The 108,491-nt window shown below is 60.1% G+C and carries 124 protein-coding genes, 2 tRNA genes, 1 other RNA gene and 1 pseudogene (2 of these 128 cut by a window edge); 65 read left to right on the top strand and 63 right to left on the bottom strand.

Annotated elements, in window-relative coordinates:
* The 19 genes and pseudogenes from IB285_RS10570 to IB285_RS10485 all read right to left on the bottom strand — a co-directional run.
* A protein-coding gene (locus IB285_RS10570) for an HK97 family phage prohead protease (RefSeq protein WP_190788142.1) crosses the window boundary here: on the bottom strand, nucleotides 1-196 show its beginning. It extends 500 nt beyond the left edge of the window; 196 of the gene's 696 nt are visible here — the first part of the coding sequence; its start codon is at nucleotides 194-196; the stop codon falls past the left edge of the window.
* Complete coding sequence (locus IB285_RS10565; protein ID WP_190788141.1) at nucleotides 193-1,470, bottom strand: phage portal protein; 1,278 nt, start codon at nucleotides 1,468-1,470, stop codon at nucleotides 193-195. The genes IB285_RS10570 and IB285_RS10565 overlap by 4 nt, the downstream gene beginning before the upstream one ends.
* Entirely contained in the window at nucleotides 1,467-3,182 is a 1,716-nt protein-coding gene (locus tag IB285_RS10560; protein ID WP_190788140.1) for a terminase large subunit, read from the bottom strand. Before IB285_RS10560 ends, IB285_RS10565 begins: the two co-directional genes overlap by 4 nt.
* Nucleotides 3,175-3,663: a hypothetical protein gene (locus IB285_RS10555; protein WP_190788139.1), complete on the bottom strand. Its 489-nt coding sequence runs from the start codon at nucleotides 3,661-3,663 to the stop codon at nucleotides 3,175-3,177. Before IB285_RS10555 ends, IB285_RS10560 begins: the two co-directional genes overlap by 8 nt.
* A 58-nt stretch (nucleotides 3,664-3,721) precedes the next feature.
* Nucleotides 3,722-4,099, bottom strand: a complete 378-nt coding sequence (locus IB285_RS10550; RefSeq protein ID WP_199803359.1) for a hypothetical protein — start codon at nucleotides 4,097-4,099, stop codon at nucleotides 3,722-3,724.
* 197 nt (nucleotides 4,100-4,296) lie between these two features.
* On the bottom strand, nucleotides 4,297-4,860 hold the full coding sequence (locus IB285_RS10545; RefSeq protein WP_190788138.1) for a hypothetical protein: 564 nt from the start codon (nucleotides 4,858-4,860) through the stop codon (nucleotides 4,297-4,299).
* A gap of 580 nt (nucleotides 4,861-5,440) precedes the next feature.
* Nucleotides 5,441-7,291 carry a DNA primase family protein gene (locus IB285_RS10540; protein WP_190788137.1) on the bottom strand — a complete coding sequence of 617 codons (1,851 nt, stop codon included), beginning with the start codon at nucleotides 7,289-7,291 and terminating at the stop codon, nucleotides 5,441-5,443.
* Between the two features lie 115 nt (nucleotides 7,292-7,406).
* Nucleotides 7,407-8,168, bottom strand: a complete 762-nt coding sequence (locus IB285_RS15030) for a hypothetical protein (protein WP_234033124.1) — start codon at nucleotides 8,166-8,168, stop codon at nucleotides 7,407-7,409.
* A gap of 52 nt (nucleotides 8,169-8,220) precedes the next feature.
* Nucleotides 8,221-8,661: pseudogene (locus IB285_RS15215) on the bottom strand (DNA cytosine methyltransferase); the annotation flags it as partial.
* 2 nt (nucleotides 8,662-8,663) lie between these two features.
* Nucleotides 8,664-9,056, bottom strand: a complete 393-nt coding sequence (locus IB285_RS10530; protein WP_190788135.1) for a hypothetical protein — start codon at nucleotides 9,054-9,056, stop codon at nucleotides 8,664-8,666.
* Nucleotides 9,056-9,643, bottom strand: coding sequence for a hypothetical protein (locus IB285_RS10525; protein WP_190788134.1), 588 nt, complete (start codon nucleotides 9,641-9,643; stop codon nucleotides 9,056-9,058). Before IB285_RS10525 ends, IB285_RS10530 begins: the two co-directional genes overlap by 1 nt.
* Entirely contained in the window at nucleotides 9,640-10,266 is a 627-nt protein-coding gene (locus tag IB285_RS10520) for a hypothetical protein (protein WP_190788133.1), read from the bottom strand. The genes IB285_RS10525 and IB285_RS10520 overlap by 4 nt, the downstream gene beginning before the upstream one ends.
* Nucleotides 10,263-10,628, bottom strand: a complete 366-nt coding sequence (locus tag IB285_RS10515) for a hypothetical protein (RefSeq protein ID WP_190788132.1) — start codon at nucleotides 10,626-10,628, stop codon at nucleotides 10,263-10,265. Before IB285_RS10515 ends, IB285_RS10520 begins: the two co-directional genes overlap by 4 nt.
* The gene (locus IB285_RS10510) at nucleotides 10,628-10,873 is read right to left on the bottom strand and encodes a hypothetical protein (protein WP_190788131.1); all 246 of its coding nucleotides are present in this window, start codon (nucleotides 10,871-10,873) and stop codon (nucleotides 10,628-10,630) included. The genes IB285_RS10515 and IB285_RS10510 overlap by 1 nt, the downstream gene beginning before the upstream one ends.
* A gap of 4 nt (nucleotides 10,874-10,877) precedes the next feature.
* Entirely contained in the window at nucleotides 10,878-11,987 is a 1,110-nt protein-coding gene (gene dnaN / locus IB285_RS10505) for a DNA polymerase III subunit beta (protein ID WP_190788130.1), read from the bottom strand.
* On the bottom strand, nucleotides 11,984-12,523 hold the full coding sequence (locus tag IB285_RS10500) for a hypothetical protein (protein WP_190788129.1): 540 nt from the start codon (nucleotides 12,521-12,523) through the stop codon (nucleotides 11,984-11,986). The genes dnaN and IB285_RS10500 overlap by 4 nt, the downstream gene beginning before the upstream one ends.
* Nucleotides 12,523-13,125, bottom strand: coding sequence for a hypothetical protein (locus IB285_RS10495; RefSeq protein WP_190788128.1), 603 nt, complete (start codon nucleotides 13,123-13,125; stop codon nucleotides 12,523-12,525). Before IB285_RS10495 ends, IB285_RS10500 begins: the two co-directional genes overlap by 1 nt.
* A 1-nt stretch (nucleotide 13,126) precedes the next feature.
* Nucleotides 13,127-13,555, bottom strand: a complete 429-nt coding sequence (locus IB285_RS10490) for a hypothetical protein (protein WP_190788127.1) — start codon at nucleotides 13,553-13,555, stop codon at nucleotides 13,127-13,129.
* The gene (locus tag IB285_RS10485; RefSeq protein ID WP_190788126.1) at nucleotides 13,545-13,850 is read right to left on the bottom strand and encodes a hypothetical protein; all 306 of its coding nucleotides are present in this window, start codon (nucleotides 13,848-13,850) and stop codon (nucleotides 13,545-13,547) included. The genes IB285_RS10490 and IB285_RS10485 overlap by 11 nt, the downstream gene beginning before the upstream one ends.
* Nucleotides 13,851-13,937: 87 nt before the next feature.
* Between IB285_RS10485 and IB285_RS10480 the strand changes: the two genes are divergently transcribed.
* Nucleotides 13,938-14,687, top strand: coding sequence for a S24 family peptidase (locus IB285_RS10480; RefSeq protein WP_190788125.1), 750 nt, complete (start codon nucleotides 13,938-13,940; stop codon nucleotides 14,685-14,687).
* Here IB285_RS10480 and IB285_RS10475 read toward each other — a convergent pair.
* The gene (locus IB285_RS10475) at nucleotides 14,684-15,220 is read right to left on the bottom strand and encodes a hypothetical protein (protein WP_190788124.1); all 537 of its coding nucleotides are present in this window, start codon (nucleotides 15,218-15,220) and stop codon (nucleotides 14,684-14,686) included. The two genes, IB285_RS10480 and IB285_RS10475, sit on opposite strands and share 4 nt — an antisense overlap.
* A gap of 131 nt (nucleotides 15,221-15,351) precedes the next feature.
* Between IB285_RS10475 and IB285_RS10470 the strand changes: the two genes are divergently transcribed.
* From IB285_RS10470 to IB285_RS10440, 8 genes are all read left to right on the top strand, one after another.
* Complete coding sequence (locus IB285_RS10470; RefSeq protein WP_190788123.1) at nucleotides 15,352-15,630, top strand: hypothetical protein; 279 nt, start codon at nucleotides 15,352-15,354, stop codon at nucleotides 15,628-15,630.
* Entirely contained in the window at nucleotides 15,630-15,950 is a 321-nt protein-coding gene (locus IB285_RS10465; RefSeq protein WP_190788122.1) for a hypothetical protein, read from the top strand. Before IB285_RS10470 ends, IB285_RS10465 begins: the two co-directional genes overlap by 1 nt.
* Entirely contained in the window at nucleotides 15,950-16,135 is a 186-nt protein-coding gene (locus tag IB285_RS10460; RefSeq protein ID WP_190788121.1) for a hypothetical protein, read from the top strand. The genes IB285_RS10465 and IB285_RS10460 overlap by 1 nt, the downstream gene beginning before the upstream one ends.
* Nucleotides 16,132-16,557 carry a hypothetical protein gene (locus tag IB285_RS10455; RefSeq protein ID WP_190788120.1) on the top strand — a complete coding sequence of 142 codons (426 nt, stop codon included), beginning with the start codon at nucleotides 16,132-16,134 and terminating at the stop codon, nucleotides 16,555-16,557. The genes IB285_RS10460 and IB285_RS10455 overlap by 4 nt, the downstream gene beginning before the upstream one ends.
* The gene (locus tag IB285_RS15100; protein ID WP_268888708.1) at nucleotides 16,554-16,676 is read left to right on the top strand and encodes a hypothetical protein; all 123 of its coding nucleotides are present in this window, start codon (nucleotides 16,554-16,556) and stop codon (nucleotides 16,674-16,676) included. The genes IB285_RS10455 and IB285_RS15100 overlap by 4 nt, the downstream gene beginning before the upstream one ends.
* A complete protein-coding gene (locus IB285_RS10450) occupies nucleotides 16,673-16,813 on the top strand; it encodes a hypothetical protein (RefSeq protein ID WP_190788119.1) in 141 nt (46 codons plus the stop codon). The genes IB285_RS15100 and IB285_RS10450 overlap by 4 nt, the downstream gene beginning before the upstream one ends.
* Nucleotides 16,810-17,163, top strand: coding sequence for a hypothetical protein (locus tag IB285_RS10445; protein ID WP_190788118.1), 354 nt, complete (start codon nucleotides 16,810-16,812; stop codon nucleotides 17,161-17,163). The genes IB285_RS10450 and IB285_RS10445 overlap by 4 nt, the downstream gene beginning before the upstream one ends.
* Nucleotides 17,164-17,356: 193 nt before the next feature.
* Nucleotides 17,357-18,448: a site-specific integrase gene (locus IB285_RS10440; RefSeq protein WP_190788117.1), complete on the top strand. Its 1,092-nt coding sequence runs from the start codon at nucleotides 17,357-17,359 to the stop codon at nucleotides 18,446-18,448.
* Nucleotides 18,449-18,571: 123 nt separating this feature from the next.
* Here IB285_RS10440 and IB285_RS10435 read toward each other — a convergent pair.
* Nucleotides 18,572-18,646: transfer RNA gene (locus IB285_RS10435), tRNA-Val, on the bottom strand.
* An 83-nt stretch (nucleotides 18,647-18,729) separates the two neighbouring features.
* Nucleotides 18,730-20,616, bottom strand: a complete 1,887-nt coding sequence (gene sppA / locus IB285_RS10430) for a signal peptide peptidase SppA (protein WP_190788116.1) — start codon at nucleotides 20,614-20,616, stop codon at nucleotides 18,730-18,732.
* Nucleotides 20,617-20,759: 143 nt separating this feature from the next.
* Between sppA and IB285_RS10425 the strand changes: the two genes are divergently transcribed.
* Together IB285_RS10425 and IB285_RS10420 are read left to right on the top strand one after the other, a co-directional pair.
* Nucleotides 20,760-21,776, top strand: a complete 1,017-nt coding sequence (locus IB285_RS10425; RefSeq protein ID WP_190788115.1) for an aspartate carbamoyltransferase catalytic subunit — start codon at nucleotides 20,760-20,762, stop codon at nucleotides 21,774-21,776.
* Nucleotides 21,773-23,002, top strand: coding sequence for a dihydroorotase (locus tag IB285_RS10420; RefSeq protein ID WP_190788114.1), 1,230 nt, complete (start codon nucleotides 21,773-21,775; stop codon nucleotides 23,000-23,002). Before IB285_RS10425 ends, IB285_RS10420 begins: the two co-directional genes overlap by 4 nt.
* Before the next feature lie 68 nt (nucleotides 23,003-23,070).
* Here IB285_RS10420 and IB285_RS10415 read toward each other — a convergent pair whose 3' ends face one another.
* Genes IB285_RS10415 through IB285_RS10405 form a run of 3 tightly spaced genes read right to left on the bottom strand, consistent with a single transcriptional unit; the run spans nucleotide 23,071 to nucleotide 25,799 of the window.
* Complete coding sequence (locus IB285_RS10415; RefSeq protein ID WP_190788113.1) at nucleotides 23,071-24,447, bottom strand: SPOR domain-containing protein; 1,377 nt, start codon at nucleotides 24,445-24,447, stop codon at nucleotides 23,071-23,073.
* Between the two features lie 17 nt (nucleotides 24,448-24,464).
* A complete protein-coding gene (locus tag IB285_RS10410; protein WP_190788112.1) occupies nucleotides 24,465-25,061 on the bottom strand; it encodes a type II toxin-antitoxin system HicB family antitoxin in 597 nt (198 codons plus the stop codon).
* A 15-nt stretch (nucleotides 25,062-25,076) separates the two neighbouring features.
* Nucleotides 25,077-25,799, bottom strand: a complete 723-nt coding sequence (locus tag IB285_RS10405) for a ParA family protein (protein ID WP_190788111.1) — start codon at nucleotides 25,797-25,799, stop codon at nucleotides 25,077-25,079.
* Between the two features lie 210 nt (nucleotides 25,800-26,009).
* Between IB285_RS10405 and IB285_RS10400 the strand changes: the two genes are divergently transcribed.
* The 3 genes from IB285_RS10400 (at nucleotide 26,010) to IB285_RS10390 (ending at nucleotide 28,976) form a co-directional block, all read left to right on the top strand.
* A complete protein-coding gene (locus tag IB285_RS10400) occupies nucleotides 26,010-27,320 on the top strand; it encodes a DUF418 domain-containing protein (protein ID WP_234033123.1) in 1,311 nt (436 codons plus the stop codon).
* Nucleotides 27,321-27,766: 446 nt separating this feature from the next.
* Complete coding sequence (bfr, locus tag IB285_RS10395) at nucleotides 27,767-28,270, top strand: bacterioferritin (protein WP_190788110.1); 504 nt, start codon at nucleotides 27,767-27,769, stop codon at nucleotides 28,268-28,270.
* 241 nt (nucleotides 28,271-28,511) lie between these two features.
* Nucleotides 28,512-28,976, top strand: coding sequence for a hypothetical protein (locus tag IB285_RS10390; protein WP_190788109.1), 465 nt, complete (start codon nucleotides 28,512-28,514; stop codon nucleotides 28,974-28,976).
* 60 nt (nucleotides 28,977-29,036) lie between these two features.
* Here IB285_RS10390 and IB285_RS10385 read toward each other — a convergent pair whose 3' ends face one another.
* From IB285_RS10385 to IB285_RS10375, 3 genes are all read right to left on the bottom strand, one after another.
* On the bottom strand, nucleotides 29,037-29,516 hold the full coding sequence (locus tag IB285_RS10385) for a DUF2721 domain-containing protein (RefSeq protein ID WP_234033121.1): 480 nt from the start codon (nucleotides 29,514-29,516) through the stop codon (nucleotides 29,037-29,039).
* The gene (gene der, locus IB285_RS10380; RefSeq protein ID WP_190788107.1) at nucleotides 29,516-30,934 is read right to left on the bottom strand and encodes a ribosome biogenesis GTPase Der; all 1,419 of its coding nucleotides are present in this window, start codon (nucleotides 30,932-30,934) and stop codon (nucleotides 29,516-29,518) included. The genes IB285_RS10385 and der overlap by 1 nt, the downstream gene beginning before the upstream one ends.
* Before the next feature lie 82 nt (nucleotides 30,935-31,016).
* On the bottom strand, nucleotides 31,017-31,301 hold the full coding sequence (locus tag IB285_RS10375; RefSeq protein ID WP_190788106.1) for a DUF3297 family protein: 285 nt from the start codon (nucleotides 31,299-31,301) through the stop codon (nucleotides 31,017-31,019).
* 144 nt (nucleotides 31,302-31,445) lie between these two features.
* Between IB285_RS10375 and IB285_RS10370 the strand changes: the two genes are divergently transcribed.
* Together IB285_RS10370 and tig are read left to right on the top strand one after the other, a co-directional pair.
* Nucleotides 31,446-31,530, top strand: a tRNA-Leu gene (locus IB285_RS10370).
* Nucleotides 31,531-31,610: 80 nt separating this feature from the next.
* Nucleotides 31,611-33,194 carry a trigger factor gene (tig, locus tag IB285_RS10365; protein WP_190788105.1) on the top strand — a complete coding sequence of 528 codons (1,584 nt, stop codon included), beginning with the start codon at nucleotides 31,611-31,613 and terminating at the stop codon, nucleotides 33,192-33,194.
* Nucleotides 33,195-33,284: 90 nt separating this feature from the next.
* On the opposite strand, the gene IB285_RS10360 is transcribed toward tig, so the two are convergent.
* Both IB285_RS10360 and IB285_RS10355 read right to left on the bottom strand, forming a co-directional pair.
* The gene (locus IB285_RS10360) at nucleotides 33,285-34,649 is read right to left on the bottom strand and encodes a cation:proton antiporter (protein WP_190788104.1); all 1,365 of its coding nucleotides are present in this window, start codon (nucleotides 34,647-34,649) and stop codon (nucleotides 33,285-33,287) included.
* A gap of 6 nt (nucleotides 34,650-34,655) precedes the next feature.
* Nucleotides 34,656-36,209, bottom strand: coding sequence for an amidase (locus tag IB285_RS10355; protein WP_190788103.1), 1,554 nt, complete (start codon nucleotides 36,207-36,209; stop codon nucleotides 34,656-34,658).
* Nucleotides 36,210-36,595: 386 nt separating this feature from the next.
* On the opposite strand from IB285_RS10355, the gene IB285_RS10350 reads away from it, so the two are divergent.
* The 3 genes from IB285_RS10350 to IB285_RS10340 all read left to right on the top strand — a co-directional run bounded on the left by IB285_RS10350 (nucleotide 36,596) and on the right by IB285_RS10340 (nucleotide 39,557).
* The gene (locus tag IB285_RS10350) at nucleotides 36,596-37,300 is read left to right on the top strand and encodes an ATP-dependent Clp protease proteolytic subunit (protein ID WP_190788102.1); all 705 of its coding nucleotides are present in this window, start codon (nucleotides 36,596-36,598) and stop codon (nucleotides 37,298-37,300) included.
* 209 nt (nucleotides 37,301-37,509) lie between these two features.
* Nucleotides 37,510-38,784 (top strand): ATP-dependent Clp protease ATP-binding subunit ClpX, encoded by a 1,275-nt coding sequence (gene clpX / locus IB285_RS10345; protein WP_190788101.1) that lies wholly within the window; start codon nucleotides 37,510-37,512, stop codon nucleotides 38,782-38,784.
* An 80-nt stretch (nucleotides 38,785-38,864) separates the two neighbouring features.
* Nucleotides 38,865-39,557 (top strand): aspartate/glutamate racemase family protein, encoded by a 693-nt coding sequence (locus IB285_RS10340; protein WP_190788100.1) that lies wholly within the window; start codon nucleotides 38,865-38,867, stop codon nucleotides 39,555-39,557.
* A gap of 154 nt (nucleotides 39,558-39,711) precedes the next feature.
* Here IB285_RS10340 and IB285_RS10335 read toward each other — a convergent pair whose 3' ends face one another.
* The 5 genes from IB285_RS10335 to mtgA all read right to left on the bottom strand — a co-directional run bounded on the left by IB285_RS10335 (nucleotide 39,712) and on the right by mtgA (nucleotide 43,430).
* Nucleotides 39,712-40,275: a fasciclin domain-containing protein gene (locus IB285_RS10335; protein WP_190788099.1), complete on the bottom strand. Its 564-nt coding sequence runs from the start codon at nucleotides 40,273-40,275 to the stop codon at nucleotides 39,712-39,714.
* A gap of 152 nt (nucleotides 40,276-40,427) precedes the next feature.
* A complete protein-coding gene (locus IB285_RS10330; protein ID WP_190788098.1) occupies nucleotides 40,428-41,213 on the bottom strand; it encodes an anti-sigma factor in 786 nt (261 codons plus the stop codon).
* Nucleotides 41,210-41,791, bottom strand: a complete 582-nt coding sequence (locus tag IB285_RS10325; RefSeq protein ID WP_190788097.1) for a sigma-70 family RNA polymerase sigma factor — start codon at nucleotides 41,789-41,791, stop codon at nucleotides 41,210-41,212. Before IB285_RS10325 ends, IB285_RS10330 begins: the two co-directional genes overlap by 4 nt.
* The gene (locus IB285_RS10320) at nucleotides 41,791-42,753 is read right to left on the bottom strand and encodes a cation diffusion facilitator family transporter (RefSeq protein ID WP_190788096.1); all 963 of its coding nucleotides are present in this window, start codon (nucleotides 42,751-42,753) and stop codon (nucleotides 41,791-41,793) included. The genes IB285_RS10325 and IB285_RS10320 overlap by 1 nt, the downstream gene beginning before the upstream one ends.
* A 5-nt stretch (nucleotides 42,754-42,758) precedes the next feature.
* Entirely contained in the window at nucleotides 42,759-43,430 is a 672-nt protein-coding gene (gene mtgA, locus IB285_RS10315) for a monofunctional biosynthetic peptidoglycan transglycosylase (RefSeq protein ID WP_190788095.1), read from the bottom strand.
* A gap of 110 nt (nucleotides 43,431-43,540) precedes the next feature.
* On the opposite strand from mtgA, the gene IB285_RS10310 reads away from it, so the two are divergent.
* A complete protein-coding gene (locus IB285_RS10310) occupies nucleotides 43,541-44,887 on the top strand; it encodes an amidohydrolase (protein ID WP_190788094.1) in 1,347 nt (448 codons plus the stop codon).
* A gap of 62 nt (nucleotides 44,888-44,949) precedes the next feature.
* On the opposite strand, the gene rpoH is transcribed toward IB285_RS10310, so the two are convergent.
* Nucleotides 44,950-45,852 carry an RNA polymerase sigma factor RpoH gene (gene rpoH, locus IB285_RS10305; RefSeq protein WP_190788093.1) on the bottom strand — a complete coding sequence of 301 codons (903 nt, stop codon included), beginning with the start codon at nucleotides 45,850-45,852 and terminating at the stop codon, nucleotides 44,950-44,952.
* A 113-nt stretch (nucleotides 45,853-45,965) separates the two neighbouring features.
* Nucleotides 45,966-46,919, bottom strand: coding sequence for an RluA family pseudouridine synthase (locus tag IB285_RS10300; protein ID WP_190788092.1), 954 nt, complete (start codon nucleotides 46,917-46,919; stop codon nucleotides 45,966-45,968).
* Between the two features lie 16 nt (nucleotides 46,920-46,935).
* Between IB285_RS10300 and IB285_RS10295 the strand changes: the two genes are divergently transcribed.
* The 5 genes from IB285_RS10295 to IB285_RS10275 all read left to right on the top strand — a co-directional run bounded on the left by IB285_RS10295 (nucleotide 46,936) and on the right by IB285_RS10275 (nucleotide 50,071).
* Entirely contained in the window at nucleotides 46,936-47,331 is a 396-nt protein-coding gene (locus IB285_RS10295) for a Mov34/MPN/PAD-1 family protein (protein ID WP_190788091.1), read from the top strand.
* Between the two features lie 9 nt (nucleotides 47,332-47,340).
* Nucleotides 47,341-47,994, top strand: a complete 654-nt coding sequence (locus IB285_RS10290; protein ID WP_190788090.1) for a histidine phosphotransferase family protein — start codon at nucleotides 47,341-47,343, stop codon at nucleotides 47,992-47,994.
* 4 nt (nucleotides 47,995-47,998) lie between these two features.
* Entirely contained in the window at nucleotides 47,999-48,709 is a 711-nt protein-coding gene (locus tag IB285_RS10285) for an N-acetylmuramoyl-L-alanine amidase (RefSeq protein ID WP_190788089.1), read from the top strand.
* A 50-nt stretch (nucleotides 48,710-48,759) separates the two neighbouring features.
* Nucleotides 48,760-49,203, top strand: an RNA gene (gene rnpB / locus IB285_RS10280) — RNase P RNA component class A.
* Nucleotides 49,204-49,321: 118 nt separating this feature from the next.
* Nucleotides 49,322-50,071 carry a hypothetical protein gene (locus IB285_RS10275; protein ID WP_328705880.1) on the top strand — a complete coding sequence of 250 codons (750 nt, stop codon included), beginning with the start codon at nucleotides 49,322-49,324 and terminating at the stop codon, nucleotides 50,069-50,071.
* 4 nt (nucleotides 50,072-50,075) lie between these two features.
* Here IB285_RS10275 and IB285_RS10270 read toward each other — a convergent pair whose 3' ends face one another.
* Nucleotides 50,076-51,551, bottom strand: a complete 1,476-nt coding sequence (locus IB285_RS10270) for an FMN-binding glutamate synthase family protein (protein WP_328705909.1) — start codon at nucleotides 51,549-51,551, stop codon at nucleotides 50,076-50,078.
* Between the two features lie 121 nt (nucleotides 51,552-51,672).
* Nucleotides 51,673-52,476, bottom strand: coding sequence for a metallophosphoesterase family protein (locus IB285_RS10265; protein WP_190788086.1), 804 nt, complete (start codon nucleotides 52,474-52,476; stop codon nucleotides 51,673-51,675).
* 317 nt (nucleotides 52,477-52,793) lie between these two features.
* On the opposite strand from IB285_RS10265, the gene IB285_RS10260 reads away from it, so the two are divergent.
* The gene (locus IB285_RS10260) at nucleotides 52,794-53,747 is read left to right on the top strand and encodes a TorF family putative porin (RefSeq protein ID WP_190788085.1); all 954 of its coding nucleotides are present in this window, start codon (nucleotides 52,794-52,796) and stop codon (nucleotides 53,745-53,747) included.
* Between the two features lie 87 nt (nucleotides 53,748-53,834).
* Here the strand turns inward: IB285_RS10260 and IB285_RS10255 are convergent, their stop codons facing one another.
* The gene (locus IB285_RS10255; protein WP_190789073.1) at nucleotides 53,835-54,572 is read right to left on the bottom strand and encodes an SIMPL domain-containing protein; all 738 of its coding nucleotides are present in this window, start codon (nucleotides 54,570-54,572) and stop codon (nucleotides 53,835-53,837) included.
* A 107-nt stretch (nucleotides 54,573-54,679) separates the two neighbouring features.
* Here IB285_RS10255 and IB285_RS10250 point away from each other — a divergent pair, with 107 nt between their 5' ends.
* On the top strand, nucleotides 54,680-55,117 hold the full coding sequence (locus IB285_RS10250) for a VOC family protein (RefSeq protein WP_190788084.1): 438 nt from the start codon (nucleotides 54,680-54,682) through the stop codon (nucleotides 55,115-55,117).
* A gap of 22 nt (nucleotides 55,118-55,139) precedes the next feature.
* Here the strand turns inward: IB285_RS10250 and nhaA are convergent, their stop codons facing one another.
* Nucleotides 55,140-56,321 (bottom strand): Na+/H+ antiporter NhaA, encoded by a 1,182-nt coding sequence (gene nhaA, locus IB285_RS10245; protein ID WP_407925609.1) that lies wholly within the window; start codon nucleotides 56,319-56,321, stop codon nucleotides 55,140-55,142.
* Between nhaA and IB285_RS15210 the strand changes: the two genes are divergently transcribed.
* The 6 genes from IB285_RS15210 (at nucleotide 56,272) to IB285_RS10220 (ending at nucleotide 62,608) form a co-directional block, all read left to right on the top strand.
* Nucleotides 56,272-56,394 (top strand): hypothetical protein, encoded by a 123-nt coding sequence (locus tag IB285_RS15210; RefSeq protein WP_407925608.1) that lies wholly within the window; start codon nucleotides 56,272-56,274, stop codon nucleotides 56,392-56,394. The genes nhaA and IB285_RS15210 overlap by 50 nt on opposite strands.
* Nucleotides 56,395-56,466: 72 nt before the next feature.
* Nucleotides 56,467-57,873: a glycosyl transferase family protein gene (locus tag IB285_RS10240; protein WP_190788082.1), complete on the top strand. Its 1,407-nt coding sequence runs from the start codon at nucleotides 56,467-56,469 to the stop codon at nucleotides 57,871-57,873.
* Entirely contained in the window at nucleotides 57,873-59,015 is a 1,143-nt protein-coding gene (locus tag IB285_RS10235) for a hypothetical protein (protein ID WP_190788081.1), read from the top strand. Before IB285_RS10240 ends, IB285_RS10235 begins: the two co-directional genes overlap by 1 nt.
* A 100-nt stretch (nucleotides 59,016-59,115) precedes the next feature.
* Entirely contained in the window at nucleotides 59,116-60,030 is a 915-nt protein-coding gene (locus tag IB285_RS10230) for a sulfite exporter TauE/SafE family protein (protein WP_190788080.1), read from the top strand.
* Nucleotides 60,027-60,806: a TIGR02186 family protein gene (locus tag IB285_RS10225; protein ID WP_190788079.1), complete on the top strand. Its 780-nt coding sequence runs from the start codon at nucleotides 60,027-60,029 to the stop codon at nucleotides 60,804-60,806. Before IB285_RS10230 ends, IB285_RS10225 begins: the two co-directional genes overlap by 4 nt.
* A 131-nt stretch (nucleotides 60,807-60,937) precedes the next feature.
* Complete coding sequence (locus IB285_RS10220) at nucleotides 60,938-62,608, top strand: ATP-binding protein (protein WP_190788078.1); 1,671 nt, start codon at nucleotides 60,938-60,940, stop codon at nucleotides 62,606-62,608.
* Here IB285_RS10220 and IB285_RS10215 read toward each other — a convergent pair.
* Entirely contained in the window at nucleotides 62,605-63,342 is a 738-nt protein-coding gene (locus IB285_RS10215; protein ID WP_190788077.1) for a 7-carboxy-7-deazaguanine synthase QueE, read from the bottom strand. The genes IB285_RS10220 and IB285_RS10215 overlap by 4 nt on opposite strands.
* A 302-nt stretch (nucleotides 63,343-63,644) precedes the next feature.
* Nucleotides 63,645-64,085 (bottom strand): MarR family transcriptional regulator, encoded by a 441-nt coding sequence (locus tag IB285_RS10210; protein ID WP_234033119.1) that lies wholly within the window; start codon nucleotides 64,083-64,085, stop codon nucleotides 63,645-63,647.
* A gap of 103 nt (nucleotides 64,086-64,188) precedes the next feature.
* Here IB285_RS10210 and IB285_RS10205 point away from each other — a divergent pair, with 103 nt between their 5' ends.
* From IB285_RS10205 to IB285_RS10195, 3 genes are all read left to right on the top strand, one after another.
* Entirely contained in the window at nucleotides 64,189-64,623 is a 435-nt protein-coding gene (locus tag IB285_RS10205) for an ester cyclase (RefSeq protein WP_190788075.1), read from the top strand.
* Nucleotides 64,620-65,315 (top strand): type 1 glutamine amidotransferase domain-containing protein, encoded by a 696-nt coding sequence (locus tag IB285_RS10200; protein WP_234033118.1) that lies wholly within the window; start codon nucleotides 64,620-64,622, stop codon nucleotides 65,313-65,315. Before IB285_RS10205 ends, IB285_RS10200 begins: the two co-directional genes overlap by 4 nt.
* 123 nt (nucleotides 65,316-65,438) lie before the next feature.
* On the top strand, nucleotides 65,439-65,786 hold the full coding sequence (locus tag IB285_RS10195) for a hypothetical protein (RefSeq protein WP_190788074.1): 348 nt from the start codon (nucleotides 65,439-65,441) through the stop codon (nucleotides 65,784-65,786).
* Between the two features lie 83 nt (nucleotides 65,787-65,869).
* Here IB285_RS10195 and IB285_RS10190 read toward each other — a convergent pair whose 3' ends face one another.
* The gene (locus tag IB285_RS10190; protein WP_190788073.1) at nucleotides 65,870-68,101 is read right to left on the bottom strand and encodes a phosphatase PAP2 family protein; all 2,232 of its coding nucleotides are present in this window, start codon (nucleotides 68,099-68,101) and stop codon (nucleotides 65,870-65,872) included.
* Between the two features lie 413 nt (nucleotides 68,102-68,514).
* Complete coding sequence (locus tag IB285_RS10185) at nucleotides 68,515-69,279, bottom strand: GntR family transcriptional regulator (RefSeq protein WP_234033117.1); 765 nt, start codon at nucleotides 69,277-69,279, stop codon at nucleotides 68,515-68,517.
* Here IB285_RS10185 and IB285_RS10180 point away from each other — a divergent pair.
* The 3 genes from IB285_RS10180 to IB285_RS10170 are packed head-to-tail and all read left to right on the top strand — an operon-like array spanning nucleotide 69,278 to nucleotide 72,176.
* Complete coding sequence (locus tag IB285_RS10180; protein ID WP_190788071.1) at nucleotides 69,278-70,867, top strand: FAD-binding oxidoreductase; 1,590 nt, start codon at nucleotides 69,278-69,280, stop codon at nucleotides 70,865-70,867. The genes IB285_RS10185 and IB285_RS10180 overlap by 2 nt on opposite strands.
* 39 nt (nucleotides 70,868-70,906) lie before the next feature.
* Nucleotides 70,907-71,362: a cupin domain-containing protein gene (locus IB285_RS10175; protein WP_190788070.1), complete on the top strand. Its 456-nt coding sequence runs from the start codon at nucleotides 70,907-70,909 to the stop codon at nucleotides 71,360-71,362.
* Between the two features lie 25 nt (nucleotides 71,363-71,387).
* Complete coding sequence (locus tag IB285_RS10170) at nucleotides 71,388-72,176, top strand: alpha/beta fold hydrolase (protein ID WP_190788069.1); 789 nt, start codon at nucleotides 71,388-71,390, stop codon at nucleotides 72,174-72,176.
* 25 nt (nucleotides 72,177-72,201) lie between these two features.
* Here IB285_RS10170 and IB285_RS10165 read toward each other — a convergent pair whose 3' ends face one another.
* Complete coding sequence (locus tag IB285_RS10165; protein ID WP_190788068.1) at nucleotides 72,202-72,825, bottom strand: winged helix DNA-binding protein; 624 nt, start codon at nucleotides 72,823-72,825, stop codon at nucleotides 72,202-72,204.
* 81 nt (nucleotides 72,826-72,906) lie between these two features.
* Between IB285_RS10165 and IB285_RS10160 the strand changes: the two genes are divergently transcribed.
* The 10 genes from IB285_RS10160 to fghA all read left to right on the top strand — a co-directional run bounded on the left by IB285_RS10160 (nucleotide 72,907) and on the right by fghA (nucleotide 81,609).
* The gene (locus tag IB285_RS10160; RefSeq protein ID WP_190788067.1) at nucleotides 72,907-75,390 is read left to right on the top strand and encodes a TonB-dependent receptor; all 2,484 of its coding nucleotides are present in this window, start codon (nucleotides 72,907-72,909) and stop codon (nucleotides 75,388-75,390) included.
* Between the two features lie 24 nt (nucleotides 75,391-75,414).
* The gene (locus IB285_RS10155; RefSeq protein WP_234033116.1) at nucleotides 75,415-75,858 is read left to right on the top strand and encodes a cupin domain-containing protein; all 444 of its coding nucleotides are present in this window, start codon (nucleotides 75,415-75,417) and stop codon (nucleotides 75,856-75,858) included.
* Complete coding sequence (locus IB285_RS15205) at nucleotides 75,855-76,175, top strand: helix-turn-helix domain-containing protein (protein WP_190788065.1); 321 nt, start codon at nucleotides 75,855-75,857, stop codon at nucleotides 76,173-76,175. The genes IB285_RS10155 and IB285_RS15205 overlap by 4 nt, the downstream gene beginning before the upstream one ends.
* The gene (locus IB285_RS10145) at nucleotides 76,172-77,344 is read left to right on the top strand and encodes a class I SAM-dependent methyltransferase (protein WP_190788064.1); all 1,173 of its coding nucleotides are present in this window, start codon (nucleotides 76,172-76,174) and stop codon (nucleotides 77,342-77,344) included. Before IB285_RS15205 ends, IB285_RS10145 begins: the two co-directional genes overlap by 4 nt.
* A gap of 91 nt (nucleotides 77,345-77,435) precedes the next feature.
* Entirely contained in the window at nucleotides 77,436-77,795 is a 360-nt protein-coding gene (locus tag IB285_RS10140; RefSeq protein ID WP_190788063.1) for a hypothetical protein, read from the top strand.
* Nucleotides 77,796-77,855: 60 nt separating this feature from the next.
* Complete coding sequence (locus IB285_RS10135; protein ID WP_190788062.1) at nucleotides 77,856-78,647, top strand: alpha/beta fold hydrolase; 792 nt, start codon at nucleotides 77,856-77,858, stop codon at nucleotides 78,645-78,647.
* 75 nt (nucleotides 78,648-78,722) lie between these two features.
* Entirely contained in the window at nucleotides 78,723-79,124 is a 402-nt protein-coding gene (locus IB285_RS10130; protein WP_190788061.1) for a YybH family protein, read from the top strand.
* Between the two features lie 12 nt (nucleotides 79,125-79,136).
* On the top strand, nucleotides 79,137-79,631 hold the full coding sequence (locus IB285_RS10125; protein ID WP_190788060.1) for a hypothetical protein: 495 nt from the start codon (nucleotides 79,137-79,139) through the stop codon (nucleotides 79,629-79,631).
* 47 nt (nucleotides 79,632-79,678) lie between these two features.
* On the top strand, nucleotides 79,679-80,785 hold the full coding sequence (locus tag IB285_RS10120; protein ID WP_190788059.1) for an S-(hydroxymethyl)glutathione dehydrogenase/class III alcohol dehydrogenase: 1,107 nt from the start codon (nucleotides 79,679-79,681) through the stop codon (nucleotides 80,783-80,785).
* Nucleotides 80,785-81,609, top strand: coding sequence for an S-formylglutathione hydrolase (gene fghA / locus IB285_RS10115; RefSeq protein ID WP_190788058.1), 825 nt, complete (start codon nucleotides 80,785-80,787; stop codon nucleotides 81,607-81,609). The genes IB285_RS10120 and fghA overlap by 1 nt, the downstream gene beginning before the upstream one ends.
* Before the next feature lie 155 nt (nucleotides 81,610-81,764).
* On the opposite strand, the gene IB285_RS10110 is transcribed toward fghA, so the two are convergent.
* Together IB285_RS10110 and IB285_RS10105 are read right to left on the bottom strand one after the other, a co-directional pair.
* Nucleotides 81,765-82,106 carry a UrcA family protein gene (locus IB285_RS10110; protein WP_190788057.1) on the bottom strand — a complete coding sequence of 114 codons (342 nt, stop codon included), beginning with the start codon at nucleotides 82,104-82,106 and terminating at the stop codon, nucleotides 81,765-81,767.
* A 668-nt stretch (nucleotides 82,107-82,774) separates the two neighbouring features.
* A complete protein-coding gene (locus tag IB285_RS10105) occupies nucleotides 82,775-83,287 on the bottom strand; it encodes a hypothetical protein (protein WP_190788056.1) in 513 nt (170 codons plus the stop codon).
* 140 nt (nucleotides 83,288-83,427) lie between these two features.
* Here IB285_RS10105 and IB285_RS10100 point away from each other — a divergent pair, with 140 nt between their 5' ends.
* Nucleotides 83,428-84,099, top strand: coding sequence for a GIY-YIG nuclease family protein (locus tag IB285_RS10100; protein WP_190788055.1), 672 nt, complete (start codon nucleotides 83,428-83,430; stop codon nucleotides 84,097-84,099).
* Between the two features lie 116 nt (nucleotides 84,100-84,215).
* Here IB285_RS10100 and IB285_RS10095 read toward each other — a convergent pair whose 3' ends face one another.
* Nucleotides 84,216-84,593, bottom strand: a complete 378-nt coding sequence (locus tag IB285_RS10095) for a hypothetical protein (RefSeq protein ID WP_190788054.1) — start codon at nucleotides 84,591-84,593, stop codon at nucleotides 84,216-84,218.
* Nucleotides 84,594-84,663: 70 nt separating this feature from the next.
* Between IB285_RS10095 and IB285_RS10090 the strand changes: the two genes are divergently transcribed.
* The gene (locus tag IB285_RS10090) at nucleotides 84,664-85,251 is read left to right on the top strand and encodes a TetR/AcrR family transcriptional regulator (RefSeq protein WP_190788053.1); all 588 of its coding nucleotides are present in this window, start codon (nucleotides 84,664-84,666) and stop codon (nucleotides 85,249-85,251) included.
* 140 nt (nucleotides 85,252-85,391) lie between these two features.
* On the opposite strand, the gene IB285_RS10085 is transcribed toward IB285_RS10090, so the two are convergent.
* The gene (locus IB285_RS10085; protein ID WP_190788052.1) at nucleotides 85,392-86,024 is read right to left on the bottom strand and encodes a tyrosine-type recombinase/integrase; all 633 of its coding nucleotides are present in this window, start codon (nucleotides 86,022-86,024) and stop codon (nucleotides 85,392-85,394) included.
* A 307-nt stretch (nucleotides 86,025-86,331) separates the two neighbouring features.
* Complete coding sequence (locus tag IB285_RS10080) at nucleotides 86,332-87,033, bottom strand: LytTR family DNA-binding domain-containing protein (RefSeq protein ID WP_190788051.1); 702 nt, start codon at nucleotides 87,031-87,033, stop codon at nucleotides 86,332-86,334.
* 183 nt (nucleotides 87,034-87,216) lie between these two features.
* Between IB285_RS10080 and IB285_RS10075 the strand changes: the two genes are divergently transcribed.
* The 4 genes from IB285_RS10075 (at nucleotide 87,217) to IB285_RS10060 (ending at nucleotide 92,102) form a co-directional block, all read left to right on the top strand.
* The gene (locus IB285_RS10075) at nucleotides 87,217-88,008 is read left to right on the top strand and encodes a cupin domain-containing protein (RefSeq protein ID WP_190788050.1); all 792 of its coding nucleotides are present in this window, start codon (nucleotides 87,217-87,219) and stop codon (nucleotides 88,006-88,008) included.
* A 122-nt stretch (nucleotides 88,009-88,130) separates the two neighbouring features.
* Nucleotides 88,131-90,470: a M20/M25/M40 family metallo-hydrolase gene (locus IB285_RS10070; RefSeq protein WP_190788049.1), complete on the top strand. Its 2,340-nt coding sequence runs from the start codon at nucleotides 88,131-88,133 to the stop codon at nucleotides 90,468-90,470.
* Between the two features lie 170 nt (nucleotides 90,471-90,640).
* Nucleotides 90,641-90,877 carry a hypothetical protein gene (locus tag IB285_RS10065; RefSeq protein ID WP_190788048.1) on the top strand — a complete coding sequence of 79 codons (237 nt, stop codon included), beginning with the start codon at nucleotides 90,641-90,643 and terminating at the stop codon, nucleotides 90,875-90,877.
* Between the two features lie 13 nt (nucleotides 90,878-90,890).
* Nucleotides 90,891-92,102 carry a S41 family peptidase gene (locus IB285_RS10060; protein ID WP_328705879.1) on the top strand — a complete coding sequence of 404 codons (1,212 nt, stop codon included), beginning with the start codon at nucleotides 90,891-90,893 and terminating at the stop codon, nucleotides 92,100-92,102.
* Between the two features lie 218 nt (nucleotides 92,103-92,320).
* On the opposite strand, the gene IB285_RS10055 is transcribed toward IB285_RS10060, so the two are convergent.
* The 6 genes from IB285_RS10055 to IB285_RS10030 form a co-directional block, all read right to left on the bottom strand.
* Nucleotides 92,321-92,833, bottom strand: coding sequence for a DUF5655 domain-containing protein (locus IB285_RS10055; RefSeq protein ID WP_234033115.1), 513 nt, complete (start codon nucleotides 92,831-92,833; stop codon nucleotides 92,321-92,323).
* Between the two features lie 83 nt (nucleotides 92,834-92,916).
* Nucleotides 92,917-93,423 carry a hypothetical protein gene (locus tag IB285_RS10050; RefSeq protein ID WP_190788045.1) on the bottom strand — a complete coding sequence of 169 codons (507 nt, stop codon included), beginning with the start codon at nucleotides 93,421-93,423 and terminating at the stop codon, nucleotides 92,917-92,919.
* Nucleotides 93,420-93,938 carry a DUF1579 family protein gene (locus IB285_RS10045; protein WP_190788044.1) on the bottom strand — a complete coding sequence of 173 codons (519 nt, stop codon included), beginning with the start codon at nucleotides 93,936-93,938 and terminating at the stop codon, nucleotides 93,420-93,422. The genes IB285_RS10050 and IB285_RS10045 overlap by 4 nt, the downstream gene beginning before the upstream one ends.
* A gap of 5 nt (nucleotides 93,939-93,943) precedes the next feature.
* Nucleotides 93,944-94,339 carry a DUF1761 domain-containing protein gene (locus tag IB285_RS10040; RefSeq protein ID WP_190788043.1) on the bottom strand — a complete coding sequence of 132 codons (396 nt, stop codon included), beginning with the start codon at nucleotides 94,337-94,339 and terminating at the stop codon, nucleotides 93,944-93,946.
* A 28-nt stretch (nucleotides 94,340-94,367) separates the two neighbouring features.
* Nucleotides 94,368-94,970 carry a TetR/AcrR family transcriptional regulator gene (locus IB285_RS10035; protein ID WP_190788042.1) on the bottom strand — a complete coding sequence of 201 codons (603 nt, stop codon included), beginning with the start codon at nucleotides 94,968-94,970 and terminating at the stop codon, nucleotides 94,368-94,370.
* A gap of 290 nt (nucleotides 94,971-95,260) precedes the next feature.
* Nucleotides 95,261-95,776, bottom strand: coding sequence for a MarR family winged helix-turn-helix transcriptional regulator (locus tag IB285_RS10030; RefSeq protein WP_190788041.1), 516 nt, complete (start codon nucleotides 95,774-95,776; stop codon nucleotides 95,261-95,263).
* Nucleotides 95,777-95,875: 99 nt separating this feature from the next.
* Between IB285_RS10030 and IB285_RS10025 the strand changes: the two genes are divergently transcribed.
* Both IB285_RS10025 and IB285_RS10020 read left to right on the top strand, forming a co-directional pair.
* A complete protein-coding gene (locus tag IB285_RS10025; protein ID WP_190788040.1) occupies nucleotides 95,876-96,277 on the top strand; it encodes a nuclear transport factor 2 family protein in 402 nt (133 codons plus the stop codon).
* The gene (locus IB285_RS10020; RefSeq protein WP_190788039.1) at nucleotides 96,274-96,834 is read left to right on the top strand and encodes a GNAT family N-acetyltransferase; all 561 of its coding nucleotides are present in this window, start codon (nucleotides 96,274-96,276) and stop codon (nucleotides 96,832-96,834) included. The genes IB285_RS10025 and IB285_RS10020 overlap by 4 nt, the downstream gene beginning before the upstream one ends.
* Nucleotides 96,835-96,966: 132 nt before the next feature.
* Here IB285_RS10020 and IB285_RS10015 read toward each other — a convergent pair whose 3' ends face one another.
* Complete coding sequence (locus tag IB285_RS10015; RefSeq protein WP_190788038.1) at nucleotides 96,967-99,849, bottom strand: valine--tRNA ligase; 2,883 nt, start codon at nucleotides 99,847-99,849, stop codon at nucleotides 96,967-96,969.
* A gap of 229 nt (nucleotides 99,850-100,078) precedes the next feature.
* Between IB285_RS10015 and IB285_RS10010 the strand changes: the two genes are divergently transcribed.
* Genes IB285_RS10010 through IB285_RS09995 form a run of 4 tightly spaced genes read left to right on the top strand, consistent with a single transcriptional unit; the run spans nucleotide 100,079 to nucleotide 103,643 of the window.
* Complete coding sequence (locus IB285_RS10010; RefSeq protein ID WP_190788037.1) at nucleotides 100,079-101,191, top strand: MlaE family ABC transporter permease; 1,113 nt, start codon at nucleotides 100,079-100,081, stop codon at nucleotides 101,189-101,191.
* Between the two features lie 3 nt (nucleotides 101,192-101,194).
* Nucleotides 101,195-102,013, top strand: a complete 819-nt coding sequence (locus IB285_RS10005) for an ABC transporter ATP-binding protein (protein ID WP_190788036.1) — start codon at nucleotides 101,195-101,197, stop codon at nucleotides 102,011-102,013.
* Between the two features lie 41 nt (nucleotides 102,014-102,054).
* Complete coding sequence (locus IB285_RS10000) at nucleotides 102,055-103,002, top strand: MlaD family protein (protein WP_190788035.1); 948 nt, start codon at nucleotides 102,055-102,057, stop codon at nucleotides 103,000-103,002.
* 14 nt (nucleotides 103,003-103,016) lie between these two features.
* Nucleotides 103,017-103,643, top strand: a complete 627-nt coding sequence (locus tag IB285_RS09995) for an ABC-type transport auxiliary lipoprotein family protein (RefSeq protein ID WP_190788034.1) — start codon at nucleotides 103,017-103,019, stop codon at nucleotides 103,641-103,643.
* A 10-nt stretch (nucleotides 103,644-103,653) separates the two neighbouring features.
* Here the strand turns inward: IB285_RS09995 and IB285_RS09990 are convergent, their stop codons facing one another.
* Genes IB285_RS09990 through crcB form a run of 5 tightly spaced genes read right to left on the bottom strand, consistent with a single transcriptional unit; the run spans nucleotide 103,654 to nucleotide 106,862 of the window.
* Nucleotides 103,654-104,364 carry an ATP12 family chaperone protein gene (locus IB285_RS09990; protein WP_190788033.1) on the bottom strand — a complete coding sequence of 237 codons (711 nt, stop codon included), beginning with the start codon at nucleotides 104,362-104,364 and terminating at the stop codon, nucleotides 103,654-103,656.
* Entirely contained in the window at nucleotides 104,361-104,597 is a 237-nt protein-coding gene (locus tag IB285_RS09985; RefSeq protein WP_190788032.1) for a hypothetical protein, read from the bottom strand. The genes IB285_RS09990 and IB285_RS09985 overlap by 4 nt, the downstream gene beginning before the upstream one ends.
* Nucleotides 104,594-105,256: an HAD-IA family hydrolase gene (locus tag IB285_RS09980; RefSeq protein ID WP_190788031.1), complete on the bottom strand. Its 663-nt coding sequence runs from the start codon at nucleotides 105,254-105,256 to the stop codon at nucleotides 104,594-104,596. Before IB285_RS09980 ends, IB285_RS09985 begins: the two co-directional genes overlap by 4 nt.
* Nucleotides 105,253-106,458, bottom strand: coding sequence for an RluA family pseudouridine synthase (locus IB285_RS09975; RefSeq protein ID WP_190788030.1), 1,206 nt, complete (start codon nucleotides 106,456-106,458; stop codon nucleotides 105,253-105,255). The genes IB285_RS09980 and IB285_RS09975 overlap by 4 nt, the downstream gene beginning before the upstream one ends.
* Entirely contained in the window at nucleotides 106,455-106,862 is a 408-nt protein-coding gene (gene crcB / locus IB285_RS09970; RefSeq protein WP_190789071.1) for a fluoride efflux transporter CrcB, read from the bottom strand. The genes IB285_RS09975 and crcB overlap by 4 nt, the downstream gene beginning before the upstream one ends.
* Nucleotides 106,863-107,107: 245 nt before the next feature.
* Between crcB and rpsU the strand changes: the two genes are divergently transcribed.
* The 4 genes from rpsU to gatA form a co-directional block, all read left to right on the top strand.
* Nucleotides 107,108-107,314: a 30S ribosomal protein S21 gene (gene rpsU / locus IB285_RS09965; protein ID WP_006834591.1), complete on the top strand. Its 207-nt coding sequence runs from the start codon at nucleotides 107,108-107,110 to the stop codon at nucleotides 107,312-107,314.
* 197 nt (nucleotides 107,315-107,511) lie between these two features.
* Nucleotides 107,512-108,126 carry an FKBP-type peptidyl-prolyl cis-trans isomerase gene (locus tag IB285_RS09960; RefSeq protein WP_190788029.1) on the top strand — a complete coding sequence of 205 codons (615 nt, stop codon included), beginning with the start codon at nucleotides 107,512-107,514 and terminating at the stop codon, nucleotides 108,124-108,126.
* A gap of 16 nt (nucleotides 108,127-108,142) precedes the next feature.
* Nucleotides 108,143-108,445, top strand: a complete 303-nt coding sequence (gatC, locus tag IB285_RS09955; protein ID WP_190788028.1) for an Asp-tRNA(Asn)/Glu-tRNA(Gln) amidotransferase subunit GatC — start codon at nucleotides 108,143-108,145, stop codon at nucleotides 108,443-108,445.
* 1 nt (nucleotide 108,446) lies between these two features.
* On the top strand, nucleotides 108,447-108,491 hold the 5' portion of the coding sequence (gene gatA, locus IB285_RS09950) for an Asp-tRNA(Asn)/Glu-tRNA(Gln) amidotransferase subunit GatA (protein WP_190788027.1). Its footprint extends 1,437 nt past the window's final position; only the first 45 of its 1,482 coding nucleotides appear in the window; its start codon is at nucleotides 108,447-108,449; its stop codon lies off the right edge, out of view.

The following is a 108,491-nucleotide window of genomic DNA, read 5'->3' as shown; positions in this document are numbered from 1 at the left end:
AAGGATCGTGCTGCCAAAACAGCTTTGGCATTCCGCCACGCTCTTCGTGCTCGGAAAGCGAGGTGACGAACGCGCCGCGCTCGACGATGTCACCGTAGCTGTCGACGTTACCGAAGATCGAGCCATACCCCGAGAACGTGCCGTTATCACCGAAGTCCTTCACACGAAGGACCGGCATGCCCTGCTTCGTCTTCATTCCTTGTCTCCGTCGATTGCATCGGCAAGCGGCACGTCTTGCATTTGCACCATCGCAACATCGCCGCCCTCGATTGGCGGCAGGTTCTCTTTCGCGCGGGCTTCGTTGCGCGTCATAAGCCCAAGGCGAACCATGATCTGATAAAACTCGGCGCGACCACGACTGTCACCGCGCAGCAATCCTTCCAGGTTGAACTCGATTGTGACACCTGCCTGTCGCTCTGTGCGCGTCAGCAGCTGCTTCATCAACGCCTGCTCGATCCGCCGCAACCGCTTGCGCAGCGCGAATTTAATGAAGCCGAGCACGTCGACCTCTTTGCCTGTACCCCAGTTGGAGGCCTTGTCGCCGTATCCAACCATCGCTGGCGGCACGCCGAAAATCCGGCAGATTTCCTCACCGTCGAACTTCCGACTTTCGAGCAGCTGCGCGTCTTCCGGATTGAGCGTAAGCGCGCTCCACTTAAGTCCGTTGTCGAGCAGCATCGGCTTGCCGGAATTGACCGCGCCGACAAACTTCTCTTGCAACAACGCTTCGAGCTCGGCGCGCTGGTCGCCAGACAGCGCAGTCTCAGTTTCAAGTATGCCGCTAGGACGCACGCCGTTGGCGAAAATAGCCCGCGCGCTTGCGCTCGAATCCATCGCACTTCCAAACGCGCCTGCGCACATCGACAGTGTCGAAGCGCCGCCCAGAGCATTGCCCCCGAATCCGCGGATATGGAGCACTTCGGCCTGTCTCACGACTATCCGCTGAGCGTCTGCAGTCCACTCATACTCCAGCGCCCCATCGTCGCGGCGACGAACGCGAACGATATCCGGACGGACGGGCTCAAGCGCGACAACGCGGCTGCCTGATCGATAAATTCGCGCATACGCATTGCCATGAAGCTCTAGGCTCGCTCCTATGAACTCGATGAATTCGTAAGCGGTTTGGTCGAAATTCGGATCCATCGAGAGCAGCCAGTGAAGCGGATGCGCTCGGTCTTCGCGCTTCACTCCGTTTTCGTCCGGCACATAAACTCCGACCTTAAGGCTGGCCTGCGTCCCCGCGATCAGGTTCACACAAGCAAACGTCGCCGACAGCCCGAGCGGATTGATCCGCCCAATCCGGTCCATGTAGTCCGCGACCGTAACCCGGTTAGTGCGGAAATTGTTACCGTCCGAATAGGCCGCCTCGCGACGTTGTCCGAACGTCACCGCTTTACGCGGCTTGGTCAGCTGGCGCTGCTGCTTCTCCTCAAGCGCAGCCGCCTGGGCGGAAAGGCGATAACCCGTCATGCCGCTCGCATCCCCGCTATCCATTCGTCCGTCGAAAGGCCGCCATCGCCCGCCACGGGGTTGCGCTCCATCAGCTTAACCGCATTGAACAGGGCGACGAGCGGATCGATCTTCGCTTTGCCCGCCGCCTGTTTGGTGATGTAAACCGCATTGCCACGCTGCTCCGCTTTCGCGTTGCCGACGCACCAATTCATCATGTCGGATCCGTCGTGCCGCAGCGTGCCATCGCGCAGCTTGCGCTCGGCAGTCCACACCGCGCTCGACAATTTGAACCCCTGCCCGATCGCCACCAACTGCTCATCTTCCAGACCAGCGCCGACCAGCGCATCAACCAGACCGCCGACGGCCAGCGGATCAAGACCGACCGCGCCACGGTCGGGCAGCAAGCCGCTCTCAAGAACTTGCTTTGCAACCGCCGCGACGCCCTCGACGTCTTCAGTCGCACCGTCGCACAAGGTCAGATGCCCTGCCGCCTCGAAGTCGCGAAGCCGCGGCGCGATGTCCTTGCGAAGATCCAGAACCTCTCGCATCACCCATGCCCGCGAGCAGGATAGCCAGTGCCCCGTCTCGCGTTCACGGCCGAGCACATCGACGCCGGTCAGATCGTCCAGGCCACCACCATCGATCCCGATCACCGCCACTTCACAACGAACAAGCAAATCGTCGAGCGTGAGACCTTCCTCCGCACCGCCAAGCCAGTAATCCGCACCGCGCCAGCGCTGCGAATGCAAGCCCATACCTATCTCGATGTTCAAATGCTGACTTGCCCAGCGGGCAAGCTCGGCATCACCTTTTTCGATCGCTTCGGCAAATTGCTGCTCGAGCAGGTCGAGGCGAACCGATCGGCCAAGGTTGGGCAGCACAAGCGGCCATATTTCTGTGTTGCGCCACGGCTGATCAGGGTCTGTTTGCACGTCCTCGGGCAATTCATAGAGCACGGGCAAGGTCACCGCCGCCTTGCCAGTGATCCGTCCATCACGAATGCCGCGCGCCAGATCGAGCTCAGCCTTGAATACACCTGCCGGCGGCTCATCGCTCTGTGTCGTAATAAGCAGCATGAAGGCGTCGGGTTTCGACACCATACCGCCCCATAACTGCCCCAGCACCCGCTCGGCATAATGAACCTTGCCGAGGATGTGCAGCTCGTCGACGATGATACCCTTAGGGATCGCCCCCGTCGCCACCTTCTCGTCGAAGGTTTGCACTCGCAAGGTCGAGCCAGTAACCAAATCCTCGATCAACTTGATGTGAGCGCGAATTGCGAAGCGCGCTTTCAGCACCGGATCGGCCAAGATCATTCCGCTCGCCTGGTCGAAACCGCGCTGCGCGATCGCCTGCGTCGGCCCGAAAAGGTAGTATGTCTGGTTTGGCGCGACGTCCATCAGCAAGGCTGTCACAGCAATCGCGCCGGCATTCGTAGTTTTCGAATTCTTCTTCGGAACCATGCAGAGCAACTTGCGCACATGGCGATAACCGTCGGCCGTGACCGATCCGAGCAGCGCGGCGACGATGTCCCGAGCCCAGTCCCCCGCCGCTTCACGCATCGGAGGATTTCCAGAAACATCTGGCAGCTTGAGCTTATTGAAGATCGCGACAGCGCGGTTTTTTAACTTCTCATCAAGCGGCAGATCAGGAATCAGGTTTTTGCCCGCCTGCATCCGCTCCCACCAATCAGGGCACGAAAAGTCCCAATCCAGTGCACTGTCACCCATGTCCGGCCGGCGGTATCAAGCCCAAATCACGCCACTCCGGGTCGCCCGCCGCAGCATAGCGAGCATCGTGCACCCGCTGTTCTTTCTTACCGCGCTTCGGCTGCTTAGCCTTTGCGGGTTTCACGTCTGAACGAAGCATATGATCGCGCACGCGAAGGACTTCGATCCGCTTTGCCAATTCCTTTTCGGCCGTGACATTACCAGCATCGGCCTGGGCGTTGAGCCGCTCGAGCTGTCGCATTTCAAGCCGAAGAGATGCTGTCTGCCTGAGACCGACCTCTCGGGAAAAATGTTTCTTCAGCGTCTTGACGTCGCAGTCGATCAGTTTTGCAGTCTGACCAAGCGACAGACCGCGAGCGAAGGCGAGCAATACACGATTGGACCGCTCAAGGGTCCACTGAAATTCAGGACGCCCACGCGCCTCTCTCGGCGGAAAAACAGGGTCGCCGAACAGGTCGGTCTCCAAATTTTCTTCCGCCATTGAAAAAATCTCCGAATGAGATGGACGGCGGTTTTTCGGCAGCCGACCCTCCAAACTTTCACCCACCCCCCGCCTTCACACGAGCACGCGCCCTTCGAGCCCGAGCCTCCGCCGTCTTCGCATTGTGACAGCCGGTGCAGTACCAGTCCGCTTCATCGAACGGAGGGAAGTCCGCCCCGCCATCCCGGCGCTCGACCCGGTGGTCGAGGATCAACCGCCCACTCGCTCCGCAAACGCAGCACCAGCATCCACCCTTCTGTGCGACCGTCCAGGCTCGGTGACGCTTGCGGTAATCTTTCCATTCGGGCGAGGTGTAGAAACGCTCGGCCACCTTCGGCAGCGCGCGCACCCTCGGCGGCAATCCCGCCAACCGCGCCGACATCTGCTTCAACCGTCCCAAGCCATCCTCCGTTGAGGTCGGCGCGTTCATCGGCATGGCCCGCACCGACCTCGTCACAAGGGAGGAACCCTCAAATTCCCGATCAGCGAGGCCCAAGCACCAAGCGATCAGGATAATCTCGGGATACCCCGCCACAGCTACGGAGCCGAAACGCATTATTTGCTACGGAGCCCGCATTCCGCACTTGACAGCGACGCAACCCTAGCTTTCTCGCCGCGCCGCGCTAAGGAACATCACACCGCCAAGACTGCTTCGCGCGCCATAAGCCCGCGCCAATGCCGCTCCGGCACCCCGTTCGCCCGGCAAACCAGCTTGCACAGCGCCTCGCGATACCGCCCGGCAAGCCGCCGCGCCGATCGATCGTAGCCAAGCCGCGCCTTCACCTTCCCCCACGGCACCTGATCCTGCCCGCGATACTTCCACTTCGATGCCTGGACGAGCACCGCGCGGTCGATCGGCTCGGGCAGGGCCTCCAGCCACGCGTCCACCGCATCGCGAACCGCCACCTCGCGCGTCCGCAGCGATGGGCGAGGGCGAGGCGAGTCAATCTTGCGCACCTCGAGCAGCTTGCCCGCATCGGTCTCGATCAGCGTCACCGAATACGATCCCGCAATATCGCCGACCTCACGCTGAGCGAGATGCCAAGGTCCGTCCTTGGCAAACGGAGAGGCACCGTCCCCCGGCGTGCGCCACCACAGCTCGTGCCACGCAATCAGCATCCCTTCCATCGCATCGGCGCTCGGAGGGGCCGCGACACCGCCCACGGAAGGGAAACGGAAGGCACCAAATTCGCTCATTTTCTCAATCCTAACAATGCTTTAATCTCTATATTCCCTCTCTTTGAAGAGAGAGACGGAAGGGTCGGAATAGAATTAGAGGTCAGGGCAGTGTGAAACCGCGCCGCAGTTCTCGCGCGATAGTCACCCCCGAAAACCCTTCCGACCCTTCCATATCAAAAGAAGCGCCTGAAAAGACGCGCTTTTTTCCCTTCCGTGATGGCCAATTCATCCCTTCCGCCGTGTTCATGGCGGAAGGCTTTGCCTTCCCCGTGCATCGGCATCCGCCGACGCGAGTTCCTCGCTCTCACGCCCTCCAGGCGCGTCGCTGCGGGCGGGCGGTCGCCCTTTGGGCACCTCTGGTGCCACTCGGTTTTGGATCTCGAATTGGTCAAACAAACTGTAGCCGCGAAATCGGACATGAGGCACCCAGTCAATCAACCGCTCGTCCGCCGCTCTGATAAAGCAGTCGGCGCAGATGTAGCCCGGCCCTTGAAGCGGACCGATGACCTCGCGCCAGAGCTCGTCCGTCGCATGAATATCGACGGTGATGAAACGAGAGCACCGCGCACAACGAGGGCGAGTGGGTATCCGGGGTTGATCACCAATCGTCATAGATGCCCTCCTCGCCGGCACCGGCATCGCCAGTCGCCTCTTCAGCGCCATCCGCCGCGCTCCAGTTTCCGTCTCGGATTGTTTCCGGGGTCACGCCGTCGCGCAGCGCGATGCCGATCCACTTGATGCCGTCGCTCGTCTTCTGCTCGAACCCCTTGTCGAGCATCGCCTTCTTGAAGCCCTTGTTCGTCCAGCTCGCGCCGCCCGCCATGTCGCACCAGGCGAGATAGGTGTCGTGGAGCATCTTCGCGCCGACGCGCAGGGGGCGCTCAGGCACATCCTCGCCAACCAGGCACGTCTCCGACAGGAACCGCCCCAGCTCGTCGGACTGGTCTCGATAGGCCGCCGTCGCCATCCGCACCGCATCCGGTTCGATCAAGCCGCTCTCGCGCCAGTCGGTCAGCCCCTCGAGAAGCCGGTTCAGTATCCCGCTGGCCTCGCTGCGCAGCTTTTCGGGAAGGTCACGATCGACATCCTCGACCGCCACGGTCACCGCCCACGGCACCAGCTGCATCCGCCGCCAGATCCCGTCGCTCGTGTCCTTGATTTCCGGCTTGTGATTGCCTGAAATCGTCATCTTGAAATCGGGCTGAAACGTGAAGAACCCCTTGTTGAGGTGCCGCGCATCGACCGGATCGCCGCCGGTCACCATCTTGATAAGGCCTTCGTTCAGCCGCGCTCCGCGCTCCGGTTCGGAAACGCGAAGAAACCGCACGCCGGGCAGCCGCGCGAGGTCGGGTGTCGCCTGGTCGCCGCGGCGCTTGATGCCATTGTCCAGGAAACTCTCGATCGGAATCGACCCGGCATAATCGCCTGCCAGATGCGCCACCGCCTCGACCGCCGTGCCCTTGCCGTTGCGCCCGGAGCCGTAAAAGAACGCGAGCTTCTGCTCGCCGATATCGCCTGTCAGCGACAGGCCGAACCATTGCAGGATGAACCGCCGCATCACCGGATCGGGCTGCACCCGCTCCAGAAACCCATCCCAGACCGGCGCTTTGGCGCTGGGCGCGTACTTCACCGGGGCGAGCTTCGTGATCAGGTCGCCGCGATCGTGAGCAGTTTTCACGACCTTCCAGCCATCGACCTTCCACGCCGATTTCCCGGCCGCCACCTCTTCGGGAGATCGCTTCACGCTGCGCCGTTTCAATCGCAGCGTGCCGTTCAGCACATTGACCGCCATTCTGTCAGCATCGAAGGCATCCGGCTCGACGGCGATCCCTTCAAAGGCGCGCGCCAGCTTCGCCACCGCGCCCAGTTTGCCCAAAGCTTCAGAGGCCTTGGCATGCGCATCGATCGCATCCGACCAAAGCTTGCGCTTCGATGGCATCGTCTCGAGTGCGAAATCACGCGTCTCGCATTCGGCAACGAAATCGCGCGCTTCGCCGATGGCCTTGTCGTATTTCGGCCCGCGATTGCCGTCCGCATCGGGCGGATGCGAGCGGGCAATCCCCTTGGCCAGATCCTCCCAACCCTCGTCCTTGCGAACACCTGCCCAAGCGATGAATGTGCCGAACGATTGCTCGCCGCCCGACGAATCCGGAAACCGATCGCGCACATCGGCGATATCGCAGCCCAGCGCCCGCACCAGCGCGGCTTCATTCCGGACGGCGCGCACCGTGGCAAACACCGATTGCATCACCTCGGCCGGCAGCGCGTCCTTTTCCTCGGAAAGCAGCCGCCAGCGCCGCCCGTCCCAGTTGAACCACCCGATCTTGTCGCAAAAGCGAAAGTCATCGCCATGCCGCATCCGCCACCTCTCGGCGTTGCCGAGGTCGGTCAGCGGCAGAAAGGCGCAAGCAAGATCGCGCGGCAGATCGGGAGCGATTGTTATCCTCATGCTCGCGCCTCCGCGCGAGCGTCCTCGGCGCTAACTCGCGCTGTGCGCGAGCACCTGCGGGCGCGCGGTCGCGCTTTGGGCGGCTCCGCCGCCGGATGAATGGCATTCATGGGAGTCACTGGTCAAACAAACTCCCCTGCACGCTCCCGATCTCGGGCTTCGGCGTGGAGAGCGTCGAGAGATTGCCACGCATGCGCTGCAGCCAAGGGGACAACGCCGTTCCCGCAGGCGCGAAGTCGGTCCACCCGATAGGCCAGCCCATCAGCCACTCGACGAAATAGGGATTGAGCTTCCGGCGACTCACCCTCCGGACCCAGGAGCGCTTCCGCTTGAAGGTCGGCATATCGGGCCGCGTCAACATCAGGTAAAGCCGGAGTAACCAGCGGGACGGCTTCGACGATGGCGGGCCAGAGCGGATCGCCTGGACTAGGGGCGAAAGGGGGAAAGAATGCTCCACGAAGTTCGGCAGCTGATCCATGTGCATCCGCCCAGTCCCGTTCGTGGTCACATGATCGGTGCTGTTCGCACCCTTGTGATCCCGGCTCGCTGGCGTCGGCCAGTGCTCCGCTTGCCCCGGGAGCAACATTTCGCTTGAACGTGCACCGCTGCGTGTTTTGCTGCCGCCCTCGGTCAACCCGACGGTAGGCGACTGCCATTGCATCTCCCCCGCCAATTCCATCGCCTTCCGACTGAAATCCGAATTGCCCGCTGCATTGTTTTCGCCCCGCGCTGGACTGCCTGCCATTGGCGTTGGCCAGGTCTGCGCTTTCTCGCTCAACGATACCCCGAAACCGTTCCCGTTGATGCCGCGCGCCTTGTGCCGCTCTCTTCGAGCCTGCACTTTCGCCAGATCTGTTTTTTCTGCCGTATCGATCACCGATGCGGTCAGCCATGATGAACAATCGCTCGCGCTTGTGACTGGCGCCGACTTCGGCCGCGCTGAATATTCCCGCCGCAACGCGGTAGCCCAATGCTTCCAGTGGTCCGACGATGGCGGCAAGCTGTCCGTCCGCGTTCCCCGGCACGTTTTCGCGGAAGACACGATGCGGCCGGCACTCCTCGACGATGCGCAGCACTTGGTCGATAAGGAATCGGTCGTCTGCCTCTCCGCCGCGCTTTCCGGCGACGGAATTCGGTTGGCAGGGATCTCCCGAAGTGACGCAATCCACGATGCCACACCATTCTCGAGCGTCGAAAGTGGCAAGGTCAGACCAGACAGGAGCCGGGTGTAAGGCCCCGTCCTCCATCCGCGCGGCAAGGATCGCTGCGGCATGGGCTTCCCTCTCCACGTAAGCGATGCCGCGCGCGTCGGGTCGGGCAATTCTGATCCCGAGGTCGAGCCCTCCAACCCCGGCACATAGAGCCAGCACATTCACGCCGTCTCCATTTCATGGCGCTTCACAAGATCGCGCAATTGCTCGCATTCGGAAAGGTCGGCAGCATTTTCCTCGGGCCTCACTTTGCAAAAATGGCTGCACCACCAACCGCTGATCAACGGAAAGCCGTCAAGCACCAGCGCGGTGTACAGAACCCCGTCATCGCCTTGCGGGCTACCCTCGATAATGCTGCGAACCCGGTAGATTTGGCCACGTCGCGGCACGCGCCCATCCGGGACCGGCGTTAGGTCATGACAAAGACAAAGCGCCAGGTCGCCAGCCTGCCAATCCTCGTTGAGTCCGCGCCGGTCGATCACCTTCGGCACGTCCGGCTGCCGTGAAGGCACCGCCTGGTTGCCGAGCAACCAATGCAAAATCCCGCGAAACATCACGCCGCCTCCTCCTCGCGCGCACGCGCCACCGGCGCGCGCTCTTTCACTCTTGGCAGGCCGCCATGCTTCAGCCGCGCTTTCAGCTGCTCGCCCGCGCCAGCATCGCATTCGATCGTCACGCTCTCGCCCAGCGACCGGAGCCGCCCGATCGCGCGCGCCCAATCAAGCACGCACAACGATTTCCCTCCTGAACGCAGCCATTCCAGCGGATCGGCAACCAGTCGCAGCACCGGATACCGGCCCGCCAGCGCGCTTCGCTCACAATCGCGGATCGCGTCTTCGCCGAGGCACCAGCCATCGCCGGTCGCCAGCGCGACTTCGGCGGGAAAGCTGGTTGCAAAGGCAGCAATATCGATCAGATGCTCACCCTCGAAACAGGCGAGCATCACGCGCGCATCCGGCCCGCGCGGCTCCCAGAACCGCCCGCCGCCCATGAGGCAGACGCGCGCCTGCCCGATTGCAAGCCGCGCGCCGAGCTCGGCAACAAAGCGCCCCGGCACTCCCAGCGCCATCAATCGCTGGCACGAGGCCCACGAAACGCCATGCGCCAGCATGAAGCCGTTAAGATCGGGCATCCCGCTCATGCTGGCTGCCCCGAAAGCGGTCGCGCGCGCGTCTGGCGCGTCATGCCGTATCGCGCCTGCTCGGCCGCAATCATCGCCCGTTCGTGCGCAAAGCGTCTCTCGCTCACCTCCGCGATCCGTCGCTCCAGTTCTTCGCGCGGCATGATCGGTCCGCTCTCACCAAATACAGCGTCGAATTTGCCGGAGGTAAAAACGTCAGTCGTCGGCAGACGCATCGCAGCGCGGTTAATCTTGTCGCAGCCCGTCTCGGCAGGCGGATCGCGCTCGATCCAACCAGGCAGCGAACGCGCGTCGTCGCCATCGCCCTCGCGCAGAAAGGCGAGCAAGTCCTGGAAGTCAGGATCGCCATGCCGCACCAGTTCATCGGCGCGCTTGATGGCGTAGAGGACGGAGGAATGATCAGCGATCCTCACCGGACGGCCAAGCGCGCGCAAATGCCTATCGGGATATTGCTGCCTCAGGATATGAACCACCGCCCAGCGCAGCCGGGAGACCGGACCGCGCGGCCTGCCCTTGCGCTTGGTCGATTGCACTGCCGAGCGTGGGACATTGCCGTATCGGCAGGCCCGCTCCACCAGGACCGAGGATGGAATGAGGCCGGGAAGGGGAGACGCATCGCTCACGTCGCCTGCTCCCCGATCCGCCCGCAATGCGCGCGCCAGATAGCCAGTGCGTGCGTTTCCGGGATTCCCGTCAGCTTCGCCGCCGGTACGACGCCGCGCCCGTTGGCAATGTGCTCGGCGAGCTCGTCGAGCAATTCGCTGTTTGAGCGCACCACCCTTTTGCAGTCGACGCCGTAACGATCCGCGCCGCGCCGGGTCAGCGCGATCATATTCCACCCGACGCCGCTCTCGGGCTTTGCGCGCCCAAGTTCATCGTCCGCCACCATCGCATCGACGATTGGCTTCACCGCCTGGAACGACCGCATCCAGACAGGCCCGTCTGCGAGCCGCAAGGCAATGGAGTGGCGCACCGAGTCCGGCATCAGGCAGCTCGCTTGTTCCGTCGCTTCGTTTTGGGGCCAAGCATATCGCCCGGTTTCGCGCCCGGCCGTGGGAATTGCTCGCGCACCGGCGCTTCCAGCGTCGACGCTGACACCAATCCCGCCTTGCGCTTCGCACGGCGCGTTAGATCGGTGTTCATCCCGTCTAGGATTAGCCGCGCTTTCGCCAGATCATCGGAATAGACCGCCTCGGCCAGGTCGGCGAAACCACCGTGAATGTTGTGCATGATCCTATCTCCTCATCACCATGATCGTGCCGACGCAGCCATCGGGCTCGGCCGGTTCGAACCGCGCCGGCGCGGCGCCGTCATCGTGGTGCATCACCACGTCTGCCCCACCGATTGCGGCCAGCATCGTGTCGAGATATTGCGCGTTGAACGCGCTTGCCCCGACCGCGCCGTTCTGGATCGCGATCTCCGCTCGGGCCGAAGCTTCGCCGTCACCGCTCCGCATCGACAGCGCGAGCGTGCCCTCCTCCAGATCGAGGTCGACCGCGTTGGTTTTCTTGTCCGAAGCGATGCGCAGCCGCGCGAGCGATTTGCGCACGGTCTCGACGTTCAGCGTCACCGGCGTGTCGCTCTTGCGCGCAATCACTCGGCGATAATCGGGAAAGGTGCCGTCGATATTCTTGGCGATCAGCCGCGCATCGCCGAGATCAAACTCGATCCGCGCTTCGCTCCACCGGAATTGCGCTTGGCCACCGGCCGCGCAAAGCAATTCAGCGATCCGCGCTCCCTTCGGCCCCAGGATGATTTCAGGTGCGCCCTCCGGCCAATCGATTTCATCGACGATCTGCTGAAACAGAATGTTTCCATCCAGCGCAGCAAGCGCCAGCTGGCCGTTCTCGCCGTGCCAAAGCGGACCGTGCAGATAAAACTTTACCTCGTTGGTCGAACGGAACGGCATCACGCGCGCCAGCACCGCGGCAAGCCGCGCGGCATCGATCGCAATCGCAGCCGCCGTCTCCTTGATCGGCATGCGCGGGAAGTCTTCCGCCGGCAGCACCGCCAGCGTCCAGCGGCTTCGCCCCGATCGCAGCACCACCCGGCCATTTCCGTCGGCAGCGAAACAAATGAACGACTTCGCATCCACCGCATTGGCGATCGCCGCAAGCCGCTCGACCGGGATCGCCAGCGCCAGATCGGCCTTCACTTTTGCCGGGATCGACTGCGTGAACTCGACATCGAGATCGGTGGCGGTCACCCGCAACTCTTCATCCGACGCGTCGATCAGGACATGGCCCAGGATAGGCAGCGTGTTGCGCCTCTCGACAACCTGCGCCGCCACCTTCATGACACGTGCCAGATCCCCCGCGCCAACTTCGAATGCAAACTCGCTCACACTGTCACCTCGCGCTTGGGAGCCTCGCCGCGCGGTGTGACCGCGGTGGGATCGCTTGGCTCGCCGCAACCGCGCCCGACTTGGCCGGGATGTTCCGAATTGGTGAAGTCCATCCAGCTGACCCAACCCTGCGCGCAATCGAAGCCCCACTCACGCACCTTCGATCCGGTGACGAACAGGCTGACTGCAGGGCTCTCGCCGCTGCCAGACTTGAACAGCTCCACGCGGTGCATCGCCTCGGCTTCGCGGCCGACCACGTCGCCGGCCTTGCGCTTGAAAACGCCTTCGGGCGTGTGCTCGAGATAGCCGCCCTCAATGATGAAACTTGTCGATGGCCACGGGTGATCGTGCAGCGCGCGGTCGTCATCGCTGCGTCGAAATTCGTGGAGATAGATGTTGAGGTAATTGTTCCGCGGCAGGATCCACCAGCGCCGCAAGTAATTGTCACCGATCACGAAATCAGGCGCGCGCACCATCTGCCCCGCGGCCCACGCCTGCAGATCGGGCAATTCTGCTTTGAAAATGTGACCGGACATCACCGCTCCCCTTTCGTCGATTTGCCGCGCGCGCGGCCTGCTTTCAGGATTGTCACAACCGGCGGACGCGTCGCATCGCCTGCGATCAGTTCGATCGCTCCCTCGCGCTCGAGGCGTTTCAGGAGATATCCGATCCGATCACGCCCGCGCCGCGCTTTGCCGAGGGCAAGGTACTGCGCCAGCGCCGTGCGCGACGGGCAAGGCTCACCGTCATGCGCCGCCTTTCGCAGCCGGTTCAAAAGCGAGCGCATCTGCTCGCGAGTAAGGTCGGGGCGGGGACCGGGATTTTGGGGGGGCGTAGGCCCCCGCCCCTTGCGCGCGTCGCCCTGGGATCGTGGGCGTCCGCGCTTTTCGATAAGCCAGGTCGTGCGCCGCGGATCGTCCGCATGGCGCTGGGTCAGAAGGTGCGCGGCCTGCGCTTGGGCGAGCTCGCGCGCGCGCTTCACGCTCGGCGCATCGCGCGGCAGTTCGAAGCCCTCGGCATAACGCTCGCGCTCGCCCGGCTTGGCCTCGGCAAACCACGCATCGAGCGCATCCACCTCGACCGCGACCGCAAGACGGATCGAATAGGTTTCCTTGGTGGCGATCCCTCCCGAGCCCATCTTACTCCGCACCTCCCGATGCGAGGTTCTCGAAGTCGGGCAGGATGCGCTGGAGAAGATCACGAACAGCGGCTGCATCGCGATGGCAGAACCTCCCGTCCGCATGACGCTCGGCAATGTCCGCTGCAAGCGCGCTCGCCTGGGCGGCAACCGAAAGCGCATTCGCACTGTCGGCACAGTCTCTATCGATGAGCTTCAATCCGGTCGGACGAACCATCTCGTCAGCGAGATGACGTGGTAACTCTCCGAGAAGCGCGCTAAAAACATGAGCGGGCATCTTGGTTCCGTCCGCCCATCGACGAAGATCGCGCGACGTTTCACCGACCGACCCCGCCAAAGCGTCAATGCAGCCACCCTCGTGCTCGAACCGTCGAAGCACGTTGGCAAACCTGTTCGCGAGATTTTGTTGCGATGCGAGGTTAGACGACATGATCTTGCTCCTTGGTCACGCTAACTCCCACGCGATGAGCAAATTCGAGCGCCTTCTCCCCGACTTCGCTTTCCGGCCAGTTTCCGGGCTGCATCAACCAGCGGGCGAATTGCTCGAGCTTGAGATCGGTAATCGCCGATGCCGGATCATCGAGCCGCGCCAGCGCGCCTCCGTGATTCGCGACGAGGCTGGACAATGCGCCGTGCGTCCGCCCGGTCGCTGCGCACCACTCGTCAGCCGCCGCCCGCAATCCGTCGCGCAGCCGCCGGTTCTCGATTTCTGAATGCTTGCTCATGCCGAGCCTTATGCGGGACATATCCCGCATTTGTCAACGGGTCATGTCCCGCTGGCGGTAAATTCGCTTTTGCGGGATGATTCCCCCATGGCCGAAACGACCGAAATTCCGGGCGAACATCGCATGATCGACCGCGTCGAGCGGAAGCGGAAAGAGCTTGGGATAAGCGCCCGCGAACTGTCCATGCGCGTCACGGGCAAGCCTGATCTGATTCGTGATATGAAACGCCGTGGTCACGATCCTTCGGTCGAAAACACGCGCGGGCTCGCCGAGGAACTTGGTGTAAGCATCGATTGGCTGACCGGCAGCGCGCGATCGCCGGAGCAGGTCGTCAGCGAAGTCGGAATTCGCGAAGTGCCTCAGGCGTGGCGCGGGCCGGAGCGCCCCGAAGAGCCTGGCATCCCGCTTGTCGGCACCGGAGATTGCGCCGAGATCCAGCTATGCGACGAGCAGGGCAACCTTGTCGACATCGAGCGATCGAGCTTCGATCCTGATCACACGGTGCGCCTGATCCGGCGCCCGCCCGCGCTCACCGGCAATGCCCAACTTTACGCAATCTATTTCCAAGGCGAGAGCATGATGCCGCGCTTCGAACCGGGCGAGGTTGGCATTGTCGACCCGACCAGGCCACCGCGCCCCGGCGATTACGTGCTGGTCCAATTGAACAATGGCGAGGACAACGATGTCGCGACGGTGCTTGTGAAGCGGCTCGTCAGCCAGAACGCGCGCGAGACAGTGTTGCACCAGTTCAATCCTGATCGCACCTTCATCGTCCCGCGAGAGCGCATCTCCCGCATCCACCGCGTGCTGCAGCAGACCGAGCTGCTATTCGGTTAATTAAGCTCGCTCGCCATCATCGACAGGCATTCGGATTGCAGGTTTTGCGCGGCATCAGTGAGGGTCGGCATACGGCCTAGCGTCGATTCCGCATTTTCAATGGTGATATCGCCGACGCGCTCTCCGATCCGCTGCATCATAAAAAACGCCTGACGGCAACGGAACGCAGTTTCGCCCGCCCGCCTGCTGTCGAACTCTTCCTCGACAGACTTGAAAGCATCGACAGCCGCCGAGCACGCCGTTGCGGTAGCGTTACCGAACTGACGGAGGCGCTCGAAATCGGCAGCCGAGGTGACGCTGGAGAATGCGTCACCCATTGATACCATCGCATCGCTGCAAGGAGCCGCCATCGCTCTTGCTTCCCGCAGTCTCGCGGAAGGACCGCCCGCTCCGCCGCTTTCGGCTATTGGCTGGGACTGGACCTCCGCATTTGCAGTCATCTCTGACTCCGATTCCGGATCAGGGCCAATACCGACGAGCGCGACAACGGCGAGCAGGAACACAAGCGCGCCGGCCAAGAACTTTTTCCCCATGACGAAATACACTCCTTTCAAACGAGCCTAGCGGACAGCTGCCCAAGTGCCAGCGGGACAAATCCCGTATTTATCGTTGACACGGGATATATCCCGCATTATTCATCCCGCAATTCAACAGGAGTATTTCCATGATCAAATCAACTATTGAGCTGCTGGGATTGAGGGCGACAGACCGGGTTTCCGGACTTGAGGGCGTCATCGATAGCGTTTGCTTCGACTTGTACGGCTGCGTTCAGGTCAGCCTCGCCCCCAAGGCGAAGGATGGTGAAGTCCCGAATGGTCGTTGGCTCGATGTGAACCGTGTCGAAGTTTCCGAAGATCGGGTGATGCCTGCGCCCGATTTCGATGGAAAGGGCAAAACGCCGGACACTTACGATCAAGGGCCAGCGATGAAGGCTCCCCGCTGATGATCGCTCTCGACGTTCCCTTCCCGCAAGTCGGCTCGCTTTGTTTCGAAAAGGCAACCGGGCGCAAGCTGAAGATCTTGCAGCACCGCGCCGACGACCGGGTGTTCTGCCGCCGCGAGGATTTGCGCAAACCCAGCTGGGTCCGCACCGGCACCGCGAGCGGTAACATCACGCTTGATCGCGACCAGCTTGCCGAGACCGAGGCCGATGTCGAACTCGAAAGCGGTGAGCCCTTCGCCGCCCCCGAAAGCTGGCGCACGATCGCAGGCAAGCCTCGCGAGTCCCGCAAGGCAAAACGCCCGGCGAAGGGGAGGGCGTGATGAAGGTTGCCGGAAAGCACGACTGGTCTGGACACAACGACCAAGAGCTTGCCGACAAACTTCGGGAGGCCCGCGAAATCGTCGTTTCTGCTCGCGATGAGCTCAAGAAGCGCGGTTTTGACGTTCGCCTGACAAGCAAGTCTGCACAGATCGAGAAGGTTGAGACGAAGACGGTGACGCTGTGAGCGCTCCGACCCGCACCCGCATTGCTACCGAGGAATTCCACCGCCGCCTTACCATCTGCAAGCGCAAGGCGCTCGCGAAGGAATGGAAGCGCGACGTCGCCAACCACCGCGCGCGGCTTTGGCTCGCCATTGCAGCGGCCTTCGATTGCGACCTGCCGCAGCGCGAGGTCGAGTGCATCTGGCCTGCCGGCGCAAAGTCGCAGCTCCGCGCGTGGGAAATCGCCGATCCGGACGAATACCGCGCCGAGCTGGCGCGCGCTCGCGATGTCGCTGTGCGCGCTTGGCTGACCGATCGAAACGATCTCGCCAAGCTTCAGCGCTGCTGGGATTTGCAAGGTCTCGCCGTCGCGCTGGGCTGCGAAGCGACAACGGTGATCGAACCGATCGCCCCCGACCCAAGGCTGATGAAGGAAGCGGCATGACAAACCTTCGCGCCATCGTCGACAGCTTTGCGCTCTGCACCGGACTGGCAATCGTTTTTGCCGCGATCGGGCACGGCGCCCCGCTAATCGTATTTGCAATTCAAAGGATGCTCGCATGACGACCTATCCCTCACCCGATCCCTATCACGATCGGCAACTAATCCGCCGCGCGCGCCACAAAACGGCGATGGTGTGCTTCGTGAGCCTCGCCGCCGGCTGTTGCCTGGCGGGGATCTTCGCGGCGCTGCTCGCATGACCACCTCAACCAAACGGACAATCACCGAGGCGGATCGGGAGGCGTGCAACACTTTCATTCGCGACGGCGCTTCTATCGGCGTTCAAATGCAGATGGCAGGCTCGAACGGCCAGCGCCTCCTGGAAGCGTTCGCTCGTCACCGTGAGCAATCCATCGCCACTCTAGGAGCAGAGAACAAAGCGCTTCGGGAGGCGATTGGGAAGGCGGACGAGTGGTTTAATGAATACGCTGTAAGCCATGCCGACAAAATGCTCGCGACGGATGACCCCGAAGAGCGGCGAGCGCGGCAAGACAAGGCTAATCGTAACGCAAAGCGGTCCCACTACATGAGGAAGGCTCTCGCTAAATGACAACCGGCGTCGCCGCTCTCGACGCAGGCAAGCCGCCGGCCGAATGGGTGAAACTCCTCGAGAAACAGGGGCTTCCCATCTCCGAGCGCACACTGCGCGAGCGCGCCAATCGCCTCGGGGCTTGCATGAAGCTCGGCCGGGCGATGATAATCACGCCCGATCACATGGACGCGATTCTCAAGGACGCAGAAAAATGCCCCTCCAACCCTACCTCCGCGGCGCAACGTGGTGGGCGAAAGGCCGGATCGAATATCTCGGCCGCCCCATCAGCGAATACTACCGCCAAAGCACTGGAGCAGCTTCACGCCAAGGCGCGCTCGAATGGATCGCCGCCAAAGAAGAGCGCGCGATCCGTCGTCACCTCGTTGGCGACGAAGCGGCGCTGACCTTTGCCGAGGCGGTTCTGCTCTATCCCGCCGACGCGACAACCGCCGCCTACCTGATCCCGATCGTCGAACGCTGGGGCGACACCCCGCTCGCGCAGATCACGCCGTTGATGGTGCGTCAGCTCGCGCCTGAGCTTTATCCCGAAACCGGCACCGCCACCTGGACGCGCCAGGTCGTGACGCCGGTGCGCGCCGTGATCAATCACGCTCACGATCTGGGTAAGGCAGCACCAATCAGGATCCGGGGCTTCTCGAAAGAGGAGAGGGCGGGGCAGGATTCGCTGCGCGGGTCGACTGGGCGCAGGCGCTATCCGCCCGGCAGCTGGGAATGGCTGCTGTGTTTTCGCAGCGTCGCAAACGAACGGCTTGGAGCGCTGGCGCTTACGATGTTCGTCACCGGCGCGCGCATCAGCCAGGCGTGCGCAATGCATCCGGGGAAGCACCTGCGATTGCAAGAGGGGAAATTGTGCGTGCCGGGCGCAAAAGGCCACGGCGATCGCTGGCTCGATATCCCGCCCGAGATGGTGGCCGATCTGGCCAACCTGCCGCCGCTCTATCCGAGGGGCTTTGAGCGCAAACCGGCAAACCTCCGCGTCTTCGGATGGAGCTCGAGGAGTGGACCGAGGAAGGCTTGGGCGAACGCTTGCAGGAAAGCGAAGATCGAGTTCCTGCCGTTCCACTCCGCCGGCCGGCACGGCTTCGGACAGGAGATGAACGTCAGGCAGCCGATCGACGAAAAGGCAGCGGGCGCTTTCGGAGGCTGGAGCGATACCGCGCTGATGCGACGGACATACACACACGGCGAGGATGTCGCCGCCAAGGTCCACGAATCATTCTATCGAGGTTTGCGCGCAGCCGAGCAGGAAACGGGCCTGAAACTGGGCAGGGCGGTCGGCTAGCTTGTACGGGAATTGTACCGATACGAGCCGTTTGTTCGCGAATTTTCCTGCAATGTTCCGCATCGAGCAACTACCGAAGATTGTGCGGCAGTTGGAAAAACGCTATATTTCAGAGGCTTTTAATGGTGGGCGCGGCAAGGATTGAACTTGCGACCCCACCCGTGTGAAGGGTGTGCTCTACCACTGAGCTACGCGCCCGCTCGCTTGCCGTAGGGCAAGGGCAGAGGCGCGCATCTACTGCCGCGGCGGTCTCGTTGCAAGGGGTGCCGCGCGCGGCCGCGCTATTTCGCCAGCAGCGCTTGGAAGACCTCGATCAGGCCCGCAGCGGTTTTGCCGCGAGCAGGCGGAGCATCGACAGGGCACTCAAGGCAATAGGCCTGGATGCCGCGCGTTCCGGTGAGGCGATCCGCATCAGCCAGCAGGCGCGAAAGAGTCGCCTCCTGTTGAAAGGCTGCGCGAGCGAACAGGTCCGCGCCTTGAGCGCTCTGAGCGGGTGCCGATGAACTCCCCAGCATCTGCCGAATGAGCGAATCGTAATTGGTCGCCTGCGTGCCGAGGAAGCGCGGGTGCCAGCCGTCTTCTTCAAGGCCGGCTTCCTTGGCTGCCCATTTGAGCGCGTCATCCAGACCGCCGAACTGGTCGACCAGACCAAGCTGGCGGGCCGATCCGCCGTCCCAGACGCGGCCCTGTGCCAGCGTATCGATCTGTGCAGGCGTCATCCCGCGCGCATCGCTGACCCGTTCGAGAAAGTCCGCATAGGTATCGGTGATCGTCGCCTGCAGGATCGTATCGACCTCAGGAGTCAGACCGGCGATGAGGTCGGGCTGCCCCGACAGCGGCGTGGTGCGGAACCCATCCGCATTGACCCCGATTTCCTGCGCTGCGTCTTCGAAAGTGGGTAGCACGGCAAAGACCCCGATCGATCCGGTGATCGTTTCGGGCTGTGCAAAGATGCGGTCGCTCGATGTCGCAACCCAGTAACCGCCGCTCGCCGCGACATTGGCGAATGAAACGGCGACAGGGATATCCTTCGCCCGGTATCGCGCAATCGCGCGGCGTATCTCTTCTGATGCCGTGACCGAGCCTCCTGGCGAATTCACGCGCACCACGAGTGCGGCGAGGTCGTCATCGAGAGCATCGTCCAGCAGGTCCGCAATGCGCGTTCCGCCGGCGGTACCTGGCCCGGCGTCACCATCGACAATGGTGCCCGCGACCGTGACGACGCCTATGGCTTTTCCGCTGCTCGATCGCGAAACATCGGCGAGGTAGGGAAGAAAATCGCTCTTGGCGTAGGTGCCTGGGCTTTTGTCCCAATTGTCGGCTCCGGCGACCTCGGCCACCCGATTGCCGAATTCGACGTTATCACCCAACTTGTCGACGAGGCCCGCTGCCAAAGCTGCTTTGGCCAGATCGCCCTGGCTGGCTTCAACCCATGCGACGGGGTCGGCGGTGACTTGATCGAGATCGATCGCGGGCCGGGCCTTTTTGACATTCGCCTGCCATTCTTCCCATAGCGCGCCGTAAAGCGCGGAGATATTCTCGCGCGCCTCTTCAGACATCGAATTGCGCGAATAGGGCTCCACCGCAGCCTTGAACGTGCCGACGCGGTAGATGCGGGCATTCACGTTCAAGCGATCGAGCAGATCGGCATAGTAAAGGTTGCTGCCGCCCGGGCCTGCGATCAGCGCACCACCAAGCGGGTCTGCCCAAACTTCCGACGCGTGCGCCGCGAGGTGCATATGGTCGTCGCCGTAAGCGAGCGCGTAAGTGAAGACCGGCTTTTCGGCCTTGCGAACGCGGTCCATCGCTTCGCCGATTTCCTGCATGTGGACCTGGCCGCCGCCGATGAAGGTCGTGAGATCCATCACGACTGCCTTGACCCGGTCATCGCTCGCCGCGGCATCAAGTGCGCGGACGAGGTCGCGGGCCTGAAATTCCATGGGCGGCGCTTCCCCGGCGAGCAGTGCAGCGAAAGGATCGACCGGAGAACGTTCCTCCACAATGTAGCCGGAAACTTCCATGTAAAGCGCACCGTCGCGAACCTGGCCGGGGTTAGGCGCAGCGGAGAGGAGGCTGAAAAGCGCGACGAAAAAGAGCAGCATGAAGACGAGGACGAGTGCGTCCTTCACGCCGACCATGAACTTCCAGACTTTACCGACGAAACTCATAAATTATGCGCCCTTTGTATCGCGGACCCTCGCCGCCTCTGATTACAGCTCCCATCTAGGGAGGAAACCCGGCCATTTCCATCGCGAAGTGTGCAAGCAATGGGTTGAGCGCAGCATAGCGCTCGACTAAGGGCATGGCTTTAATGACAGGCACGGAAACTTCCACGACGTCTGGCCGCTTTCCCGCGGGACGTCTCGCATTCCCGCACCGCGACCTGACCGGTATCGGACAGCTGGAGCGGCACGAAATCCTTTATCTGCTCGATCAGGCCGAGCAATGGGTGGAATTGAACCGCCAGAGCGCGAAACATGTCGGCCTTTTGACCGGCCTTACCATAATCAACGCCTTCTTCGAAAACTCCACCCGGACGCTGCTTTCCTTCGAGATTGCGGGTAAACGGCTTGGCGCGGACGTGGTGAACATGCACGCGGCGCAAAGTTCGGTGAAAAAGGGTGAAACGCTGATCGACACGGCGATCACGCTTAACGCGATGCGCGCCGATGCGATCGTGATCCGGCATGGATCGAGCGGTGCGACCCAGCTGATCGCGGACAAGGTCGATTGCCCTGTGCTTAACGCAGGCGATGGCAGCCATGAACACCCGACGCAGGCGCTGCTCGATGCTCTTGCGCTGCGCCACAAGCTGCGTGAGCGCGGGGACGATGCGGAAGACTTTACCGGATTGAAGGTCACGATTTGCGGAGACATCCTGCACAGCCGTGTCGCGCGCTCAAACATCCTGTGCCTGCAGGCCATGGGCGCGAGCGTCAGGGTTTGCGCGCCGCCTGCGCTGATGCCCGCAGGCATTGATGCGCTTGGAGTGGAGCCTTTCTTCGATTTCGATGCGGCTCTGTCCGGAACCGATGTCGTGATGATGCTGCGGCTCCAGTCGGAACGGATGGCTGGGCAATTCATTCCTTCGGAGCGCGAATATCACCACCTCTACGGCCTTACGAAAGCGCGGCTCGAACATGCGGCAGACGATGCGATCGTTATGCATCCGGGCCCGATGAACCGCGGGGTCGAGATCGACAGTGAAGTCGCCGACATGCTCGACCGGTCGATCATCACTCAACAGGTCGAGATGGGCGTCGCGATCCGCATGGCCAGCCTCGACATCCTCACTCGCTCGGCACGCGGTGTGGAGGGCTGGACATGAAGCAGTCGCGCGCCCTGACGATCATTGGCGGCAAGCTCGTCACGCCCGGAGGTGTGACCGATGGCTCGATCCGCCTTGAGCATGGTCTGATCGCGGCACTAGGAGCCGATGTTCGGGCGCAGGATGATGACGAGGTGATCGATGCGGAGGGCAAGCTTGTCTCGCCCGGGCTGATCGATCTCGGCGTCTTTGCAATCGACAAACCCGCGTTTCACTTTGGCGGGATCACGCGTGCTGCGCTGATGCCGGATCAGTCGCCACCGCTCGATTATCCGAGCCGTATCAACTATATAGCGAAGAGCGGCAAACCCGACCTCTGGGTGCATCCTCTTGCTGCGGCGACACGCGGGCTTGCGGGCATGGAACTTGCCGAGATCGCGCTCATGCGGGACGCAGGTGCGCGGGGCGTCGCGACGGGCCGAGGATGGATCGCCGACAGCGGCGTGATGCTGCGGCTGCTGCAATATGCCGCAATGCTGGACCTCGTCGTCGTCGCACATCCCGAGGATGCGGCGCTGACGGGCGGAGCAGCCGCGACCGCTGGCGAGATTGCGACGCGGCTCGGTCTGCCAAGCGCGCCAGCCGAAGCGGAGGCGCTGGCGCTGGCGCGCGATATCGCTCTTGCAGAGATGTCCGGTGCGCGCATCCATTTCCGGCAAGTGACGACCGCGCGCGGGTTCGACCTGGTCCGAGAGGCGAAGGCACGGGGCGTCAATGTGACTTGCGGGATTACGCCTGCGCATTTCCTGCTCTCCGACTTGGCATCGGTCGATTTCCGCACCTTCACCCGTCTCTCACCGCCGCTCCGCTCCGAAGCCGATCGTCAGGCTGCGCTCGCAGCGATTGGCGAAGGCGTGGTCGATGTCATTTCAAGCGGCCACGATCCGCGCGGGCCGGAAGGCAAACGGCTGCCATTCGCCGATGCGGAGCCGGGCATGGCAGGCGCAGAGACGCTGCTTGCAATGACCTTGGGATTGGTCCGTGACGAGGTGATCGATACGGCCCGTGCGTTCCAGTTGCTGGCAGCAGAGCCTGCGCGGCTGCTTGGCGTCGAAGCGGGAGCTCTGAGGGCAGGCCTCGAAGCGGATATCGCGATCATCGATCCCGATGCGCCGTGGTTTGTGGACCGGACCAAAATGAACGCGACCGCAGACAACACGCCGTTCGACCGCCAAGGCACGCAAGGCCGCGTCGTCCAGCTGATCAAGGGCGGTGTGCCGATCTAGTTTCCGGCAAAGAAGAACCCCCGAAGCTGTCGCTCCGAGGGTCCTCGTATTCGGTAGATGGATAAACTTCAGCGAGTGCGGGCAGCAATCCGTACGCCGCGATCGACCGCGCCTGCTGGCGGGTTGGACGCAGCATAGGCGAAGCACCCGCGGCCCGTCGATTTGACTGCCGAGCACATCTGGCTCGCGGTTGCCTGGCCGAAACCGGCTGCGGCCACGCGGAAATATGTGGTGCCGTTCACGACAGCTTCGGTGATCACGACATCGTGCTGCTTCAGCTGCGGGAATTTGGACTTGAACTCGTTCCATTTGCTTTCGGCAATAGCGCGGCTTTCAAAGCTGCCGAGCTGTACGAGATGGGTAGCGGCCTTACCCGACGCGACGGCCATGCGGCGCTGCGACGGCGATTTTGCAATCCGAGCCGGTGCTTTTTTAGGAGCGGGCTTGGCCGCAACCTTCTTCACAGCCTTCTCAGGGAGTTTCTGAACCACTGCCTCGGAAATATAGCGGCGCGCTGGCTTGGCTGCAGGTTGTGCTGCCGGGACCGGAGCGACAGTAGCTTCGGCAACTGCTGGAGCGGCTTCGACCGCGGGTTCATTCTCAGTGAGGTCGGCTGCAACTTCTTCCGGTGCCTGCGCAGCGGATTCGGCCACCAGCATGTCCTGGCTCGGGAAGTTGGCGAGTGCGAGGTGCGTCGGCTGGCCGCCGTCGCTGGTCGGGTTGACGCCAAGCAGGCTTGCGACGCGGACCTGATGGTCTTCGGGCCGTGCATTTGCCGCCCAGCTGGACAGGCGCGTATCGAGCTCGTTGGCTGGCACGTCTTCCGCTGCCATGACGCGCGCTGCACGCCAATTGCCTGCAAGCGCGTAGGTGTAAGCGAGGTTCTGACGGACCTTGGCCGTATTCTGGCCGCCGCGCAGGGCGTTGGTGAGAACGTGAACACCGCGTTCCGGCTGGCCTGCGAGCGCGAGTGCTAGACCGAGATCGGCAGGGTTGATGGCAGCTTCCCAATTACGGAGCATCGCGACAGCTTCGCCGTGGCTGCCCACAGCTGTCTTGGCGAGTGCATAGCTCAGCACGGTGCGGGGATCTTCGTCACCCAGTTCAAGGGCATCCTTGAAACTGGTCGCAGCCGAATCGAACCGGCCGGCTTCGAGATAAGCTGCGCCGAGCATCGCGCGGAAACCGGGATTGCGTGGTTCGGACAGGACGGCGGCTTCTGCGTGGGTGACAGCCTTGTCGACTTGACCCTTCTCAAGCGCGATCTGCGCCTTTGCAAAAGAGCTATGCGCGGGAGCGGCGACCGATGTGGTGCAGCCTGTCAGCGCCACACTGGCCAAGGCGGTTGTCATGATGAGGCCCATTTTCGGCGAGATCATGGTGCCCTTTTCGTTGTGACTATCGGTCCCGACCATTGTCTTAATCCCCTGTCCTGTATCGCTCATATGGCTTGCCGCCAGCTTCAATTGGGTTTCATGCGCTCGGCGAGCGCGTCGAGTTCTGAAAATTGCTCGAGCAGTGCATCGAGCGCTTCTGTGACGAGCGCCTGCGCGCTGATGCCCTGCATCGTCGATGCAAGGCGAAGTTTAAGATGGCGTTCGGTGTCGAGGCGCAGCGTGAAGGCCGCGCGCTTGCCGGTTTTTCCAGCCTTCTTGGTCTTCTTGGCAGCCGACTTCTTCTTCGAAGCGGGTTTCACGTTCTGAGCGGTGTCTTCGCTGCTCGCGACGTCCATGACAGCGTTTGCGAGAATGCGATCCGAGAGATCTTTTTGCTGGCGGAGGACGACCGGGCTTTCGCCGATCGATCCATCTTCGTTGGCCGCCTTCGATGAGATCGACACAATATCCGCGGTTTCGGCCGGGCCGGTGTGAACCGAATTGTCGCCCTCGTCCTGGCCCATATCGTTCCAGCCGAGATCTTCGAGCTGCTCATCTGCGAGCGCCGCCATGGCAGCAGGATCCTGCGGCATGGGCGTAAGCTGCGGACGCATGGCCGGTTTCGCGCCGCCTTTGCGAGCGAGCAGGGCCGGGTTGAGCGAGGCGAAGCTGGCTTCGGACATCACGCGGGTGACTCCTTATTGAGCGACCCGGCGGCCAAAGCCACCGGCTGCGCGCCCTGAACCCATAGCCTGGGGCTGTCCACCACCCGGAGCGGCTGCAAAGACAGTCCGGCGGAAGTTCTTTTCAAGGCGATCCGAGATATATTTCCATAGCGCGGTTATTTCCGCTGCACTGCGACCCTCGGGCTCAACTTCCATCACCGTGCGGCCATCGATCATCGAGGCTGCGAAATCAGTGCGGTGGTGAAGTGTGATCGGAGCCACGGTACCGTGCTGCGACAGAGCGACGGCGGCTTCCGATGTGATCTTGGCTTTCGGCGTCGCCGCGTTCACGACGAACACCAGCGGCTTGCCAGCGCGTTCGCACAGATCGACGGTAGCGCCCACGGCGCGCAGATCGTGCGGGCTGGGCCGCGTTGGAACGACGATCAATTCCGCAACGCCAATCACCGACTGGATAGCCATGGTGATTGCAGGCGGAGTGTCGATCACCGCGAGCTTGAATCCCTGCTGACGCAGGACCGCAAGATCGTTTGCAAGCCGCGAAACTGTGGTCTGCGCGAAAGCGGGGTATTCCGCCTCACGCTCGTTCCACCAATCGGCCAGTGAACCTTGCGGATCGATATCGATAAGTACGACTGGACCAGCGCCAGCGCGCTGAGCCTGTACGGCCAGATGCCCGGACAGGGTCGTTTTCCCCGATCCGCCTTTCTGCGATGCCAAAGCGAGTACACGCAACGCCAGGTCCCCCTATTTAAGACCGTTGATGCCGCACGAATGCGACTGAGTGACATTGGGATCGCAGACTACCCCTAATTTTGGGTTAACATGTGCAGCTGCGGCCGGACCCGCGCGGGTAGAGTGGTTTCCAGGGATCGCACAAAAGCCTCTTACTCTCGGTCAAACTGCTGCTACGCTTGATTGACGGGACAAGGTGGGGATCTTTTTATGAGCGGCGCGACAACGCCAGACATGGCTGGTAGGCAGTTGGCGGCATCGACCGAGCGGACCGGCGAGGGCGCGATCGCTCCGGTGAGGCGCGGGGAGCGGATCGAAAGCCTGGATTTTATCCGCGGTATAGCGGTGATGGGAATACTGGCCGCCAACATCGTTGCGTTCGGACAGCCTTTTCAAGCCTATATGTACCCGGACGCTTTCCTGACCGAGCATGGACCGGTTTCCGACTGGTTGCTGGTGGCACAATTCGTCATCATCGATTCAAAGATGCGCGGGCTGTTTACGCTGCTCTTTGGGGCGGGCCTGTATCTTTTCATGGAGCGGACCTGGGCGCGCGGCGGCACAAGGTGGCGGCAGATCTGGCGCCTCTTCATCCTGCTCCTGTTCGGCCTGATCCATTACTACCTGATATGGGCCGGCGATATCCTTCTCTATTACGCCGTTATCGGTTTTCTGATCGTCCCTTGTCTTAAATGGGGCGCAGAAGCGCAGTTGCTTACAGGCCTAATCGGCTTTGTATTTGGGGCTCTCCTCTATTCGGCGATGCTGACATTCCCGTACCTTGTCGCCGAAACTTCACTGGGGGAGCAGGCCCAGTTTAGCGAAGTGCGCGAGGGAACTCTCGAGGCGCAGGCATCTGCGCTCGCTGACTCCAACGTCGAAACGGAGCTTATCCGGTCGGGCGATTATGCGGGCGTGCTCTCCCACAGGCTGAGCGAGCATGGTGCGGACCCGATCGGTAACGTGCTGATCTTCGCACTCGAGACTATTCCGCTGATGCTGCTTGGCGTGGCGCTCTATCGACTTGGGTTTTTCGGCGGAGGTTTCCCGTCTCGAAAAATGCGCCTTTGGGGCTGGACTGGGCTGATCATTGGTGCCTTGCTGAATTTCGGGATCGGCCTGTTCCTGATGAGCACAGGCTTCGGCTACTATGCCATGCTGGCCGCATTCGTCGGCTGGAGTTCGATTCCGCAGCTGCTGATGGTGCTTGGCTTGGCGGCCCTGATGGTCGAGTACTCGGATCGCTGGAGAGGCGAGTTGGCGGAGCGTGTGCGGGCAGCGGGAAGAGCTGCTTTCACAAATTATCTGGGCACGTCGATCCTGATGCTGTTCGTGTTCCAGGGCTGGGCGCTCGGATTGTTTGGAGAGCTCAGCCGTCCCGAGCTTTATCTGGTCACTCTGCTGACATGCGGTTTGATGCTGCTGTGGTCGAAACCATGGCTTGAGCGGTTTCGTTATGGACCGCTCGAATGGCTGTGGCGCTGCCTGACCTATGGCAAGGTGTTTCCTATCCGCCGCTGACCTGGGGACGGCATTCACTTTTCTGCTTGCTATTGAGAATAATTCGCATATCTTGGCTTTGCAAACGCTTCGCAGGAGTGATTCTTTAGCCTTATGTATATCTGCATTTGCAACGCGATACGTGAAACTGACCTTCGCACGGCAGCTTTGGGCCATGGCGGCGATGCCGAGGCCACTTACGCAACACTCGGCAAACGACCCAATTGCGGCCAATGCCTTGGTAAGGCTGGTGAAATCATCGATCAGGAACGCGCGCTTGCTTCTTGCGAAAACGTCGCAGTCTAGGTTGCCTCCGCGCTATTGCGAGCGGATTGCAAACACCTGAATCCTAACGATATTTTTGGCCCAGCCTCTTGCTCAAGCTGACTTAAGCGCGCATATATGGTGGCACGTAATCACCATTTGGCCGCACATCCATGCGGCTGTCTGCGAAGGGGAACACCGCCATGAAGGGCGATGCAAAGGTCATCGAATATCTCAACAAGGCTCTGACGAATGAGCTGACTGCTATCAATCAGTACTGGCTGCACTACCGCGTCCTCGCCGACTGGGGCGTGACCAAGCTCGCTGAATACGAGCGGCACGAAAGCATCGAGGAAATGCAGCACGCCGACCGTCTGGCCGAGCGCATTCTCTTCCTCGAAGCGCTTCCCAATTTTCAGGCGATCCACCAGCTGAAGGTTGGTGAGACGGTCGAGGAAATCCTGAAGGCCGACCTCGCTCTGGAAGAGGAAGCGATCCCATTGCTTCGCGATGCGGCCGAACACGCCAAGAGCGTGAAGGATTACACGTCCGAGCAGATTTTCGAAGATATCCTCGCCAATGAGGAGGAGCATGTTGACTTCCTCGAAACCCAGTTCGACATGATCGAGCGGATGGGGCTGCAGAATTACGTGCAGCTGCAGAGCCATCCCGCAGGAGAAGGCGAAACCAATGCCGGCGCGAAATAGTCGCCACTGAGGGGCGCCGAGGCTGTGAAAGGCGAGGCCGGTCGGCTTCGCCTTTTTGCATTGTGTCGTATCTGTACAAGACCGTTAACTCTAAGTTTGACAGCATCCGGTCCCGGAGGCAGCAATGCGTCCAGGGAGCGTGAAGCGGGGGTAATTCACACAACCGTCCTGCCGGTTTTTTTGAGGCGGGTACGTCTTCCAATTCGATTGGGTCGCACCTTTCGAACTTTGGAGCTTTTCCATGAAAACACTTGTAAAGACCATCGCGGGCGGGTTCGCCGCGGCGACACTCGCCATGTCCACTCCGGCGCTGGCCGATATCGAAATCTACGAAGACTATGAGCCGGCCGAGGAGGTCGTCGAGATGACCCTCGTCAAAGTCGACGAAGGACAGTTCGAGACCTATCTTGAAGGGCTCAGAAGCACGTGGGTGGCCGCAAACCAGGTCCAGAAGGACCTCGGATATATCAAGGATTTCGCCATCTACGGAGTTCCCTATGGCGAGAATCACTTCAACATGGTGTTGATCGTGGTCTTCCCCGACACAGCATCCGTCGGACCGAGCAAGGAACGCTACATGGCTTTCCTCGACGCGTATGGAAAAGCCAACATCGATCAGGGCAACACGACCGTGCTCGAACTCTACAACAAGATCCGCAAGATTCAGGGCACCTACGCGCTCAGAAAAGTGGAAATGCTGAAATAAGCGCTCGCTTGGCGGGAGACTATTGGAAGGGCGGGGCCGCAAGGCTCCGCCCTTTTCGCATCAGGCGCTTTTATCTTTTCGGTTGGGACCGCCTGCTGCCAGCTGAGTTTCGCGCAGGAACACGAACAGCGCAGAGATCAGGAATGCGATCGTGAGCACCCACATGACCGCGATCACCGTCCCGATCCGCGCGCTGATATAGGTCGATACGAACAGCAAGGCGATCACGATGCTGATGATTACTGCACCGGCGGATGACAGCATTATCGCCTTGCGAGCGAGGGCGCGCCTTTTACACAGCCAATCGACCTCGGCTGCATGCCGAGGCCCCTTGTCCTTCTCGTCCTGAGCTTCCAGCCGCTCGATCCGGCCTGCCACCCAAGTGAGGCGCGCCATCATCACATTCATGACGCTGCCGATGCCGACCAGCAGGAATGCCGGTGCCAGGCTCGATTGCAGCGCCTGCTGGACCGCCGGTGTGCTGGCTGTGCGTTGGATCAGCTCGGTGGCGATGTCTGCGGCAGCGAAAATTTCCAGCATCATCGCTCTCCGCTGTAATTGCCCCCGCCGCCTTTGTTGGCGTTGTATGGGTTCTTGGGGCTCTTGAGCGTCACGCGCACCGGCACTGCCTCGAAGCCGAGCTTCGAACGGATGCCGTTGATGAGATAGCGTTCGTAGCTCTTGGGGAGATCATCGAGCCGCGTGCCGAACACTACAAAGCGCGGCGGGCGGGTGCTCGCCTGGGTGATGTAGCGCAGCTTGATCCGGCGTCCCCCGGGCGCTGGCGGTGGATTGGCGTCGAGCGCGTCATCGAACCAGCGATTGAGCGCGGCGGTGGGCACACGCTTCGACCAGCTTTCGCGTAGCTCAAACGCGGCACCGAGCATGGCATCGATCCCCTTGCCGGTCTTGGCGCTGACGGCGAACAGCGGCAATCCGCGAACCTGGGCCAGCCCATCGTCGAGAGCTGCGCGGACACCGTTGAACAAGCCGCTCGCATCTTCGGCAATGTCCCATTTGTTGATCGCAATCATCAGCGCGCGGCCCTCTTCGAGGACCATGCTGGCAATCTTGAGATCCTGATGCTCGAGGCCTTGTGTCGCGTCGAGCAGCAACACCACCACTTCGGCGAAATCGACCGCGCGGCGCGCATCGGCGACGGAGAGCTTTTCCAGTTTTTCGGTGACGTTGCGCTTCTTGCGCATGCCAGCGGTGTCGATGATCCGGATATCGCGCGTCTCACCGGATTTCGGATCATCCCATCGCCAGTCGATCGAGATCGAGTCGCGCGTAATCCCGGCTTCCGGACCGGTCAGCAGACGGTCTTCGCCCAGCATCCGGTTGATCAGCGTGGACTTGCCAGCGTTAGGCCGACCGACAATTGCGAGCTTCAGCGGACCGAGCGGTGCGTCTTCATCGTCATCGGTGGGAGCAGTCTCCGCCGCTTCTGCCGCTTCGGCCTTCTCGCCGATGATCGGCCATAGCGAACCGAACAGGTCGGCAATGCCTTCGCCATGCTCAGCCGACAGCGGGACGGGCTCGCCGAGACCGAGGGAATAGCTTTCGAGAACTCCCGCTTCGCCAGCCGAGCCCTCCGCCTTGTTTGCGACCAGCACGATCGGCACGTCGTTTTCGCGCAGATACCGAGCGATCTCGCTATCGAGCGGCGTCAGTCCTGCCCGCGCATCGATCACGAACATTGCTGCGTCGGCACCCTCAAGGCTCGCCTCGGTTTGCTTGCGCATCCGGCCGGGGAGGGTGAGATCGTCCTCATCCTCCCACCCGGCGGTGTCGACCACGGTAAACTGCAGCCCGGCGATCTCGGCATCGCCCATCCGCCGGTCGCGTGTTACACCCGGCTGATCATCGACCAGAGCAAGCTTCTTGCCCACGAGCCGATTGAACAGCGTCGATTTGCCCACATTGGGACGGCCGATGATGATGACCTGAGGTTTCATAGCTCACTGCAAGTGGCGGTTGACCTGCCACTTGGCAAGTTTGCTGCGGTACCGGATGCGGCAGGTCCGCTTCGAATGAAATCTAGTCCTTCTTGGCAACCGGCGGATTGTCGCCCAGATCCTCGTACCAGGCCTCCACCGGGCCGGTGAGCTTGATCGTGAGCGGCTGACCCTTGCGATCGACAGTCTTGCCCGCCTGCACACGGACCCATCCTTCGGAGATCGAATACTCCTCGATATCGGTGCGGACGCGGTCCTTGAACCGGATGCCGACGCCGCGCTGCAGGACTTCGGCGTCGAAGGCAGGGCTGTTCGGATTGACCGAAAGGTGGTCGGGCGGAGTGTCGTTTGTGTTGTTGTCGCTCATGCGCGGGCCTTTAGTGGCGCGCGGCGCGCGAAACAAGCACGCAATGTCGCCGCTACGCTTGCCCTTTTCGTCAAGCGAGGATACAGGCCCAGCGCAGATGCGCGCGGGGGCTTTCGAGTTTCCCGCGCGGCTTCGTCTGGGCAAGCGGGCGTGGCGAAATTGGTAGACGCGCCAGATTTAGGTTCTGGTATCGCAAGATGTGGGGGTTCGAGTCCCTTCGCCCGCACCAATACCTCGCCGCAGCCTCAGCGCGAACGAAGATCTTTCGAATCAAAAGAATGCAAGCTCAAGAAGGCTCCAGTACACCCCATGCAGACCAAGCAGACCACCAATGAAGGCCTCAAGCGCGCCTACCAGATCACCCTGACCGCCGACGAAATCGGCGCGAAGATCGATAGCGAGATCAAGAAGATCGCGCCGCAGGTCAAAATGCCCGGTTTCCGTCCGGGCAAGGTGCCGGCGAACCTCGTGAAGAAAATGCACGGTGAGCAGCTGCACGCGCAGACCCTCAACGACATGATTCGCGAATCGGTCGACAAGGTGATCAAGGATGAAAGCTTGCGCCCGGCAATGCAGCCGAAGATCGATCTTGGCGAGGGATATGAAGAAGGCAAGGATGCCGAAATTTCGGTCGAGCTCGAAGTGCTCCCGGAAATCGAGGCACCGAGCACCGATGGGCTGAAACTCGAAAAGCTGGTGGTTCCGGTTTCGGATGAAGCCATCAACGAGGCGATCGAAAATATCGCAGGCCAGAACAAGAGCTACAAGGACGCCGCCAAAACAAAGAAGGCGGCAGACGGCAACCAGCTGATCATCGACTTCGTCGGCAAGCTCGATGGAGAAGAGTTCGAAGGCGGCAAGGCCGAAGACGCTGCGCTGGTCATCGGGTCGGGAACCTTCATCCCCGGTTTCGAGGAGCAGCTGGTCGGCGTGAAGACCGGTGACGAGAAGACTATCACCGTGACTTTCCCGGAAGAATACCAAGCGGAGCACCTTGCCGGAAAGGAAGCGACCTTCGACGTGACCGTGAAGGCGGTGAAGGTCGAAACAGAAACCAAGATCGATGACGAGTTTGCCAAGCAGCTCGGTCTCGACAGCATCGACAAGCTGAAAGAGATCATGAAGGGTCAGCTCGAGCAGCAGACTGCCGGTCTCACCCGCACGCAAATGAAGCGCGCGCTGCTGGATCAGCTCGCCGCCGGACATGATTTTGCCGTGCCGGACACCATGGTCGAAGCGGAATTCGAGCAGATCTGGGCGCAGCTTCAGCAGGAAGCGGCGAACGACGACAATCCCGAAGCAGCGCTGAAGGAAATCGAAGACGAGAAGGACGATTACAAGGCGATCGCAGAACGCCGCGTCCGTCTCGGCCTGCTGCTGTCCGAAATCGGCCAGGCAAATGGCGTCGAAGTCAGCTCGCAGGAAATGTCCATGCTGATCCAGCAGGCTGCGCAGCAATACCGCGAGGAAGATCGCGAACGCTTCATGCAATATGTCCAGCAAGAGCCGATGGCTGCAGCCCAGCTTCGCGCACCGCTGTATGAAGACAAGGTGGTCGACTTCCTGTTCGACAAGGCCGAAGTCACCGAACGCGAAGTGACGCAGGACGAACTGCAGGCGGCCATCGAAGCCGACGACGAAGCCGAAGCTGAAAAGGCGAAAGCCGCACCGAAGAAGAAGGCACCGGCAAAGAAAGCTCCGGCAAAAAAGCCAGCTGCGAAAAAGGCGCCTGCCAAGAAGGCTGACGCCGATGCGAAGCCTGCTGCGAAGAAAGCGCCTGCCAAGAAGCCAGCGGCCAAGAAACCAGCCGCGAAGAAGGCTCCTGCTAAATCGGCTGCGGCAAAACCGGCTGCGAAGAAGCCCGCTGCCAAGAAGGCTCCGGCAAAGAAGTAATCGCTGATTTCGTAAATATTGGGGCGGAGCGTCTGGATCGGACGCTTCGCCCTTTTTCGTTTAGTAATACTCAAGCCAATCTTGGCCCGGCTATTTCTCTGAGTCTGGAGACCGATCGTCGGGGCTCAGCGACGCCATCAGGCTGTCCTTGCCGATATGCACGTGGTGTCCGCGGCCCTCGACAAACGCGATATAGGGCCCGGCCACGACACCATGGATCACGATCGATGCCAGGATCGTGAAACTCGCAGTCGCCCACAACAGATCGAGGTTCGCGAATTCGCCTTTGTTCTGGGCGTAGGCGAGATAGTAGATCGTGCCCATGCCCCGCACGCCCAAGAACGCGACGGCGAATTTGCCGGGCCAGGGCAGGTCGCAATTCACCTCAGCTAGCAGCCCTGAAATCGGCCTGATGATGAAAATCAGGGCGAGACCGACCAGAGCTGCGGGCCATGTCAGCGCATCGAGCACCCCGCTGGCCAGCATGGCGCCAAACCCAAACAGGACCGCAACGAGGACGATCTGCTCGATCTGATCGATGAAGTGGTGGCTGATTTTGTGATAACGGCTAGCATTCTCGCTTTGCCGCGCGGTAACGGCGGCTACGAAAACAGCCAGAAATCCATAACCCTGAAAGACTTCGGCGACGCCGTAGGACGTTAGCAGCGTGCCCAGAACAATAAGCCCCTCTCGGGTCGAATATTCTGCGGATCCCTCACTATCGCTCTCTGACGGATCGTCCATCTCGATATGCTCCATCGGAGCATCCGCCTCGCGCTCGAACACGTACCATGCGCCCACGCGCCCGACTGCCCAGCCGATCAGGCAGCCAGCAAAGATACGCCAGCCGACGTCGAATGCGGCCCATTCGATCGTCCACATCCCAAGCGAGGTCATGCCGATGGCGGCAATGGCAAGATAGGTAAAAGGAAAGGCGAGACCGTCATTGAGGCCTGCCTCGACCGTCAGACTGAACCGTACGTCATGTCTCTCAGCGTCGCCGGGGGGACCGACCTGTACGCTTCGCGCAAGCACCGGATCGGTGGGCGCAAGGGCAGCGCCGAGCAGGATCGCGCTGGCCGGTGCCAGTCCCAGCGCCCACCAGCCCAGCCACGCAACCGATGCCACCGTCAGCGGCATGGCGATCACCAGGAGCGGCCATATCTGCCCCCAGTTTTTCCAGCTTACAGGGCGGTCGATCGCAATTCCGGCGGCCGCGAGCGACGCTATCACGATGAACTCGGTGACATATTCGAGAGCCAGCGCATCGAACCCATCGAAGGTCGGATTGATGTTGGGGAGCCCCAGTCCCGCGGAATACAGCAGGTAGCCAGCGCCGACGTATACGATCGGGAGGGACAGCCAGATTCTCGCGAGGCGCCGTTCGAGTGAAACCGCCAGCACCAACCCGATGCCGAATATTACGAACATCAGGAGGCGCGGTTCAAAATCCATGCACTATCAGTGCGCGGGCTTACCCTTCGGTTCCCAGCGGCGAAAACTTGGCTCGGGTAGCTGGGTGCTGCGAGCCCGCTCGTACGCAGCCCCTGCCTTTAGCACCGCGTGGTCTTCCCACTTCGCGCCGAAGAAGCTGATCCCGACCGGCAAACCCTCCACCGCGCCCATCGGAACCGTGAGGTGCGGATATCCGGCGATGGCGGCAGGCGAACCGAAACCGATCGACCCGTCGAAATTATCGCCGCCGATCAGGTCGCTAACCCATGCCGGTCCCCGTGTTGGCGCGATGAGGAACTCGACATCGTTATCTGCGAGAATCGCATCGAGCGTTTCTTCGCCCGCAATGCGCAGCGCGTTTGCCTTAGCCGTTTCATATTTCTCGCGATCGGTTGTCCGTTCTGCTGCCTGGAAAATGCCCTGACCGAACCACCGCATCTCCTTGTCGGCATTTGCCTCGTTAAACGCGATCAGGTCCGCCAGGGTCCTCGGGGTTTCCTGCCCATCGATTGCTGGGATGGAGGCGAGATATTTGGCCATCTCTTCGCGCAGTTCGAACAGCAGGATCGTAAAGCTGTCCTCCCATATCGCGCTATCGATTTCGAATTCGATGTCGACGAGCACCGCGCCTGCGCGCTCAAGGTCACTGAGGGCGGTTCCGAAGACGGCCTGGACATCGTCGCGCTCGCCGATTTGCGACCGCATAACGCCGATCCGGATGCCTTCAAGCGACGCGTCAGCCAGCCCCGCCGTGTAGTCGTTAACGCGCGGGACATTCACGGTGGCGCTATCCGCCGGGTCTTCACCGGCAATCGCACTCAGCAGTAGCGCTGCATCGTAGACGGTCTGCGTCATCGGACCGGCAGTGTCCTGCGTGCTGGAAATCGGCACAACATGGGTGCGGCTGACGATGCCGACGCTCGGTTTGAAGCCCACGACGCCGTTGATCGAAGCTGGGCAAGTGATCGATCCGTTCGTCTCCGTGCCGATTGCGCCCCAGGCAAACCCGGCGGCCACAGCTGCGCCGCTGCCCGAGGATGACCCGCACGAATTGCGGTCGGTTGCATGCGGATTGCGTGTCAGCCCGCCCACAGCGCTCCATCCGCTGGTCGAGGAGTTCGATCGGATATTGGCCCATTCGGACAGGTTGGTTTTGCCGAGCACCACGCCGCCTGCAGCGCGCAGATTGGCGACGAGCGGCGCGTCTCTGCCAGGGCGGTTGTTTTCCAGCGCCAGACTTCCCGCGGTCGTCGCAAACCCCTTTGCGTCGATATTGTCCTTTACCAGTACAGTGCGCCCTCGCAGGATATCTGTTTCCGCAAGCTCCTGCGCTAGCTCAGGGGCATCGGGATCGTATGCGATTACCGCATTGAGCTGCGGCCCGGCATCGTCCAGTTCCTGGATACGCTCGATATGCCTCTTTGCAGCGATTGCTATGGGCGAGGCGTTCTCGGCGGCGGTGATGCTGGCGTCACTGTCGTTGCTTTGCGCGATAGCGGCGGCGCTCAAGAAAACTGCGGAAATTGCAAGAGCGGACGAAGCGAGAGATTTTGTTGTCATGCGTGACTGATTGCGCGAATTCGCGAGCGCTTCAAGAGGGCACGTCGAAGGTGCGCGGCCACGGTCCGCAAGGTTCTGCCGAGGCATTGTCTCATTCCCGGACGCTGCGATTCTTGGCTTTGATCCAAAAACCGGTGCAGGCGATTACGCGCTTGCGGTCACGCACCACTTGCGCTCGGGGGGACGCAAGTTGCGGCGGGCGCGCCAGCGATCAAACGCGGCGCGCCCGCTTTCTTCTTTCCGTGATGCTCATGGTTATCGGCAAGCAGTGCACCGGTCGAATGCGCTGGCGATGCGCGTTTTGCCCGCCAATTGGTTAAAGCCCTTGAATCCCGCGTCGCGGCCCCCGACATTGCTTGTCCGATATTCAAGAGGAACAATCCCACATGATCGATCTGCTCGGCGAAACCGGCGAAACTCACGGCTCCCAGGGCCAATTCACGACTGACCCACTGACCGGCGCACTGGTGCCCGTCGTTGTGGAGCAAACCAGCCGCGGTGAGCGCAGCTTCGATATCTTCAGCCGTCTGCTGCGCGAGCGTATTGTCTTTGTAACGGGACAGGTCGAGGACGGAATGGCATCGCTCATTACAGCGCAGCTCCTGTTCCTCGAAAGCGAAAACCCTTCGAAGCCGATCAGCATGTACATCAATTCGCCCGGCGGCGTGGTGACTGCTGGCATGGCGATCCATGACACCATGCAGTATATCAAGCCGCGCGTTTCGACCGTGTGCATGGGCCAGGCCGCATCGATGGGCAGCTTCCTTCTCGCCGCCGGTGAGCCGGGCATGCGTGTCGCTCTGCCAAACGCCCGCATCATGGTTCACCAGCCTTCGGGCGGTGCACGCGGTATGGCATCCGATATCGAGATCCAGGCGCGCGAAATCCTGCGGATTAAATCCCGGATGAACGACCTGTACGTGAAATATACCGGCCAGAGCCTCAAAGAGATCGAAAAGGCGATGGACCGCGACACCTTCCTCGAAGCTGAGGAAGCTATGAAATTCGGCCTTGTCGACAAAGTGTTCGAGACGCGGCCTGAAAACGAGGAAAGCGACGAGAAGGAAGGTTCCGGCGGCGCGCCCGAATAATTTGGCTTCATGACGTCGCCTGATCTCGCCCCAGAGCGGGACAGGAGCCAATCCAATTCGAGTTTTTAAGCGCGAGGCAAGGCTTTTGCCCGCTTGCGCAACGCTAAAATGCGCCTCCATGTGTTGATTCATCTGTGGGCGGAGATACAGTTGGCGAATCCCTTCCGGGCGTACTGCCCCCTGCGTGCAAGGGATTCGAGGATAACAGGATGACCAAATTGAGCGGATCTGACAGCAAAAGTACCCTCTATTGCAGCTTCTGCGGAAAGTCGCAGCACGAGGTGCGCAAGCTTATCGCCGGACCAACCGTTTTCATCTGCGATGAATGCGTTGAGCTGTGCAACGACATTATCCGTGAAGAAACAAAGGCTGGAATCGCTGGCAAGAAAGAGGGCGAAGTCCCGAGCCCGCGCGAAATCTTCGAAACGCTGAACGATTACGTAATCGGGCAGAACAGCGCGAAGCGGAACCTGTCGGTTGCGGTGCACAACCACTACAAGCGTCTGAAGCACTCCGGGAAGGCAGGCGGCGACGTCGAGCTTGCCAAATCGAACATTCTGCTGGTCGGCCCGACTGGTACGGGCAAGACGCTCCTCGCGCAGACGCTTGCGCGGACATTCGACGTGCCCTTCACGATGGCCGATGCAACTACGCTGACCGAAGCGGGTTACGTGGGCGAGGACGTCGAGAACATCATCCTCAAACTGCTTCAGTCTTCGGATTACAACGTCGAGAAAGCGCAGCACGGCATCGTCTACATCGACGAGATCGATAAGATCACGCGCAAGGCGGAAAATCCCTCGATCACGCGCGACGTATCTGGTGAGGGCGTGCAGCAGGCTCTTTTGAAGCTGATGGAAGGCACCACCGCCTCCGTTCCGCCGCAGGGTGGACGCAAGCATCCGCAGCAGGAGTTCCTGCAGGTGGACACGACCAACATCCTGTTCATCTGCGGCGGCGCGTTTGCGGGTCTCGACAAGATCATCGCCGACCGCCTGCAAAAACGCTCGATCGGCTTCGGCGCGCATGTCGCCGACCCGGACAAGCGTAAGGTCGGCGAATTGCTCGAAAAGAGCGAGCCGGAAGACCTTCTCAAGTTCGGCCTGATCCCGGAATTCGTCGGCCGACTGCCGGTTATCGCCACTCTGCATGACCTCGATGTCGATGCGCTCGTCACGATCCTGCAAGAGCCGAAGAACGCGCTGGTGAAACAGTATCGCAAGCTCTTTGAACTCGAAGATGTCGAACTCACCTTCACCGACGACGCCTTGAAAGCGATCGCCGAACGCGCGATCCTTCGCAAGACTGGCGCTCGAGGACTGCGTTCGATCGTCGAAGGCATCCTGCTTGATACGATGTTCGACCTTCCCGACATGGATGACGTGTCCGAAATCGTGATTGATGACGAAGTCGTGGCGGGGACGAAAGACCCGATCCGCGTCGTCGCCAACGATGACGATGGCAAGAAGGAAGAGGCGGCCTAGGTTTCGGCGCGCTTGATTGCCAAGGGCGTGCCAGAGCGGACCGACTGGTGGTTTCCTTGTCGCGCAGATAAGGCTTCTCCATGAAAACAATCGGCATTCTTGGCGGGATGAGCTGGGAAAGCTCGGCGCAATACTACGCGATCATCAACCGCGAAGTGCGAAAGCGGCGCGGCGGGATCGTTTCGGCGCCTTTGCTGATGCACAGCTTCGATTTCGACGCGATCGCCGCGCTCCAGCGAGCAGGCGATTGGGACCGTCTGGGCGAGATGCTCGCCGATGCTGCAGCCGGGCTCGAGCATGCAGGCGCGGAAGTCATTCTGATCGCCACCAACACCATGCACAAGGTCGCGCCAGCGGTTGAAGAGCGGATCGACTGCCCGCTGCTCCATATCGCAGACCCTCTGGCCCAAGCGTTCACAGCGGCGAGGCACGATACGGTCGGCCTGCTCGCGACGCGGTTCACAATGGAAGAGCCGTTTTACGCCGACCGACTGGCGGAGCATGGACTTAATGTCGTGATTCCCGATGCCGCGGACCGAGCAGAGATCCACCGCATCATTTTCGACGAACTGTGCGCGGGAGAAATCCGCGAGGAATCGCGCCAATTCTGCTGCAAGGTCATTGAAGACTTGAGCGCGCTAGGTGCCCACGGCATCGCCCTTGCCTGCACCGAAATCATGCTTTTGATCGACCAAGAAGATAGTGCGCTGCCGCTGTTCGACACGACCCGCCTGCACGCAGGGGCTGCGGTGGATTTCGCGCTTTCGAACTGATCTCACCTTAACCTGCATCCGCGTCGATGGCTTCCCCAAACCAAAACCCCGCCCGGCCTGGAGGAAGGTGGCCGAACGGGGCTGGGTAATGCGCCGCTCCGGATGGGAGGGGTTGGGATGATGGAGCGACGCCAAACGGGGAATTCGAAAGTGATCAGGCCGGGAGGAACACTCCGTCGGTCACGTGGATCACACCATTGGACGTCTGCACGTCGGCTTGCGTGACGGCTGTGGCACGGCCGGCGGCATCGGTGATGACGATTGTATCGCCGGCGAGGCGCGCGGTCAGCTTCTCCCCGGCCAAAGTGTCGATGCTGGCTTCGCCGCCATGCTTTTCGATCAGCTTGACAAGATCGCTCGACGTGACCGAACCCGATACCGCGTGGTAGACGAGAACACTGGTAAGCTGCCCCTTGTTTTCAGGGCGAAGCAGCGTCGAGACAGTACCGTCGGGAAGCTTTGCAAACGCGGTATCGGTCGGCGCGAACACGGTGAAGGGCCCTGGGTTCTGAAGCGTGCCGCCGAGGTCGGCAGCGGTCACGGCAGCGACGAGCGTGGTGTGCACGCCAGTGCTCTGCGCGGTCTCGACAATGTTGGGCGCGCTCTTCTTGGAATGGTCGTGTGCGGCAATCGGTGCTGCCGAAATTGCGGCGAAACCAGTCGTCGCGGCGAGGGCAGCGAAAGCCGCCGATTTGAGTGTCTTGGGGGTTACAGGCATTGGTATCTCCTTTGTCTGCAAGCCCCTCCCGGATCTTGCATGTGGAGCTACGCAGACCTGTCCCAAGCGGATGCGAAAAAATCGCAATTATTTGAATTTTCTGATGAATCGAGGGTTTCTGTCGGCGAATTGACGAACTGAAACGCGCCCGCTCAGACTTGGGAGAAGGCGCCTTCTGCCACAACCGGCCCGGCATCGACTCCTTCGGGCTTGCCGCCGATAGGTTCGCGCGTAAGCACCAATTGAGCACCGTCGCTGAGATTGCGAGCGATCTCTTCCGGCAGTTCCATGCTGCGCACTTCGCCGGGCGCGACCACGCCTAAAGACTGCAGGGCGCTGCCATCGGCAGGGACCAACCACAGCTCGTGGTCGTGCACTCCGTCGGCGGTCAGGCCAATTGCGCCGACCAGCATTCGCTCGCTTTCGGGAATATAGGTCACGTCGAGCCGCAGTCCGGTATCGCCGATGGGGACCTGCGCGACGAGCGGATCGGCAGCGGCCATTTGCTGCGGCGGTGCGTCGACCGGGACGATGACGGGCGTCTGGTTACCAGTGATTGCAATAAAGCCGAACAACGCGGCGGCTGCCGTGGAAGTGAGCGCTGCGGTCCACTGCCAGCGGCGGACTCGGTGTTCCAGCATGACGACATTCGCAGCCGAGCCGCCTCCGCCCGAAAGCTCAGCTTCGGCCTGAGCGGCGCGCTGCGCATCCACTCGCTGTTCGATCCTCGCCCAAAGCTCATCGCTCGGCACCATCGGTTCGACTTCGTCGAGCAGCGGCGAAAGGCGCTCTTCCCACTGCGACACTTCAGCTGCGAAGCTCGCATCGGTCGCCGCACGCCCGCGCGCCATCAGCAGCTCTTCGCCTTCCAGCAGGCCAAGTGCGTACTCTGCAGCCATCACGGCGTCGCCGCGTTCGATATCGTTCTCGTCGCTCATTCGCCTGCCTCCAGGCAGGTGCGCAGCTTCATCATGCCGCGGCGTATCCAGCTCTTCATCGTCCCAAGCGGCACATCGGCGCTCTCCGCCAATTGTGCGTAAGTCTTTCCGTCAAAAAATGCCGCGCGGATATTGGTTCGCGCAGGGTTTTCAAGCGTATCGAGACATGCGTGCACGCGCGCCGCACGCTCGCCATCGATCATCATCTGATCGGCGAGTGGCCCTGCGTCGGGCAGCGGGGCGGCCTCTTCGACCGGCACAGCGCCGCCGCGCACCTTCCCCGTCCGCAGCCGGTCGATCGCGCGATTGCGCGCAAACGTCGCCAGCCACGAAATAGGGCTTGCGCGGTCGGGATCGTACCGTCCAGCCCGCTGCCAAAGATTTACGTAGACGTCCTGCAAGGCGTCTTCTGCCTCCTTCTGATCGCCCAAGATACGAAAGCAGATCCCGAACAGTTTCACGCGGGTCGCGGTATAAATCTGCTCGAGTGCAGCGCTGTCTCCCTCGCTAAGGCGAACCATCGCTGCGCGCAGCGCTTCGCGGGCTTCAGGAGAGGCAGGAGTGGGTGTTGCGGCCATCAGCAGCCGGTCTCGCAGTGGGTATCATCATCGCGCTCGATCTGGATCGTGGCGTGGTTGATACCGAAGCGATCTTCGAGCGAATGGGCTATCTCGTGCAGGAACCCGTCGGTGCATGGCGCGCCGGGCATGACAAGGTGCGCCGTCAGCGCGGTTTCAGTCGTCGACATCGGCCAAATATGCAGATCGTGCACGGTCTTTACGCCCTCCAGACCTGCCAGATGGCCGCGCACTTCGTTCACGTCAATCCTTGCAGGAACTGCAAGTAATCCGAGCCTTAGGCTGTCTTTCGCAAGACCCCAGGTGCCCCACGCGATCATGCCGACAATGGCGAAACTCACCAGCGGATCGATCCACCACAGGCCGGTGAAGACGATGACGAGACCGGCCACAACCACGCCCGCCGAAACGAGTGCATCCGCCGCCATATGCAGGTAGGCCCCGCGAATGTTGAGGTCCTCCTGTCCGCGAATGAAGAGCGCGGCTGTGCCGGCATTGATCGCTATCCCGATCCCGGCGACGATCACCATCACCATCCCCTGCGGCTCTTGCGGCTCCATCAGGCGGTGGATCGTCTCGAACAGGATTGCGCCGATCGCGATGGCGAGCAGCAGCGCGTTCGCAAGCGCGGCAAGAATGGTCGAGCTCTTGAAACCGTAGGTGTATCGCTCCGAGGGTGGTCGTTTCGCGGCAACGCTCGCGCCCCAGGCGAGCAGCAGCGCGAGAACGTCAGATAGATTGTGACCCGCATCGGCGACCAGGGCCATCGATCCGTAGAGGAATCCGAAAGTCGCCTCGACCACGACGAAGATGGAATTCAGCGCAATCCCGATGATGAAGGCGTTGCCGACATCCTTCGGCGCATGGTGATGGCCGTGATGATCGTGGAGGCCATGGCAATCGGTATCGCCCTTGCCGCCCCCATGACTGTGCGCGTGGCTATGACTGTGACCCAATCCCATCGGGATCAATCATAAACGCAGGAATCGAGCCCGTCACCCTTCACGACCCGCATGCGCGCTTCGATCGTGTTGCCGTAACGCGCGAGCCAGCCTCTCGGATTCTTGACCGACCTGGTCTTGGGGCTGGGCAGGGCGACTGCCATGCGGCTTGCTTCATCGGCGGAAAGGCTGGCTGCCGATTTGCCGAAGTAACGCCGCGCGCCCGCCTCCGCGCCATAAGTGCCGACCCCGGTTTCGGCCACGTTGAGGTAAACCTCCATGATCCGACGCTTGCCCCACACGGCCTCGATCCAGAATGTGAAGTAAGCCTCCAGACCCTTGCGGAAATACCCGCCGCCTTGCCACAGGAACACGTTCTTTGCGGTTTGCTGGCTGATCGTGGACGCGCCGCGCTGACGTCCGCCTTCGGCGTTTTCTCGGATCGCTTCCTCGATCGCTTCGGTGTCGAAGCCTGCATGTTCGCAGAACTTGCTGTCCTCCGATGCGATCACCGCCGCGACCAGATTGGGATCGATATTGTCGAGGCTCTCCCAGTCCTTTGTTATTCCGTTGTCATCCATCAGCATGGTCGCTGTCACCGGGACCGGCAACCACTTGAACGCAATGACCAGCAGCAGGCTCAGCCCGAATAGAAACAACAGGACTTTTGCCAGAAAGCGGGCGGTTTTCATCACCATGGCGCCGCATTTATCGGCGAGACCTGCCCTGCGCAATCGCGCGTTTGCTTGTGATCCACCGCGCGGCGTGCTCTGAAGAGCGGGACCGGAATCACTGGGGAGACTTACCGATGCGCTCAATCCGTAATGCAACCGCTGCAATCGCTCTTGCTGCCGCGAGCCTCTCGGCGCCGGCGATTGCTGACGATCATAAAGGCGCTCAGGCTGTCGCGCAGGCGGTTGACGCCGATTACGACGAATATCTCGCGCCGCTTTTCGTGCATTTTCACGAGAATCCTGAGCTCTCCTTCCTTGAAACGAAGACGGCCGCCCGGATGGCTGAGGAGCTGCGCGCTCTCGGCATCGAGGTGACCGAAAATGTGGGCGGAACGGGCGTTGTTGGCATGATGCGCAACGGCGAAGGCCCGCTGATCTTGCTAAGAGCCGATATGGACGGCCTGCCGGTGGTCGAGAAGTCGGGGCTCGAATATGCGTCGACCGCTACTCAAATCGGGCAGGACGGTGAGGAATACCCTGTCATGCACGCCTGCGGCCACGATGTGCATATCACCTCCATGGTCGGTACTGCGCGGCAATTGGTCGAGATGAAGGACCAGTGGAGCGGCACGGTGATGTTCGTGGTCCAGCCCGCCGAAGAACGGGTCGGCGGAGCGAAGGCAATGCTTGAAGACGGACTTTATGACCGCTTCGGCAAGCCTGATTACGCGCTTGCCTTTCATGTCTCCTCCGTGATGCCGACGGGCAAGGTCTCCGCCTCCGAGACGATCCAGTATTCGAGTGCGGACAGCGTCGACATCATGGTACCCGGCGTCGGGGCGCACGGCGCCAGCCCGCACCGGGGCCGCGATCCGGTCTACATCGCATCGCAAATTGTGACCGCGCTTCAATCGATCGACAGCCGGGAAATTTCTCCCTTGAAGCCGGTGGTCGTGACCGTTGGCGCGTTTCAGGCGGGGACCAAGCATAATATCATTTCCGACCGCGCAGACCTGCAACTGACCGTGCGCGCCAATGATGAGGAAACGCGCGCGCAGACCCACGCCGCGATCAAGCGGATCGCGCAGGGCATCGGCAAGGCTCACGGTCTTCCCGACGAACTGCCGGTGCAGGTGACCGTCAGCGAAGGCACTCCGGTGACCAACAACGATCCCGAGCTTGCCCGGCGTTTGAACGGCGTGATGGAGCGCGAATTGGGGGCAGAGGCAATCATGCCTTGGGAACAGCGCGGAATGGGGGCGGAGGACTTCGCCTATTTCGTCGCGGATGAATACGGCGTGCCGGGTTATTACTTCGCGGTGGGCGGAACCCCGCAGGCGGCTTTCGATGCCGAGGCAAATGGCGGGCCTGCGGTACCGAGCCACCACTCGCCGCTCTTCAAAATCGCACCGAAAGAAAGCGTTACATTCGGCACCCGCGCCATGATCGCAGCAGTGCTGGACCTGGCTCCGGTCAACTAAACACAAAAAAGCCCTCTCCGGCCTGGACCGGAGAGGGCTTTGATCTGTCTTGTGTTACGAGCTTACGCTACGCCCGGAAGCAGGCGTTCACCCGCGATACGCTGCATTGCCTTTTGCAGCTTTTCGAATGCGCGGACTTCGATTTGGCGGATACGCTCTCGTGACACGTCGTAGACCTTGGAAAGCTCTTCGAGTGTCTGCGGTTTTTCCGTCAGGCGGCGTTCGGCCAGAATGTGCTTCTCGCGGTCGTTGAGCGAATCCATCGCCTCGACCAGCATTTCGTGGCGCACTTCGGATTCCTGGGCGTCTGCAACCAGTTCGTCCTGCAGCGGACCGTCATCGGTCAGCCAGTCCTGCCATTCGCCCGAGCCTTCTTCGCCATTGCGCATCGGCGTGTTGAGCGAGCCGTCGCCGCCCATCATCATCCGCCGGTTCATATTGACGACTTCCTGCTCGGGCACGCCGAGATCGGTGGCGATCTTCGTCACGTCATCGGGCGACAGGTCGGTGTCTTCATACGCTTCGAGCTGCTTCTTCATCCGGCGAAGGTTGAAGAACAGCTTCTTCTGCGCGGCGGTGGTGCCCATTTTCACGAGGCTCCAAGAGCGCAGGATATATTCCTGAATGCTCGCTTTGATCCACCACATCGCATAGGTCGCGAGGCGGAAACCGCGATCGGGTTCGAATTTCTTGACGCCCTGCATGAGACCGACATTCCCTTCGGAAATGAGATCCGACACGGGCAGGCCGTATCCGCGATACCCCATCGCGATCTTGGCCACGAGCCGGAGGTGGCTCGACACCAGCTGCGCGGCGGCATCGGGGTCTTCATGTTCGGCATAGCGCTTGGCGAGCATGTATTCATTCTCAGCCGTCAGCACCGGGTATTTCTTGATCTCCGACAGATAGCGATTGAGGCCTTGCTCACCGCTCAGGGACGGGACCGTCGTTTTGGCTTTACTCACTTATTCCCTAACCTTTCTTGCGTCGACCTCGTGCGCCGGACCCCTGATGGGCATCCGGCATTTCGGGCCACAAAGTTACATATAGCGAATTTGCGCGGAAATGCGCGTGCTTTTCATCGATTAGAACGTGCAAGTTCGTCGATTAGTTCCTGCATATCCGGCGGTGTGGCCGCGTGAAAAGATACGGTTTCGCGGGATATTGGATGCAGAAAACCCAATTCGGCGGCATGCAGCGCCTGTCGCTCGAATTTTAGCCTGGAAAGCAACGGCTTGAGCGATTTCGGGGTCTTTCCATAGATTGGGTCTCCTAATAGCGCATGGCCGATTGACGCACAGTGAACGCGGACCTGGTGTGTGCGGCCTGTTTCCAGCCTGCATTCGATCAGCGCACTGTCATTCATGCGTTTGAGTACCGTATAATGGGTAACTGCAGTTTTACCGCGTGAGGAATTCTTTTCGAGCACAGCCATTTTCTTGCGATTGGCATCGCTGCGGCCGATGCGCGCGTCGATTGTGCCTTCGTTTTGAGCTGGGTTGCCTGCGCATATGGCGAGATAGCGCCTGTGAATGGAATGATCGGCGAACTGAGCGGCAAGCCCTTCATGCGCGGCGTCCGATTTGGCGACCACCAGCAGGCCCGATGTATCCTTGTCGATCCGGTGAACGATACCGGGGCGCGCGACACCGCCGATCCCCGACAATTCGCCGCGGCAATGATGCAGCAGAGCGTTGACCAAGGTACCGTCAGGATTTCCCGCTGCAGGGTGGACGACCATGCCCGCCGGCTTGTTGACGACGATGAGATGATCGTCCTCGAACACGATATCGAGCGGGATGTCCTGCGGCTGAGCCTCGGCCTCGGCAGCGGGAGGGACGGTAATTTGGAAATTCGTTCCTTCTGAGACTTTCAGCGATGGTGAGGCAGCCGGTGTTCCGTCGATTTCGACCCATTTGTCCGCGATCAGCGCCTGCACCCTCGCGCGTGACAAGTCGGTCTCATCGGCTAGCGCCTTGTCCAGCCGGCCCGCTTTGCGGACGATACCGGAGATGATTTCTGGCGCGGACATGGTAGAGCCATGCGCGATGCAAATCGAGGTGACAAGGGATGTGATAGAGGCAATGCGCCTCGCAGCCAGAGACGCGTTGCCACGGGAAGCCTGCGGGATATTGCTAGGGGATGGCCTCCGCATCGTGGTGTTTGAAGAGGCCCGAAACGTACACTCTTCGCCGAAAACACACTTCGAGATTGACCCGCAGGCTTTGATCGATGCTCATCGGGCGGCACGCGGTGGCGGGGCGAAAGTCGTGGGCTATTTTCACTCACATCCAAATGGCGCCCCCAAGCCTTCCGCCACCGATGAGGCCATGGCGGCAGGAGATGGCCTGATCTGGGCGATCGCAGCGGCGGACGACCTGAAGTTCTACAGGTCGGGCAAAGCGGGGTTTGAAGCGCTTTCAATGCAGATAATCGATGGCTAAGACACGCGCATGACTTCTCAAACCGATCTCGCCGCGCTCTTGTGCTCGCGGCTGTGCCACGACATGCTTTCGCCGGTTGGCGCGCTTTCAAACGGGCTTGAACTGCTCGCGGATGAGCAGGACCCGGAAATGCGCAAGCGCTGCGTCGAATTGCTGGAACAGAGCGCCAAGATCAGCACGGACAAGCTCAAATTCTTCCGCCTCGCTTTCGGTGCGGCCGGGGGCTTTGGCGACAATGTTCCTGTCGAAGAAGCGCAGGAAGTCATTGCGGCGCTGGCCGCAGGTAACAAACGGGTCGAGCTGAACTGGGCGGTCAGCGAATCCAGCCTGCCAAAGCCTGCGGTGAAGGTGCTGCTCAACCTGTCGCAGATCGCGCTCGAAGCCTTGGTTCGCGGCGGCACCCTCGATATCGGGGCCGAGAAACGCGATGGCAACGTCGAAATTGTCGCGCGCGCCACCGGCAAGAAGATCGCCTTCGATGAAGTCATCGGCCACGCGCTTCAGGGCGAAATCTCAGCAGTCGAAGTGACGAGCCGCACGGCCGCTGCGCACATGATCGCTACACTGGCGGAAGAGATGGGCGGGGGACTGCAATATGCGCTCAGCGACGACGCTCTGGTTCTTGGCGGCGTCATTCCGCAGCCAGAAGGGATGATCGGCTAAGCGCATGGAGAAAACGGAACTCGTCCACGCTGTGATGCACTCGCCGAATTTCGACGAGCGCGATCAGCCAATCACTATGCTGGTGCTGCACTACACCGAGATGCAGCCGGTCGAACAGGCTCTAGGGAAGCTCACAAATCCCGACGCCAAGGTTTCGGCGCACTACCTGATCAGCGAGGCAGGTGTCGTGACGCAGCTGGTGCCTGAAGAAAAGCGCGCATGGCACGCGGGACTGTCCTTCTGGCGCGGCAACAAGGATGTGAACTCGGCCAGCATCGGGATCGAGCTCGACCACCCTGGCCATGGCGGCGGCTACCGCGAATTTTCGGAAGCCCAGTTCCAGGCTCTTGTGCCGCTCGTCGCGCGGATCGTGGAGGAGCACGATATCCCGCGCGCCAACGTCGTGGGCCATTCGGACGTAGCGCCCATGCGCAAGATCGATCCGGGTGAGCTGTTCCCGTGGGACCGGCTGGCCGAATACGGCCTTTGCCTCCCGCGCCCGAAAAAGCTGGAAAAGGGCGATCCGTTCCCGAACAAGGGAGCGTTCATCCTCGGCCTTGAGCGGTTCGGATATGACATTACCGAGGGTCGCAAGGCGATCGAGGCATTCGAGCGGCGTTGGCGCCCGGAGAAAATCTCCGGCGAATTCGACGCCCAACTTGGCGCCATTCTGTGGCAGCTCCTGCTCGACCGCGACCGGGGAGCCACTCGGTAGCCTTCAAGGCGCTTCCCTCTCCCCGTTTCCTCTTGTAATAGCAGAGCCGTCAGGGGGCCGAGGCAGCCGCGTTATCGCAAGATACCGAGGAAAGTCCGGGCTCCACGAAACGAAGGTGGCGGGTAACGCCCGCCGGGCGAAAGTCTTCGGACCCAAGCTCAGGGAAAGTGCCACAGAGAGTATACCGCCGATGGCGCGCGCTGCTTGCAGCTCTGCGCACAGGCAAGGGTGAAAGGGTGCGGTAAAAGCGCACCGGGGCGCTGGTAACAGCGTCCGCATGGCAAACCCCACCTGGAGCAAGGCCAAATAGGGGTCTCGCGCTCGCCTTCGGGCAGGGCAGGAGTGGTTCGCTCCGAGAGACCCGGGTTGGCTGCTCGAGCTGCTCAGCAATGGGCAGCCTAGACGAATGGCTGCCACCGCAGTCCAGGTCTTTGGGCTTGTCCTGGAGATACCGGCTGCGGAGACAGAACCCGGCTTATGAGGCCCCCTGACGACTTGGATCGTGCTCGAATAGCCTCTTTATCCAATGCTGCGGCAGGAACACCCCGCATCCCGGATCGTTAGGACGTGATGGTGAATTCAGGCTCCCATTCTCGCAGCGCTGCGCAGCGCGTGTCCATCATTCTTGCGGTCATCATTCAGATCGGGGCGACATTCCTGCCCGCACTTGGTTTTGGTGATCCCATCGGCGATCGGTCCGATAGTGTTCGCACGCTCATCACCCCGTCAGGCTGGGCGTTTTCGATATGGGGGCCGCTTTTCCTCGGGTCGGCAGTGTTCGCTATCTGGCAAGCACTGCCCGCGCAAGCGAACAATGCTCTGCTCAACACCATCGGTTGGCCAGCTGCCATTGCCTTGGCGGCGCAGGGGGTGTGGGCGACTTACACCGAATTCGCCAATCTCACGGTTGTTTCTGCAATCATCATTTTCGTCTCGCTGATCGGCCTGCTGATCGTGCTTCGCGCTTTGGTGAAGCATGGCGAGTTCACACCCGGCGAGCGCTGGATCACCGCGCTGGTCTTCAGCGCGCTGGCCGCATGGCTTACTGCGGCGAGCATCGTCAACGTCTCGGCGACGCTGGTCTATTCGGGGATCGCGGCAGAGGATCGGACCTATCCGGTCGTGACCGCCATCATGGTCGGCATCGGCGGGCTGACCGCCGCACTCGCGACCCTGCGAAGCAGAGGCAATCCGTGGTACGCAATCGTCTTTTGCTGGGCGCTCACCGCGATCTATTTTCGCGGCGGTCAGGAAGCCGATGTCATAGCGTGGACCTGCATCGGCGCAGGCGCGGCGGTGTTCCTCGCAGCGCTGGTCGGCCTTTCGCGGGCGGATAACTCGCGCCATTGGTTCGGGTTTTGAAAAGCTACCCCGGCTGAACGCCGACAGCGGGATAAAGTTCATCGAGCGGGCGTGATCGGCCGTCGGCGCATACCAGGCGGACATGGTATCGCTTCATCCCGCGAGGGTTGGTGACGCCGACGCTGTGCGCAATGACGCCGACTTCCTTGCGCATCTGTTCTACGAAATTGGCGACCCGCACCGCCTTGTTGGCCGGGTCGAGCCCGCGCTGGAGGCTCTTGTCGTGGGTCGTGATGCCGGTCGGGCAGGTGTTCTTGTTGCACTTCATCGCCTGGATGCACCCGAGTGCAAACATGAATCCGCGCGCAGAAATGGTGAAATCCGCGCCCGCACAAAGCGCCCAGGCGACGTCTGTTGGCGTCACGAGTTTTCCGCTGGCGACGATGCGTATCCGCCCTTTCAGCCCGGCCTTGTCTCTCAGGTCCACTAGCATCGGGAGCGCTTCCTGAAGAGTAAGGCCGACATTGTCGATCAGCGGCAGCGGGGCAGCGCCGGTGCCGCCATCGCCGCTGTCGACTGTTATGAAATCCGGGGCGCTTTCGATGCCGCGCCGATTGACCTCTGCGAACAGGTTTTCAAGCCAGCCATACGCTCCGACCACGGTCTTGAACCCCACCGGCTTGCCCGTCACCTCGCGAATATGCGCGATCATATCGAGCAGTTCATCGATGCTCCCAATGTCCGGGTGCCGGTTCGGAGAAATCGATGCTTCGCCTACCGGAATACCGCGGATTTTCGCGATTTCCTCGTTGACCTTGGCCGCGGGAAGGATGCCGCCTTTCCCGGGCTTTGCACCCTGCGAAAGCTTAAGCTCGAACATGCGGACCTGTTCGTGAGCAGCCACCTCGCGCAGTTTGTCGTCGGATAGGTTGCCATCTTCATCGCGCACGCCGTATTTGGCCGTGCCGATCTGGAAAACGATGTCGCAGCCACCCTCAAGGTGGTAAGGCGAGAGGCCGCCTTCGCCCGTGTTCATCCAGCACCCGGCCTTGGCAGCGCCGTTGGAAAGCGCGCGGACAGCAGGGGTCGACAAGGCACCGTAGCTCATGCCGGAAATGTTGAAGAGCGACGGGGCGAGATAAGGCTGCCGCGCGGCGCCCTCTCCGATCAGCATCGCCGGTTCCTTCACCGCGTCGCGTTCGAGTGTGGGCCATGGGCAATTGACGAAAATCGGTGTTCCGACCGGCTCCAGATTGCGGGTCGAACCGAACGCCACATTCGTCGATTTGGCTTTCGATGCGTCGTCCACCCAATCGCGTTGAGCCCGGTTGAAAGGCATTTCCTCGCGATCCATCGCGAAAAAGTACTGGCGGAAGAACTCGCCGAGGTCGGACAGAACATAACGCATGCGCCCGATCACCGGGTAATTGCGCCTGACCGTGTCGCTGGTTTGGTACCGATCGATGATGAAAAGCGCGATGAGCGCGAGGACAACCAGTCCGACAACGAATATGAAGAGGCTTGTCAGCCCGTCGAGCACTGCGGTCAAAGATTGTTCCTCCCAATGAACCTATCGCGAAAGAATTCTTGCCGGGACTTTGCAAGGTTACACTATTCACCGGTGCGCGGCTGTCTAGCGCGCAGATGCCTCGCTGTTCACATTATGCTGCGATATCATCACGCACGATTTTGATCACACCGTCGGCGGACCGCGTTTGCAGCGTGCGCTTTCGATCCCCCTCGAGGACGAGGGCGGTTAGCGTTCCGGACCGAAAGGCTCCGGTATCGATCCCGATCCTGTTGCCGCAATCCATGACATCGTCGAATATCGTATGGCCATGCACGACAACCTTTTCGAACGGGTCCTCATGGTCGAGAAAACGGTCCCTGATCCACAGCATGTCGGCGCGCTGCTGGTCTTTTACACGAAATGCCGGATCGATCCCCGCGTGGACGAAGAGGTAGTCCCCGGCGATGATTTTTTCATCGAAACCGGCGATATATTCGCGCTCGGCAGGAGGCACGATCTCCGGTAGCTTTGCGAAGAGATCTTCCAGCGGCATTTTGCTGAACTCTTTCTTCGACAATCCGTAGCTCATGATGGTTTCGCGGCCGCCGTGCTTCAGGAAATGGCGCAGGATTTCGGGATTTTCGAAAGCCTGCAGAAACATTTCTTCGTGATTGCCCATCAGCACGCGGACATCGCGCTGCGCTTGCCAGGCACGAGTTCGCGCGATCACGCCTGCGCTGTCGGGACCGCGATCCACCAGATCGCCGAGCAGGATGATTCGGGTATCCGCCTCGGCGCTTTGTGCATCGTCATCTTCGATTGCGGTGATGAGAGCTTCGAAAAGATCGAGTCGTCCGTGGATGTCCCCGATGACGTAATACCGCGTCCCATCCGGGACGGACGGAGAAGCGGGCTCGGGCTTCAAGCCAAAGAAGGAGCGGATCTTTTCGAGCATAGCCTGTGGTCGTCGAAAGCCGATGTTCCGTAAGGGCAAATGGTCACCCGACCGGATAATTACGGCGCAATATCTCCGCTTAAACAGAGCCCGACTGAACAGCAAATGAGCGCTGCGCCCGCGCCTCCGCTGACGCGAACCGGTTTGATGTAAATATCCCACACCGATGTGGCGTTATGGATGCAGGCGTAATTTCTCTTGTGCAATGCGACATGAATGTGCACGATTGTTCCACATTTGGATGAGATTGCCGACAAAAATGGCGACCAGCAGATGTGCAGGTGGGACGAAGCAACAACAAAGACAAGGAAGTTGTCATGCTCACGTCCATCCGCGGCCTCACGGCTGCGTCAATCTCTGCTGGTGTTCTCCTCTCCGCGGCGCCGGCTTTTGCAAACGAAACCTCAATTGAACCGACCGCTATCGAAAGCGTGAGCGGCGCTGCCGCCAATCTCGACCAATCGATCAGTCCCGAACTGATGATCGCCGCCGCAAATCTTGCGGACGGTGAGGCTGTCGTGAACCTGTCGCCCGAAATCGAACGCGCGAGTGAGCCGGTCGACAAGGAAGCCAGCAGCGGTTTTCTCAGCGAAGCCGGTTTCACCTTCTCCGCCAATGTCGCGCTCGTGACCGAATACCGGTTTCGCGGCGTTGACTTGTCGGGCAGCGAAATCGCGATTCAGGGCGGCTTCGACGTCAGCCATTCTTCCGGTTTCTATGCCGGAACGTGGGCGTCGAGCCTCGATGAAGACACTGTCGGATACGGATCGACCGAGCTCGATCTCTATGGCGGGTGGAGCGGCAACCTCACCGAAGGGCTGTCAACCGATGTGGGCTTCATCGCCTACACCTATCCCGACGCTCCCGATGGCGAATTCGATTACTACGAGCTTTACGGCTCGCTGAGCTTCTCTCTGGGGCCTGTTTCGACCACGGGCGGCATTGCCTATGCGCCGAGCCAGGACAGCCTCGATTTCGGCGCTGGTACCGACGATAACCTCTATCTCTACACGGATGTCAGCGTTGGTATTCCGACCACGCCGATCACGCTGACAGGCCATCTTGGGTACACGGATGGATCGCTGACCTTCACCAACGACAACGACGCGTTCGACTGGTCGATTGGGGCAGAGGCGAACGTGTTCGGTCCGATCACCGTTGGCGTCGCCTACATCGGTATCGAAGGTTCTCCGACATTGATCAGCCAGGCATTCGGTCTGTTCAACTTTACCAAGGACCAGGTGGTCGGGACGATCAGCGCAAGTTTCTGACGCCCGCTATCCGGCACAAACAACGGGCGCGGAACCTCTTCGGGTTTCGCGCCCATCGCTTTCTACAGGTGCGGCTAGTAGCGGGCTCTAATCGAGTGAGAAATTCACCGTCGTGACGACGCGCACCTTTTTGTAAGGGCTGTCCGATGTGCCCCAGCCGCCGCCATCTCCGTCTCGCGCCTCGATCGAGAAATAGCCCTGCGTTGCATCCTTGATCGCGCCGACATGCGCGCCTGAGTCCTCGGCAAATTGCTGCGCAGAGGCGCGCGCATCGCGCGTGGCTTCGGCGACCATCTCCGGCTTGATCGCGTTGAGGCCAGTGAAGGTGTAGCTCATCCCCGATCCTTCTTCGAGGAAGACGCCTTGGCCCACCAGATCGAATTGCTGGGCAACCGCTTTTTGCGCGCGTCCGATATCGCCGCTTCTAAGCGCCATTCTCTGCCGGACGGTGTAGGTCGTCACACCGTCATTGGTGTAGCTTGAAACATTTGCGCCGGTGGGCTGCAACGCTGTCTCTGGAAAGCCGAGCCCTCTGAAAAACTCCTCGATACGCGCAGTGTCGCGCCGCACCTTGCCTTGGGCCTCACCGAGATTTTGCGAGCTGGCGGAATAGGATATCGTCCAGGTTGCGAGATCTGCGGTCACATCGCGCTCGGCCAGTCCGCGGACAGTGACAGAGCGTTCGGCTTCCTTCGCGCGCAGCAATCCGTCTCCCAGCAGATAGCCGCCGATGATCAGCCCGATCGAGGCGATGCCCGCCGTCCCGAACCATCTCGCCGTTGTGGCGCCCGCTTGGCTCTTGCGCGCGCTGGCTGCGTTCTCCATGTTTTGCTGTGATTTCCCCGACGTGTTGCTCATCGTCCGCTCTCCTATTGCACGATGAAATGTGCCTCACTGTCGATGAACTGAGTTTGAATTATCAAGGGACTGAAATGGTAAAATACCTGCATTCAATGATCCGAGTGACCGATCCCGACGCGACGGTGGATTTCTTCAAGCTTATCGGACTTGAGGAAGTTCGCCGCTTCGATGTCGAGGCGGGGCGTTTTACGCTGATCTTCCTCGCCGCCCCGGGCCAGGAGGGCGTTGCCGAGGTCGAGCTCACCTATAACTGGCCAGCCGGAGACGGGAGCGAGCCGGAAGACTACGACGGCGGCCGCAATTTCGGCCACCTCGCCTACCGCGTGGAGAACATCTACGACACGTGTGAGAGGCTGGCCGAGGCGGGCCACACCATCCACCGTCCGCCTCGCGACGGGCACATGGCCTTCGTCAAGTCGCCGGACGGTATCTCGATTGAACTGCTGCAGGACGGCAAGCTTGAACCGAAAGAACCATGGGCCAGCATGGAAAATACCGGAAGCTGGTAAGTGGATCGCCCGGTGAGGCGGATCAGGCCTGGCTCGGCTGTTCGCCCCGATCGTCGCATTCCGCCTCGGGATGAGTGGTCGTCAGTCGCAGGACGATAAACCCGAGTATCGCGGAGATGGCCGATCCGGTCAGAATGCCGATCTTGGCTTCTTCGACGAATAGCGGCTGCTGCGGGAAGGCGAGGCCGCCGATGAAGAGGCTCATCGTGAAGCCGATGCCGCAGAGGATCGATATGCCCCAAATCTCCATCCAGGTCGCATTGGCCGGTCGCGGTGCGAAGCCGATCTTGTCGGACACGAACACGATCGAGAAGATGCCGAGCTGTTTGCCGATCACAAGGCCGGCGGCGATGGCGATCGGCAGGGGATCGGTGAATGCTTCGATACCCATACCGCCCAGTGCGACGCCCGCATTGGCAAACCCGAAAACGGGCACGACGAGATAGGCGCTCCACGGAGCCAGGCCGTGCTCCAGCTTTTCCAGCATCGAGTTGCCGTCGGGCCGTTGAAGCGGAATGGTCAGTGCAGCGAGCACGCCCGCGATGGTTGCATGCACCCCGGTGTTGAGCACGCAGTACCAGAGGACCGCCGACATCAGGATGTAGGGCCAGAGCGTGCCGACCTTGAGCCGGTTCATCGCCAGCATCAGGCCGAAAACAACGGCCGATACCAACAACCACACCATCTTGATCGTCGGCGTGTAGAAGATCGCGATGACAAGCACCGCTCCGATATCGTCGACGATCGCGACGGTGAGCAGGAACAGCCGCAAAGATGCGGGGACACGGTTGCCGAGCAAGCCGAGCACACCCATCGCAAAAGCAATATCGGTCGCGGCAGGAATGGCCCAGCCATTGGTGTATTCGCCGCCGCCCGAGACTGCCATGTACACGGCCGCAGGCACTAGCATCCCGGCGGCAGCAGCCACCATCGGCAAGCGGCGCGCCGCCGGATCGGCGAGCGATCCGCATAGAACTTCGCGTTTCACCTCCAGCCCGACAACGAAAAAGAAGATCGCCATGAGGCCATCATTGATCCACAGGTGCAGATCGTAGAGCTTCGGGATCGGCGTCCACGCGAGCTCGCCGTAAAACAGCTGCTTGTATTCGTAGGCAAACGGAGAGTTCGCTGCCAGCATTGCCGCGGCGGCAACGATGATCAGCAGGACGCCCGCAGACGCGTCACTAACGAACAGCGCGCGCACTGGCGCGAAGATCCTGCGAAGCGGCGGAGCGGTGGGGGCGTTTGTTTCGGACATCTTGCGCGCCCTCTTTTAGAAAACTTGAAGCGGTTGCAAGGGCTATCAGGGCGCGTTAGGCTCTTTTTTCAGACGAGGTAAGGGGGTCGCCTTGGCTCTATGGGGCTTTGACTTGTGGCAATGGCTTGCATTGCTGCAACACGAACTTTTGTTGTTTGCCGGGGTGTTCTTCCTCATTGGCGCGCTTGACGATCTGGCGATCGACTTCACCTGGGTGTGGTTGAAGCTGACCGGGCGAGCAAAAACGCGCGAGGTCGATCGAGACGCGCTGCGGTGCCGCGAACTGCACGGTGCGGCGGCAATCTTCATTCCAGCATGGTCTGAAGCCGAAGTGATCGGCGATACGATCGATTACACTCTTGGCGTGTGGCCTCAGTCGAACCTCAGGCTTTATGTCGGATGTTACCGCAATGATCCGGCCACGATTGCTGCCGTCATGCGGGCAGCACAGGGTGACGAGCGGCTCAGGATCGTCATTCACGATCGCGAGGGACCTACCACGAAGGCAGATTGTCTGAACAGGCTCTACGATGCGATGCGCGATGACGAGCGGCGAATGGGCGGACACTTTGCTTCGGTGATATTCCAAGATGCCGAAGACATGGTCGACCCTGCGGGGCTGGGGCTGCTCGATGAGGCCATCGAAGAGGGGGCGGATTTTGCGCAGCTTCCCGTGGAACCGATGCAGCAAGCGCGCAGCCGCTGGCTCGGCAGTCATTATTGCGAGGAATTCGCCGAAGCGCATGCAAAGGCGATGGTGGTGCGCGGTGAGCTTGGCGCGGGACTGCCCGGGGCTGGGGTAGGGTGCGCAGTGTCGCGCGGCGCTTTGCGGAAATTGTGCCGGAAGCGGGCGGATGGGCACCCATTCTCGTCCGGGTCGCTCACCGAGGATTACGAGCTGGGGCTGGGTGTTTCGGAGGCGGGCGGGGTATGCCGCTTCGTGCGCGCCCGCGGGAAGGACGGACTGCTCATCGCAACCCGCGCTTACTTCCCTTCGAAGCTCGGCCATGTGGTGCGCCAGAAAACTCGCTGGGTCCACGGGATCGCTCTGCAGGGTTGGGACCGGGTTGGCTGGAGCAGTGGCTTCGTCGAGACATGGATGCGCGCACGTGATCGGCGCGGGCCACTCGCCGCCCTTGTACTGGTCATTGGATACTCGCTCCTCGCGCTGACCGCGATCAGCTGGTTGGCGATCGCGCTCGGCTTTGCAGAGCCGGTGGCGCTTTCGCCGCTTCTCAAGTGGCTTTTGATAGCGAATTTCGCCGCTTTCATATGGAGGGCGGCATTCCGGTTCGGCTTCAACGCCCGCGAATACGGCGCTGCCGAAGGGCTGATGGCGGTGCTCAGAATTCCGGTGAGCAACGTCATCTCGATCATGGCCGGACGGCGCGCGGTCGCCGCCTATTGGAAAACCCTGCTGGGCAAGGCCATCGAATGGGACAAAACACCCCACACCGCGCATCCCGCCCGCACGGCGGCAGCCGAAAGAGCTCTTTAATGACGCCACAGAATACAAAGCGGCGGGGAAGCCCGCTGGCAATGCTGATGCTGCTCGTCGCGGTATGGACGGGCGGCAGGGCGCTCATCTGGGAAAACCCTTTTTCGATTGATCTGCCCGATCTGGTCAGCGAAGCGGCGCTTTTTGCGGATGCTGGCACGCAATCCGCGCCCCAGCCGCGTGAAGCGGAAAACTCCAGCGTACTCGGCGAGCTTGCTTCGGTTTCGGAAGAGATCATGGGCAGCAATAGGTACGCATCCGTTCTCGGTGCCTATGCTGGGTTCAACGAGGACCTCGCTCTGGCGAGTGGCTACCGGGCGGCATCGGCGCATCAGATGCTCTGGTTGAATGCGCTGGGTGCGTCTGTCGGTCCTCCGGCACCGGAGCGTGCGGCAATGTACGCGCTGCGGACGACCCAGAAGCTGGCAGGTGTGACGCCGATCTCGCCTCCTTTTCAAGAGCAGCCTCGCTATGATCGATGGTCGGTCGATGCCTGGGCGTTCTGGCGTGAAGGATCGAATGCAACGCTGATTTCGCAGGGGCGCGTTCCGATCTACGGCGCGAGCCAGCTGGGTTCGAACCTTCAATACCGCGTCGCTCCGTCATCGCGCCGCGATCCGCGCCTGTTCCTGCGCGGTTACCGCGCGCTGGTGAACGGCGGCGAGACCGAAGTCGCCGCGGGTGGGTCGGTGCGTCCGCTTGCAAGCGTTCCGGTCCGCATGGCGGCTGAGCTGCGCTACACCGAAAACCGCTTCGGCAGCGAAGTGCGTCCTGCTGTCATCGCGATCAGCGAGCTTCCGCCGCAATCGCTGCCGGTCGATTTCACTCTCGAAGCTTATGGCGGCGCCGGATATGTCGGTGGGAAAAACGCGACGGCCTTCGCGGACGGGCAAGCAGCCGTCACGCGCGAGTTTGCCAGTTTCGCTGGCCCGCTCGATACACGGGCGAGGTTGAGCGCGGGTGCCGGCGCATGGGGCGGCGCACAGGAAGGCGCGAGCCGCCTTGACGTAGGCCCTACCGTGCGGCTGGACATGACGCTCGGCGAGGTTCCGGCGCGCCTCTCCGTCGATTGGCGTGAGCAGGTCGGCGGCGATGCCGCGCCCCAATCGGGTGTGGCCGCAACGCTTTCGACGCGCTTCTGATTGGCTGAGGCCGCGGCGCCCGATATCGCGTGGCGTTTGACGGGGATCAGACCGGTATAGCGGCTATCATCGCGGCGCGCTGTGGGTTAGTGCTCACCGCATGGACGTCTACCTGCCAATCGCGAATCTCTCGGTGAACGGCCTGTTCATCGTGCTGCTTGGCGGGTTGACCGGTATCCTCTCCGGATTGTTCGGCGTTGGTGGCGGATTCCTGACGACACCGCTGCTCATTTTTTACGGCATTCCGCCCACGGTTGCGGCGGCTTCGGCGGCAACGCAGGTGACAGGGGCCAGCGTTTCCGGCGTGCTCGCCCATTCTAAGCAGAACGGCGTCGATTACCGCATGGGCGCGGTCATGGTCGGCGGCGGCGTCGTGGGCGCTTTGATCGGTGCGCTGCTGTTCAGCGCGCTGCAATCGCTGGGCCAGATCGATGTCGTCATCAACGTGCTCTATGTCTTGATGCTCGGCACCATCGGATCGCTGATGATGCGGGAGGCAGTGGACGCGCTGCGGCCGGGCTCGAAAACGGGCGGCAATCAACCGCGAAAGCGCCGCCATCACCCGCTTGTTGCGGGCCTGCCGTTTCGCTGGCGCTTCTACCGATCCGGCCTTTACATCTCGCCGCTCGCGCCGCTGATACTCGGGACGCTGGTGGGCGTTTTGACGATGCTGATGGGTGTTGGAGGCGGCTTCATCCTCGTCCCGGCGATGCTGTATCTGCTGGGTATGAGCGGCAACGTGGTCGTCGGCACTTCGCTGTTCCAGATCCTGTTCGTAACGATGGTCACGACGATGACCCATGCGCTGACCACCAAGGCGGTCGATATCATCCTCGCGGGGCTCCTGCTGCTTGGCTCGGTGCTTGGCGCGCAATTCGGCACGCAGATCGCGATGAAGGCACGGCCCGAAGTGCTTAGGCTGGTGCTTGCGGCCATCGTGATCGCCGTCGCTTTGAGAATGCTTTACGGGCTCGGTGTTCAGCCCGACGAGATCTACACGGTCAGCCCGCTATGACCGGCACGTTCATCGGGCGTGCTCGCGCGATAACGTTCCTGGCGATCGCCGCTCTGTTCCTGAGCGGCCAGCGCGAGCCGATCCTTGTGCCCGAGGTCAGCCAGTCCCGCATCGAGGTGCGCCAGGGCTTTACCGGTGCCAACCTGCTTCTCTACGGGGCTGTCATCGATCCGGATGGCACTAGGCGGCAGACCGAGTACGATATCGTGGTCGTGCTCAAGGGACCGACCGAGCCGATCCGCCTTCGAGAGAAAGACCGGATCGCAGGTATCTGGATGAATGCCGGATCGAGCGATTTTCGCTCCGCTCCGTCCTTCTTTGCGGTCGCGTCCTCCCGGCCGATCGACGAGATCGTCGATCCGCGCACCGCCGCGATTTACGAGCTTGGGACTCAGTTCATCCAGCTCAGCCCGAGCGGCCAGATCGAGCCTGAAGAGCAAGCGCGCTTCGCCAGCGGCCTGGTGGAAATGCGTCAGCGCGGCGGGCTCTACAAGGAAGACCCGCAAGGTGTTCGGATCAGCGAAGGTGTCCTTTACCAGGCGCGGATCGTCCTCCCATCGAATGTGATCACCGGACCTTACACCGCAGAAACCTTTGCGATTGCCAATGGCCGCGTGCTCGCAAGCGCGACGGCGGAGATCGCGGTCGAGAAGGTGGGACTTGAGGGGGAAGTGGTGAACGCCGCCGAGCGTGCCTCGCTGCTTTACGGGCTCGGGGCGATATTGCTTTCGCTCAGCATGGGCTGGTTTGCCGGTCGATTCTTCAACCGGTCTTGACCGGTCGGCACCGCACAGCATCGCGTCATATCGTTGACGCGATTTTAACCGAAATCATGCAACACGAACCCTCACCAGGGGTCGGGCACCGGTGTGCCTGGCGCGCATACCGCTTGGGTAAGGGACGACGAATGAACGATATGGCCAGTCAGAGCTTCGAAACCGGCGCGAGCCAGGCAGCCGCTCAGGGCGATACGCCCGACAATGCGCGCATGCCGATCGGCGTCGTGCTCGAGATTTCCGGTGCAGGCTCGCAAATCGCATTCGACCTCCAGCGGCTGAATGAATGCATGGATGACGAGGATCCTTCGATCGTGCTCGCCGGTCAGGTCGGAAGCCAGATCAAGATCCGTGTGGGCGAATCGTGGCTGCTCGCCAGCGTTCGCGATCAGCGCAAGGATCGCCGCAACGAGGCGGGCGTCATCGCCCATATCGACTTCCTCGGCGAAGGCGGTGAGGAGAAGCTGACCGGCCGGATTCAAGGGTTCCGCCGCGGTGTGACCCGCTATCCGGTCCCAGGCGCGATGGTCTATCCGGCCAGCACGAAAGACCTCGAACAGATTTATGCCAGTGACGGGCGCGCCAACATTACCGTCGGCCGCGTGTTCCCGACGCGCGACATCCGCGCCGGCCTTTATATCGACGCAATGCTCGGTAAGCACTTCGCGCTGCTGGGATCGACCGGTACCGGTAAATCGACCAGTGCGGCACTGATCCTGCACAAGATTTGCGAAGCCGCACCGAACGGGCACATCGTCATGATCGACCCGCACGGAGAATACTCCGCAGCTTTCCGCCAGAGCGGTCAGATCCTCGACGTGTCGAACCTGCAAATGCCGTATTGGCTGATGAACTTCGAGGAGCACTGCGAGGTCCTGTTAACCAGCGACGGCAATGAGAAGCAGGTCGACATGGACATTCTTGCCAAATGTCTGCTCGCGGCTCGGTCCAAGAACCGGCTTGCAGAAACCATGGGCAAGATCACGGTGGATTCGCCGATCCCGTATTTGTTGTCCGATCTCTCGAACATCATCCAGGACGAGATGGGCAAGCTCGACAAGGCGACTTCGTCCGCGCCCTACATGCGAATCAAGAGCAAGCTTGAAGAGCTGAAGGCCGATCCGCGCTACCAGTTCATGTTCTCGGGAATGCTCGTGGGCGACACGATGGCCGACTTCATCGGCAAGGTGTTCCGCATGCCGGGCAACGGCAAGCCGATCTCGATCATCGACGTCTCGGGCGTTCCCTCGGACATTACCTCCACCGTGGTCGCCGTTCTTTCGCGTCTTGTGTTCGACTTTGCGATCTGGGGCCGCGAGGAACAGCAGCGTCCGATCCTGCTGGTATGCGAGGAAGCGCACCGCTATGTCCCGAACGAGAAGAACGCCGATGGCTCTTCGGTCGCGCGCGTGCTTAGCCGAATCGCGAAGGAGGGTCGGAAATACGGCATCTCGCTCGGCCTGATCACCCAGCGCCCGTCCGACCTTGCCGAGGGCGTGCTCTCGCAGTGCGGCACCATCATCTCGATGCGCCTCAACAACGATCGCGACCAGGCTTTCGTGAAGGCTGCCATGCCCGAAGGCGCACGCGGCTTCCTCGATTCCATACCCGCTTTGCGCAACCGCGAATGCATCATCTGCGGCGAGGGCGTGGCGATCCCGATCCGCGTCAGCTTCGACACGCTGGAGGAGCACAAGCGACCGGCCTCGGAAGACCCCAGCTTCGTCGACCTGTGGAGCACAGGCGGCGGAGAAGACGAGATCGTCGAGCGTGTCGTCCTAAGGTGGCGTTCGCAGGGCTAGGTGCCCCGCTCATCGCCGTAGAGGTGGATGTGGAGCCGGTCCGACATCCGGTATCCATGCTTCTGGCAGAGGTCGGAAAGCCATTGCTGCTTCTCGCGCAGCGCAGCGCTCGTGGTGCCCTCTGGCATCAGGAACACATGACCTGACTTGAAACGGTATCGCCTATCCAGCGCGGCGACCTCTTCGACGTCTTCGGGAGAGGCGATCACGAACTTGAAAAACGCGCGCGGGTCGGTCGCGTAGGCATCGAGCCGTTCGGGCACCAGCGCCAGATCCGCCTCATTGCCCGAATGCGACAGTTTGGGGCTGACATTGTACTGATCGACCCGGATATCGACATGTGCCGACGCTTTCGTCGTGCCGTTGGTTTCGATCTCGACCTCGATGTCGGGCAGCGCCGCGAGCATGTCCGCGAGCGGCCCGCACTGCATCAGCGGTTCGCCGCCCGTGATGACCAAGCGTCTCTGCCCAAGCGCGGCGATCCGCTGCGCCGCATCCTTCGGATCGAGCGCGATCTGGTTCGCCTTGCGCTCATAGGCGACATCATCGCGGTGCTCGCGGTTGTCGCCTTCGAACCGCCATGTGTACGCGGTGTCGCACCACGTGCACGCAAGGTTGCAACGCGACAGCCGGATGAAGGCGACCGGCGTGCCAGCACTTGGCCCTTCGCCTTGCAGCGAGGCGAAGATCTCCGGCCCGCCCGTGTCGTCGGTGGCGAGCACTAGCTGCGCCATGCGTAAACCCCATGATCTGAGAGGTTTAGCTGAGACATGGACCGCATGTTACACGGTCCAGGAGAAGAAATCCTTTTGATTGCAGGCAGGGCCTTTGATCGCGCAAAGCGATCATGAGTAGGCAGATATTGTGCTTCGGCGGACATGCCGCCCCCTATGGCACGAAACGGAGGAGTAGGAAATTTCGCGGAGGATCTGCGAGTTAAATTGCGGACCAACCTGCCAGTCGTGCCAAACCGGACAGTCTGCTTGCGACCTCAATCTCGGACCTTCACCGGCGGTCGGGCTGTAGCCAGAAGCGGTCATTTGTGGTTGGCGTCTTGGCCTTCGCAATGGACCTGCAGTTGATCGTTCACTTCTGAGAGGAACGCTTCAATTACCTCGCGCTCGTGGGCGCTTTTTGATCTGGCGATTTGGCTCAACGCCTTGGCGAGCGGAATCATATCGTTCTCGGCCGCGACGAAAGCGTTTTCTGTCAGGCCTACCTTTAAGCTCCTACGGTCATCACGGCGCCGAGAGCGTTCGACAAACCCTTTAAACTCCAGTCGATCGATCAGCGCCGTAGCCGAGCCTGACCTCAGATTAAGGTGCTGGCCAATCTCCTTGGGATTTAGTGGACCTCTAACCTGGATCTGCTCCAGACAAGCAATCTCTGTCAGCCCAAGTTCCATTCGTCGCGCCGCGTAGGATGCAAATGAGTATTGGAGGGCTGCGTGCTTCTGCCAGAGGGCTACAATTTCCATAGATACCTCGATTTTCGAGAAACACGAGAGATAGACAAGAACCTATCTGCCGTCGACCCGTTGCAATGAAAACCCTTTGAAACGGAGTAAGAAAACGATGAGCATGACTTTTCCAAATTCCACCGCAGCTGCCGAAGAGTTCTTCCGCCGGTACAATTCGCGCGACCCCGAAGCCATGGCCGACGCGCTATCCGACGACGCGACCATCGATTATCCGCCGCTCGGCGAACCGATGTCGCTAGAAGACGGTAAAGGCGTTTGGGCGCAGCTGATGGACGTCTTCCCAGACCTCAGCGAAGACGTGCATGAGATCGACGAAACCGCCGATGGAAAGGCTGCTTTTGTCCATGTGACAATCAGCGGCACCCAGGCAAAGGATGGGTTCGGTATAGACAACCAAGGTAAGCGCTATGAGTTGCGACACCTGTTCAAGTTCGATCTTGCCGACGGGGGAACTGTCGATCGCGTGACGGCATATTTCGACGCTGCGGGCTGGTTCCTTCAGCTTGGCAAGACCGACATCAGCGATCAGGTATGAGGCAAGCGATGAGCAAATCTATCTTATTCGTTATGACCTCGAACGACATGCTCGGCGACACGGGTGAGAAAACTGGCATGTGGCTCGAAGAATTTGCGGCGCCTTTTTATGTCTTTACTGATGCTGGAATCGATATCGAGCTGGCGTCGGCCAAGGGCGGAGAAGTGCCAATCGACCCCGAAAGCCTTGAAGATGATTACCAGACCGACGCGACACGTCGCTATCTGGCGGATGACGACTCGCAAGCGAGGATGAAGTCGACCGTCCCAATCGAAGCAGTGGACGCCTCAAGATATGACGCGGTCTACTACCCCGGTGGCCACGGTCCCCTCTGGGACCTGGTCGAAAGCGCGAGGTCTCGCGACCTCATTGAGGCTTTTGCATCGACCGATAAGCCACTCGGAATTGTCTGTCATGCTCCGGCAGTACTGAAAAATGTGCGTGGCACAGAAGGGCAGCCCTATGTCGAAGGCAGATCGCTTACTGGATTCACTAACAGCGAAGAAAGAGCGATGGGATTGGAAGATGCAGTCCCCTTCCTTCTCGAAGACATGCTCAAGGAACGGGGGGCTCGCTTCGAGAAAGCGCCCGACTTCGAAGCCAATGTCGTAGCGGACGGGAAACTGGTCACGGGTCAGAACCCGGCGTCATCGAAGGGCGCTGCAAGAGAAATGCTGAACATGCTGCACTAGGGCGGATTCTTGTGTGATAGGTCCAAGAGCAGACCGTCCGGTTTCCGACCCATTGCAGTACTAGAATGCGGACTCCGCGATGCCCGGATCCTGACGTTTCCTTGGAATACTCTCTGGTAAGCGATGCGCCCCGAACGCAGTCATTCGTCCTTTCTCGACTTTTTCCTGACAGCAGAAGTCGAACCAATAGACGCCGACGGCCGACAAAGAGCGTCTGAGCGGCAAGTCCCATTCAGAAAAGGCGATGGCGAAGACCAGCGTGAACGCACCAAGAGCATTCAGGAAGAGAACCCGGCCGGTCTCAAATGGCACAATTCGCAGCGCGGTTATGTGCTCTGTGACGTAACCCCATCACAGTGGGTGACGGAATTCAGGACCCTGGAATACGTGACTGAGCGCGGCGGCAGCATCGGAACGCGCAAACGCATGATGGTCGAGCAAGGCGTGCCGTCGTCTCTTAACGAGACTTGATTGGAATGGTGCGAACTTGGGCCACTAGGCGACGAGAGGTGTAATTAGCTCGTCGCCTCTCCCACGCTTGATGGAACCGGAGACTAGAAATCCATGATGATCTCTTCACCGGCAACATGCCGCAGCCACCAGTCGCGAGATGAAACGGGATTGCCGTCGCGATCGAGAATGCTAAGCATCCCTGCGCTGTCCCCCTGGCCCGCGATGGTGATGTGATCGCCATCATAACTGGTAAAGGTCGTCTCTACGGGTTCATCATAGGTCGGCGCCTGCTCAAGCAAGATGCCGACCGCAATGCGCTCTCCCAGACGAAGGCTATCGTAATAATCGGAGTAATAGTGCACCCCGGCCATGTTTCGACCGATTGAGATATTTGCAGCGAGCTTATCCAGCTCACCCTGAATCGTGAGCGGCTTTTTCAAGCCCGAGGAGTTAAGACTGCGTCCGTCTGAATCCGGCACATAATCGATGATCTGGCCATCGAAACACAGCGGTCGTTCGACATTGCTGTCGCAATCTTCGAACATTTCGAAGAATGCCTTGACCATTGTCACACATCCGCCCGCCACAGTCGCGTGGCCTGCGCCATAGGCAGGGTGCATCGGCGAACCTTCCGGGAAGGCCATAGGAAGCAGCAGATTGCAATCCGGGTTGAGCCATTTCGGCGCATCGGGGCAATAAATACCGCGCATCTTTGCCATGGCGTCGGTGTTCTGCTCCTTGTTGTGATGAACAATCGCCATGCGCAGTTTGTCGGGAATCTCGCTGAGCGCGCGGGAGAAATCGTCGCCGGCGCATCCGAGCTTTTCCGCATGGCCGCAATCCACCAGTGTAAAGCGTCCGCCCATCAATTCGGGGCGCGGACGACGGTGGAAATTAAACTTTTGGCGACGCACCGCCTTGAGACAACGAGTCGCCACTTCGGTCACTAGTGATAGGATGTGCGGGCCACCGAAGGTCGCAAAACCCGTGCGCTGCGGGGTGCGCCCATCTACCGGGGTAACGAGACCGAGTGGATCGTTACCTATATAGCTTGGCTCCGGGAACCCCTTCGACACCGGCGTCCCGATCGAATCGATCAGCAAAACTGCGTTGAGATATGCCTGATATAGCGCATCAAAATGGACATAGGTCGCCAAGTCACGTGGCGTGGTGATGAAGCGACGGCGGCACAAATACCTGTCCTGTCCGCGCAGGTCCGCACCGTTCTGAACATCACGCCAATGGTTCCAGTCAGTCATGTGATCGAGGCAGGGCTTATGGACGGTTACTCGCTGGTCGATAAATTGGGTGCCGAAGCGGATGAAGCCGTCACCAATGCCTTCGACCGCGTCAAAAAGGCTATTCTCATTAGCTTTGCGCCCAGAGCAATTGTCATCGCTGGCGAGTGAGGGCGAGCCAATCAGCATGAATTGGGAGATGTATGGCCCAGCAAGCGCGCCTGCCGTCGAGCCGCGGAAAATGTTCTGCGGCGTCAGCGCGCCATCATCGCTTTGGGTCCGAGCGAAGCGGCGGTTGCGTTCGTAGCGGTCGAGCCGAGCGCTGCCCTTGGCGCAACTCTTCGGATGGTTAGCATAGCTGCGCTGGGTCGACGATACCGGATCCTTGCCGCTGAAGAACGGCATAGCGTTAAGCAGTCCGGCGATCTCAGCCGAGTCAAGCTGCGCATCCTGCGTGCCCTTTTCATCGCATAGGCGCTTTTTCGATTTGCCTCCGACAATGTCGGTAAAGCGAACGTCGCGCAGTACAGCCAGAGCATAGACTTCTGCCATCTCCGCAGCGAGTTCTGACGAAACGACGCGAGGAGCCGGAGCCATCCCGACGGCACCAGCATCCGGTCCCTCGAGATCGAAGACGTGGCCAGCACGCGGGCTTTCCCAACCGCGCCAGTTTGGTTTGCGTTTGCCGGCTTTGCGTACAGTCTTAGTTGCACAGCCGCAGTCCTCGCGATTTTTCTGTGGGCCAAATTCGACCTTGCACTCGAAGAGCTCGCTAGGGTTTCCTCCATCGAGCGGATTACGGTTCTGCGCGGCAAACATGCCGCTTACGAAAAGGTTGTCGTCTTCCGAATTGATCGCTTCGACAAAGGCCGCATAGTCGTCATGTCGATTGAGCACGCCGAACTCGTCGTGCGCGAGGCCCTTTGTGAAGCTCGCCGGGAAACAGGCACTGGCGTAGTCCTCTTCCTCGCGATTGGTGCGGGTCTGGGCATGCGGTCGCAGGCGAGCGGTCTCGGTCGCAATGTCGCGAACTTGTTTGGCACGACGCGACCGTTCAGTGCCATTGGGGGAAGGCACAGCGTGGGGCAGTTTCATCGGACGTTTCCTCTCGGGTAATTGCCTGTCTGCGAACCCAAAATTCAACACGCGTTACTGTCACGCTTTTCTTTATTCTTCCTACTTTACCGAATAAGAGGAGCGGCGATTGTATATTCGCGGCATAATTTTTGTAATTTTCTTAAGGTACTAAATTTACTTCTCGTAATATGTCGTTTTTTAGACAACTTCGATTAACGAAGGACGTGGTTCGAAATTTTCCAGGCGAAAACTTGGCTACTTCGCGATACATTAGATCCGATACGTCAATCTGAGCGTTCGGCTTTGTGATCTTCCATTACCCATTGAGGCCAAGGATCGGTCGACGGGACGGTCTGGGATGAAATGTGTTGGAGTTTTGCGGCCTGAACTGAGGCCGGAAGCCGGTAGCCTTTCTGCGGTCCAGAGCAGGTCTACCGCTTCATGAACGAAAGAACCCAACTGATATGGGATGAGAAACACTCCATCGCCGCAGCTTGGTCGCCGTCCAATATCGTCTGGTGGATCTCACGATAATTGGAAATGTACTGTTCCCAGTTCTCTCCGGGAGCGAGGTCGGCGAGCATGATTGTATAAAACCTAATATAGGGTCGCTCGTAAAAAAACTTCACGAACCCGTTCCCAGAAATTCGATTCAGAGCGATGTGATAACGGTAAAGCGCATCGACGAAGTCGGCCGCATGGCGCCGGCTCCATGCTTCCTCGATCACCGAGAAATGCTCATCAAGTCGCTTGCGATTATCGCCCTCGTCGATCCGTGTCACGCCTTGGCGAACGCCAAGCATGCAGAGGGCTTCGGTAAACTCCAAAAAGTCGACCCGCTCCTTGCGACTGAGCTTGCGAATGCGCGCCCCGCGATTGGCGACCAGTTCAACGACCCCTTCGCCAGCCAAAACATGCAGGGCCTCACGTACGGGCGCGCGGCTTACCCCGAACTCTTCTGCGAGATCGGTCGCGACAAGCCGCTGTCCCGGCGCATATCGGTGATCCATCACCCCGTCCACTATGGCCTCGACAAGCGAATCCACGAGAGAAGCTGCATCGGCGTTTTTCTGCAAATCAGTCTGCTTGGTCATCGCTGCGTCAATAACGAGGGGCGTGTGGGAAGGCCACAGTAATTGCCGGTTGAATGGTCTTACGAAATTGCATACAAAATTATCGACTCGGAGGATTTTCATGGCAACGACAGCTGAGCAGACAACAAACACCGTGATCCCGCACCTTCAGCAAATCATGGGTACCGACCATGTTTTATTGGATGAAAAGGAGCGCGAATTCTTCTCGACGGACTTAAGCTGGCGCGAACGAGAAATTGCCGACGTCGTCATCCAGCCATCGTCGATCGATCAGCTTTCCTCAGCTGTCGGTGCAGCTAACGAGGCCGGGATGGCGATCGTTCCGCGCGGTGGCGGCATGTCCTATACGAGTGGCTACACCCCGTCTCAGGCCGGCAGCCTGCTGATCGACATGCGGCGGATGTCGAAGATTCAGGAGATCAACACGGACGACATGTATGTGATCGTCGAGGCCGGTTGTACCTGGAAGGATCTGCACGAAGCGTTGGCCCCGTTGGGTGTAAGCACACCGTATTGGGGGCCGCTGTCTGGTGCCTATGCGACGGTCGGCGGCGCCTTGTCTCAAAACAGCCTGTTCCATGGCTCGGGCGTAGGCGGCACGGCAGCCGAAACCGTCATCGGGCTAAAGGTCGTGCTGGCCGATGGCTCTGTCGTCACCACGGGCTCTTGGGCGCACAAGCACTCCAAACCGTTCTGGCGTCATTTCGGGCCGGACTTCACCGGTCTATTCACCGCCGATACCGGCGCGATGGGAGTAAAGGCGGCCGCCGCCTTGCGCCTGGTCACAGCGCCGAAGCATACCGGTTATCTCTCATACAAGTTCGAGACGCTCGATCAGATGCTCGCGGCTCAGGTCCGTATCGCGCGGCTGGGGATCGCATCCGAATGCTACGGTTTCGACCCGTATTACAATGCGAGTTTCGAAGGCCAAGGCATCACCTTCGAAGAAGGCATTTCCAAAGTCGGTGAAATTGCGCGCAAGGGCGGGTTGAAGGGAGTAATGAACGCCGCGAAGGTAGCGATCGGCGGCAAACGTATACTTCGCAACGTTCCGTATTCGCTCCACATGACGCTCGATGGGCTGACTGAGCGAGTGGCGGCCGAACATACCGACTTGGCCGCCGACATCTGTGTCGATGAAGGCGGCACCGAAATGGCCAATTCTATTCCTGTCGTGTTTCGCGGCGCTCCATTCGGCGGTGTACGCACGATCCTGCTCGGTTCCGATGGCGAGATTTGGATCCCGGTCCATGGATATTTCCCGCTTTCCCGCGCTCAGGAAGCAGCGCGCAAGACCGAGGAGTTTTTTGCAGAGCGCGCCGAGCTTATGAAAGAGTGGGGTATCAAGACAAGCTATCTCACCGCCTTCAGTGGCCCGGAATTCGTCATCGAGCCAAGCCTATATTGGCACGACGAACTCGGCGAATTTCGCCTGTCACTGATCGAGGACGAGTTTGCGGAAAAATGGAAATCGATCCCTGCCGCAGAGGATCGCCGCGCTGTGGCTATCCAGATCAGGGACGAGCTTCGCGATCTGTTCGACAGCCTGGGAGGTCTGCACCTGCAGATCGGCAAGTATTATCCCTACGAGGAGATGATCAACAACGAGCCGCTCTTCAACCTCGCGAAAGGCGTGAAGAACACTCTCGATCCCAACGGCAAGATGAACCCTGGTTCACTCGGCCTTTAGCGCGCTCAAGGAACAACCGATTACGAGAGGGAGGTAGGAATGGAGCCCATCACCTGGAGCAAGTTTTCCCACTATCATTACGATCCGACGGATCTGGAGGACGAACCGGATCTTGAATTCCCCTTCGTGCCGGGATCGCGCTTTCGGGCGGTCTGCACTGGCATCGATGAACCCGCACTTCAGCTAAACCTTGAGGACTTTTACAAGGGTGAGGACATTCCATGGACCCTTGGGCACGACGAGGCCCATTACGTCCTTCAGGGTGAGTGCGAGATCGAATATCACCTGCCGCCGCTCATGATCGAGACCGGAAAAGTGGTCGTCAAAGAGGGCAGCAGCTATTTCCTGCCGCGAGGATGCCGTGTTGTCTGGCGCGTCCTTTCGGATGAGCCATTTCGCCATTTGTGCTTCTGCTATCCAAACCCGTCCTATCCCATCCCGGTCGCGCGCAGCAAACAAGCCGAGCTAGCGGCGGAAGCAAACAAAGACGACTGAGCGATAGGCGGGGAGGCCAATCACCATGGAAATGCGCAAGGGATATGCCGACAGTTCAGGCGGACAGATCCATTTCCGGCACGTCGCCGGCGAAGGTATGCCGGTGATCTTTCTCCATCAGACCGCAAGCTCTGGCAAGATGTGGGAGAAGGTGATGGGGCATCTGGCCGGAAAAGGGCCACTCTACGCGCTCGATACCCCCGGTTTCGGCGGCTCGTTCGATCCCCCGCACGATGACAAGCCATCGATGCCGGATTACGCACGGTGGTTGCGGGAAGCGATCGAGGACCTCGGCATTTCGAAATGCGCCATGGTCGGACATCATACGGGCGCCTGTATCGCGATCGATATGGTCGATGGGGATCCTGATCTCGTCGAGAAGCTCGCGCTGATCGGCCCGGTTCCGCTTACGGCAGAGGAGAGGCTCGAATTTTCGAAGCATTTCGGCACGCCTTTCACGCCGACTGAAAGCGGTGCCTATCTGATGGACAATTGGGATTATCTGCGGAATCTCGGCGCGCATGCCGATCCTATGTTGATCCACAGGGAGATGTCCGATCAACTGCGCGCATGGTGGGGCCGTGTTCAATCCTACAATGCCGTTTGGGATCAGGACTTTCTCGGAATGTACAAGCGGCTGACGATCCCTCTGCTGATCGGAGCCGCGCCGGATGACGTTCTTTTTCCTTTCATGGAGAGGTCGAAAGAATTGCAGCCGGATGCGAAGGTCGTCGAATTGACCGGCGCCAATTTCGAACCGGATTTCGACGCGGAAACGCTTGCCCGCGCACTGGCAGATTTCATCTACAGCTGATCGCTGATCGAACGCTCTCAGCAAGTCAGTCTTGAGGTGGCTGCATGATCTTGCGGTTTAAGACCAGCTGAGTTGCCTGGTCGTAAGTCCCGGTCAGCCGTTCCAGCGTGGAAGCGGCGGCGACCAGCGCCTCCTCAAAATCGCGGATATCCTCAGCAAGCTCGATGAGCAATTCGTCGCGCAAATCGGCGTATTCCTTCGTCGCTGCCTCGCCTTCTTCGGTAAGCCGATAGCCTGCTTCGCGTTTGCTGTTGCCGGTAACCCGCTCGATCAATCCAGCCTGCTCGATCTTCCTGAGCGAGTACTGGATTGTCGAAACATCGTTGCGATTCAGGAAGAGTAGCAGCTCGGACAGATTTTGCGCCCCACCTCGCATGCGAATCGAATGCAGTATCCAGACATCCTGAGCGCTCAAGCGCGAGTCGCTCACTGTGGAATGAAGCACCACACACCAGCGCTCGAATGCTTGTGCCGAACGGATGATCGCGAGTTCCGTGCGCGTGAGCGCCGCGCCCGTGGATCGACGCGTCATATAACGACTTGCAGGCCTCATTTCCATCCTCAAAGCAGCTAAATCAGCTGTAATAACATCAGCAAAATCGCATCGTTTCAACCGTAAAAATTTAAGTTGACTTGGCAATTGCTGCATAACAAAATGTATACAATTTCGTAATCTCGGGCAGCGGAGGGTTGTGGGTCCGCCGGGATTTCGATTCTGTGGGAGGGGAAAATGATCAAACAATCGCTATTGCTGGCTTCGGTGGCAACTTGGGCTTTCGCGCCATCCCATGCGCTGGCTCAAGACCAGACGCCGGAGCCGTCTTTATCGGATGACCAGACCGATGAGCCGGAAACCAATACGGATGACGACAATGTTATCGTGGTGACAGGTCTCAAACGAGATCAAGCCTTCGTCGATGTCCCGGTTTCGGTGCAGGTCTTCGGTGAAGAGCTGATCGAGGATGCAGGGATCACACGCCCGGAAGATTTCCTCGCGCTCACCCCCAACGTCGCGTTCCAGACATCGAACAATGCCGGCGAATTTTTCATCAACATTCGCGGGCAGACTTCGGTCCGTCAGTCGGAAGGTGCGGTCGCGATTGTTATCGATGGCGTGCAATTGGCGACCCAGAACGAGTTCAACGGCGAACTGTTCGACATCGAGCAGATCGAAATTCTCAAGGGGCCGCAAGGGGCCCTGTATGGGCGTAACGCGGCTGCAGGCGCTCTGATCATCCGAACGAAAGAGCCAACCGACACTTTCGAGGGCATGGTTCGCGGTCGCTACGGAAACTGGAACTCGGCCAAGCTTGACGCAAGCGTAGGCGGTCCGATCATCCCGGGGTCCCTGCGTTTCCGCCTTTCCGGTTCGATCCGCGACACCGACGGCCCCTATCAGAATATCGCAACCGGTGAGAATGTCATGCGGGCGACCGAACAGATCGGCCGGTTCCGCATGATCTGGGACGATGGAGGGCCTACCACCGTCGACTTTCGCCTGAACGGCAGTGAGTTCGAAGGCGGTGCGATCGCTTTCAACGCACAAGTCATCGGGTCGACTCAAGGCGGTGTGCCAGTCACCGAGATCGATACGGACGATACCAGCCTGCCTTTCACTGCTGACGTGCCGGGCGACAACCTTCAGACCAAGTACAGCAGCGCGATCAAGATCGATCACGATTTCGAATGGGCAACCTTCACCTCAGTCTCATCCTACAGCCGAATCATTGACCGGTATCAGGCGAAGAACTTCCCGTATGGCTCATTCAGTTTTCCCGGGAATGAATTCGTATCGGACGCGCTTTCGCCCGGGCTTGATCTAAATATTCTCGCCGCGTTCGGTGATAATACCCAGCGGTTTCGCATCGATAACGAGGCCTTCATCCAGGAATTTCGCCTGACTTCGCCCGGCGATCAGCGGCTTCGCTGGCAGATCGGTTTTTTCTATCTCAATTCCGATCGCGACTTCACGACCGAGCAAGGCCTTAATGGACGCTTGCAAACCGATGCCATGGGCAATCTGCTTCCGCCTTTCGTGATCCAGGGAACGACCATTGGCGCTCCGGTCGCGCCGGTCGAACGTCTCCTGATCGGTGGCGGGGCGATCCTGCCGACGCGCGGCATCGACGGTCCCGAAACATCGAACGGAACACTCAACTTCGACATGAACAGCTTCGGGGCTGAAAACTTCGCTCCCTTCGGCAACATTCAATACGATATTACCGACGACATCGAATTTCAGGTGGCGCTGCGATACGATATCGAAAACCGAGATGTCACGACGCTAACGCCGGACATTCCAAACCCGTTCTTCGGGATCGCACCGGGGGCACCAGCTGCGACATACAATCTGTGCGTGGCCAACACCGGCAGGACCGCTGACGAGTGCTTTGAAGACCGCACCTTCCGCCAGCTGCAACCCAAGGTCACGCTTACGTACAAATTCCCGAGCGGAAACGGTTCGGTCTTCGCGAATTACGGGCGCAGCTTCAAATCGGGCGGCTTCAACCCGATCGGCACTCGCGCCGTGCTGGTGCAAGGCCTACCCGATATCCTCGTCGAAGACAGCTATGACAAGGAAGTCTCCGATTCTTTCGAGATCGGTTTCAAGAGTCAGTTCCTGAACCGCCGCATCACGGTAAATGGCGCGGTGTTTTACACCGAGGTCGAGAACGCGCAGCAGTTCGAATTCTTCCCGACCGGCGGTATTCAGGCGATCAGCCAGATTGCGCAAACCGAAATTTTCGGTGCCGAGATCGACATCAACGCACGAGTAACGGACTCGCTCACGCTGTTTGCAGGTGCCGGCTTTATCGATGACGAGATCACCGATATCGACAGCCAGGACCCTGCGGATCGCGCCGACATTATCGGCAATCGGATACCATTCGTGCCCGATTACAACATCAATGCCGGTTTTCAGCTCAATCAGCCCATTTCGGACAATCTCGAACTGATAGCGCGCGGCGAGTATACCCGGACCGGCACGATCTGGTACGATCAGCGCAACGCGGTGAATACCGAGCGCAGCCCGATCGATCTGGTCAATGCACGCCTCGGTATCGGCAACGACACTTTGGAATTCGCGCTCTGGTCACGCAATCTGTTCGATGAGGACTACAACAGCGATGCGGTCGTCATTCTGCCGGTAGCGCACGCCGTCTTTCGCGCGCCTGATCGTAGCTACGGCGTCGAAGCGCGGTACAAGTTCTGATAGGATGGGGCAGGAGATTTCCATATGCCCATAGGGTTGGCACCGACACAGCGATCCGGTTTTGCCGTGCACAAAATCGATCAAGACGCCATGGATGGCGCGCCGATGATGCCGCTGCCCTTTGCCGACGGGATCGAAATTCGCGGGTATTCTGCGATCAACGAGCCGAACTGCCAGATCATCGTCGAAGACTTCATGCCGGGCCAGGAATTCGAATGGACCTTCACCCATGACGAGATGCAATATTGCCTCTCAGGAGAGATGGAGCTGACCGTCTGGCTGCCGCCACTTTATCAGGAGAAAATCGAAACAACGATCACGCCCGGCACATTGTATACATATCCCGTAGGCGCGCGGAAGCGTGTGAAGATCACGAGCGACGAACCGTTTCGGCATCTGTGCTTCTGCCCGCCGAGCCCTGACTATCCCTTTCCGACACTGGCAGACCTCAAAGGCGATAAGGGATGAAAGGCGCAGCGCCAGCGACTTCCGATCGGGCATACCATGCCGAACGCTTGCTGGAAATGCTGCCGGGCGGTTGTCCTCCGCCCTATTCGAAACTGCGCCGTGAGGTCTGGCTGCGCGCAGCCTCTCTCTATGCTGCAAACCAAGGGGGGATCACTTTGCGGGCCCTCTGCGCGAAATGCGGTGTGAGTCACCGCACGGCATGGCGAATCCGCGATGCGCTGCGCGATAGCGAGCGTATGATCGAGGAACGAACTCACCCAACGGCGCACCGGTCAGTAGCGCCGCCCAACCCCGTCAACACCAGGAGCCTGACATGAACGCACCAACAGATCTCAAGAACCAGTACGTTCACGCAGTACTGCCTGAAACGACATCGGACGAGTTCGCGCGGCAGGAATTCGTAAAGAGCTTGAAGTTCCATCTGGCAAGCCAAGTGTCGGTCGGCAACAAAGACGCTTTCGACGGCCGCGCAGCGAAAGCGTTTGCCAAGGAGCAGGGCCGGGAGCCCGAAACGATGCACGACGTCCGCAAGGCCATGGAGACCGACAGCTATTTCCGGTTCTGGAGCGCGCTGCAGCGCAACAGCCAGGAAATGATGTGGAAGTCGACCCAAATTCCGGTCGAGCGTCAACTAGGTGATTTGATCGCGAAATCCGAGGATGGAGCAGAATGCGGGTCGTTGCGGCTCGACGAGAGCCTGGAAGTCCCCAAGTATCACAATGCTGTCGACATTCACTGTATGCCGGGCGGTTACCACACCGAATTCACGGATAAGGATGTCGCCAATGGCGCTGTCTATGACCGTGCCGTCTATATTTACGCGATGGGCCGGATGGGACCGCTCAATTCGGATATCGGCGACACCACCATCGCTTATCTGAAAGAGAATTATCCCGATTTCAAACCGCGCCGCATTCTCGATATGGGCTGCACCGTCGGCCATTCCACGCTGCCCTATGTCGATGCCTATCCCGATGCCGAAGTCTACGGCATCGACGTTGGTGCGCCGGTCCTTCGCTATGCTCACGCGCGTGCGAAATCGATGGGCAAGCCGATTCATTTCAGTCAACAAAACGCAGAGAAGACCGATTTCGAAGACGGCTTCTTCGATCTCATCGTCAGCCACATTCTCGTGCACGAGACCAGCCACCGTGCAATCCGGTCAATCATGCGCGAATGCCACCGGTTGCTGAGCGACGGAGGCATTGTCATCCATGCGGAAACGCCGCCCTATCGCGACCTTCCGGCCTATGATGCCTTCATGCTCGATTGGGATACCCGCAACAACAATGAGCCTTTCTGGGGCGCGAGCCACGAAATCAAGGCCGAAGATATCGCCAAGGAAACCGGCTTCGACCCGGGAACCGCATTCGAGGCATATCAGCCAAGTGCGTTCGAGGCGGAAGAAGCTCGCCGAACCAAAGTGTTCCAAGGCGGTGATTTCGGCGGCGGGGGTGCCTGGTGGGTGTGGGGCGCACGCAAATAGCTTTCGCGGATCGTTTTAAGGCACGGAAGGTACGTCCCGACCCCCAACCTTCCGTGCCGCCCCAAAGGTCGTATTCAATCGAGAGGGACTGATGTCGGAAAAAGTCGAACTGCAGAAAAAGGCCAAGGGTCAGCGTCCCGAATATTTCGAGGGTCCGGCGATCGAGAAAAACCTCTCGATCACGATGGCGCTGGCTGGAGAGGTCGCGGTGCTGCGAGACAGGCTCGATACTTTGGAGCGATTACTCGAGGCTGACGGTGCGGTATCGCGATCGGCAATCGACAATTATGTACCGGCCCCGGAGGTCCGCGAGGAGCGCGATGCGTGGCGTGACGAGTACCTCGGCAACGTGCTCAGAATCGTCCACCAAGAGCGCGAGGAACTGCAGAAAGCGGCGGCGAGTGAGCGTCCAAACTACGACGAAGCGATCAAGCTCGTGGAAAATGAATAAGGCGATGATCCATATGCTCGCTCGTTTCCAGCACAGGCTTCCGCCGATGGGATCCGGAACGTGAGCATAAGGCGCCGCTATGCCGACTGCCGCGATGGGCAGATACACCTGCGTGAAGCAGGTGACCCGGCCAATCCGACGATATGCTTCTTTCACCAGACAGCATCTTCTGGCGTCATGTTCGAAAAAGTGATGGCGCGCCTCGACGACAGATATCACTGCATATCGCTGGACAGCCCCGGCTTCGGTCAGTCCTATCAGCCAGGCGAAATACCCGACATGCGTTTTGTTGCGGACCGGCTGATGGAAGCCATAGACGACTTGGGAATTTCGACCTTTCATGCCTGCGGTCATCACACCGGCGGCTGCGCGGCGGTCGAGATGCCGCGCGCCTACCCGGATCGGCTGGAATCGCTGACGCTTATTGGTCCGGTTCTCGTCAACGAGGAGGAAAAGGCCGAGTATCGGAAGACCTTTGTCCGGCCCTTCGAAGCCGAGGCATCTGGCGAATTCCTGATGACCGCGTGGAAGTATCTCGAATTGATCGGCGCAGCCAGCAGCGTCGATTTGCACTGCCGTGAGATGGCGGATCACCTGACGGCACGCGATACTATGCCGATGGCATTCAGCGCGGTCTGGAACCAGGACGTAGAGGGCGCTTTCCGTTCCGTCGACATACCGCTTCATATCATGTGCTCGAAGGACGATGTCTTGTGGCCGCTCTTCGAACGCGCTGGCGAAATGCGGCCCGATGCGAAACAGTCGATTGTGGGCGGCTCCGATTTCCAACCGGATCGGGACCCGGAAGGGGTTGCAAAGGCGCTCGGTGAATTCATCGAAGGCTTGGCATAAGACCATGAAATACTCGCTTCGCAGTCGAAAAGGCCGATCGATTCCCAGACAACTCCAGAAGAAGGGGCGTGAGAAATGAGTGAATTGGAGCAAGCGTTCGACAGTCTAGTCGGAGCGCTCGCAACGGGCGATCTCGATGGTTTCTATGGCCTGATCGAACCCGACGCGGTGATAATGGATGAGGATTTGCCATTCCGGGTCGACCGAGCCGGCTTTCAGGATCACATCTCGTTTCACGGCCCCGAAAACTGGGAGGGCTTTGCCTGGAAACCGCAGCAAATGCGGTTTCGTGAGCACGGTGATACCGGCGTCGCTGTCGGGTTCTCGATGTTCCGAGGCAAACCCAAAGACGCAGGATTTCGTCTGCGCCCGATGATGTTCTCTCAAAGCTGGACAAAGACCGAGGGTGGTTGGCGTGTCACGAGCTGGCATCAGAGCCCGATTGTCGGGCATGTCAGCGAGCAGTCACCAGGTTGAGGGAGCGAAACGATGCAAAACACAAGGCGCAGTTTCATGGTCGTATCTTCCGTTGCCGCTGGTTCGGCGATGGCCCCGGTTTCGGCGGTGGCGCAAAACAGATCGAGCGGTTCGAGCGATGCAGCAAAAGCGTTTCTTGCCGCCCATCAGGGCACTTTCGAGGCGGGGCGGCGGCTCGGCTTTCTCCTGCCCGATGGTCTCGCGGTGACCAATGACGTTCCGTTTCCCATGGATTATTCAGCGTACCAGGATCATCTCAATTTTCATGCAGAGAACTGGGATTTGCACGAATGGATGTCGCAGGATATCGAGATCGTCGAACTTGCCGATGGGAGCGCAGTGGTATCAGCATTCTATATCGAGCGAGGCAAACCGCGCGATGCCGGATTCCGGTTGCGACCGGGGTTTGCCACGGCGACGTGCGTCATGCATGAGGGGGAGTGGAAAGCACTGAGCGTCCATTTCAGCTCGCTGAGATCGCAGGTCCTTGACGCGTCGCCATCGTAAGATGATGTGCCGTTCTATCGGCGCTCAACAATTCAAAGGTCATTGATATGAAAACGCGTGCTGCGGTCGCGTTCGAGGCGAAGAGACCGCTTGAGATCGTCGAGCTTGATCTCGAAGGGCCACAGGCAGGAGAGGTGCTCGTCGAGATCATGGCCACAGGTATCTGTCACACGGACGCCTACACGCTCGATGGCCTAGATAGCGAAGGGCTGTTTCCTAGCATCCTTGGCCATGAAGGCGCCGGGATCGTGCGCGAAGTGGGTGCAGGGGTAACCTCTATCGAGCCGGGCGATCACGTCATCCCGCTCTACACGCCCGAATGCAGGCAGTGTAAGATGTGCCTGTCGGGGAAGACCAATCTGTGCAGCAAGATCCGCGAAACGCAGGGCAAGGGGCTCATGCCCGACGGCACGTCTCGCTTCAGCTATAAGGGCGAGCCGATCTACCATTATATGGGCTGCTCGACCTTCTCCAACTTCACCGTACTGCCGGAAATCGCCGTCGCCAAAATCCGCAAGGATGCCCCGTTCCAGTCGAGCTGCTATGTCGGGTGCGGCGTCACCACCGGGGTCGGCGCGGTGGTCAACACAGCCAAGGTCGAACCGGGCGACAATGTGGTGGTGTTCGGTCTCGGAGGGATCGGGCTCAACGTCATTCAGGGCGCGCGGATGGCAGGCGCGGACCGGATCGTGGGCGTCGATATCAACCCTGACAAGCGCGAGTGGGGGGAGAAGTTCGGCATGACTGACTTCGTGAACCCAAGGGAGACCTCCGATGTGGTCGCGCATCTGGTCGAAATGCTCGATGGCGGCGCGGACTATTCCTTCGATTGCACCGGCAACACCGATGTGATGCGTCAGGCGCTGGAATGCTGTCACAAGGGCTGGGGCACCTCAATCATCATCGGGGTTGCCGAAGCGGGCAAGGAGATCTCAACACGCCCGTTCCAGCTGGTAACCGGTCGCAACTGGCGCGGCACAGCCTTTGGCGGCGCAAAGGGCCGCACCGATGTTCCCAGGATCGTCGACTGGTATATGAACGGAAAGATCGAGATCGACCCAATGATCACCCACGTGCTCACGCTCGATGAGATCAACAAAGGGTTCGATCTCATGCATTCCGGCGAAAGCATCCGCAGCGTGGTGGTGTATTGATGAGAATAATCTCCGAGGTACGATCTTTCGGCGGCGTTCAGGGCGTATACTCGCCTAAATCCGAGAGCACCGGGACCGATATGACCTTCGCGGTTTTCGTTCCCGATCACGTGCCGGGCGCGCGCCTACCTGTGCTGTGGTACGTCTCCGGTCTTACCTGCACCCACGCCAATGTCATGGTGAAGGGTGAGTATCGCGCTGCCTGTGCCGAGTACGGCCTCGTCTTGGTAGCGCCGGACACGATCCCTCGCGGCGATGATGTTCCGGATGCCGAGGATGAATACGATTTTGGTAAGGGTGCAGGGTTCTATGTCGACGCGACGGAGCAGCCCTGGGCAGAGCACTACCGAATGCGCAGCTATCTCGAACAGGAACTGTCGGCACTCATTACCGAAAACTTCCCTGTCGACATGGAGCGTCAGTCGATCACCGGTCATTCGATGGGCGGGCACGGTGCGCTGACCGTCGCGCTTCGCAACCCAGAGACCTTTCGCTCCGTCAGCGCTTTTTCACCTATTGTCGCGCCTTCTCAGGTGCCTTGGGGCGAAAAAGCACTCGGCCGCGACCGCGCAGCATGGCGCGAATACGATGCGGTGACGTTGATCAAGGACGGTGCCAATTGCCCACCGCTCCTCGTCGATCAGGGGACCGCGGACGATTTCCTCGAGGAGCAATTGCAAACCGATCGGTTGATTGAGGCCTGCAAGGCGAACAGCATTAGCGCGGAGATCCGCATGCAAGATGGATATGACCACTCATATTTTTTCATCTCGACATTCATGACAGAGCATATTGCCTGGCATGCACGATTTCTGTCTGCGTGAGCCCGGCATCGACGCATATCGGAGACGACAGCGGCCACATCCGCGCTGAGCTTCGCAGAGGACGACTCTGCAGCGGACTTTGATGATTTGTGGATGAAGTAGAAAGCGTGGCCTTGGACTCGGGCGTCACGCTTCTACTGGGCCTTCCATCGTAATTACCGGCGCTGGATTGCAACACCTGCCGCGGCCACGCGCGGCTTTTGCGCTGTCGCTACCGCCAATTCGAACTGACGCTCGTAGCTGGCCCGCGCGACCTTCAAGCATTTTGCCTGCTTCGTTTTCTCGCGAAGGGTCACATTACTCGAAGTATGGCAGGCGTTCTGAGCCGCAATTTCGAGGCGTCTTTGAAACTTTTCCTGATCTCCACGCGTGCTTAAGTCGAGATCGCTGTAGCTGATTGTCCTTGAAACCGTCGGGTCTTGATGACCCTGCGCTATCACAGGTGTGGAAACGATTGCGGCTGCACCGACGGCAGCAAACAAAGCGGTACGAAGCATGATCTATTCTCCAAAAAAAATTGAAGCGCGCTGTCTTTTCGAAACCTTTGACGAGCGCGGCTGCCATGCTGTTCGGACCAAACCAGCGACTAGTTACGCCGACCCTGTAAAAACTGCTTGTACTGCGGGAATGCTGAAATAGCTATGCTGTCCGACACTTCGGCTGCCATCGCTTTAGCGAGGCGGGCTCGACTAGGTTCGTGGCGACCCGCAGACCGAGCTTATCGCGCAGCTGAGGGCAGTATCGCGTCCTTACCTGCGTTGCGTCTATACATAGATCCTTTACCTCCCATGGCGGTTGCGCGCTCATTGCCCTTCCTTGCAATCTCGGATTTGGACAGTGCCTGATGCGTATGCTTGTGGGACACATGGCCGAAATGGGCGATTTGGCTTCACTTCTTTAGAGGTTGTCTTCCCTCGATCGATTGAGTCAAAAATTGACGCAAATTTCAGATACAACCTTCGTAAATTCATTTAATGCATATCAGCTTCCGTTGCTCTGCTGACAAGCGAACCCAGCTTGGGTCTGGCAGATGAAACGAGAACGAATGGCCGCTTTTCGGCGAGTAATACAACCTGCTCAATGTCCGGAATTGGGGCGCAAAGCTGACGGAAGCAGGCCCAATCCCATCACACCGAGACCTGAGAAAAGATCGACCTGCATCGGATCAGTCGCTTGGCAGCCCACCCAGTTCGGGATCGAGAAACCATGACGCGCCGAGTTCGAAGTCTGCGTTTGCTGTAGGAATGGGGCCATCGGGCTCAGCACAAATGTAAGGCGGACCAGCTGCTTGTACGCTCCCGCCATTTCGCAGGCATTCAGCTGAGATTTTAGTCCGTGCTCGAAGGATGTGCATCAACCACTCGAGATCGTCGAGCATCTGAACGACTCCGCGGCCAGCGAGTGAATAGTACAGGCAGTGCTGAAAATCGTCACACTGGGTCGACAGGATGCGCGCCAGCTTCTCCTTCGCCCCAGCGCATTGCTCGTGGACCGCCTGCAGCGCTTCGAAGAGTTCGAGCGTGGCATAGTAGGCATCGAATGCATCGACGCCGATACAGGCGTTTGCCAGCATGCGGCGGGTAGGTCGATTCGCCTCATCCGCCGCCGCGTCTTTCAGTGTGATGTCGAGATCGAAACTGCCGATATCGAACGAGTCAGGATTGAATGATCCAGGCATTGCTGGCCCCTTTTCCGCTCAGCCTATGGCGATGAGCATTTGCGAGCAACGATCTCTCTCGTCGCGTTGAGGAAATCAGGGATAGGGCAGGTCAGAAAGGGAGGAGAGGGAGGGGAAGCATCGAACAAAGGAGAAGTTCGATGTCCAAAACCAATTTCGCCAACCGCTGGGAACTCAAGAAGCTGATCGATGCGATTGCTGAGGAAGCGGGTATTCTTGCCGGGCCTGCGGCCTATGTCGTCTACCTGATCTACGACCCCTCGCGCCGCGACCCGTATGGTCAACACCCCGGCCTCCCACTCTATGTCGGGGAGACCTCCGAGCTGGCAAAACGCTTCAAGAACCACATGCGGAGCGCGCTCGGCCTTCAGGGCACCAAGGGATCCGTGCATAACGAGATCTACCGGATGGCTCAGAATGGTGCTCTACCCGGCATCATTATCTTGGAAACCTGCAAGTCTCGCGCCGACAGTCTGGAGGCAGAGATTCATTGGGCGCAAAAACTGCTGCATCAGGGCTATCGACTGTTCAACCGGATGCCTGGACAGGCGAAGGCGGTGAACGAGCATCAATACCGCCCCAAACAACGCGACCGGCTATGGCGCATGACATTGGCTGAAGCCTACGCGGCCAAAATTGCGATGAGCCTCCGTTGCCCTAGCGGTTGTTTCGCAACTGACGTCGATATCAGGCACTATGCTGGAGGCGAATTCCCTTACCGCAGGCTCTCGGCGCTGAAGCGCAAGCTGAAGCCGTGTGGCGCATGTGGCATGAAACTGGCTGCGTTATTCGAAGAACGACCGGCAGTCTGAGGTGTGAAACCTACGGACCTCCGCATGGAACCAACGACCGTATTTGCGCGATGACAAGCCAAATCCTGTCATTCGCCTACCGACCTCATTTGTGGACATGTGCAGGCTCACTTGCGCTATCCGGAAGCGGACTCAGAACGGTCAAGTTCGCCGAAGAACCCGATGACCTTCATGATCTTGCCGGCATCGGTCACTTCCGTGACGTCGAACCCTGTCATGACTTCCTTGTCGCCGTGGTGGATTGACCAATGGTAGCGACAGTGATTGTTCTGCATCTGCGGCTCGCAAGAACGCCCATATCGTAGACCAGGGTGCTCTGCCTGAGTCTCGCGCACCATCCGCAAGAACGCATCCCTTCCGACGATGTTATGTCTCGGATCGACAAATTGAATATTGTGCTCCAGCGCCGCAATCGCGAGCCGGTCCTGTTCGGCTTCGTGGGTGGAATTCCACACAGCGAACATGTGGTCGAGGCTTTCAAGATAATCAGTCATGAGGTGGCTTTCCTTAAAACAAACCGGTGGTCGGTTTGCACTTGGCTCGCTTGCTCGTAAAGGTTGGAGAATGGTCAAACAGCAAGAGCGGTCAGCTTCGACGCGAGCAAGATTACTGGAGGCGTTTCGAAGACTGCTGTTGTCGCACGGTCTGCAAGCGACCACGACGCAGCTTACTCTAGATGATACCGGCCTGAGCAAAGGGGCTTTCTATCATCACTTTCGGAGCAAGAGTGAGATCATTGAGGCGCTATACGCACAAGAGTCCGAAGCAACCCTTGAGCGGGCCTTCGGGCGCGGCAGCATTGCCAGTTCTTCATTGGAGCGTCTGAAGACCGGATGCATCGCTTGGCTGGATGAAGTAAAGGATCCCGATGTCGCCGCGATTCTCTTCCGGATCGGACCATCCGCACTGGGCCAAGAGCGGGCCAGCGCGATTGAAGATCTGCATGGGATCGCCCGCATACGTGCGCTGCTCGAAGAAGCGGTTGCAGATGATGGGATTGTGTTCGGAAATGTTGAATTGATCGCATCGTTCATCAATTCGCTGGTGGCGGAAGCGGTTCTGCACCGCCTGGGGTCGGGAAATGAGGTTGGCCCATACCTGGCGAAAGCAATCGATGGGGTGATTGACCGCGCCGCGGCGGGCTCCAACTGAAGCGACGGCGGACCACAGGGGGATTGCTTCTCGAAGTTGAATGCTAATTCTGGTTTGTGGTGGAAATTCCCGAAAGCAGACCTTCCGCTTTCCACCCAATTGCGGACGCCAGCTCGATCTAAGCTGGCGTCCAAACACGGTCAGATTTCGGTTTTCTCAGCAAGCGTGAGAGCGCCTTCAATATCGACACCAAGATATCGGACGGTGTTTTCGATTTTGGAATGTCCCAGCAAAATCTGGATCGCGCGAATGTTACCCGTCGCCTTATAGATGATCGAAGCTTTTGTGCGGCGAAGAGAGTGCGTGCCGTAGTCCTCAGCCCGAAGCCCAATTGCCTCCACCCACTCATCAACGAGCCGAGCATATTGGCGCGTGCTGAGATGGCGCGAGTGGTCGACGCGGCTAGGAAAGACATAGTCCTCGACAGACCCTCCACGAAGCTTAAGCCAAGCAAACAGGCTATCCCGAGCATCCTTCGCAATCTCAAATTGGACAGGTCTTCCAGTCTTGCGCTGCATAATTGCTGCTCGTTTGCGAATATCCGGTCCTGATACAAGGTTGCCAATTTTCAACTCGACGAGGTCGCATCCTCTCAATTTGCTATCGATTGCCAAATCGAAGAGCGCTCGATCTCGAATGCGCCGCTCGCGATCGAGGAAAAACCGGATCGCCCAGATCTGTTTCTGAGTGAATGGCCGTTTGGGACCGATCTTCGCGCCGAAGTTCCACGGCACACGGCTCTGTGCTGCAGGATCGAATTGTGAAAAAGTCATCTTTCTTCTCCTTGGCCGGAATGGCGAGAGAGAAGATAACCAGACAAGTTAGAGGAGGTTTTTGGGCCGTAGGTAGACTGCCCGGTTCCGGCAGCGAAATGCCGCCAAGCGGACGCGGGGCGTCCATACCGAGCTCACAACCAAGCGATGGCACCCTGCCCGCGGCCATAGGGTCGAGGTCTATGAGTGTGGGCTCCCGCCTAAGAATCCACTTAAATAGGAAGTTTCCGATTCGAGTGGCGGTACCACAGCCAAACCGCTGTCCATTCGTTCGCGTTGACCACCGAGGAAACTTCGAGCCCATTCTTCAAATCCACCCCGATGCGCTGAGCTCTGGTTTTACCTTGCGACTGACCGGCACTGTAAGCCCCGGGCGAACTTTCAGCAGCGTCTTGCCCTTCTCTTGAACCGCCTCTTCAATTGCCGCGCGGGCGACCCACCAGGAACGGTGGACTTGGCGCCCATCAACACTCCCCATTTCTTCGATTGCGTCCTTCAACCGGATGAGGATCAAATCTTCCCCAACGCTGGTGTAAACTCGGACATAATGTCCTTCCGATCGCAGGGACCAAATCTCACTTTCGCGCATCGAAGGCTTGAGACGCTTCAAGAACGGTGCCTGAGCGATTTCTTCCCCGGCTTGGGAGGGCGCGGATTGTCCTGCGATTGAAAGCCCAACAAGCATGCGACCACCAACAAGGACACTGCTGATCACCAAGCTGTTTCCGAAATAGCGTACAATTTGTGACGCGGGTTGCAGCGTGCCTAGAGAATTCAGCATGTAGACGATCGGGGTCATCGCAAGCGCTAGGCCGATAGTCAGGCCGATCCCCGTCGCGACAATCCCCCGTCGGTCGACGCCGCCTTTGACGATCAAACTTTCGATCGACAAAGCCAGGAATCCGGCGGCTGTGCACAATCCCAACCAAATCGAGAGCCGCATGCCGATTGGATACTGATAGCTGCCAAGGGCGCCTGTCCACCCCATGAAAAGGCCGCCAACAATCATCGTGATCGCCCATGACCGTAACGGAGCATGGAGAAAGCCTGCATTTCGCGAAGCGCGAAATGCGTTTGGTGGCCATTCGTGCGTTGGATCGGACATTTCGTTCATAAGTGTTTGAAAGTTATATCGCCCCGTCGACAGTTCGTGCCCTAATTTTCGCAATCAACAGGAAGCGAGGCCCCAAATATGTTGGACGCGATTTTCCGCAGCCTCTTGGCATCTAGCCTATCTTTTGTCGCCAGCGCTACCGCGGCTCAGAACGTCAATCCGGCGGAACAGGTCGTCACGGCCGAAATCCTGAAGCGCTTTGTAGACGATTACAATAGCGACCCGATGGCGATCGACACGACGTTCGGCATCGAGGTCGGCGATCATCGCTGGCGGGTCACGTCGACATTGACAGGCAATGAGCGCTCGAGCACCCTGAAGGAAGGCTTCGGGTCCACCGAGATGATGTATTACACGCTCGATCTGGAAACGCTTCATCTTATCGATCGCAAAGTCTGGACCGGCCTCACCGCGATGGCGGCGGCTACTTCCGCCGACGAAACTCCGCTCGAGGTCGAATTCACAAGCGGATACGAGCAACCCGCTGACTACGAAGAAGTGTTCCGCCGTGTGACTTTCCATTTCTGGAATCGCGGGTTCCCGGAAATCACGCGTTACGGCCCGGAAAACAGCCGCATCGCCCACGGCGCGCCCGCGACCGTCCTGTACTATGACAAGGGATTTCGCAGCGCTGTCTATCATGTGCCCGCCGGGCTCGGAAAGGACCAGGCGCCCACTCTCGCCGCTCCGTTTCCGCGGATGATCATCGTGCTCTCTGGTGCTGTCGAGGGCGAAATGGGCGAACACACCTTTGCAGCAAAGCCGGGGGAGATGTTCCTCACGTCGCCTAATATCCCGGTGACCTTCTGGAACGGCTCTCAGGACGAAACCCTCTCGTTCGTCTGGATTGCCTGGGGGGAGGGCGCCTGACCGTTGTCCGGCAAATGTCGAAACCGTTGCGACAAACAATTAAAGATCTTTTGGAGTTGGGATTCGTTGCTCGAACATTGGGGCGCACCTAGGAACTGAACGCAAATCAAGGATTGGGGCGCATGATCAGAATGCAGAATGGGTTGATAGCGCTAGGCTTGCTGGTAGTGCTTGCGGTCTTGCATCTCTGGTCGCTTGCCCCGCCAGATCCACGCCCGAGCCATGCTCCCGCAGAAGTTTTCTCGGCGGAGCGGGCCGCAGCGGACATTGCGAGGATTGCTGCTGAACCTCGGGTGGTCGGGTCGAGCGCCAATCGCGAAGCCCGGACCTATCTGAAAGCGCGACTGGCCGAGCTGGGGGCGGAAGTAGACGAGAGCGGTCCAAGTGATCGGATCAGCGTCGTATCGGACGGGCAGCTGATCTTTGGCACGACTTTGGAAAACGTGGTCGGTCGATTTCGGGCGAGCCCTTCGTCGGTCGGCGCTGAAACAGGCGCCCTTCTGGTCATGGCGCATCACGACACGATCTCTATGTCCCGCGGCGCCAGCGACAATGCGATGGGGATCGCGGTCGCCCTTGAAGCGATGCGTGCTATCACGCAGGCACCGCTTGAGAGAGATATCGTCCTTCTCTTCACCGATGGCGAGGAAGAGGGCCTTCTGGGCGCACGCGAATTTTTCGACAACCACCCGTGGGCCGACGATATCGCTTTGGCGATCAATATCGACAGTCGCGGCAATGCGGGGCCGGTTCGCATGGTCCAGACCAGCGAACAGAATGCCTCGCTGGTGTCGCTTTATGCACGCAGCGTCGCCAGTCCCCATGCGAACGCCGTGATCGACCTGTTCGGGTCCTCTTCGCCCAACATAACCGATCTCGGCGTGCCCCTGGGCCTGGGCATCCCATCGATGAATTTTGCGGCCCTAGGCGGCATCTTCGACTACCACTCCACAACCGACACACCGGCGAACCTTTCGCCGGCAAGCGTCCAGGATATGGGCGAGCAATTGCTCGGTGTGCTAAGCGAGGCATCCAGCGCCAAGGACCTCGGCGTGGCCGGGCGAGCTTCCTTCTTCGATGTCTTTGGCCTGTTTCTCGTCCACTACCCCGCAGGCCTCGATTGGTTGACGCTGGCGATCGGGTGGGTTCTCCTCATCGCTGGTGGCTTCTGGTCGATCCGGCGATCGGAGATGGCGTGGAAGGAACTTCTGGTGGCCATGCCTGTCCAGATCCTCGTCCTGATCTTCGCCTGCCTGGCCGCGTTTGGCATTGCGACAGCCATGGGCGCCAATCAGGATATGACCGATCCGTTCACCGGGCGGGAGTATCTCATCAACTGGCATTGGGCCGTTATCCCAACCGTCCTTGTGGTGCTGGCGATGTGCGTCCTTCCTATGGCGATTTTCCCATCGATGCGCAGGGCCTGGTGGACATCTGGGCTGATCTTGGTGGGCCTTGCAGGATCGGTCTTGCAAGTCGCCTCGCCGGGCTCTGCCTATTTCTTGGCGATCCCTTTTACCGCAGGGGCCGCGGCATTGAGCTACGCCTCGAGAATGGGCGCCCCGTCCGGACAACCATCGCTACCTATCATGCTTATCGCGGCTTTCATCGCAGGCCTCGTCCTAGTGCCCGTCATCGCCGCCTATCACACACTGATCGGCCTCGTTTTCGCACCCGTCACCGCCGTTTTCATCGTGATGCTCATCTGGACGCTTCAGCCCGCCGGGAACACGTCCAGCTCGCGTCAAATATGGTTGCCCGCTTCGCTTGGCGCAGCTGCGGCGATCCTAGCCGTGACGCTGGTCCTGACAACGAACCATTCGCAGCGGCACCCCAGTGCGACTGACATCCTGTTCATCCAAAATGAGGGTCAGGGCTATTGGGCAAGCCGCTACCCGGAACCGGACGACTGGTCGCGTCAACTGTTGGGGGACGATCCGCGTGCGCTTGACTTCAGCGTCAAGCCATACGGACCGAAAACCGACCTCTACGGTGTCGAGGCATCTACGGTTCTGGAAGCACCCGTCGAAGTGTCATACCAAGAGCAAGCGCCAGGCCCGGGTCCCTCATCGGATACGATAATCGCGCTATCAATCGTCTCTCGCGCGGAAGGCTTCAGGGTATGGTTCAAGCTCGATGGGCTGCCCAATGAGACGCGCGCGCAATTGAATGGGAACGCCCTCGATATTGCATTGAAAGACAATGCGTTGTTTCTCGATTATCAAGCCGTTCCGCTCTCCGGCCTGAACTTCACGCTCCGGATGCCGACCGCGGATGAGGACCCCGTCCTTCGCCTCGACATGACTAGCGCAATTCCGGGGCTTCCGGTGTCCAGCGCACATGCGATACCCGACCTTCCCGCAGACAAAATGCCGATCGCCGACCGCTTCGATAGCTGGGCGACGATCTGGAAAGCCGAGTTTGAGCTAGCGGAAGCGCGGGAGGGGACTGGCGGACCCTAATCGCCAACGGCTCAAAATCTCGCCCTACGAAGAGAGATCGCGACACATTGACAAAAACCGGCTAATAGTCGACTACATCTGTAATCGGGAGGTGTGTATGCTTCGTTTCGCGGTCCCTGCAACCCTGTTGTTCGCATTGCCATCGGCAATCGTCGGACAGGAGGCATCAAATGAACCCGATTATGAAGCCTGGACAAGCGAAGACTGGCCAATCGGCGGCGCACGACGATGTTCTCGAAGCCTATGCGCGGTTCGTGCAAAATCACTCCGGGCTCTACGATCTTCAAAACCCGGACTTTCCCTCGCAGCTGGCAACGGCGCGCGCGCGGTTTGGACGCGGCCGAACGGGCGCGAGACAGGTATGGATACGGAAGAGCGCTAGCGGCCTTCTCGGCGGTGCTATCTGATGGCCACGCTTTGGTGGCGGATCCTCGGGCGACCGCAGGAACCGGGGAACCCGCCTGGCCGGGCTTTGTGGCCCTTTGGCGAGACGATGCCCTCTATGCGCGGACTTTCGATCCAGCCGATCCGGCAAACGGAGCGCAGATAGTGTCGTGTGACGGCGTTCCGATCCGCGAGTTCCTGCTCGATCGACTTGAGCTATACAATTTCCGTCCGGCAGAGGCCGGCCAGTGGTGGACGCGACCGAGCCAGCTTTTCTACGCTCATGCGGGTGTGACGCGCGCGCAGCCGAGATCCTGCACGTTTTTGTACGCTGACAGTTTTGAAGAGACGCGCAGTCTCGATTGGCGAGCGCTAAGCAGGCAAGAACATACCTTCAGGCGCGATGCAATGTATGGCGAAGCCGAACCGATCGCACTTTCCGAGCCGAGAGAAGGAATTTTCTTCATCGGTTTGCAGGACTTCCAGCCCGATGCGGACGCGATTGCCGATTACGAAACCCTGTTCGAAGACGTTGCGGCTCGCCGGAAAGAACTGCTCTCTGCGAAAGCGCTCGTGCTCGATCTTCGAAACAACCAAGGCGGGTCTTCGCGCTGGAGCGAGCGCTTGGCTCAATTGCTTTGGGGCGAGAGTTCTCTCGAAGCGCGGCGACACGTCAGCCCGGAGGTCCACTGGCGAAACAGCCGCGAAAACATCCTTCACATGGAGCGTGTCGCGGCCCGGCTTCGGCAAGAAGGTGATGCGCAGCTCGCAAGTTGGGTCGACCGAGTAACAGCTGGCATGCGCGCGTCGAGCAAGCGCAAGAAACCCTTATTCGCGCAGAGCGCGATAGGGGCGCCCGCCCCCGATCGAACCTCCAACTCGGCTATCGGCGATCCGGCTACCGACTTCGCGGCGCCCGTCTATGTGATAACTCCAGGATACTGCGCGAGCGCGTGTCTCGACGCTCTCGACCTCTTCACCTTGTACGAGAACGTCCGCTTGATCGGAGCGCCGACAAGCGCAGATTCCACATATATGGACGCGCGCGTGTCCGACCTCTCCCATGGCCCCGGGAGGGTCGTGATCCCAATCAAGGTTTATGTCGGCAGGCAACGGCTTTGGGGCGAGATATACGAGCCGGATATCGTCATGCGCGATCTGGATTGGTCGACGCAGAGCTTCTTGAACAGGATTGAGCGTGATTTGTCCGGCGCTGAGGAAACGACCCGAGTTGTAAGCGGACGATAAGGTGCTGCTTGGTTCGATGCAGGTGCGCGACGTTGCTACGAGCGTCCTCAGGGCGAACATTGGGCCGATTGCAGACAGTCTGCTTTCGAGAGGCAAAAGCAAAGAGTCGACTTTCGGCTCACGACCCAATTTCAACGTTGGCAGGCTTTTGCAGTTCAACCCGAAGCGAACACATTACCCGAAGCGATCAGTTATAAGTGAGATACCATCGTGTGGGCCTATCCAGCGCGGCCGTACGACTCCTCAATCCAAGCTTTAACTTCGTGGTCGAAATCTGAAGACGTCTCGAGCCGCACGCGGTGGCTGCACATGGCGTTGTAGGTCTCCAGGCGCCCTTTCGCCGGGTCGCCCTTCAGGGCTAGACCGAGATCGATCCGCGTTTTCGTCGCTGCTGTGATAAGCGCAAATTGCTTTTTTCGCCGCAGGCTCACGCTGGCTTTTTTTGGCGCTATCTCGACATCGTCTCCGAGCGAACGAGCGAAGGCGACGATTTCGTCGTACATCGGCTTAAGAGTCGCCTTGGCGCCAGAGTATTGCTCGGCAACGAGGTCGACCGGCTGCTTGGTTTCCAGCGCCTTGCTCGCGATGAGGTTGGCGTAGCCGTGACCAACATCGTGCTCCGACTTCAGGAACTTCACGATTTGGCCGTGCTTTTGAAGATCGGTTTTTGCAAGCAGGCTGAGCCATTGCTCGAGTGTCCTTCCTGTCTTCTCGAGCATGTTCGACATCATCGATGCGAGCTGTTCTTCAGGGGATGCCATTTTGCAATTCCTCCACGTCTACTTAATGTAATTCCCGAGTTTTTGAGGCCCAGTCACTCGGTAAGATCGATTGGTATGCGCTCGCCCGTCAATGGCTGCGCCGCGGCAAGCAAATCCTCCTCGCCCTCCGCCAATCTGATCAGCTCAACGCGTATCTCGTTCGTTTCGAGTGTTCGGACACCGCCTCTACCGCTCAGCGCATGGCCGAGAAGTGTCAGACCCATGCTGGCGGGATCCGGATCGATTGCTTCGACCGCATAGGTTCGCGTTCGTTCGGCCATATATCTGTCCGAAACATCGCTGGAGATACGCAGGCGTTCGGTGTGATATCCGTCCAGCGCGATTGTGATGTCACCGCCAGTGGCTCTGAGCAGTGGGAGGGAACAGGGCGTGCGGCACCTCTGGCCGTGACCGTTCGAAGCAATCGCAGAAGCGGGCAAGGTGGCTACATGTACCGCTTCCGCGGGGGCCAACGCATGCCCTTCGACACCCTCAAACTTCGCGCAACCGCCCAACCCGAGAGTAATTGCAACAATCGTATAGACTGCCATGGTCCTCACGGTGCATCTCCCGCGCGCTCGAATTGCATTGACCAGAGCGTGCGCCATCCTTCGGGCGTTTCCTGCTCGGTAGTCATCGAATAGCTGTCATCTCCTGTCCGGCGCATGATGCTGCGCATGACGATCGTCTCACCTTCGGTGGTCGTATGGGTCTCGCCGGGAAACTCGATGCGGTCATCAAATACCACAACCCGGCCACTACTGATTCCGCCGAGCGAATTGTAGTATGTATACCCGAACTCTCCCGTTTCCGGATCGACGCCGTAGATCGACTCGCCCGAGTAAGGCTGAGAGCGCCCATTGACGACATGGACGTCTCGTATGAAAGCGTCACCAAGCATCGCTTCCCAGCAATGCGTGTCGGTCGCGCCGCCATCGGGGAACGCCGCTGTCCAGCAGCTTCCGGCCAGAAACCGCAAAGCGTCGAGATCGCTCGAACTATCGGTCTTCTCCGCTGAAGCGATCGCGGGGGAGCAGGCTATTGCCAAGGCGAAAGCAAGAGTTCTGATTGTCATTTGCGTTACCCCATGAGCCCGAAGATGAGACCGAAGAGCGCGAACTGCAGCGTGGCGTAGCCCCCATTGATCAGCCAATGGCCGAGCGGTCGCTGCTCGAAGAGATAGATGATGCCGAGTGTGGCAGCGACCCACGCGAGCCCGGCTGAAACACCGGCTCCGACTGCGAAGCTGAAGTCGGGCTTCGGCCCTAGGAACTCACCGAAAATGAAGGCCGCGATCAGCGCCAGCAGAAACGCAATGCTGAATATCTTTACCTGATTTTGCGAGGCGAGTTGCTCGTCCGTAATCCCCGCCTGCACCTGCCAGGCTTTCGCGAATATCAGGCCGTACCAAAGTCCGCCTAGCACGAAGGCCGAAACCGTCGCTGCGAGTACTGCCCAAAGGTCTGCTTCAATCATGCACGTCCTCCATCGTTATGGCTTCAGTTTAGCTGTCCTGCATCGCGCGTTGTTTCATCAGGAGGTCGAGATGCTCTCGCAAGACATCGACATTCCGATCGAACAGGCCAATATCCTGGGCCGTGCGCGCCTGCATGATCGCGCCTTCCATGATTGTCAGAATGAATTCCGCGAGTGCGCGCCGATCCAGGTCGCGCGGGAAGCGGTCTGCGGCTTCGACCAGGCAATTTTCCACTGCATCCACCCAATTGCGAAAATTACGGTCGATCAGTTCGCGAACCCGTGGGTCGGGTTCGTGGAGTTCCAGCGCCAGACTGCCGATCGGACAGCCATATTGGTAGTCTGTTGTCAGCAGATGCGTGCGATATCCGTTCAGGAGCGCGAAGATCTTTTCTACCGGATCCTCAACGCCTTCCCACGCATGATCTAGCAGGCCCACGTCGATCTCGTCGCGATACGTTTCGAGGACTGCGATGAGCACGTCCTGCTTGCCGGGGAAGAAATGATAGAGGCTTCCTGAGTGGACCTGCGTCCGGCTGAGGATATCCGAGATGGAGGTCGAATTATAACCTTTCACCCAAAACAGATCCATGGCCGTGCGGATGATTTTGTCTCGTGTTGCACTGTTCATGGCGCTTTCATAGCTGACTTGATTGATTGTTCAACCAATAATTTGATTGAGCGTTCAAGTTGTGTCCTGAGACAGCACGCTTGATATGAGCGCCAAAAGCGAGGGATTGATCTGGTTCGCTCTAATCTGAGCGCCAGCTCATCTTGTTCGAAGCAACAAGGTGACTTTAGCGAAACCACCCCTATTAAATGCCTTTCAACACGCTTACGATGCACCAAGACCAGACGCGCAGCTCACGAGCCTCATTTCGCCCAATCGTTTTCTCGCGCTGGGTTCCCAAAACCTGCCGCTCACTTTGCATCATCCGATGTTTTGAAGGCGGCAGGTATCGGGCACTCCGAACAAACTTGGTCATCGCACATGCGGCAAATACGACACCGCTCAAGATCGCTTTCGGGCACGCTTCGCAGGAGCTCTTTGAGTAGCTCGTCCAAGCTGGCGAGCTGCGGCGATGTCAGAGGTGCAAGGAGAGGTCGCAGCGATGCGAGGCGCCCCTCAAGCATCCGCTCTCGCATTGCTTCCCCTTTAGCTGTCAGGACGAGTGCAACAGCGCGCCGGTCCTTACCTTTGCGCCGCTCGACAAGGCCGTCCGCGACCAGTCGATCGACAAGGCGCACTGAGCCAGGATGCGAGAGGTCGAGAATGCGACGCAGGTTGTCATTCGAGAGGCCCTGCCCGTAGCCAATCACTATTACCGCCGCCGGTGTCTCGCCCGAGCGGTTCAAGACGTCGCGTGCCGCTTGATGGATCCGGTCAGCAACCGCAAGCCCCAAGGCTCCGAGCAGATTGGCGGTGCCATCAATCATTGGGCAACGCTTATGTGCATTCCGCACAGAATTCAATTGACGATATGTGCGCGGCGCACGTAAATGAGGGCATCTTCAATTTTTGTGAGGAGAACCGCCATGTCGGACGCCAACCTATCGCCGGAACACGCCGGCTTCTTCGAGCGCTTCAAATCATATTGGGCGGACCCGTCCGGCGAGCGCGTCGGCGAAATCATTGCTCCTGATGCGACGATTCATTTTACAGGCGCTGGCTTTATGTCTGGTGCTGAATACGCGACATGGATGGGCGAAACGCTTGCCGGCATGGACGAGCTCGTGGTTACTCCAATGGACTGTGCAGGCAACGAGGACATGCTCTACATCGCATGGGAATCCAAAGCGAACATCCACGGGGAGCGGCGCACCTATCGCGGCGTCGACCGTTTCAAGATCAAGGACGGCATGGCAATTGAAGAGCATGTCATCTTCGATTCCGCAGTGCTTACTCCCGAAGGGCGTGGCGGTATCGAACACAAATGACCACCCTCGAAACTAGGCCGCTTACCGAGAGCACTTGGCCGGATTTCGCTCGATTGGTAGAGGCCAATAATTGCGTATGGGGTGGCTGCTGGTGCATGTGGTATCACGGCGCGGACAAGGATACCCCGCCCGAACAAAAGCGCGTTGAGAAAGAGCGTCGCGTGCGTGAGTCCCGAGCGCATGCTTCTCTAGTGTTCGATGGCGATGAGTGTCTCGGTTGGTGTCAATTCGGATCGCCCGATGAATTGCCTCGAATTCACAATGCGCGGGCGTACGACAGCACAAATCCTGTGCTTCCCGACTGGCTAGTAACTTGCTTCTTCGTCTGGAAGGGGCACCGCGGCAAGGGTGTCGCCGCTGCGGCGCTGAACGGTGCGATCGAGCAGATCGAGGCATTGGGAGGCGGACGAGTCGAGGCCTATCCCGAGGATGCCGTTGGTCGCAAAGTGTCTGCTGCTTTCTTATTCAACGGCACCTTGGCGATGTTCGAGGAGGCCGGTTTCGAGCGATCACGAAAAATCGGCAAGCATAAATGGGTTGCGACTAAAACGATCTAGTCGGGGTCAGCTGTCTTACCGCGATCGATCGGAAGCAGACAGTCCGCTTCCCCACCCAACCCCGACATTCGCCATGTGGATCGCGGATCGAGAAAGCGGACGTTTGCTACCGGGTGTAGGCCGAGCGCAGTCTCACCCCAACCTTTTCAGCGCTGCCTCCAGCCGCTCGGCCTCGCCTGCGTGATATGCGAAGTCCTCGCGCGCCTTCTCGACCGCTTCGGGTTTTGCGCGTTCGACGAAGTTGGCGTTGGACAGCCTCCCTTCGAGAGACTTCGCCTCCTTTTGCGAGGCGGCGAGCGCTTTTTCGAGGCGCGTTTTTTCGGCGTCGATGTCGATAATGCCTTCGAGCGGGATGACGAACACATCGGACGCTGGTCCGCCCTGGGCGGTCACCTGCATCGCAGGGCCAGCAGGCGCTTTGCCGACGGTCACCGGGGTCAGCCTTGCGAGCCTTTCGATGGCCGCGCTGCTGCGCTCGATCGTGCTGCTGGCAAGGTCGCTGGGCGACGGTACGAATGCCGCCAATTTTGCACCCGGCGGGATGCCGAGCTCATTCTTGGCGCTGCGGACATTGGTGGTGAGGTCGATCACCCAGTCGATCGCGTCGGTCGCATCCTTGCTGACTTTAGCGCGCGGATCGGGCCACTTGGCGGTGATGAGGTCGTAGCCCCTATCTCCCTGCGCGTGCCATAGCTCTTCGGTAATGAAGGGCATGAAGGGGTGCAGCATGACGAGGATCTGGTCGAGCGCCCACCCGGCGACTTCGCGGGTTTCCTTCGCCGGCATCGCATCCGGGTCCGCACCTTCTGCGAAGACCGGCTTGATCAGCTCAAGATACCAGTCGCAGAACTTCGACCATGTGAATTGATAGATCGCGTTCGCTGCCGCGTCGAAGCGAAGGTCTGCCATGGCCGCGTCGATTTCGACGCACGCGGCCTGGACTTCGCCGATAATCCATTGGTTGGCGGCGAGGCGCGCGATCGGAGCTTTCAGCGTGGTCGATGCGCCGATGCCGTTCGATTGGCAAAAACGTGTCGCGTTCCAGAGCTTGGTCGCGAAGTTGCGGTATCCCTCGACCCGCTTCTCATCCATCTTGATGTCGCGGCCTTGGCTTTCCATCGCCGCCATGAAGAAGCGCAGCGCATCCGCGCCGTACTGGTCGATCAGGCCGAGCGGATCGACGACATTGCCCTTGGATTTGGACATCTTCGCGCCATCGGCGGCGCGCACGAGGCCATGGAGGTACAGGCGCGGCCACGGGGCCTCGCCCATATTGTACTGCCCCATCATCATCATCCGCGCATCCCAGAAAAACAGGATGTCGAAGCCGGAGATGAGCAGGTTGTTGGGGAAGTGCTTGCCGAGCAAGTCGGTCTTGTCCGGCCAGCCAAGCGTGGCGAAGGGCCAGAGCGCGGAGGAGAACCATGTGTCGAGGACGTCGGGGTCTTGTCGGAGGATGACCTTGTTAGGAGGTATACCCTCGTTGACGTAATCGGCCACTGTCTGGAGCGCTGCGAAAGGCGCTTCGTTGAACTCGATCTCGTATTTGTCACCGTAGTAAGCGCGGGCCTGCTCGCGAACCTCGGCTTCACTTTCGGCGACGAAAACCTTGTTCGTGGAATAATCACTCATGTTCCAAGAGAGATTGCCGCCCTCTTTTGACGGCCCAAACCAAGCCGGAATCCGATGTCCCCACCACAGCTGACGTGACACACACCACGGTTGGATGTTTTCCATCCAGTTGAAGAAGGTCTTTTCCCAGCTTTTAGGGACGATCTCGATGGTACCGTCGCGCACGTCCTTGATCGGCTTTTCAGCGAGCTTTTCCGCGTCGACATACCACTGGTCGGTCAGCCACGGCTCGATCACCACGCCGCCGCGGTCGCCGAAGGGCGTGGCGATCTGGCGCGGCTCAGCGTCGTGCTCGACTTCCTCGCCCTTCTTGGTCTTGGCGATGTGCGGGATTAAGAAACCATCGGCCTTGAGCCGCGCGACCACCGCTTCGCGGGCGCCATCGACACCGTCTCGCTTGAAGCGGTGCAGGCCGATGAACTCGTCTGGCACCAGCCCGTCCGCCGTCTGGCAGACATTCGCCTCCCCATCGAGCACGTTGAGCATATCGCCAGCCGCGATCCCGGCGCGCTTGCCCACTTCGAAATCGTTGAAATCATGCCCCGGCGTTATCTTTACCGCGCCCGATCCCAGTTCCGGGTCGGCGTGTTCGTCGGCAACGATGGGGATGCGGCGGCCTGTGATCGGCAGCACGACATGCTTGCCGACGACGCTCGCATAGCGCTCATCGCTCGGATGCACCGCGACCGCCATATCGGCGAGCATAGTTTCGGGCCGGGTGGTCGCAACCTCGATATAGTCGCGTCCGTCATCCAGCGTGACGCCGTCAGCGAGCGGGTATTTGAAGTGCCAGAAGTGGCCCGGAATGGTCTGCTGCTCGACCTCCAGATCCGAAATCGCGGTCTTGAGCTTCGGGTCCCAGTTCACCAGCCTTTTGTCGCGGTAGATCAGGCCGTCATTGTAGAGGTCGACGAAGGTCTTGAGCACAGCTTTCGTGAAGTGCTCGTCCATCGTGAACTGCTCTCTGGACCAGTCCATTGAGCAGCCGAGCCGCCGCAGCTGGTGGGTGATGGTCCCGCCGCTTTCGCGCTTCCACTCCCACACCTTCTCGACGAATCCCTCGCGTGAATAATTCGTGCGCTTGTCCTGGCGCTCCTCCATCTGGCGCTCGACCACCATTTGCGTCGCGATGCCTGCATGATCGGTGCCGACGACCCACAGCGCGTCCTTGCCGCGCAGCCGCTCGTAACGGATCACGATGTCCTGCAGCGTGTTATCGAGCGCGTGGCCGATATGCAGCGATCCCGTCACATTGGGCGGCGGGTTGACGATGGTGAAGGCTTCCGCGTCCGGGCGTTCGGGCCGAAAGCCGCCGCTCTCCTCCCAGTGTTTGTACCAGCGCGCCTCGATGGCAGCAGGGTCGAAAGTCGTATCGAGGGTCATCGTATTGTTTCTCTTATGCCCTGTTTCTCTTAAGCAAAGCCGCCCGCTCCCCCGCCGTCTTTTCCCCAAGCACATAAAGGCTTTTTCGGGGATGAAAGCGGGGGAGCGGGCTGGCGCAAATTCGTGGGCTCTCTCATGCCAGCCGTGTGTGCGCGGCGCAACAATTCTAAACCCGTGATTGCGACAGGATACTTGTGAAGCGCCGATTTTGCGCACATAGGTCGATGCGATGGATGCGGCCGCGCAATATTCTCTTGAGGATGACGGAGCCGGGGGCGAGCGGCTGGTGCTTTCCGGTTCCTATCTGATTTCGACCATCGGCTTTGTCGATCACGAGCTGTTCGCTCTCGAAGGCCCGCTGTCTTCCATCGACGTTTCCGGTATCGACGAGATCGATACGACAGGCGCTTACATCGCCGTTCGCCTCGCCTCAGAAAACGATGCACAGCTGCTGTGCGCCAATCCATCGGTCCAGCGCGTGCTCGATGCGATCGACCGCACCGGCCACCAGGCCGACCTGTCTCCGCAGCGCATTCCGGTGTGGAAGCGGGTGCCGGTCGAAATGGGGCAGAAGGTCTACCGCGCGCGCTCAGGCATTTACGGTGTGGTCGGGTTTTTCGGCCAGATCCTGCTGGGCTTTGCCAGCCTGATCCGCAGCCCCAGCCGCTTCCCGATGAAACCTCTCGTGCGCCAGATGGAACTGGTCGGTGTCGCCGCGCTGCCGATTATCGGCCTGATGAGTTTCCTTATCGGTGTGGTCATCGCGCAGCAGGGCGCGGTGCAGCTCGAACAATTCGGGGCAGAGGCGCTGACGGTCAATCTCGTCGGCCGGATCACCCTGCGCGAGCTTGGCGTGCTGATGACCGCGATCATGGTCGCGGGCCGATCCGGCAGCGCCTTTGCCGCGCAGATCGGTACCATGAAGCTGACCGAGGAAATCGATGCGATGCGCACGATCGGCATCTCTCCGATCGAAGTGCTGGTGATCCCGCGCATTCTCGCCTGCACCTTCATGATGGTGCTGCTGGGCTTTTACGCGTCGATGGTTGCGATTGTGGGCGGCGCGGTGGTGGGGCAGCTCGCGCTTGGCATTCCGTTCTTCACCTTCCTCGAACGTATTCAGGAAGTCGTGCCGACCTACGATCTGTGGGTGGGCCTGATCAAGGCGCCGGTCTTCGGCCTGATTGTGGCGCTGGCCGGGTGCTATCATGGCATGCAGGTGAAGGGGAATTCCGAAGAGGTCGGCAAACGAACGACCCTTGCCGTGGTCTCCGCCATCTTTGCGGTGATCGTGCTCGATGCGTTTTTCGCGGTGTTCTTCACCGAAGTCGGGTGGGGCTAAGCCATGGTGCCAAGAGCAATACTGCCCGAAGGCGAAGCCCCGATCGTGGTGAAGGGCCTCGTCAACAGGTTCGGCGATTTCACAGTGCATGACGGGCTCGACCTGACAGTGAATTCCGGCGAAATCATTGGCGTCGTCGGCGGATCGGGCACTGGCAAATCTGTGCTGATGCGCTCAATTATCGGACTTCAAGAACCCAAGGCTGGCGATGTCCATGTGCTCGGGCGAGAGATCACCGGAGTCGATCCGGACGAGAATATCGGTGTGCGCTGCCAATGGGGCGTGCTGTTTCAGGGCGGGGCGCTGTTCTCTACGCTGACGGTCGGCGAAAATGTCGAAGTGCCGCTCAAGCAGTTCTATCCCGAAATCGACCCGAGCCTGCGCCGCGATATCGCCCGTTACAAGGTGCAGATGTCCGGCCTGCCCGAAGATGCGATTGCGAAATTTCCCTCGGAGCTTTCGGGCGGGATGAAAAAGCGCGCAGGGCTGGCCCGTGCATTGGCGCTCGATCCGAAACTGCTGTTCCTTGACGAGCCCACGGCGGGCCTCGATCCCATCGGCGCGGCGAAATTCGATCGGCTTACGAAAGAGCTGAAGGAAACGCTGGGCCTGACGGTATTCCTCATCACCCACGATCTCGATACGCTTTACGAAATCTGCGACCGCGTGGCCGTGATCGCTGACAAGCAAGTGATCGCAGTGGGCACCATTCCGGAGCTACTCGAATCCGAACATCCCTGGATTCACGACTATTTCAACGGTCCGCGCGGGCGTGCTGCACGCGATACGCATGATCGGGGGGAGATGGGCTTTCATGGATAAGCCGATGGACATTGCCGGCCAAGAGCGGCCATAGGAGCGGTATGGAAACGCGCGCAAATCATCTTTGGGTCGGTGCGATCACCCTGCTGCTGCTTGCGGCGCTCGCTGCGTTTATCGTCTGGATCGCGCGGCTGGGGCAGGGGGAGCAGAACGAATACGACATCTTCTACGCGCAGTCCGTCTCGGGCCTCGCGAATGGCAGCCAGGTTTCCTATGCCGGGGTGCCGGTCGGACAGGTGACGCAGATCGCGCTGTCCGATGAAGACCCCGAATTCGTGCGTGTGCGTGTCAGGGTGCGCGAGGAAGTGCCGATCCTGGTCGGCACAACGGCAACTATCCAGGCCAGCTTTACAGGCGTCTCCAGCATCCTGCTCGACGGAGCGCGCAAGGATGCACCGCCGATCACCTGCGAGACGACCGCCTGCCCCGAAGGACGCCCGGTCATTCCGCCCAAGGACGGCGGCATCAATGCGCTGCTGAACAACGCGCCGCTTCTGCTGGAGCGGCTGGCAACACTGACCGAAAACCTCAACCTGCTGCTCGGCCCGGAAAACCAGGAGCAATTAAGCGGCATCCTGCGCAATTCGAACAATTTGACCGCAGAGCTTGCCCGCAGCGCGCCGCAGCTTGAGGGCACTTTTGTTGAATTGCAGGTAACGCTGAAAGAGGCAGGCGAAGCGCTCGATGCATTCGAAAAGGCATCGATCACGACCGAAAACCTGCTGAACAGCGAAGGGCCTGCGCTTGCCGAAGAGCTTCGCGGAACGCTGAAATCGGCAAACCAGGCGGCTGCCGCGCTCGCAGCCACGCTCGACGATACGCGCCCAGCCGCGCGGCAATTGCGCGAATCCACGCTGCCGACCGCGGAGGCGACCCTGCAGGATCTGCGCGCCACCAGCCGCAGCTTGCGATCGCTTACCGAGAAGCTCGACAACCAGGGTGCAGGCGCGCTGCTGCAAGGGCAGAGCCTGCCGGACTACGAGCCATGAGGGGAACACGAACGATGAAGTTTCCACGCAGCGCCATGACGCGCCTGGTGAAATCGAGCGCGATCGGCGCAGCGGCTCTCGCCGTGACGGGTTGCATCAGCCTGGGTTCCGAACCGCCTGAAAGCCTCCTGACACTCAGCCCGTCGGTCAGCGCCGAGGCAGGCAGCGGTGCGGGCGCAAGCACTGCTGATGCATCCACTGCGATTTCGATCCTGCCTCTCGAAGCGCCTGCGAAGCTCGATGCGCTGCGTGTTCCGGTGGCCGTTTCGGCGACCGAGCTTGCCTATCTGCAGGACGCGTTCTGGGTCGAAAAGCCCGCGCGCCTGTTCCGCCGTCTGCTCGGCGAGACCTTGCGAGCCCGCGGCGGAACGCTTGTGCTCGACAATGACGATACGCCGCTGCTCGCTGCGCAAAGCCTGCGCGGCACTCTGATGGAGATGGGCTACGATGCCTCTTCCTCGTCGGCGATCGTTCAATTCGACGCGATCCGCACGCAGGAAGACGGCAGCGTAACTTCGCGCCGTTTCGAGGCGCGCGAAACGGGCGTTCTGCCTGAGCCCGGCTCGGTCGGTCCCGCCCTCAATCGCGCCGCCAACACGGTTGCCGATGAAGTCGCAGTCTGGGTAACCGGAGCCAGCTGACCGCGCCTGTTCAGCCCTTCGCGGCCTGCACGAACTTCCATGCGGTAAGGAAATCGCTCTGGCGCTTGGCGCGGTGTTCTTCGGCTTCGGTATCGCGGCCCCACAGATCGGCCTGCCATTCCTCTTCCAGACTGGCCGACCGCCAGAGGTCCGCCGCATCCTTTTCCTGTATTCTGTCGGCGGCTGATAAAGCGATGACGAGTGATGCGGCGAGCGAAGTCATCATTTCAAGACCGGCGAGTTCGAACACGCCCTTTTCGCCGAGCCGCTCTTTCAGCGTTTGCAATGTGTTTTCGTCTTGGGGGCGATGGATGATGCCGCTGATCCGCACCATCTCGATGCCCTCGCTCTGCTCGAAGGCCTCGACGATAGGCTCCCACACTTCCTGCTGCCGCGCGTAAAGCGGCTCGTCCGGATCGGCGCGGTAGAGCAGTGTGTCGGTATCGCCATAGGCCATGAGCTTATCGGCGAGCGATGCCTTGTCGCGCCCGATCACGTCGATCGCGTAGTCGGCCATATCTCTCAGCGGGAACAGTTTCGGGTCGAGCTCTTCGCCCTGAATATCCCATTCGCTCGCCAGCATTTGCGCAAGCGCTTGCGTGCCGACGATTTGCGGCGAGCCCTTTACAGTCTTGAGCCCGCGCCCGTCGAGGGTGACCTGCCAGCCCGCCTCATCGCCTTCCACCGCGCGGATATCGACCGTATCGAAAAACCGCTTCATGGATTGCGTTCCCCGGCACCCGCCTTCCAGCGCCGGGCGAGAGTGCGGGGCGCGAAGAAGAACGCGATAAGGCCGCCCACAGATAGTACCACACCCAATGCAAAGGGGAGGTCGATCACGTTGCGGGCAATCGCGATGCCGAGCAGGATTGCACCGAGCGAGCCAATCCGGACGGCGTTGAGCAGCAGATACCGTTTGCGCGCGAGCGCTTCGCCTCCGTGGATCTCGTTCACGCAGCATTCTCCAATGCGGCCCGCAGATCGGAGACGCGCTCGACCACCTCTGACGCGCCGGTGGCCTGCAATTCCTCGGGCGGGTGATAGCCCCAAGTCACCCCAAGCGCGCGGACATTCGCCGCCTTCGCCATTTGCATGTCGAAACTGGTGTCGCCGATCATCACCGCATCGCCCGGCTGCGCGCCCGCTTCGAACAGAGCCGCCTCCAGCATGGCCGGGTGCGGTTTCGACGGGTGGCGGTCGGCGGTCTGGAGCGAAACGAACAGGTCGGTGAGGCCGTGTCCTGCAAGACAGGCGGTGAGGCCGCGATCGGACTTGCCGGTTGCCACCGCGAGGCTCCAGCCATCATCGCGCAGCGCATGAAGCAGCTCGGCAATGCCATCGTAAAGCGGTTCGTCGAGCAGCCCCTCCTCGCGCCGCGCGCGGAAGCTCGATTTGTAGAATTCGACGACGTCGCGCGCCTTGCGCTCGTCGAGGTCGGGCGCGAGTTCGCGCACCGCAACCCCCAGACTCAGGCCGACCATCCGCCGCACCTCGTTGCTGTCAGGGGCAGGAAGATCGGCACGGGCAAAGGCGCGTTCCATCGCCCAGCACACATCTGCCTGACCATCGACCAGCGTGCCGTCGCAATCGAAAACCGCCAGCTTCACGCTCATTTCTTGCGGCGTCCGGGACGGGGCTTGCCTTTACCTTTGCCCTTGGCCGCCGCTTTCGCTTTCTTCTTGGCGGTTTCCGCAGAAGTGGTGCGAGAGCGCCGCTCGCCCCGGCGGTCCTTGCGGTATTGCTTGGCAAAGCGGCGCGCGGCCTGTTTCTTTTCCGCAGGGGTTCGCTCGGGCGCTTCGTCTCGCACGGGAGAGGCATCCGACAGCGCCGGGTCGAAGCCGAGCGCTTCCATGCTCGCCGCGAAGTGTTCCGGCAGTTCGGCCGTCACGTCGAGCTTTCCGCCGCCCGTCGCTCCGCCCGCTGCTTCGCTACCGGGCTGCGAAATGATCAGACGGCGCGCGTGGAGGTGCATCTTGCGCGAGATGGCGCCGGTCAGAAACGCATCCTGCCCGCCATATTTGCCATCGCCGACAATCGGGTGACCGATCGCGGCCATGTGGACGCGAAGCTGGTGGGTGCGTCCGGTGAGCGGTTCGAGCTCGACCCATGCGGCGCGCGTGCCGGCGCGTTCGACGACGCGGTAACGGGTCTTCGCCGCCTGGCCGCTGTCTTCGTCGACATGCATTTTCTCGCCGCCAGTGCCCGGCTGCTTGGCAAGCGCGGCGTCGATTGTCCCCTCGCGCACCTCGGGAACGCCGACCACCAGCGCCCAGTAAACCTTGCGCGCGCTGCGGCCTGAAAAGCGGCGCGAATAGGACGCTGCGCTGCCCGGCGTGCGGGCGATCAGCAGGACGCCGGATGTGTCCTTGTCGAGCCGGTGGACGAGGCGAGGGCGCGGGGTCTCGTCGCCGTCCACGAAAGCATCGAGCAACCCGTCGACATGCTTGGTCGTCTTGCTGCCGCCCTGCGTCGCGAGGCCCGGCGGCTTGTTAAGGACAATGGCGCTCGGCGTTTCGCGGATCACCATCGCCTGCGCCTCGGCGATTTCGTCTGCGGTCAGCTCGCGCTTGGGACGTGGGCTTTTGTGTTTCGCTTCGCCGCCGGGAGGAACGCGCAGGGTCTGCCCTTCGGCAAGCCTGTCTTCGGGCTTCGCACGCTTGCCATCGACGCGGACCTGCCCGGTGCGCGCCCAGCGTGACACGGTGGCGAAGCCGATCTGCGGAAGATTGCGTTTGAACCAGCGATCGAGACGGATGCCGTCATCGTCTGCGCTCACGGTGAACTGGCGGACCTGCGCCGCCGCCTTGGGCTTCATGCCGCACCCCGCATGATGGCAAGCCCGACATAGAGCGCTGCCAGCCCCGCCGCGACCGACACGGCGGCATAGGTGACAGCCAGACCCGCAAGCCCGCGCTCGATCAGCAGCAGCATTTCGAGCCCGAAAGCACTGAAAGTGGTGAACCCGCCCAGCAGCCCGACGCCGAGCAGCAGCCGCAGCGTCTCATTGGTGTGTCCGGTGCGCGCGAGCCATCCGAACAGCACACCCATGGCGAGGCAGCCGAGCACGTTCGCTGCGAGTGTTGGCCATGGGAACGCCGCGCCCGCGCCTATCTGGTGCGTGATCGCGCGGCCCAGCTGGTACCGGCCGACCGCGCCAATCGCTCCGCCAAGCGCAACGGTGGCAGAGGCGGCGAGAGGTGACAGGGCGGCGGTGGTCATGCGCAGGGCTTTAGCGGCCACTATGCTTCCTGCATAGCGCCGAGGGAGCGACAATCGGCGGGAAATCGCGGGCTCAGGCTTTGATATCTTGCCAATTTCGCCGCTGATCGCTATACGGCCCCCAGTTTGAGCGCTTTCCGAGCCTTGAAAGGGTGGGAATAGCGCCGTTTTCAGCGTCAAATTTACGCGCATATCCGCGATTCGACAGCGGGTGCTGCGCAATTGAAATGAGGTAGTAGTCGTTTATGCAGATCATGGTTCGCGATAACAATGTCGATCAGGCCCTCCGCGCTCTCAAGAAGAAGCTGCAGCGCGAAGGTGTTTATCGCGAAATGAAGCTGCGTCGCCATTACGAAAAGCCCAGCGAAAAGCGCGCCCGCGAAAAGGCTGCTGCCGTTCGCCGCGCTCGCAAGCTCGAGCGTAAGCGCATGGAGCGCGACGGCATCAAGTAATGCTGGCCTTCGGGCGCTCGCCGCTTCAGGAAAAGTGGGCGCCGGTTTTCCGCCCGGAAGTGGCGAAAGCAAACAAAGCCGCTTGAACGCACCGACACGATAAGCCATCAGGGCGCGGTATCATTCCGCGCCCTTTTGCTATGCAAAGCTGGCAGGGCGACCCTCGCCAGAAGCGCGCATCCGATCAGGGAAAAACAATGACTGAAGTTACCCGCGTTCCCATCAAGCCTGTGGCCGCAGGCTCGCTCACCAAGCTGTGGCTTGGCGTGGCGCTCGCTATCCTGCTCGGCGGCGGGCTCGCCTGGGCGGCCATGCCGAAAGGTCTCGATATTGACACCATCCAGGCGGGCGAGGGGCCGAGCCCATCGATCGGCGATGTCGCTTTCGTCAAATATGTCGGCAAGCTGGCCTCGACCGGAGAAACATTCGACGAATCGCAGGACATCCCGCTCCCCATTCAGGGCCTGTTTCCCGAAGGCACGCCGTTCCCGATCGAGGAAGGCGCCACGATCGACGGGTTCTTCACGAGCCTTCAGCAGATGCAAAAGGGCGGCAAATACGAAGTCTACATTCCGGCTGCTCAGGCATATGGCGCAGAGCCGCCTCCCGGTGCGCCGATCCCGCCCAATGCCGACCTGATCTTCGAAATCGAGATGGTCGATTTCCTGAGCAAGGAAACCTTCGACCGGAATCTGCAGATCCTGCAGCAAACGCTCCAGCAGCGCGGGCCCGGCGGCCCTAGTGGGCCTGGCGGTCCGGCACAGAACGTGCCTGGCAATCAGCCGCCGCCTGTTCCCATCCCCGGCAACTGATCCAGAGGCACCTTTCATGTCGGTAGACAAACAGACCGTCGCCAAGATCGCATCGCTGGCGCGCATCAAGATGGGCGATGACGAGCTCGAGCATCTCGTGCCGGAGCTCAACAACATCCTCGAATGGGTCGAACAACTGGGCGAAGTGGACGTCGAAGGCATCGAACCGATGAGCGCGGTTATCCCGAACAGGCTGCGTTTGCGCGACGATGTGATCGACGCCGATCCCAAGACCGCTGGCGGCCGCCGCGACGACGTGCTCGCCAATGCTCCCGCCGCCGAACACGGTTTCTTCGGCGTGCCTAAGGTGATTGAATAGAATGACGGAACTCACGAAACTTGGCGTCAAGGCCATTCGCGACGGC

This window comes from Erythrobacter rubeus (assembly GCF_014705715.1).
Lineage (GTDB): Bacteria > Pseudomonadota > Alphaproteobacteria > Sphingomonadales > Sphingomonadaceae > Erythrobacter > Erythrobacter rubeus.
Note: the sequence above shows the minus strand (reverse complement) of the source record. Positions and strands in the feature narration are given on the sequence as shown.

Bases quoted from the DNA above. Each gene is read 5' to 3' on its own strand.
- IB285_RS10340 (WP_190788100.1), top strand. From the start codon at position 38,865: ATGAAAACAATCGGCATTCTTGGCGGGATGAGCTGGGAAAGCTCGGCG.
- IB285_RS10160 (WP_190788067.1), top strand. From the start codon at position 72,907: ATGATCAAACAATCGCTATTGCTGGCTTCGGTGGCAACTTGGGCTTTC.
- IB285_RS10125 (WP_190788060.1), top strand. From the start codon at position 79,137: ATGCAAAACACAAGGCGCAGTTTCATGGTCGTATCTTCCGTTGCCGCT.
- IB285_RS10450 (WP_190788119.1), top strand. From the start codon at position 16,673: ATGACGACCTATCCCTCACCCGATCCCTATCACGATCGGCAACTAATC.
- IB285_RS10565 (WP_190788141.1), bottom strand. From the start codon at position 1,470: ATGACGGGTTATCGCCTTTCCGCCCAGGCGGCTGCGCTTGAGGAGAAG.
- IB285_RS10470 (WP_190788123.1), top strand. From the start codon at position 15,352: ATGATCAAATCAACTATTGAGCTGCTGGGATTGAGGGCGACAGACCGG.
- IB285_RS10145 (WP_190788064.1), top strand. From the start codon at position 76,172: ATGAACGCACCAACAGATCTCAAGAACCAGTACGTTCACGCAGTACTG.
- IB285_RS10005 (WP_190788036.1), top strand. From the start codon at position 101,195: ATGGTGCCAAGAGCAATACTGCCCGAAGGCGAAGCCCCGATCGTGGTG.
- IB285_RS10255 (WP_190789073.1), bottom strand. From the start codon at position 54,572: ATGGAGAACGCAGCCAGCGCGCGCAAGAGCCAAGCGGGCGCCACAACG.
- IB285_RS10210 (WP_234033119.1), bottom strand. From the start codon at position 64,085: ATGGAAATTGTAGCCCTCTGGCAGAAGCACGCAGCCCTCCAATACTCA.
- IB285_RS10195 (WP_190788074.1), top strand. From the start codon at position 65,439: ATGCGCCCCGAACGCAGTCATTCGTCCTTTCTCGACTTTTTCCTGACA.
- IB285_RS10310 (WP_190788094.1), top strand. From the start codon at position 43,541: ATGCGCTCAATCCGTAATGCAACCGCTGCAATCGCTCTTGCTGCCGCG.
- IB285_RS10290 (WP_190788090.1), top strand. From the start codon at position 47,341: ATGACTTCTCAAACCGATCTCGCCGCGCTCTTGTGCTCGCGGCTGTGC.
- IB285_RS10130 (WP_190788061.1), top strand. From the start codon at position 78,723: ATGAGTGAATTGGAGCAAGCGTTCGACAGTCTAGTCGGAGCGCTCGCA.
- IB285_RS10375 (WP_190788106.1), bottom strand. From the start codon at position 31,301: ATGAGCGACAACAACACAAACGACACTCCGCCCGACCACCTTTCGGTC.
- IB285_RS10260 (WP_190788085.1), top strand. From the start codon at position 52,794: ATGCTCACGTCCATCCGCGGCCTCACGGCTGCGTCAATCTCTGCTGGT.
- IB285_RS09960 (WP_190788029.1), top strand. From the start codon at position 107,512: ATGACTGAAGTTACCCGCGTTCCCATCAAGCCTGTGGCCGCAGGCTCG.
- IB285_RS10540 (WP_190788137.1), bottom strand. From the start codon at position 7,291: ATGAGGATAACAATCGCTCCCGATCTGCCGCGCGATCTTGCTTGCGCC.
- IB285_RS10390 (WP_190788109.1), top strand. From the start codon at position 28,512: ATGAAAACACTTGTAAAGACCATCGCGGGCGGGTTCGCCGCGGCGACA.
- IB285_RS10035 (WP_190788042.1), bottom strand. From the start codon at position 94,970: ATGAACAGTGCAACACGAGACAAAATCATCCGCACGGCCATGGATCTG.
- IB285_RS10220 (WP_190788078.1), top strand. From the start codon at position 60,938: ATGAACGATATGGCCAGTCAGAGCTTCGAAACCGGCGCGAGCCAGGCA.
- IB285_RS10530 (WP_190788135.1), bottom strand. From the start codon at position 9,056: ATGTTTCGCGGGATTTTGCATTGGTTGCTCGGCAACCAGGCGGTGCCT.
- IB285_RS10040 (WP_190788043.1), bottom strand. From the start codon at position 94,339: ATGATTGAAGCAGACCTTTGGGCAGTACTCGCAGCGACGGTTTCGGCC.
- IB285_RS10200 (WP_234033118.1), top strand. From the start codon at position 64,620: ATGAGGCAAGCGATGAGCAAATCTATCTTATTCGTTATGACCTCGAAC.
- IB285_RS10110 (WP_190788057.1), bottom strand. From the start codon at position 82,106: ATGCTTCGTACCGCTTTGTTTGCTGCCGTCGGTGCAGCCGCAATCGTT.
- IB285_RS10445 (WP_190788118.1), top strand. From the start codon at position 16,810: ATGACCACCTCAACCAAACGGACAATCACCGAGGCGGATCGGGAGGCG.
- IB285_RS10070 (WP_190788049.1), top strand. From the start codon at position 88,131: ATGATCAGAATGCAGAATGGGTTGATAGCGCTAGGCTTGCTGGTAGTG.
- IB285_RS10095 (WP_190788054.1), bottom strand. From the start codon at position 84,593: ATGACTGATTATCTTGAAAGCCTCGACCACATGTTCGCTGTGTGGAAT.
- IB285_RS10065 (WP_190788048.1), top strand. From the start codon at position 90,641: ATGAACCCGATTATGAAGCCTGGACAAGCGAAGACTGGCCAATCGGCG.
- IB285_RS10100 (WP_190788055.1), top strand. From the start codon at position 83,428: ATGTCCAAAACCAATTTCGCCAACCGCTGGGAACTCAAGAAGCTGATC.
- IB285_RS10560 (WP_190788140.1), bottom strand. From the start codon at position 3,182: ATGGGTGACAGTGCACTGGATTGGGACTTTTCGTGCCCTGATTGGTGG.
- IB285_RS10265 (WP_190788086.1), bottom strand. From the start codon at position 52,476: ATGCTCGAAAAGATCCGCTCCTTCTTTGGCTTGAAGCCCGAGCCCGCT.
- IB285_RS10205 (WP_190788075.1), top strand. From the start codon at position 64,189: ATGACTTTTCCAAATTCCACCGCAGCTGCCGAAGAGTTCTTCCGCCGG.
- IB285_RS10515 (WP_190788132.1), bottom strand. From the start codon at position 10,628: ATGCCGGACTCGGTGCGCCACTCCATTGCCTTGCGGCTCGCAGACGGG.
- crcB (WP_190789071.1), bottom strand. From the start codon at position 106,862: ATGACCACCGCCGCCCTGTCACCTCTCGCCGCCTCTGCCACCGTTGCG.
- clpX (WP_190788101.1), top strand. From the start codon at position 37,510: ATGACCAAATTGAGCGGATCTGACAGCAAAAGTACCCTCTATTGCAGC.
- IB285_RS10170 (WP_190788069.1), top strand. From the start codon at position 71,388: ATGGAAATGCGCAAGGGATATGCCGACAGTTCAGGCGGACAGATCCAT.
- IB285_RS10215 (WP_190788077.1), bottom strand. From the start codon at position 63,342: ATGGCGCAGCTAGTGCTCGCCACCGACGACACGGGCGGGCCGGAGATC.
- IB285_RS10030 (WP_190788041.1), bottom strand. From the start codon at position 95,776: ATGATTGATGGCACCGCCAATCTGCTCGGAGCCTTGGGGCTTGCGGTT.
- IB285_RS10015 (WP_190788038.1), bottom strand. From the start codon at position 99,849: ATGACCCTCGATACGACTTTCGACCCTGCTGCCATCGAGGCGCGCTGG.
- IB285_RS10475 (WP_190788124.1), bottom strand. From the start codon at position 15,220: ATGGGGAAAAAGTTCTTGGCCGGCGCGCTTGTGTTCCTGCTCGCCGTT.
- fghA (WP_190788058.1), top strand. From the start codon at position 80,785: ATGAGAATAATCTCCGAGGTACGATCTTTCGGCGGCGTTCAGGGCGTA.
- IB285_RS10355 (WP_190788103.1), bottom strand. From the start codon at position 36,209: ATGACAACAAAATCTCTCGCTTCGTCCGCTCTTGCAATTTCCGCAGTT.
- IB285_RS10075 (WP_190788050.1), top strand. From the start codon at position 87,217: ATGTTGGACGCGATTTTCCGCAGCCTCTTGGCATCTAGCCTATCTTTT.
- IB285_RS10485 (WP_190788126.1), bottom strand. From the start codon at position 13,850: ATGAGCAAGCATTCAGAAATCGAGAACCGGCGGCTGCGCGACGGATTG.
- IB285_RS10180 (WP_190788071.1), top strand. From the start codon at position 69,278: ATGGCAACGACAGCTGAGCAGACAACAAACACCGTGATCCCGCACCTT.
- tig (WP_190788105.1), top strand. From the start codon at position 31,611: ATGCAGACCAAGCAGACCACCAATGAAGGCCTCAAGCGCGCCTACCAG.
- IB285_RS10545 (WP_190788138.1), bottom strand. From the start codon at position 4,860: ATGAGCGAATTTGGTGCCTTCCGTTTCCCTTCCGTGGGCGGTGTCGCG.
- IB285_RS10460 (WP_190788121.1), top strand. From the start codon at position 15,950: ATGAAGGTTGCCGGAAAGCACGACTGGTCTGGACACAACGACCAAGAG.
- IB285_RS10155 (WP_234033116.1), top strand. From the start codon at position 75,415: ATGCCCATAGGGTTGGCACCGACACAGCGATCCGGTTTTGCCGTGCAC.
- IB285_RS10025 (WP_190788040.1), top strand. From the start codon at position 95,876: ATGTCGGACGCCAACCTATCGCCGGAACACGCCGGCTTCTTCGAGCGC.
- IB285_RS10480 (WP_190788125.1), top strand. From the start codon at position 13,938: ATGGCCGAAACGACCGAAATTCCGGGCGAACATCGCATGATCGACCGC.
- rpsU (WP_006834591.1), top strand. From the start codon at position 107,108: ATGCAGATCATGGTTCGCGATAACAATGTCGATCAGGCCCTCCGCGCT.
- IB285_RS10320 (WP_190788096.1), bottom strand. From the start codon at position 42,753: ATGGGATTGGGTCACAGTCATAGCCACGCGCACAGTCATGGGGGCGGC.
- IB285_RS10105 (WP_190788056.1), bottom strand. From the start codon at position 83,287: ATGCCTGGATCATTCAATCCTGACTCGTTCGATATCGGCAGTTTCGAT.
- IB285_RS10335 (WP_190788099.1), bottom strand. From the start codon at position 40,275: ATGCCTGTAACCCCCAAGACACTCAAATCGGCGGCTTTCGCTGCCCTC.
- IB285_RS10490 (WP_190788127.1), bottom strand. From the start codon at position 13,555: ATGTCGTCTAACCTCGCATCGCAACAAAATCTCGCGAACAGGTTTGCC.
- IB285_RS10000 (WP_190788035.1), top strand. From the start codon at position 102,055: ATGGAAACGCGCGCAAATCATCTTTGGGTCGGTGCGATCACCCTGCTG.
- IB285_RS10420 (WP_190788114.1), top strand. From the start codon at position 21,773: ATGAAGCAGTCGCGCGCCCTGACGATCATTGGCGGCAAGCTCGTCACG.
- IB285_RS15210 (WP_407925608.1), top strand. From the start codon at position 56,272: ATGATCAGCAGGACGCCCGCAGACGCGTCACTAACGAACAGCGCGCGC.
- IB285_RS10550 (WP_199803359.1), bottom strand. From the start codon at position 4,099: ATGCCGATGAACGCGCCGACCTCAACGGAGGATGGCTTGGGACGGTTG.
- sppA (WP_190788116.1), bottom strand. From the start codon at position 20,616: ATGAGTTTCGTCGGTAAAGTCTGGAAGTTCATGGTCGGCGTGAAGGAC.
- IB285_RS10415 (WP_190788113.1), bottom strand. From the start codon at position 24,447: ATGAGCGATACAGGACAGGGGATTAAGACAATGGTCGGGACCGATAGT.
- IB285_RS10350 (WP_190788102.1), top strand. From the start codon at position 36,596: ATGATCGATCTGCTCGGCGAAACCGGCGAAACTCACGGCTCCCAGGGC.
- der (WP_190788107.1), bottom strand. From the start codon at position 30,934: ATGAAACCTCAGGTCATCATCATCGGCCGTCCCAATGTGGGCAAATCG.
- IB285_RS10090 (WP_190788053.1), top strand. From the start codon at position 84,664: ATGGTCAAACAGCAAGAGCGGTCAGCTTCGACGCGAGCAAGATTACTG.
- IB285_RS10120 (WP_190788059.1), top strand. From the start codon at position 79,679: ATGAAAACGCGTGCTGCGGTCGCGTTCGAGGCGAAGAGACCGCTTGAG.
- mtgA (WP_190788095.1), bottom strand. From the start codon at position 43,430: ATGGTGATGAAAACCGCCCGCTTTCTGGCAAAAGTCCTGTTGTTTCTA.
- IB285_RS10525 (WP_190788134.1), bottom strand. From the start codon at position 9,643: ATGAGCGGGATGCCCGATCTTAACGGCTTCATGCTGGCGCATGGCGTT.
- IB285_RS10400 (WP_234033123.1), top strand. From the start codon at position 26,010: ATGAGCGGCGCGACAACGCCAGACATGGCTGGTAGGCAGTTGGCGGCA.
- IB285_RS10140 (WP_190788063.1), top strand. From the start codon at position 77,436: ATGTCGGAAAAAGTCGAACTGCAGAAAAAGGCCAAGGGTCAGCGTCCC.
- IB285_RS10235 (WP_190788081.1), top strand. From the start codon at position 57,873: ATGACGCCACAGAATACAAAGCGGCGGGGAAGCCCGCTGGCAATGCTG.
- IB285_RS09980 (WP_190788031.1), bottom strand. From the start codon at position 105,256: ATGAGCGTGAAGCTGGCGGTTTTCGATTGCGACGGCACGCTGGTCGAT.
- IB285_RS10085 (WP_190788052.1), bottom strand. From the start codon at position 86,024: ATGACTTTTTCACAATTCGATCCTGCAGCACAGAGCCGTGTGCCGTGG.
- IB285_RS10175 (WP_190788070.1), top strand. From the start codon at position 70,907: ATGGAGCCCATCACCTGGAGCAAGTTTTCCCACTATCATTACGATCCG.
- IB285_RS10555 (WP_190788139.1), bottom strand. From the start codon at position 3,663: ATGGCGGAAGAAAATTTGGAGACCGACCTGTTCGGCGACCCTGTTTTT.
- IB285_RS10225 (WP_190788079.1), top strand. From the start codon at position 60,027: ATGACCGGCACGTTCATCGGGCGTGCTCGCGCGATAACGTTCCTGGCG.
- IB285_RS10500 (WP_190788129.1), bottom strand. From the start codon at position 12,523: ATGTCCGGTCACATTTTCAAAGCAGAATTGCCCGATCTGCAGGCGTGG.
- gatC (WP_190788028.1), top strand. From the start codon at position 108,143: ATGTCGGTAGACAAACAGACCGTCGCCAAGATCGCATCGCTGGCGCGC.
- IB285_RS10285 (WP_190788089.1), top strand. From the start codon at position 47,999: ATGGAGAAAACGGAACTCGTCCACGCTGTGATGCACTCGCCGAATTTC.
- IB285_RS10330 (WP_190788098.1), bottom strand. From the start codon at position 41,213: ATGAGCGACGAGAACGATATCGAACGCGGCGACGCCGTGATGGCTGCA.
- IB285_RS15100 (WP_268888708.1), top strand. From the start codon at position 16,554: ATGACAAACCTTCGCGCCATCGTCGACAGCTTTGCGCTCTGCACCGGA.
- IB285_RS10055 (WP_234033115.1), bottom strand. From the start codon at position 92,833: ATGATGTCGAACATGCTCGAGAAGACAGGAAGGACACTCGAGCAATGG.
- IB285_RS15205 (WP_190788065.1), top strand. From the start codon at position 75,855: ATGAAAGGCGCAGCGCCAGCGACTTCCGATCGGGCATACCATGCCGAA.
- IB285_RS10300 (WP_190788092.1), bottom strand. From the start codon at position 46,919: ATGTCCGCGCCAGAAATCATCTCCGGTATCGTCCGCAAAGCGGGCCGG.
- IB285_RS10465 (WP_190788122.1), top strand. From the start codon at position 15,630: ATGATCGCTCTCGACGTTCCCTTCCCGCAAGTCGGCTCGCTTTGTTTC.
- IB285_RS10250 (WP_190788084.1), top strand. From the start codon at position 54,680: ATGGTAAAATACCTGCATTCAATGATCCGAGTGACCGATCCCGACGCG.
- IB285_RS10325 (WP_190788097.1), bottom strand. From the start codon at position 41,791: ATGGCCGCAACACCCACTCCTGCCTCTCCTGAAGCCCGCGAAGCGCTG.
- IB285_RS10230 (WP_190788080.1), top strand. From the start codon at position 59,116: ATGGACGTCTACCTGCCAATCGCGAATCTCTCGGTGAACGGCCTGTTC.
- IB285_RS10020 (WP_190788039.1), top strand. From the start codon at position 96,274: ATGACCACCCTCGAAACTAGGCCGCTTACCGAGAGCACTTGGCCGGAT.
- IB285_RS10440 (WP_190788117.1), top strand. From the start codon at position 17,357: ATGCCCCTCCAACCCTACCTCCGCGGCGCAACGTGGTGGGCGAAAGGC.
- IB285_RS10510 (WP_190788131.1), bottom strand. From the start codon at position 10,873: ATGCACAACATTCACGGTGGTTTCGCCGACCTGGCCGAGGCGGTCTAT.
- IB285_RS10080 (WP_190788051.1), bottom strand. From the start codon at position 87,033: ATGATTGTTGGCGGCCTTTTCATGGGGTGGACAGGCGCCCTTGGCAGC.
- IB285_RS10165 (WP_190788068.1), bottom strand. From the start codon at position 72,825: ATGCAGCAATTGCCAAGTCAACTTAAATTTTTACGGTTGAAACGATGC.
- IB285_RS10425 (WP_190788115.1), top strand. From the start codon at position 20,760: ATGACAGGCACGGAAACTTCCACGACGTCTGGCCGCTTTCCCGCGGGA.
- IB285_RS10295 (WP_190788091.1), top strand. From the start codon at position 46,936: ATGCAAATCGAGGTGACAAGGGATGTGATAGAGGCAATGCGCCTCGCA.
- IB285_RS09990 (WP_190788033.1), bottom strand. From the start codon at position 104,364: ATGAAGCGGTTTTTCGATACGGTCGATATCCGCGCGGTGGAAGGCGAT.
- IB285_RS10190 (WP_190788073.1), bottom strand. From the start codon at position 68,101: ATGAAACTGCCCCACGCTGTGCCTTCCCCCAATGGCACTGAACGGTCG.
- IB285_RS10385 (WP_234033121.1), bottom strand. From the start codon at position 29,516: ATGCTGGAAATTTTCGCTGCCGCAGACATCGCCACCGAGCTGATCCAA.
- IB285_RS10185 (WP_234033117.1), bottom strand. From the start codon at position 69,279: ATGAAAATCCTCCGAGTCGATAATTTTGTATGCAATTTCGTAAGACCA.
- IB285_RS09995 (WP_190788034.1), top strand. From the start codon at position 103,017: ATGAAGTTTCCACGCAGCGCCATGACGCGCCTGGTGAAATCGAGCGCG.
- IB285_RS09975 (WP_190788030.1), bottom strand. From the start codon at position 106,458: ATGAAGCCCAAGGCGGCGGCGCAGGTCCGCCAGTTCACCGTGAGCGCA.
- IB285_RS10360 (WP_190788104.1), bottom strand. From the start codon at position 34,649: ATGGATTTTGAACCGCGCCTCCTGATGTTCGTAATATTCGGCATCGGG.
- bfr (WP_190788110.1), top strand. From the start codon at position 27,767: ATGAAGGGCGATGCAAAGGTCATCGAATATCTCAACAAGGCTCTGACG.
- IB285_RS10495 (WP_190788128.1), bottom strand. From the start codon at position 13,125: ATGGGCTCGGGAGGGATCGCCACCAAGGAAACCTATTCGATCCGTCTT.
- IB285_RS10410 (WP_190788112.1), bottom strand. From the start codon at position 25,061: ATGTCCGAAGCCAGCTTCGCCTCGCTCAACCCGGCCCTGCTCGCTCGC.
- IB285_RS10045 (WP_190788044.1), bottom strand. From the start codon at position 93,938: ATGACAATCAGAACTCTTGCTTTCGCCTTGGCAATAGCCTGCTCCCCC.
- IB285_RS10010 (WP_190788037.1), top strand. From the start codon at position 100,079: ATGGATGCGGCCGCGCAATATTCTCTTGAGGATGACGGAGCCGGGGGC.